Source organism: Nonomuraea sp. NPDC004354 (assembly GCF_053602555.1).
Genome location: NZ_JBSGDV010000009.1, coordinates 1 through 112,321, shown reverse-complemented (window position 1 = coordinate 112,321; position 112,321 = coordinate 1). Strand labels below are relative to the sequence as shown.

Sequence of the window (112,321 nt, the reverse complement as noted above, 5' to 3'; positions counted from 1 at the left end):
TCACGAGGAAGGCGGTCACCGCGGCGAAGCAGATGGCGACCACGAACTCGTACATGTTGCCCCACGGCCACCGGTCGACGGCCAGGCCGCGGGTGACGAGGGAGCCCAGGTTGGCGGCCCAGCCGAGCCAGCCGAGGACGATCGCGACCATGCCCGCCTTGGGCGCCCACGACGGCGGCTCGGGCGGGCTGACGACGACGGCGCCGCCGCCCGCGGCCTCGGCCACGCCGCCACCGCCGGCCGTCCCCACCGCGACCGTCGCCTTCGCGGCGACGGCGGGCGCGTCCTCGGTGACGCCGTCCTCGGTGAGGGTGATCGAGGTGGCGCCCGTGTTGGTGCGGGCCCTGCCGAAGGCGAGCTCGAGAGCGAACCCGATCATGGAGGCCAGGTAGAGCAGCACGGTGGCGAGGACCAGGTCGTCGCTCAGTCCTGCCAGTTGGTCAGCGGACATCCTTCTCTCCTGCGGATAGGACCTTGACGATGTCGGCGAACTCGTCGGCGAATCCCGCGGCCGACCCTTCCGTGCGCGTCAGCCCGCCCACGTCCGCGGCGCCGTCCTTGATCCGGACGAAGACGCGGCGGCGGCGGATCATCAGCGACAGGACCAGGGCGACGGTCGCGAGCGCGGAGGCCAGCAGCGCGGGCATGCGTCCCGGGTCGTGCGCGATCTGGAGCGTCATCCACTCCTTCACGCCGGTGAACTCGATCTTCCCCACGCCGCCCGGCAGGTCGAAGGACGCGCCGACGGCGAGCGGCGGCGGCGCCTTCGACCCCATGACGAGGGGGGTCAGCTTCTTCATGACCTCGGGCGGGGCCAGTTCGTACACCGACTGCGGCTTGCCCGAGCGCACGCCCAGGTCGCCCGAGAACGCGCCGAGGATCTTCACCTCCGGCCTGGCGGCGCCGGGGAAGGCCGAGACGTGGCTGCCGTCGCCCAGCTGCACGCTGGTCGGCAGGAAGGTGAGCAGGAAGCCGAGCTGGGTGGGCTGGGCGTCGGGCACCTTGATCACGCAGCCGGAGGTCAGCGTCGCCTTCTGCTCGATGAGGCACGGCACCGGCCCCTCGAAGGCCACCTGCCCCTTGCCGTCGGTCACCTTGAAGACGGGCGCGTAGCCGTGGCCGATCAGGTAGGTGAGCGTGCCGTTGACGTCGAGCGGCTCGTTGACCTTGAGGTCGTAGTCGCGCGCGGGCGCGGCCGGCGAGTCCTGCACCGACAGCCTGGCGGTGTAGTCGAGCTCCTGCCCGCGCTTGGCGCCGGCGACCTGGTAGGAGGCCTGGAAGTCCTTCAGCGTGAAGGAGAACGGCTCCAGCGATTCGGCCGAGACGCGGTTGCCCGGCATGTAGCGGTCGTAGGCGGCCACGGTGTTGGCGAACCCGTCGCCCTCGACGACCAGGACGTTGCCGCGGTAGCCGTACAGGGAGCCGATGCCCACGGCGACCAGCAGCCCGAGCAGGGCCACGTGGAAGAGCAGGTTGCCGGTCTCGCGCAGGTAGCCCTTCTCCGCCGACACCCAGCCGGGGCCCGTGGCCACCCTGAAACGCAGCTTGCGCAGCCTCCGGGCCGCCTCCTCGACCTCGAGCGGGCCCTCGACCACGGCGTGGTGCGGCAGGCGCGACAGGTTCTTCGGGGCCGTCGGCGGCTTGCGGCGCAGCTCCTTCAGGTAGGTCGTGGTGCGCGGGATGACGCAGCCGATCAGCGAGGTGAACAGCAGCAGGTAGATGGCCGCGAACCAGGGGGCGGTGAAGACGTCGAACAGGTGGAGGCGGTCGTACCACTCGGCGAGGGCCGGGTCGTTCTGGTAGATCAGCGCGACCTTGTCGGGCTCGACCGAGCGCTGCGGCACCAGCGAGCCGGGGATGGAGGCCAGCGCGAACAGGAACAGCAGGATCAGCGCGGTCTTCATCGAGGTGAGCGTGCGCCAGAACCAGCGCAGCCAGCCGACCGGGCCGAGCTTGGCCGGTCGGGGCGCCTGCGTCCGCAGTTCGTCGATCGCCATCAGATCACCGGCTCGAATCCGCCGATCCACGTCTGCATGCCCGCGATGATCTGCCCCCACAGCCCGGTGACGAGCAGGAGGCCGACCGTGACGAGCATGCCGCCGCCGATCCTGGTGATGAGGCGCGAGTGCTTGCGGATGGCGCTGAAGGTGCGCAGCGCCCTGCTGTAGGCCAGGGCGGCGACCACGAACGGCAGTCCGAGCCCGAGCGCGTACGCCACGGCGAGGAAGGCGCCCCGCGCGGCGCTGCCCTCGGTGTAGCCGAGGGAGAGGACGACGGCGAGCGTGGGGCCGATGCACGGCGTCCAGCCGAGGCCGAACACCACGCCGAGCAGCGGCGCGCCCGCGAGCCCCGCGCTGGGCACCCGGTGGATGCGCACGTCGCGCATGAGCCCGGGGATGACGCCGAGGAAGGCCAGACCGAGCACGATCGTCAGCACGCCGACGACGCGCGTGATGACGTCGGCGCTGCCGTACAGGGCCGAGCCGAGGCCGCCGAACAGCGCGCCGCCCGCGACGAACACCGCCGCGAAGCCGGCCACGAACAGCGCCGTGCCGAGCACCAGCCGGCCGCGCCTGGGGTCGGCGCTCATGCCCGTCACGTACGACAGGTAGCCCGGCACCAGCGGAAGCACGCACGGCGACAGGAACGACACCAGCCCGGCCAGCACCGCGATCGGTATGGCGAGCAGCAGCGAGCCCGAGGCGACGACGTCACTCATCGCGCACCTGGGTCACGGCCTTGAGCAGGTCGTTGTACTTGACCGCGCCGAGCGCCCTGGCCGCCACCCTGCCCTGCTCGTCGATGACGAGCGTGGAGGGGATCGCGGCGGGCGGCACGGTGCCCTGGAACGCCAGCGCCACCTTGCCGGGCTGGTCGAAGATGCTGGGGTAGCCGGGCTGCTCGGTGCGCTCGAAGGCCAGCGCGTCGGCCTGGCGGTCCTTGAAGTCGATGCCGACGAACTCCACGCCGCCGGTCTTGGTCTTGGCGTAGATGTCCTTGAGCACCGGCGCCTCGGCCCGGCACGGGCCGCACCACGATGCCCAGAAGTTGAGCACCACGACCTTGCCCTTGTAGGCCGCGAGCGAGACCTTGCCGCCGTCGAGGGTCGTGCCCTCGACCGCGGGCGCCTGCTTGCGGTCGGCCGCGGGGAACACGGTCACCTTGCCGTCGCCCGCGACGAACCTGGTGTCGCCCGCCTGCGGCTGGCCGCCCGGACTCCCCGCGCAGCCGGCGACGGCGAGCAGGGCCAGGAAGGCGAGGGCGTGGGGTTTCGCGCGCACGGGAGAGTGATCTCCTTGTACTACAGCCGGTAGAGCTTGCCACTCTACCGGCGCGGTCAGGCGCCCGGGACGCTGGGGCCGCTCTTGACGAGCGCGGCGGCGGGCTCGCTGTAGCCGACGCTGACGAGCCTGTCTCCCTCGAAGGTGAAGGTCGTGAGGCTGGCCAGGGCGCACTGGCGGCGGCGCGGGTCGTGCCACAGCCGGCGGCCCTCGGCCGCCGTCCTGATCATCCAGATCGGCAGCTGGTGGCTGACCAGCACCGCCTCGTGACCGCGCGCCTCGGCGCGCGCGCTTTCGACCATGCCGCGCATCCGTGCCACGACCTCGACGTACGGCTCGCCCCACGAGGGCCGGCCGGGATGCCAGAAGTGGCGGTAGTTGCCGGGGCTCCTCATCAGGCGGGCGATCTTGCGGCCTTCGAGCACGTTGCCGGCCTCGATCAGCCGGTCGTCGACGGTGACCTCGATCCCCAGCTTCTCGGCCAGCGGGGCGGCGGTCTCGCGCGCCCGTTGGAGCGGGGAGCTGTAGATGCGGACGATGTCGCGGTCGGCCACGGCCTTGGCGACCGTCTCGGCCATCAGGCGGCCGGTCTCCGAGAGGCGGTAGCCGGGCAGCCTGCCGTACAGGATGCCTTCGGGGTTGTGCACCTCGCCGTGTCGCAGCAGGTGAACGACGGTCGTCTCAGCCATGGTGGCCCCACCCTATCCGTTCCTGTCGATCCGGCTGCGACAGTGGAGGTGTGAACCCCCTCGCACTCGCCCTTGTCCTGGTCGCCGCCGTCTCCCACGCCGGATGGAACCTGTTGAGCAAGCAGGCGGCCAAGGCCGACTCCGTGGTCTTCCTGTGGCTGGTCGCCGCCGCCTCGACCGTGTTGTGGACGCCCGCCGCCCTGGTCTCCGGCGCCGTGCCGTCGTGGCGGGTGGTGCCGCTGATCTGTGTCAGCACGGCGCTGCACCTGGCCTACTTCGTGCTGCTCCAGCGCGGCTACCGGCACGGCGACCTGTCGGTGGTCTACCCGGTGGCCAGGGGCACGGGGCCGATGCTGGCAAGCGCCGTGGCGGTGGTGTTCCTCGGCGAGCACCCGACCCATCTCGGCATCGCGGGCATCCTGCTGGTGGGCGTGGGGGTGTTCCTGCTCAGCGGGGGCGGCGCGGGCGACGTCAAGGGGCTGCTGTTCGGGCTGATGACGGGCACGTTCATCGCCGCCTACACGGTGTGGGACGCCCAGATGGTCAAGGAGTTCGCGGTCGTCCCGATGGTGCTGATCTATCTCGGCGAGATGTTCAGGATGCTGGCGATCACGCCGCTCGTCGTCGTCGGCGGGCGGTGGCGGCTGGTCGCGCAGGTGTGGCGGCAGCACTGGCCGAAGGTGCTGGGGGCGGCCGCGCTGGTGCCGCTGTCGTACCTGCTGGCGTTGTTCGCCTTCCAGCTGGCGCCGGTCAGCGTGGTCGCGCCGATGCGGGAGGTGAGCGTGCTGATCGCGGTGGTCATGGGCGGGCGGCTGCTGGCCGAGGGGGACCTCGGCCGCAGGCTGGTCGCCGCGGGCGTCATCCTCGGCGGGATGGTCGCGATCGCGATCAGCTGATCCAGCCGGTCTCCAGCTCCCTGCTGGCGTGCATGAGCGCGTCGACGGCGGCGCGGATGGCGGGCCGCCGGGCCGCGTCGGTGCGCCACAGCGCGTAGATGCGGCGGGTCTGCCTGGGCCTGATGGGCACCATCCGCACTCCCGCGGGGATGTGGACCCTGCCGAGCCTGGGCACGATCGCGCAGCCGAGGCCCGCCTCGACCAGCGCGAGCTGGGTCGGGTACTCGTCGGCCATGCAGGTGATCTCCGGCTCCAGCTCGGCGCTGCGCAGCGTGAACACCAGCCAGTCGTGGCAGATCGTGCCGGGCGCGGTGCTGATCCACCGCTCTCCGCACAGCTGGGCCAGCTCCACCTCCTTGCCGGCGGCCAGCGGGTGGGCGGCGGGCATGGCGACGTCGGCGATGTCGTCGAGCAGCGTCGCCCGCGACAGCCCCTCGGGGATGGCCAGCGGCCGGTTCATCCAGTCCTGCGCGACCACGAGGTCGAGCTCGCCCCTGGCGACCTCCCTGATCTGCCGCTCGGGCTCGCGCTCGGTCAGGTACACCGCCAGGTCGGGATGGCGCTGCTTGAGCAGGGACAGCGCGCGCGGCATCAGCCCTCTGGCCGCTGTCGGGAACGCGCTCACGGCCAGCTTGCCGACGACCGCGCCGCGCAGCGCCTCGAAGTCGGCCTCGGCGGTCTCGACCAGGGCCAGGATGCGCTCGGCGTGCTCGGCCAGCAGGCCCGCGGCGTCGGTGAGCTTCACCCCTCTGCCGTTGCGTTCGAGCAGGGTCGCGCCCGTCTCCCGCTCCAGCTTGGCCAGCTGCTGCGAGACGGCGGACGGCGTCACCATCAGGGCGTCGGCGGCGGCGCCCACCGACCCGTAGACGTGGACGGCGTGCAGCGCCTTCAGCCGGTTGAGGTCGAGCATGTAGCCATTCTAAACCTTTCACCGTAGAAGATGTCGCTTGTGCTCAAGAGTCGTCCCTTGTGAGCATGGGTGCATGCGTTTGCGGCATGTATTGCTCGCTGTCGGCCTCGCCGCCGTGTGGGGGTTCAACTTCGTCGTCATGGAGGTCGGTCTGCGGCACTTCCCGCCCCTGCTCTACGCGGCGCTCCGGTTCACCCTCGCGGCCTTTCCGGCGATGCTGCTGGTGGGCCGGCCCACCGTGGGCTGGCGGTGGATCGCCGGCGTGGCGGCCTCGGTCGGCGTCGGGCAGTTCGGCCTGCTGCTCGTCGGCATGCGGGCGGGGATGCCACCGGGACTGTCCTCGCTGGTGCTGCAGACACAGGCGCTGTTCGTCGTGGTCTTCGCGGCGGTCCTGCTCGGCGAGCGGCCAGGCGCGCGCCGGATCACGGGTCTCGCCGTCGCCTTCGCCGGGCTGGCCGTCGTGGCCGTCGACTTCGGCTCCGGAGGGCCGGTCGGCGCGTTCCTGATGTGCGTGGGAGCCGCGGCCGCCTGGGGCCTGGGCACCGTCATCCAGCGCAAGGCCGCGCCGCCGGACCCGCTGCGCTTCATGGTGTGGGTCAGCGCGCTGTCGGCGCCGCCGCTGCTGCTGCTGTCGCTGGCCGTGGAGGGCGTGCCGCGGCTGACCTTCGCGTGGGAGGGCGTGGCGTCGCTGGCCTACGTGGCCTTCGTCTCGACCCTCGGCGGGTTCGGGCTGTGGGGCTGGCTGCTGCGGCGCTACGACGCCTCGACGGTCGCGCCGTACACGCTGCTCGTCCCCGTCTTCGGGCTGTCGTCGGCGGCGCTGGTGACGGGGGAGAGCATCTCGTGGCTCAAGCTGGCGGCCGGGGTGCTCATCGTGTCCGGCGCGCTCTACGCGGGCACCCGGCCGCGCGCGGCGCGCCGGCCGGACCGCTCCCTCCCCGAACCCGTCACCGCGGGCCGCCCCTGAGGGCGGGGGTCAGCCCGCCTGGGCCGCCGCCTGCGCCGCCGCGGGCAGCGGCCCCTGAGGGCGGGGGTCAGCCCGCCTGGGCCGCCGCCTGCGCCGCCGCGGGCAGCGCCTCGACGATCAGCCCCAGCGCCTCCTCGTCGTGCGCCGCCGACAGGAACCACGCCTCGTACGCCGACGGCGGCAGGTAGACGCCCTGGTCGAGCATCGAGTGGAAGAACGCCGTGTACGCCTTGGTGTTCTGCGTCTGGGCCGCGGCGAAGTCCGTCACCTCCCGATCGGTGAAGAAGATCGAGAAGAGGCTGCCCGCGCTCTGCAGCCGGTGCGGGACGCCCGCCGCCTCCAGCGCCTTCGTCGCCGCGAGCGAGACCGCCGCGGCGGCGGCGTCCACCCTGGCGTAGGCGTCGTCGTCGAGGCCGCGCAGCGTGGCCAGACCGGCCGCGCACGCCAGCGGGTTGCCCGACAGCGTGCCCGCCTGGTAGACGGGGCCCTCGGGCGCCAGGTTGGCCATGACGTCCGCCCGGCCGCCGAACGCCGCCGCGGGCAGGCCGCCACCCATGACCTTGCCGAACGTCATGAGATCGGCGTCGACGGGGTCGAGACCGTACCAGCCGGCCCTGGACACCCTGAAGCCCGTCAGCACCTCGTCGAGGATGAGCAGGGCGCCGTTGGCCGCGCACAGCTCCTTGAGCCGCCGGTTGAAACCGGGCAGCGGCGGCACCACGCCCATGTTGGCCGGGCACGCCTCGGTGATCACGCAGGCGATCTCGCCCGTGCGGAAGGCCTCCTCGACCGCCGCCAGGTCGTTGTACGGCAGGACGATCGTGTCGGCCGCCGCCGCGCCCGTGACACCAGGCGTGTCGGGCAGGCCGAAGGTGACCACGCCCGAACCGGCCGAGGCGAGCAGCGCGTCGACGTGGCCGTGGTAGCAGCCGGCGAACTTGACGACCTTGGAACGCCCGGTGAAGCCGCGGGCCAGCCGTACGGCGCTCATGGTCGCCTCGGTGCCCGAGCTGACCAGGCGCACCTTCTCCACGGGAGCGACCCTGGAGACGATCTCCTCGGCCAGCTCGACCTCGCCGGGGGTGGCGGTGCCGTACGACAGGCCGTGCTGGAGCGCGCCGGAGACGGCCTCGACGACGGCGGGGTGGCGGTGGCCGAGGATCATCGGGCCCCACGAGCAGACCAGGTCGACGTAGCGGTTGCCGTCGACGTCGGTGATGTAGGGGCCCTGGCCTGAGGCCATGAAACGGGGCGTGCCGCCGACGGCGCCGAACGCTCTCACCGGGGAGTTGACGCCCCCGGGCACGATGGCGCGGGCTCGCTCGAAGAGGTCCTCTGAGTTCTGTGTACGGCTCACGCGTCCCAGCCTACGGTCAGGGACCCTCCCCCCTTGCGTGGCCCTCACCTGGTGGCACGGACACGGAGTCAAGTCCGCTTTATGGGCATTTGGGGGAAGGCGCAAAGGAGGCGGGGTATCTCAGGTACGCACGGGGAGTGACGGAGTGGTGATGAGCGTGCGCCGGAGCCGGGAGGGGCCGGCTCTCCGGCCATGCCGACCGGACGGCCAGCAACGCTACGACGGAAGACGCCCATGAACCTGCAAATCCTGCCCCTGGCCGTCACCATGATGGCGGGTCCGCAGATCATGACGGCGATCGTCCTGGTCATGCACCGGTACGCGGTGCGGGTCTCCCTCGCCTACCTGGTCGGCATCGCGCTCGCCGCGACCGTCGGAGTGATGCTGACCCGCTGGCTCGCCGCCCTGCTCGACGGCGCGATCCCGCTGGGCGACCCCCACGACAAGGGATCGCTGGGCTGGATCATCCAGATCGTCCTGGTCGCCCTCCTGGTCGCCATCGCGCTCAAGAGCTACCTGGGACGGGCGACCTCCAAGCCGCCCAAATGGCTCGACAAGCTGCTGGAGACCGGTCCGCGCAAGGCGTTCACCACCGCGCTGCTGCTCGTGCTGTTGATGCCGACCGACATCGTGGCGATGCTCACCGTCGGCGTGAACCTGCAGCAGAACCACGCCCCGCTGCGCGCGGCGGTGCCGTTCCTGCTGGTGACGCTCCTGATCGCGGCGCTGCCGCTGCTGGCCTACCTGCTGTTCCGGCACCGGGCCACGGCCGTCATGCCCAAGGTGCGGAGCTGGATGGACACCCACGGCTGGCTGATCAACATCATCGTCTGCGGCATCTTCGTCCTCCTCATCGTGTGAGACCCCCGGAGGACGGCTTCGGGCGGGCGGCCCGGGATCAGACGAGCCAGTCGAGCACGCGGAGCGGGTCGGGAAGGGGACGCCCGTCGGGAGGCCGCAGCCAGGACACGGGCTGGCCGCCGGCCATGGTGGAGGGCGGGGCCAGGACGTAGCTGTCGCGGCAGTGCCACCGCAGGCCGGGCGTCTCGTCGATCGAGGTGGGCGCGACGTCGAGGCTGCACGTCCACCACTCGTCCTCGTCCTCGGGATTGCCGCGGGTGGCCACATAAAAGAGCACCCGGTCGCCGTGAGAGGCGACCGGGCCGGAGTGGAAGTCGGCGGCGTCCATGCGGGACAGCGCGGTGAGGCCCGCCGTGAGCGGTACGTCGAAGACGTCGAACACGCGGCCGGTGGGCAGGATCACGTTGGCCTCGGGCTCGCGCTGCCACCAGCGGGTCAGCTGCGTCGTGTCCGTCGTGGCCTGCAAGGACCAGGCGGGCGAGAGCGGATGGGCACCGGGATCCGGACAGCCGATCCGGTCGCACGAACAGGCGCGGGCCCCCCGGCGCAGCGGATGGGCGCCCGGCACGCTCGCCCAGCCGAGGGCCGCGTACTGCAGGACCGATTCGACCCGGGTCGGGCGCGTCCGCTTTTTGGTACGCCGAGCGAGTGGTACCCCCACCATGGTGTCTCCCCGTTCGAGTCCGTGCCTGAGAGAGGTCCCCGGGCACTCGAGACGGCTTCACAAGGGACACACCAGCACTTGTCCTCGCACTCTAACGCATAGGTCCCATGACCCGACGGGAAACCCCTCTGCTCAGATGCGTCGCGCCACTTCCGTCGCCCAGTACGTGAGGATCAGGTCGGCCCCGGCGCGTCGGATCGCGACCAGCGACTCCATGATCGCGCGGTCGCGGTCGATCCAGCCGTTGGCCGCCGCCGCCTCCACCATCGCGTACTCGCCGCTGACCTGGTAGGCGGCCACCGGCACCTCGACCGTGTCGCGCACCTCGCGCAGGATGTCGAGGTAGGGGAGGGCGGGCTTGACCATGACGATGTCGGCGCCCTCGGCGACGTCGAGGCGGACCTCGCGCAGGCCCTCCCCGACGGGCCCGGCCGGGTCCTGCTGGTAGGCCTTGCGGTCGCCGAAGTTCTTCGGCATCTCGACGGCCTCGCGGAAGGGCCCGTAGAAGGCGGAGGCGTACTTGGCCGAGTAGGCCATGATCGGCACCTGGGCGAAGCCCGCCGCGTCGAGCCCGGACCTGATCGCGCCGACCTGGCCGTCCATCATGCCGCTCGGCGAGATCATCTGGGAGCCGGCGCGGGCCTGGGCGACGGCCATGGAGACGTAGCGGTCGAGCGTGGCGTCGTTGTCGACCTCGCCCTCGGGCGTCAGGATGCCGCAGTGGCCGTGGTCGGTGACCTCGTCGAGGCAGGTGTCGGCCATGACCACCAGCGCGTCGCCCACCTCGGACACCACGTCACGCAGCGCCTGCTGGGTGATGCCGTCGGGGTCGTCGGCGGCCGTGCCGTAGGAGTCCTTGACCGCGGGGACCCCGAACAGCATCACCCCGCCGAGGCCCACCTCGGCCGCCTCGTGGACGGCCTTGCGCAGCGACTCGCGGGTGTGCTGGACCACGCCCGGCATCGAGCCGACGGGCTGCGGCTCGGTGATGCCCTCCTTGACGAACAGCGGAAGGATCAGATCGGCCGGATGCAGCCGCGTGCCGGACACCATCCTCCGCAGCGCGGGGGTACGGCGCAGCCGCCGCGGTCGGGCGGCGGGGAACTCGGCGGTCATGACTCTCCTCACACGTGCCCCCGGGGACGGGGTTACTTGGCGCGCCTGCGCGCTCCCCTGCGGTTCTGCGACGGCCTGCGCGGGACGTCGCCCGCCTCCAGCGCCGCCTGCCTCTGCTTACGACCGTACTCGGCCAGCGCGGCGGCCAGGGCCGAAGCCGACGGCTTGTCGGCCATCACGTCGACGCGCAGCCCGAACTCCTCGGCCGTCTTGGCGGTCTGCGGGCCGATGACCGCGATCACCGTGACGTTGTGCGGCTTGCCGGCGATGCCGACCAGGTTGCGCACCGTCGAGGACGAGGTGAACAGGACGGCGTCGAACCCGCCGCCCTTGATCGCCTCGCGGATCGGCGCGGGCGGCGGCGCGGCGCGGACGGTGCGGTAGGCCGTGACGTCGTCGCACTCCCAGCCCAGCTCCGTCAGCCCGGCCACCAGCGTGTCGGTGGAGATGTCGGCGCGCGGGAGCAGGACCCTGTTGATCGGGTCGAGCATCGAGTCGTACGGCGGCCACTCGGCGACCAGACCCTCGGAGGACTGCTCGCCCGAGGGCAGCAGGTCGGGCTTGACGCCGAAGTCGACCAGAGCGCGCGAGGTGGCCTCGCCCACGGCGGCGACCTTGAGCCCGGCGAAGGCGCGGGCGTCCAGGCCGTACTCCTCGAACTTCTCCCGCACCGCCTTGACGGCGTTGGCGCTGGTGAAGGCGACCCACTCGTAGCGGCCCGTGACCAGGCCCTTGATCGCGCGGTCCATCTGCTGCGGGGTGCGCGGCGGCTCGACCGAGATGGTCGGCACCTCCTCCGGCACCGCGCCGTAGGAACGCAGCTGCTCCGACAGGCCCGCGGCCTGCTCCTTGGTGCGCGGCACCAGCACGCGCCAGCCGAACAGCGGCTTGGTCTCGAACCACGACAGCCTGTCGCGCAGGCCGACCGCCTCGCCGACCACGATGAGCGCGGGCTCGGTGAACCCGGCGTGCTTGAGGTCGGGCTGCAGCCGGCCCAGCGTGGTGGCGACGGTGAACTGCTCGGTCGTGGTGCCGGCGCTGCTCACCGCGACGGGCGTGGAGTCGGGCTTGCCGTTGGCGATCAGCGCCTTGCCGATCGCGACGGCCTGCTCGATCCCGTTGTAGATGACCAGCGTGCCCGCGCACGCGGCGTGGGCGGCCCAGTCCTGCTCCTGCGCGGCGTCGACGATCCTGAACTCGGGGACGTCGGAGGCGGGCGGGATGCCCGCGTAGGCGAGCACGGCCGTGGCGGGCGGGACACCGGGCACGATCTCGAAGTCCACCTCGGCCGCGGCGCACGCCGCGACCTCCTCGGTGATCGAGGAGAACAGCATCGGATCGCCCTCGCACAGCCGTACGACGAGCTGCCCTGCCTTGGCGCGCTTGACGAAGTCGTCCTGGACGACCTCGACGCCTTCCTTGCAGTGCTTGAGAAGAGGGCCGAAGGCCTCCTGGTCGAGGACGACGGCGTCGGCCTTGCCCAGGAGTTCGGCGCCACGGAGCGTGAGCAGGCCTGCGTCGCCTGGACCCGCGCCCACGAAGGCGACGAAAGCAGCGGTCGGACTATCGGGGCTCAATGGGACTGCTCCCCCATCAATCTGTCGGCCCCCTCAGCGATCATGGTGGCCGCGAGATCGCGGCCCAGCTCCATGGCCTCCGAAGGAGAACCGGCGGCGGACTTGCGCACCGCTTCCCGGCCGTCGAGGGCGACGACCGTCGCGGTCAAATTCAGCGTGTGCCCGTCGTCGAGGGCGAACGCGCCGACCGGGGCCGAGCATCCCGCCTCGAGAGCGGACAGCACCGCGCGCTCGGCCGTCACCGCGGACCTGGTCCGCGGGTCGTCGAGCACGCTGAGGAAGTCGACCAGGTCAGACCTGGTCGAGAGGCACTCTACGGCCAAAGCGCCCTGACCGGGAGCAGGCAGCATCTCCTCGACCTCGAAGATCTGGGAGATCTCGGACACCCTGCCGATGCGGGTCAGGCCCGCGGCGGCCAGAACGACCGCGTCGAGCTCGCCCGAGGTGACCTTGCCGATGCGCGTGTCGGCGTTGCCGCGGATCGGCACGTAGTCGAGGTCGTCGCGCAGGGCGCGCAGCATCGCGATGCGCCGGGGCGACCCGGTGCCGACCTTGGCGCCGGGCGCCAGGTCGGCGAACTTCGTCCGGCCCACCAGCGCGTCGCGGACGTCGTGGCGCGCCGGCAGCGCCGCGACCACGAAGCGGGGGTCCTGCTTGGTCGGCAGGTCCTTGAGCGAGTGGACGGCGAAGTCGACCTCGCCCGTGACGAGCTTGTCACGCAGGGCGCTGACGAACACGCCGGTGCCGCCGAGCTGCGACAGCTGGGCCTTGGACACGTCGCCGAACGTCGTGATGCCGACCAGCTCGATGGCCTGGCCGGTCTTCTCCGTGTAGAGGTCGGCGACCATCTGCGACTGGGTCGTCGCCATCAGGCTGCGGCGGGTGCCGAGCTTCACAGGTCCACCCCTCTCACGGCTTCGGGCACCGTGGGATCGAGATCGAACAGCTCGCGCAGAGCCTCGGCATAATGATCGCCCGCGGGCGAGGCCGCGAGCTGCTTGACACGCACGGTCGGCTCGTGGAGCAGCTTGTCGACCACGCGCCTGACGGTCTGCGCCACCTCGTCGCGGGCCCGGCCGTCCAGGTGGGGCAGGCGCATCATCAGCCTGCCGAGCTCGGCCTCGACGACGTCGGCCGCCTTGCTGCGCAGCGCCACCACCGTCGGGGTGACGCGGGCGGCGCGCTCGGCCGACAGGAACGCCTCGAGTTCCTGGGCGACCAGCCGCCGGACCGCCTCGACCGCGTCGCGCTCGCCGGCGCCGACACCGGACCGCTGGATCGTCTCCAGGTCGACCAGGGTGACGCCGTCGACGGCGCGGACGGCGGGGTCGATGTCGTGCGGCATCGCGAGGTCCAGCAGGAAGGCCGGGCCCTCGACCATGTCGGGCGTGATGACGTGGTGTCCCGCGCCCGTGCAGGAGATGACGAGGTCGGCGTCGCCGATCTCGCGGGAGACCTCCGACAGCTGCACGGCCCTGCCGCCGACCGACTCGGCCAGCCGTACGGCCTTGTCGTAGGTGCGGTTGGCGACCACGACGTCGGTGATGCCGACCCGCGCCAGCGTGGCGACGGCCAGGCCGCTCATCGCGCCGGCGCCGACGACCAGGGCGCGCCTGCCGGTCAGGTCACCCGCGAAGGACAGGCCCGCGGTGACGAGCGAGGCGCCCGCGCGGTCGATGCCCGTCTCGGCGTGGGCCCGCTTGCCGACGCGCAGCGCCTGCTGGGCCAGCTCGTTCAGGGTCGCGCCGACGGTGCCCTGCTCCTGGGCGAGCCGCAGCGCCTGGCGGGTCTGGCCGAGGATCTGGCCCTCGCCGACGACCATGGAGTCGAGGCCGGCGGCGACGGTGAACAGGTGCTCGACCGCGCGGTCCTCGTAGTGCACGTAGAGGTGCGGGGTCAGCTCGTCGACGGGGACGCCCGAGTGCGTGGACAGGAGGGTGGTGACGGCGGTCACGGCCGCGTGGAACCTGTCCACCGCGGTGTAGACCTCGACCCTGTTGCAGGTCGACATCACCATGACCTCGGCGACGTTCACCTCCCTGTGAACGTCCTGCATCAGCTTGACCAGCGCGTCGCCGGACACCGACACGCGCTCGAGCAGCGACACCGGAGCGGTCCGGTGACTCAGTCCGATCGCAAGAACGCTCACTGGCTGTCCACGGCCATCAACGGCCCCCCACTCATCCGATCCGCTTTGCGTTGCTCATGGAACGCGAGGATCTGCAGCTCGATCGACAGGTCGACCTTACGGACATCGACAGTGTCAGGCACAGAGAGCACGACAGGGGCGAAGTTCAGGATGCTGGTCACCCCCGCCGCGACCACGCGGTCGCACAACTCCTGCGCCGCGGCCGCCGGGGTGGCCAGCACGACGATCGACACCCCACGCCTCTTGATGACGGCTTCCAGCTCGTCGATGTGCTCAACATTCAACCCCGCTATGTCGTCGCCCACGATTTCGGGGTCGGCGTCGAGCAGCGCGGCGACGCGGAAACCCCTGGAGACGAAGCCCCCGTAGTTGGCGAGCGCCCGGCCGAGGTTACCGACTCCGACGATCGCGACGGCCCAGTCCTGGGTGAGACCGAGCTCCCTCGAGATCTGGTAGACGAGATACTCCACGTCGTAGCCTACGCCGCGGGTGCCGTAGGAGCCGAGGTGTGACAGGTCCTTGCGCAGCTTGGCCGAGTTGACGCCCGCCGCGGCCGCCAGGTCCTCCGAGCTCACCGTCGCGATGCCGCGCTCGGCCATCCCGTTGAGGGCGCGCAGGTACAGGGGGAGTCTGGCCACCGTCGCCTCGGGGATGCCGCGGTCACGCGGTTGGGACTGACGCATCACGTGCCGAGGCTCCTTGGGCTGTGGTATCAGTAATCGGGCCGCCTTTCAGATTAATCCCTTTGTGAACCGACGCACAAAGTCGTGGCTAGGCTGAGGGGATGCACCGCATCACATTGCTGGGCAAGCCAGGCTGCCACCTGTGCGACGACGCCCGCGCGATCATCGCCAGGGTGGCGGCGGACACGGGCGTCCCGTGGGAGGAGGTCGACATCAACTCCTCGCCCGAACTGACCGAGAAGTACTGGGAGATGATTCCCGTCACTCTCGTCGACGGGGTGCAGCACGACTTCTGGCGGGTCTCCGAGGAGCGCCTGCGCGCGGCCCTGTCCGCCTGACCTGTCCGGCTGACCTGTCCGGCTGACCTGTGCGGACGGCCCGCCTCAGACCTGGAAGGCGGTCGGCAGCGGCACGACCTTGGCCGCGTTGACACTGAGCTCGATGACGTTGGTGGCCAGCACCATCGACTGGCGATCGGTCAGGAAGCGCTCCATGTGGGGCTGGCGCTGGTGGTCGGCGTAGGCGACCTCGTCGCGGTACAGCTCGTAGACGATGCGCTGCAGCGGGGCCGACTTGACCGCGTGGCAGGCGTAGACCAGCGTGTCGGGCTCGCTGCGCCGGACGGCCTCCACGGTCTGCTCGGCCAGCCGGTCGAAGGCCTCGCCGGAGCCGTCCATGATCGTGAACACGGTCAGCAGGCCGTAGATGCTCGGCGAGGGCCGCGAACCGCCGCCGGCGGGAACCGTGGTGGAGCCGGTCGAGAAGCCGGGGATCTCGGCGCCGGGGTAGACGGCGCCGGTGGCGGGCATGCTGTACTCGGGCTCGCGGGCGTGCCCCCCGTAGCCGGGTGATGCCGCCGCCAGGCCCTCGGGCACGCCGAACATGCCGGTCTCCGGCGGATGGCCGCCCGGCATGGAGTGCGGGCCGGTGTGCGGGCTCGCGTGGCCGCCCGGCAAGGAGTGCGGGCCGGTGTGCGGGCTCGCGTGGGAGCCGGCCGGGGTGGCCGCGTGGTGACCGCCCTGGGGGCCGCTGGGCGGGAGCTGGCCGTAGCGGCCGTCGGTCCCGTTGGACATGAACGTGCCGGTGGCAGGACCCGAGGCGAAGGGATCCATGCGGGCGGCGTAGTCGACCTCCTGCTCGCCGGCGCGGTACTCGGCGACCAGATCGCCGAGACCCGACCTGCGGGGCTGCGCCGGTTGCTGGACGGCCGGCTGCTGGACCGCCGGTTGCTGGACGGCCGGCGGCGGCACGGCGGGCTCCCTCGCGGCCCTGCGGCCGGCGGGACGGGACTCCCACTGCTCCTCGGCGATCTCGCCCTCCTCCTCGTCCTCGTACGGCGCCAGCGGGCGCAGCACGGAGTACCAGACACCGGCCGCGGCCACGACGAGCAGCGCGACGGTGAAGACCGCCGGCACGCTGAACCGCACGGCGCCGACCAGCGCGATGGCGCTGGGCCCGACGACCAGGCTGGCGTGCAGGTTGTCGGTGTCGTACTCGTCGCCCTTGCGCCAGCGCAGGCCCGCCATCACCAGGCAGCCGAGCATCACCAGGACGACGAGCGCGTGGACGCCCGTCAGGACCGATCCGGCGACCAGACCCCAGTGCAGGCTGCCGGACGGCAGGACCGTGTTCTTGAGCTTGGCCTCCTCGATCACGGGGTCGAGGATCAGGATGTAGCCGGAGACGATGGTGACGGCGATGCCCAGCAGCCAGGTGGCGAAGCTGGCCCTGCCCTTCTCCGCCAGCAGCTGGACGAGGCCGATGGCCAGCCACAGCGGCGCCAGCAGCGCCCCGAACAGCTGGTAGAGCCGGAAGGTGAGCGGCCCGAAGGTCTGCAGCGTGCCGAGCCCGACGGCGGCGAGCGAGAGGCACAAGGCGATCGCGGCCACGGTCCAGGCGATCAGCCAGCCGTCACGGTCTTCCTGAAAACGGCGTACCAGGGCGAACGCGGCGATCCCGGCGAGGAGGGCACCGGCGAACGCGATCACTGCGACGAGGAGTTCCATGGTGCCCCCAATGCTGCCGGACATTACCTCCCAACCGGTAGCCGAAGAGGGAAGCGGGTCGGTCCACACGGTATCCGCCGGTTACTGGTAGCCATGACGCACCCTGTGCGGATTGTGGAATTTCCAGTTGATTTCTAGAGTGTTCGAGCACGCCGCACCCCTTACCCCTAGGGATACCGGATGCCTGACTCGTGGTCGTTCGCCGGGCTACTTCCCTCCTCCGCACTCGGAGGAGCCCGGACGGGCGAGCTTGCTGTACGTGAAGACGTGCCGGACACCGATCACAATGAGCTGCGCGCACTGGTCTTACGGGCCAAAGCCGGCGACAACGACGCTTTCGGAACGCTCTATGACCGCTATCTCGACCTCGTCTACCGGTACATCTACTTCAGAGTCGGCTCCCATCCCCTCGCCGAGGATCTCACCAGCGAGACCTTCCTGCGCGCGCTTCGCCGAATCACCGACTTCACCTGGCAGGGTCGTGACTTCGGCGCCTGGCTCGTGACCATCGCCCGGAACCTGGTCACCGATCATTTCAAGTCCGGTCGCTACCGCCTCGAGGTCACCACGGCGGAGGTGCTCGACGTCCCCGTCGACGGCGAGCACATCCCTGAGAACGCCGTCGTCACGGCGATCATCAACGACCGCGTGCTGCGCGCCGTACGGGAGCTCAATCCCGAGCAGCAGGAGTGCGTGGTCCTGAGGTTCCTGCACGGCCTGTCACTGGCGGAGACCGCACTGATCATGGGGAAGAAGAGTGGAGCGATCAAAGCGCTGCAGTTCCGAGCGATCCGATCGCTGGCCAGGGCTCTCAAGCCGGATCTGGCGTAACCTCACCCCGCGGCAGGTCGTTAGGCAGGTATCACCAGTGGATCGACATGCGGGGGCGGCAGGGAGCGTTCATGGGTAGGTCGCCATTCCATCGCCGGCTGTCCGATCATGACGCTGATGCCCTCCTCGGACAGCTGACCGACCTCGGCGCGAACCTCCCCCTGGGAGGCGGGCCCGACCCCGCGTTCAGAGCCAGGCTGCGCGAGACGCTGCTGTCCGAGACCCTGGCGCCTGGACCGGCCACCGCGGCGCCGCCCGCGCGCCGTCGTGGATCGCTGCGCTGGCTCTCCCCTGTGCTGGCGGCCGGCCTCGCGACGGCGATGACGCTGTCGACGATCGTGACCTACCGCGCGGTGCCGGGCGACATGCTCTACCCGCTCAAACGGGCCGCGGAGGGCGCGGTGATGGAGCTGAACCCCGACAAGGCGGGCGGCGCCCTCGACGCCGCGAGCGAGCGGGCCGAGGAGTTGGCGGCGCTGCTCGACGCGGGCGGCGGCGGCCCGCACGTCGGCGCCACGCTCCAGGAGATGGAGGAGAGCACCCGCTCGGCGATCGAGCGGATGGACCGGGCGGTGCCCCGCGACCAGTCGAAGATCGACGACTTCGTGGCCGAGCAGCACGAGAAGGTCGACCCGATGCTGGAGCAGCTCAACGACGTCGACCAGCAGCAGGCCAACGATTACCTCGACTACATCGACGGGCTGCGGCTGCCTAACGGCTAGTCAATACTTCCCGGTTAAGCTGAGGGGCTATGAGGCGGCTACTACGACGGCATCGGGCGGCTGAGGCGGAGATTGCCGGCGAGGTGGCGGCAGCCGCCGCGGTGGCCACCGTTCCCCCCGAGCCCGACATGCAGGCCGCGGCCTTCTTCGACGTCGACAACACGATGATGCGCGGAGCCTCGATCTACCACTTCGCCCGCGGCCTCGCCACGCGCGGCATGTTCACCACGTCCGACCTGCTGAAGTTCGCGGTCGGCCAGGCGGTCTTCCGGCTGCGCGGCAACGAGAACCCCGAGCACATCGCGGTGGCTCGCGAGACCGCGCTGGCCTTCGTCGCGGGCAGCAAGGTCGACGACGTCGTACGGCTCGGCGAGGAGATCTACGACGAGACGATGTCGGACCGGATCTGGGCGGGCACCCGGGCCCTGGCCCAGTCGCACCTCGACGCCGGGCAGCGCGTCTGGCTGGTCACCGCCACCCCTGTCGAGCTGGCCAGGGTCATCGCCCAGCGGCTGGGCCTGACCGGCGCCCTCGGCACGGTGGCCGAGTCGCAGGACGGCGTCTACACCGGCCGCCTGGTCGGCGACCTGCTGCACGGCCCCGCCAAGGCCGAGGCGGTGCGGGCGCTGGCCCGCCGCGAGGGCCTCGACCTGACCCGCTGCACCGCCTACAGCGACTCGGCCAACGACTTGCCGATGCTGTCGCTGGTCGGCCGGGCCGTGGCCATCAACCCCGACTCGGAGCTGCGAGAGCACGCCAAGAAGCACAACTGGCCGATCCGCGACTTCCGCACGGGGCGCAAGGCCACGCTGACCGCCCTGCCGATCGCGGCCGGGGTGGGCGCCGTCGCGGGCGGCATCGCCGCGGGCATCGCGCTGCGCCGTCAGCACCGCTCCGGCTGATCGCCGCCCCCACGCGGGAGGCTCACAGGGCGGCGGCACCCGCGCCTTCGGGCGGCCCGGGAACCGGCGGTCGCGCGGCGCAGCGTTCCAGCAGGGCGGCCAACTCCAGGCTGACCGCCGTGGGGTTCTCCAGCCCGACCATGTGCCCCGCTCCCGGCACCACCACCAGCCTGGCCGACGGCAGCGCCGCGGCGATCCTGCGGCTGTGCTCCGGCGGTGTGAGCCGGTCGAGCGCGCCGACCAGCACCAGCGTCTCCACCGAGGCCAGCGCCTGCAGCGCCGCCAGCTTGTCGTGGGCGAGCATGCCGTGGAAGAAGCCCGCCATCACCGCCGCCGGCGTACCGGCGATCATGCGGTTGACGAAGCGCAGGTGCTCCCTGCGCGGGCCGAAGGCGAGAAAGCGGGTGACGGGCAGCGTCGTCATCGGGTTGATCATGGAGTCCCGCAGCCTGTTCATGACGAGGGGGGTCACCCGCGGCGCCAGCCTGCCCAGCGGGCCGCGCAGGCCGAACGTGCTCTCGCCCAGCCGGCCGGACGACGTGCTGACCAGCGCCGCGCCGACGATGCGGGAGCCGAACAGCGCGGGACGCGAAGCGGCCAGGCCCATCACCGTCATCCCGCCCATCGAGTGGCCGACCACCACCACGGGCAGCTCCGGAGGCACGACGGCCTCGATGACGGCGTGCAGGTCCTCGCCGAGCTGCTCGATCGTGCGGCGGTCGGCGGGTCCCTCGCCGGAGTCGCCGTGCCCCCGCTGGTCGTAGCCGACGAGCATCGCGCGTCCGGCCAGCGCCTCCCGCTGGAAGTGCCACGAGTGCCTGGTGAGCACCCAGCCGTGGGCGAACACGACGGCGTACGCCGGAGCGTCGGGCTCGTCGACCTCCACGGCCAGCCGTACGCCGTCAGGGGTGGTGACGGTGAGGGCCCGTCCTCGCGCCGTCACCGGGTGAGGGGCGCGCCGCCCGCGGGCCGCGACCGCCCCGATGGCCACACCCGCCAGCACCCCTGCCGCGATCGTCCACGCTCTCATGCGCAGACGATAACTTTTACTGGACTGATAGTCCAATAGTCTGGTCGTCGGCGATGGCCTGGAACAGCCGGCCAGCCTCGGGCTGCTTCCACTGCAGTCGGTGGCGGTCCTGCGGATGTGGTTCGACCGGGACGGTGGAGAAGTGCAGTTTCGCGCCCGACACGCCCCTCGCGATGTCGGCCATCTGGCTCACACCGAGCCCGTCGTCGGTCGTCACCACCTCGCTCGCGGCCCGGATGAGCGCGACGAGCTTGGCCGGGTCGCTCCGCACCTCCGCCGCCATCGCGGCCAGGAAACCGTGCTGGCGCTTGATGCGCGACAGATCGCTGCCGTCGGCGTAGTCGCGGAGCCTGACGTAGCCCAGCGCCTGCTCCGCGTTGAGCTCGTGCTCCCCCGCGGGCAGTTTCAGCTTCGCCTTCCTGTCGTCGATCGGGGTGTCCACCTTCACGCGCACCGTCCCGACGGCGTCGACCATCGTCTTGAAACCGGCGAAGTCCACCTCCACCGCGTGGTCGATCCTGACCTTCGTCAGCTTCTCGACGCTCTCCCACACGCACCGCAGGCCACCGGCGTCGAGCGCGGCGTTGAGCATCCGCTGCCCGCCCGGCGCGCCCGCGCAGGAGGGCAGCTCCGCCATCGAGTCGCGGGGCAGGTTGACCGCGTCCGCGCTCCTCCCGTCGGCCGACAGGTGCAGCAGGATGATCGTGTCCGCTCGGGCGCCCACCCCGGTCCTGGACTGGATCGGGCCGTACTTCGCGTTGGCCTCGCCCTCGCGGGTGTCGGAGCCGACGAGCAGCACGTTGATCGCTTGGCCGGATTTGGCCGGGCGCGCGCCCGCGGGCGGGGCCACCGTACCGGCCGTGAGCTGGTCGCCACCCTTGAGCACCACCATCGGGACGGCGACGGCCGCCGCGGTCGCGACGGCGGCCAGGCCCAGCATCGGCCAGCCGCGCAGCCTGAACCCTCGGCGGGGGCGGCGCTCCATGAAGCTCCGGCGCCGGCCGGCCAGCGTGGCGGGCGGCTCGTGCTCCAACTCGTCGCCGAGGTCGCGGAGCATCCTCAGGTCGTCCATGGTCACGCCTCCTCCAGCATCGGGTTGGTGTCGCCGAGCGCGGCGCGGACCTTCCTGCGCGCTCGGTTGAGGCGGGAGCGCACCGTGCCGACCGGGATGGACAGCGCCTGCGCCACCTCCTCGTAGGCCAGATCGCCCCAGGCGATCAGCAGCAGGACGTCCCTGTCCCTCGCGGGCAGCGCGGCGAGCGCGCCGGCCAGCAGCGGCCGCGCCGCCTGCGCCGTCACGCCCGTCAGCACCCGCTCCACGGGCGACTCCACCACCTCGTCCGCCGGCACCCGCAGCAGCGCCCGATACCTGGTGGCCTCCTTGCGGTGGTGGCGCGCGAGCAGCTTGGTGACGATGCCGAACAGCCACGGCCGCGCGTCCGTGTAGGACATGTCGTATTTCTTGCGCTTGGCGAAGGCGATCAGGAAGGTTTCGCCGACCAGGTCATCGGCCGGTTCGGGCCCCAGGCGCCGGGAGACGTAGCGGTACAGCATTCCCGCATAGCGGTCGAACAGCTCGGCGAACTGTTCAGGGTCGGCCAGGGAGCCACGGATCAGCTCGTCGTCCCTGAACCCGACAGGAGTTGGCGCGGTCAACAGGCCGGCCCCCTTCGTGGAATCGACGCGGTCCCCGGTATCTCTCCCTCAGGGGCGATCCGGGTTCACGCGCCCTCCGCGAGGGGTGCGGCGTGCCGTACCGGGGGGCTCAGAAGAAGGCGTGACCGCGGCGCAGGCGCAGGGCCGTGAGCAGCTGCTGGACGACCTCGCGGACGTGGTCGGTGAGCTCGAAGACCAGCATGGGGTCGTCGGCGGCGGCCGGCTCGAAGGTGTCGGTCCTGATCGGCTCGCCGAACTCGATCATCCACTTCGACGGCAGCGGGATCAGGCCGAACAGTCCGAACCACGGGAACAGCGGCGTGATCGGCAGGTACGGCAGGCCGAGCAGGCGCGCGAGGAAACGCAGGTCGCCGATCTTGGGATAGATCTCCTCCGCCCCGACGATCGCCGTGGGCACGATCGGCACGCCGGCGCGGATGGCGGACGCGACGAAGCCGCCCCTGCCGAAGCGCTGCAGCTGGTATCGCTCGGAGAACGGCTTGCCGACGCCCTTGAAGCCCTCGGGGAACACGCCGACGAGCTCGCCCTTGCGCAGCAGGCGGTCGGCGTCCTCGGGGCAGGCCAGGGTGTGGCCGGTCTTGCGGGACAGGTGGCCGAGCACCGGAAGCTGGTAGACCAGGTCGGCGCCGAGCAGTCGCAGCGCCCGCCCGCCCTCGTCGTGGACGGCCACCTGCATCATCAGGGCGTCGACGGGGAGCGTGCCCGAGTGGTTGGCGACCATCAGCGCGCCGCTGTCGGCCGGGATGTTGTCCAGGCCGACGGTCTCGACCCGGAACCACCGGTGGTAGAGCGGCCTGATCAGCTCCAGCAGGACCTTGTCGGTGAGCTCGGAGTCGTAGCCGAACTCGTCCACTTCGTACTCGCCGGCGATCCGGCGGCGCAGGAAGGCCAGCAGGCGGGCGATCGCGTCGTCGTGGTCCTCTCCCGCGTAGGAGGGCGCATCGGTGATGGGAATCACCCGACGTTCTTCGGGCGAAGCGCTCAACTCCGGACACCTCTCCTCGACCGCAGGAAGTCGTCGAAAGCCGCCGCGGTGGTGAACTTGGGCTTCCAGCCGAGCTCGGCCGCGAGCTTGGCGCCGTCGACGACCCTGCCGTGACACAGCAGCCGCAGTTGCTCCGGCGAGAAGTCGACCAGGCCCGCGCCGCGAGCGGCCTCGCCCAGCAGGCGGAAGGCGGGCGAGAGGAGCGGGAGGGTGATGGCGCCCGCCCGGCGCGCGCACTGCGACAGCAGAAGCACGCCTTCCCCGGTCACGTTGTACGTGCCGGGGTGGTCGTCCAGCGCCATCCGCCGCAACACCTCGACCGCGTCGTCTTCGTGGACGAACTGCAGCCGGGGGTCGAAGCCGAACACGGACGGCAGGACGGACTGGCTGAAATAACGCGTCAGCGGCGAGTCGACGCCGGGACCCATGAAGTTCGCGAAACGCAGCGTCGACACCGTCACATCGGGACGGCGGCGCGCGAAGCCCCGGACATAGCCTTCGACCTCGGCCGCGTCCTTGGCATAGCCATGAGACGGGCTGTCGTGAGGTACGACGTCCTCGGTGAACACCGCCGGATCCTTGGGCGACGAGCCGTAGACCGCGGTGGTGGAACGCACCACCACGCGGCGCACGGTCGACGACCGCTGACAGGCACCGAGCAACTGCATGGTGCCGATCACGTTGTGCTCTTTCATGGAGGCTCGGCCCGCGCTGCCCGAGGGAGCGCTGACCAGGCTCATGTGCACAACGATGTCGATGTCCGCCGCCGCGATCACCTGAGCGATGTCGGGGCTGCGAAGATCCACCCGGACGAACTCCGTCCGGCCGAGGGAGATGCCGCCATCTCGGGTGAGCGAGGGCGGCGGCACGGTGTCCACTCCGATGACGCGACTGATGCCCGGGTCCGCCGCGAGAACGCTCGCCACTCGGGCGCCGACGTGGCGCGAGACCCCGGTGACAAGCACGGTGTGGGTCATCGGCGCCTCACAGACTGCGGCTACTTCTTGTTACGACGCTGGATACGCGTCTTCTTCAGCAGCTTGCGGTGCTTCTTCTTGGCCATCCGCTTGCGGCGCTTTTTGATCACAGAGCCCACGGGACCCCCAGGTAACTGATAGCAAGGCTGAATCGGTGTGCGAGCGCACACCGGTCAACAGACTACCGGCGATCCACGGTAGATCGCCCCCTGGGGGTGACCGTGTGGCAACACTCGCGATGTGACCACCGATCACACCGCTACCTCTCGGGCTTACCCAGCCTCGATGTACGCCTCCCTGAGGTAGTCGTGGACCGCCTGCTCGGGAACTCGGAACGAGCGCCCGACCCTGATGGCCGGCAGCTCGCCAGAGTGCACCAACCGGTACACCGTCATCTTGGACACCCGCATGACCGTGGCCACCTCGGCAACGGTCAGGAACTTCACCTCGCTGAGAGGTCTTTCGCCTGCACCCATCGGACGCCTCTTCCGCACGTGTTTCCGGGTTATCCCCACTGGTGCCATTGCTCACGCACGTGTACTGCCGTCAGCGTAAGTCGGGACTCCGAGTGCGCAAACCCCCTACTTTCTCAGTCATCGGAGCCGCCTGTCAGCGAAACCAGCGAAATTGCTGGCCAGCAGCCGGACCGTGCCCCTCGCCTGGACGTGCTACCTGTCTATGTTCGTACACATAAGAGTCGCCCGGCGCCCCTCAAAAGTTGGCAAAGGGACGACGAGCCTCTTGGAATGCAGGCGCGAAAAGACGGTATAGGGAGGGCCGAATTCGACTCAAAGGGCTCGTGAGACTCGTGTGACGAGCCGATCGGTCAACGGCGCGTAATAGCGCGGTAGCACATTGTCATCGAGTGGGACGACCACGTCGATCTTGCCCTCGGCCTCGCCCAGGAAGAGCGCGGGGTCGTTGCTGTCGGCGAACCCGACGGTCGGGATGCCCGCCTCTCCGGCCGCTCCCGCCCAGCCGTGATCGGCGATCACCAGATCGGGACGCGCGTCGCCGAGCTCGGCCAGCATCGCCTCCATGGGCGCCGAGTCATGCGTGTGCACGAAGCCGCCCCGGTCGTCGAGCATCGCCACGTCGCCCAGGTAGCGGATCTTGCGCTTCCTGCCGAAGCCGGCGCCCCAGTAGGTCCAGCCCTCGGCGGGGCTCAGCAGCGTCGCGCCCCTGGCCGCCACGGCCGCGGCCAGCGGCAGGTGGATGGCGAGCAGACCGGTCGGATGCCCCGTGGCGAACAGCACGCGCGGCGCCGGCCTGGCCAGCACGCCGACGATGCGGTCGGCCATGAGGTCGAGCGCGTCGATCGTGCGCTCGGGATCGATGGTGTCCTGGCCCTCGCGGTGCCCGGGATCGGCGACGACACCCGCCGACTTGGCCATCTGGGCGAGGACGTCGCGGTAGGACCAGTTCTCGAGACTGGTCAGGCCGAAGAGGAAGTAAGGGTCTCGGTTCGCGACGGACCGGTAGTGGTCGAGATTGTTCTCCCTGCTGGTGGCCACATCTCCAGCGATGCGCGTCCTGATCAGGTGCTCGCGGAGTTCGTCGCGGGTCAGCAATGGACTCTCCTTCCCACCTGTCGGAGCCTAACGGCCCACGAATGGTCTGAACCACCGCACAGGCCGCGAAATTCCGACGACTCAGGCACCCGGGCACGTCGCGGACACGCACACATCGAACGCCCGGGCACGTCGCGGACACGCTCACATCGGGCGCCCGGACGCCTCGCGGACACGCCCACGTCGGACGCCCGGGCGCGTCGTAGGCACGCTCACGAACGTGCTGGGTCCGCGGCGTCAGGGCATCGGATCGAGGCCGTGGTAGGGGAAGACGGCCTGCCGCGTCGCCATGATCGCGCGGTCGACGGCGTCGGCCGGGTCGTAGCCGCCCGACAGGTCCTTGAACGCCGGGGTGCGCCCGTCGGTCATGGTTAGCGGCGGCGTCTCCCTCGTCCGCTCGCGCACCAGGGCCTGCCAGCCCGCGCCCGTCCTCGTCGAGGGGTCGACGGGATGGCCCGACACCTCGGCGATGAGGTGCGTCCACGCCCGCGGCACCACCTGGACCAGCTCGTAACCGCCGCCTCCGGTGACGATCCAGCGCCCGCCGGCCGTCTCGTGGGCCAGGCGGTGCAGCGCGGCATAGGCGGCGCGCTGGCCGTCGACGCTCAGCATCAGGTGGGCCAGCGGGTCGAGCGCGTGGCTGTCGCAGCCGTGCTGGGTCACCAGGATCTCGGGCGCGAACTCCCTCAGCAGCGGCGGTACGACCGCGTGGAAGGCGCGCAACCAGCCCTCGTCGCCGCACCCCGCGGGCAGCGCCACGTTGACCGCGGTGCCCTCCGCGCCGGTCTCCTGCGGCCATCCCGTGCCGGGGAAGAGCGTGCGGGGGCTCTCGTGCAGGCTGACGGTCAGCACGCGGGGGTCGTCGTAGAAGAGCGCCTGGACGCCGTCGCCGTGGTGGACGTCGACGTCGACGTAGGCGACCTTCGAGGCGCCCTGCGCCAGCAGCCAGGCGATTGCCACGGCGGGGTCGTTGTAGACGCAGAAGCCGCTGGCCACGTTGGCCATGGCGTGATGCAGGCCGCCGGCGATGTTGACGGCGTGCTCGGCCGTACCCTCCCAGACCGTGCGGGCAGCGGCCAGCGAGGCGCCCGCGATGAGCGCGGAGGCCTCGTGGACGCCCGCGAAGGACGGGTTGTCCGGCGTGCCGAGGCCCGCGGCCAGGTCAGGACGGCCGTCCGCCGAGACGCGCTTGACCGCCTCGATGTAGTCACGCTTGTGGACGAGGGCCAGCTCGTCGTCGGTGGCCGGTACGCAGCCGACGACCTCGGTCCGGTCGAGAACGCCGAGCTCGCGGGCCAGCGCCATGGTCAGCTCGACCCTGATGGGAGCGAGGGGGTGACCCGGGCCGAAATCATAGGCAGTGAGGGCGTCGTCCCAGACGACTCGCACCGACTCGCTCATGCGCCGACGTTACCGCAGTGCCGGTGACCCGGGCGAAACCCGCACCACATGATCCACTCTCCTGCCCCGCCGCCCGGAGACCCGCGGCGACCGCGGCGACTGGTTAGGGTTCAGGCCATGCGCGTAGGGCGGGCGATATGGCGGTTCTTCGGCCGTCCCGAGGTGTTCGACGCGACGCTGGTCATCGTGCTCGGCACCATCGCCGTGGTCGGCCTCGTCGCCGGACTCATCGGCGATCCGCCTCTCGTCGCCGGCGGGGCCATGCTCCTGGCCTCCGCCCTCCCCCTTCTCGCCCGGCGCCGCCACCCGATCCCCGTCGCCGTCGCCGTCGCCGCGCTCGACGTCGTCGGCACCCTCACCGGCACCAACTCGGTGGCCACCACCGCGCTGATCGCCCTCTACAGCCTCGGCCGCTACACCGAGGGCAGGAGGACGCTGGTCACCGCTGTCGCGCTCGCCACCGCCTACGGCATCGCCCTCGCGGTGAGGACGCCCACGGAGAGCCTGGCCATCGCCTCCTACCTGGTGGCCGTGGGCGTGGGGCAGCTCGTCAGGGCACGTGTCGAGCTGCGCGAGCGTTCGGCCAGGGAGCGCGCCGACGAGGCGGTCCGCGCGGAGCGCCGCCGTATCGCCCGCGAGCTGCACGACGTCGTCGCCCACCACCTCAGCGTGATCAACGCGCTGGTCGGGGGGGCGCGCGCGGTCATGCCCCCGGATCCGCCGGAGGCCCGCGAGGCGCTGCTGTCGGCCGAGCAGACCGCCAGGCAGGCGCTGACGGAGATGCGGCACCTGCTCGACGTGCTGCGGGCCGACGGCCCCGGCGGCGGCGAGGCGACCGGGGCGGGCGCGGCCGGGCTGCCCGCGCTGGTCGAGCAGGCCGGCGCGGCGGGGCTGCCGGCGAGCCTGGCGGTGGACGGCACGCCCGTGCCGCTGCCCGCGGCGATCGACCTGGCCGTCTACCGGATCGTGCAGGAGGCGCTCACCAACACCCGCAAGCACACGCGCGGGGCGCGGGCCACCGTACGGATCAGCTACGAGGAGGGGGCGGTCGAGGTCGAGGTGCTGGACGACGGTACGGCCGGGCCCTCGTCCTCCCCCGGCGGCTTCGGGCTGGCGGGCATGGCCGAGCGGGTGGCGCTCTGCGGCGGGCAGCTGTTCACCGGGCCCCGCGAGGTCCGCGGCTTCGAGGTCCGTGCGAGGCTTCCGCTGTGATCACCGTGCTGCTCGTGGACGACCACGCCCTCGTCAGGACCGGATACCGGCTCATGCTGAACGCCCAGCCCGACATCTCCGTGGTCGGCGAGGCGGGCGACGGCGCCGCCGCCGTGGCGCGCTGCCGCGAGCTGCGCCCCGACGTGGTCATCATGGACCTGCACATGCCCGGCGTGGACGGCATCGAGGCGACGTCGGCCATCGTCGCCGAGTTCGCGCAGACCAAGATCCTCATGTTGAGCACCTTCGACCTGGACGAGAACGTCGTGACGGCGCTCAGGGCCGGAGCCGACGGCTTCCTGCCGAAGGACGTCTCGCCCGAGGAACTGGTCGAGGCCGTCAGGGTGGTCCACGGCGGCGCGGCGGCCGTCGCGCCGCGCCTGCTGACCGGGCTGATCCGCACCTACGTCCGCGGGGGCCGGCCGCGCGCGGAGATCGACGGGCTCACCGCGCGGGAGCAGGAGGTGCTCGTGCTCATCGCGAAAGGCCTGTCCAACGCCGAGATCGCCGAACGGCTCGCCGTCTCGCCGAGCACCGTGAAGAACCACGTGACCGCGGTGTTCGCCAAGATCGACGTCAGCAACAGGGCGCAGGCGGTGATCGTCGCCTACGAGCGCGGGCTGGTCACCCCCGGGGGCTGAAGCAGCGCGACGCCTGACCGGCCATGACCCTCGGATCTCGCGCGGGTCACTCGGCGCGCAGGGCGATGACCGGGTCGAGGCGGCCCGCCCGGCGTGCCGGGGCGACCCCGAAGAAGACGCCCACCGCGGCCGACACCCCGAACGCCAGCGCGATCGACCACCAGGTGATGGCGGCGGGCACCGGCGTGAGCGCCTGGATGGCCAGCGCGCCGCCCACACCCAGCAGGATGCCGACCAGGCCGCCGATGGTGGTCAGCAGCACGGCCTCGATGAGGAACTGGGCGAGGATGTCGCGCTGGCGCGCCCCGAGCGCCTTGCGCAGGCCGATCTCCCGGGTGCGTTCGCGGACGCTGACGAGCATGATGTTGGACACGCCGACCCCGCCCACCAGCAGCGAGATGCCCGCGATGGCGGCGAGCACGCCGGTGAGCATGCCGAGGACGCTGCCGATGGTGCCGAGCAGCTGGGTCTGGGTGACGGCGGAGAAGCGCTCGCCCGGATACCGCTCGCCCAGGGCGGCGACGACCTTCCGCTGGAGCGGCTCGATCTCGTCGGGGCCCGAGGCGCCGACCGCGATCCCGTTGATCCTGCTGGCGCCGATCAGCCGCTGCGCGGTGGTGACGGGGACGTGCACCTCCTTGTCGCGGGCCACCCCGAAGGTCGCGCCGACCGTCGTGTAGACGCCGACCACGCGGAAGCGGGCGCCCGAGACGGTGATCTGGCGGCCCACGGGGTCGACGTCGCCGAACATCTCGTCGGCCACCTCCGCGCCCAGCACCGCGACCCTGCGCCGGGTGTCGACGTCGGTCTCGGTCAGGTAGCGGCCGCGGTCGAGGGGACGCTGGAAGATGTTGGGCAGGTTCTCGTCCGTGCCGACGATCGTGACGAAGGCATCCTTCCTGCCGACGCGCACGGTCTCGCCGGACTGGACGGAGACGGTCACCTTTCCCGGGTCGCCGACGACGCGGCGGACGTAGGCGGCGTCCGACAGGTTCATCCTGCTCTGGGTCGGGACGGCGCCGACGCTGAGCTGGCCGGGGACGACAAGGATGATGTTGCTGCCCAGGCCGGAGATCTCGCGCTCGATGGCGTTCTTGGCGCCGGAGCCGATGGCGACGAGGACGACGACGGCGAGGACGCCGATGATGACGCCGAGCATGGTGAGCGTGCTGCGCAGCCGGTTGACCCTGAGGGCCTCCAGCGCCATGAAGAACGCCTCCGCGCCCCTCACGCGCCTGCCTCCTCGCCGGTCGCGGCGGGCCGGTGCGCGGTGTCCAGCTCCACCCGGCCGTCGCGCACGTGGATCTGGCGGCGCGCGTGGGCCGCGATGTCCGGCTCGTGGGTGACCAGCACGATGGCCACCCCGCTGTCGGCGTTCAGCCGGTCGAGGATCGCCATCACCTCGTCCCCGTTGCGGGTGTCCAGGTTCCCGGTCGGCTCGTCGGCCAGCAGCACCGACGGCTCGCCGACCAGCGCCCGCGCGATCGCCACCCGCTGCTGTTCACCGCCCGACATCTGCGAGGGCCGGTGGTCGAGCCGGTGCCCCAGCCCCACCGCCTCCAGCGCCCGCCGCGCCCGCGTCCGCCGTTCGGCCTTCCCCACCCCGCGGTACACCAGCGGCAGCGCCACGTTGTCCACGGCCGACGTCCGGCCGAGCAGGTGGAACGACTGGAAGACGAACCCGATCGTCCTGTTGCGCAGCTCGGCGAGCGCGGTGTCGGACAGGGTGGACATCTCGGTGCCGTTCACCCGCAGCGCGCCTGACGTGGGCCGGTCGAGGCAGCCGAGCAGGTGCATCAGCGTCGACTTGCCCGACCCGGACGGCCCAACGATCGCCACGAACTCGCCCTGGTCGATCCGCAGGCTCACCCCGCGAAGGGCGTCCACGGAGACGCCTTCGAGCTGGTAGGAGCGTGTGAGGTCGACGGCCTCCAGTGCGGGGGTCATGACAGCGGCTGGCCCTGCCGTACCGCGTCGGCGCCCTTGACCACCACGCGCTCGCCCACGGTCAGGCCGCTCACGACCTCGACCATCGCGTCGCCCTGGGCGCCGAGCTTGACCACGCGCCGCTGGGCCGTACCGGCGGACGAGATCCAGACGACGCTCTCCCGCCCGCTCGAGACGATCGCCGAGGCGGGCACGGCGACGGCGGAGGGCGCCTCGCGGACGGTCAGCCTGGCGACCGCGCTCATGCCGGGTTTGGGGGTGGGCGCCGCGGACCCGTCGTCGAAGGCGCCGGAGCCGAGGGACAGCTGCACGGGGTAGCTGACCCCGCCGGTGGTGGCCTCCATGGGCTGGATGCCGACGCCCGTCACCGTGGCGGTGTAGGTCGCGCCGGGCACCGCGTCCAGCTCGATCTCCGCGCGGGTCTCGGGCTTGACCAGCAGCACGTCGGTCTCGTCGATGTCGGCGGAGAGCGTCAGCTTGGACACGTCGGTCACCGTCACGATCGGGTCGCCCGCCGACACCGGCACGCCGACCGCGACCGGCGCGCCGCCGCCCGACGACCCACCCGCCGGTACGGCGGGCAGCTGCGGCGCCGCCCCGCCGGGGATCTGCCCGAGCAGCCCGCTCAACGCGCTGGAGCCGCCACCGCCCGAAGGACGCCCGAGCGTGACGACGCCGCCGAACGGCGCCTTGATCGTGAGCGCCTTCACCGTGGACTCGGCGGCCTTGACCGCCACCCTGGCCTGCGTGCGCGAGGCCGCCTGCAGAGACGACATCGAGGCGGTCAGCCCGCTGGTGAAGCCGCTGACGGTACGGCTGAGCGACGCGGTGATCTGCGACAGCGCCTGCTTGTTGGCCTTGTGCTGCGTCTCCGCCATGTCGATGGCGGACAGCAGCTGCCTGCGCGCGGCCGCGTCGTCCACCTTGCGGGCCTCCGCCCTGGCCTTGGCGAAGTGCCTGGCCACCTTGCGGTCGAAGGCGCTGGTGTCGATGCTCGCCAGGCGCGGCGTCGAGGGGGCGGGCACGGGACGCGCCGCCCTGCGCGCCTGGGCGAGCTGGTCGGTGGCCTGCGGGGACCGGATCCTGGCCAGGATCTGCCCCTTGGCGACCTTCTCGCCGTCACGCACGTACAGCTTGGTCACCGTGCCCTGGGCGGGCGCGCGCAGCGTGGCCGTGGCCCTGGCACCGATCGTGGCGGGCGCCTCGACGACCTCCGTGACCGGGGCGCGCTGCACCTGCGCGAGCTGGAAGGCAGGCGGCTCCTCGGCGGTGCAGCCGGTAAGCGCTAACAGGACGAGCAGCGGGGGGATACCGCGACGAACCGTCACGCCGCCTAGCGTAGAGGGCGCATCAGGCGACCGCCTGCCGTACCCCTCTCACCGCCGGTACGGCCAGCAGCACCGCGCATCCGGTGACCGCGACGGCACCATGGTCTGCACGCTGGTCGCCCACATCACCGACCAGAACGCCCACGCGGCGCCGCCCAGCACCATGACGACCAGGAGGGACGCGCCGAGGGCGATCGTCAGCGGTTCCAGCGCGAAGAGCAGCAGCCCGGCCACGCCCGCCGCCAGCGGCCTGGCCGGGCGGACCCGCAGGGCGACCAGGCCGCCGACGATCGTGCCCGCGCCGCCGGCCGACAGGACGAGGCCGTAGGCGGTCTCGCCGTACGCGCCGGTGATCAGCTCGGAGCCGAGGGGGATCAACGGGCCGAACAGCGTGATGCCGAAGACGACCCGGTTTCCTAACAGCGGGCCGACCGCAGGACATGCCTGACGCCGGGAGCCTGCGGTCAGCCGGAGGCGAGCTGGCGGCCGCGGTCGCGGGCCGCCTCGATGGCGGCCAGGAAGGCCGCGCGCACGCTGTGCCGTTCGAGCTCGGCGATCGCCGCGATGGTCGTACCGCCGGGCGAGGTCACCGCCTCGCGCAGGATCACCGGGTGCTCCCCCGAGTCACGCAGCATGATCGCCGCTCCCACGATCGACTGCGTGACCATGTCCAGCGCCGCGGCGCGCGGCATGCCGAGCAGGATGCCCGCGTCCACCATCGCCTCGACCAGGTAGAAGAAGTACGCGGGACCGCTGCCCGACAGCGCCGTCGCCGCGTCCTGCTGCGACTCGGGGATCCGCAGCACCTTGCCCACCGGCTTGAGCAGGTTCTCGGTGCGCTGCAGGTGCTCTTCACCCGCGTACGCGCCGGCCGAGATCACGCTCATCGCCTCGTCGAACTTGATCGGCGTGTTCGACATGACCCTGACCACCGGCACGTCCACCCCGAGCCGCTGCTCGACGAACGCGGTCGTGATGCCCGCCGCCGCCGAGATGACGAGCCTGTCGGCGGGCACGTAGGGGGCGATCTCGGCCAGCAGGGCGGCCATGTCCTGTGGCTTGACGGCGAGGATCAGCGTGTCGGCGGCCTTGGCGGCCTCGGTGTTCGACACGGTCCGCACGCCGTACGTCTCCCGAAGCGCCTGGGCCCGCTCCTCCCTGCGCGCGGTCGCCAGGACGTCGCCCGGCTTGAACCCGGCCCGCAGCAGCCCCGACAGCAGGGCCTCGCCCATCTTGCCGGTTCCCAGAATCGCAATCATGCGGGCAGCCTACCTAGTCCGACGTGGCGGCATCGCGCCGGAAAAGGCGGCGGCCGGTACGGCACCGCGCCGGAAAAAGGCGGCGGCCGGTACGGCGTCGAGGACGGGCCTGGCGAGGTCACGCCGGAGCGGCACACTCGACCACGACCACCTCGCCGACCTTGGGGATCCCCGACCGGCCCGCCCCGGGATAGCGACCGGACTCAGCCATGAGAGGAGCGACCGGCTTCCGCCCCGTAAGAGGACCGACCGGCCGCCGCTCCCGGAGGGAGTCGACCGGCCTCCCCCAGGAGGTCGACCGGCCTCCCCCAGGAGAAGGAGCGTGCGGTCTCGGCCCCAGCCGCGAGAGGCGCGAGCAGTCTCGGCCCCGGAGAGAGGGCCACCCGACCCCGACTCCTGGAGGGAAGCGAGCGGACTCGAACCCGGAGAGCGTGACGGTCGCAACGCCGGGAGGAAGCGAGCGGCCTCGATCCCGGAGAGCGTGACGGTCGCAACGCTGGGAGCCTCAGTCCCGGGAGAGGAGCGAGCGGGCGAAGAAGGTCAGGTTGGCCGGGCGCTCGGCCAGGCGGCGCATGAGGTAGGCGTACCAGTCGTCGCCGTACGGCACGTACACCCTGACCTGCGAGCCGACCCCCGCCAGCCGCCGCTGCTCGGCGGGCCGCACGCCGTACAGCATCTGGAACTCGAAGCCGGTGGTGTCGCGCCCGTGGAGGACGGCCAGCGCGGCGGAGATCTCGATCAGGCGCGGGTCGTGGGTGGCGACCATCGGGTAGCCGGTGCCCGCCATGAGTGTCTTGAGGCAGCGGACATAGCTGCGGTCGATGTCCCTCGGTGAGGTGTACGACAGCGCTTCGGGCGCCACGTACGCGCCCTTGCACAGCCGTACCCTGGCGCTGTCGAGCTTCGCGCAGCGCTCAGGCGCGGCGCGCAGGTAGGACTGGACGACCACGCCGACGTCGGGATGCTCCTTGCGGAGGGTCGAGTGGATCGACAGCTGGGCCTCGATGGTGTCGTGCTCCTCGGCGTCGAGGGTGACCGTCACGCCCCTGGCCGCGGCGGCCTCGCAGACCGACGCGGCGTTGTCGAGGGCGAACTGCTCCGACAGGCGGAGGCCGAGGGCGGTGAGCTTGACGGAGACGTCGGCTCCCGAGGGGAGACCTTCGAGGAGGGTGAGGTAGGCGCGGACCTCGCGCTCGGCCTGTGTCCTGTCGGTGACGTCCTCGCCGAGGTGGTCGACGGTGACGAGCAGGCCCTGGTGTGACAGGTCGTGGACGACGGCGCCCACGTCGTCGGCCACGTAGCGGCTGACCACTCCCCTGGTCAGCGGGGACGAGGCGATGAGACGCTCGGCGCGCTCGCTTCGCGAGGCGGCCAGGAGAACGTGACGCAGCACATCATCAGCGTAAACCCCCGCATCGCCTGTGGATCACCGCCCCGATCTCTCCCGCGACCCTCGGTACGGCCCGCCAGGAGCACCCCGACGTGGCCACCCCGGGAGGCCGGCGCCGACACCCCGAGACCGTCCCCCGAGGTCCGCGGGCAGGACCGACGGGCCCGAGACGGTCACCCGACGCCTGCGGGAAGGGCCCGAGACGGTCACCCGACGCCTGCGGGAAGGGCCCGAGACGGTCACCCGACGCCTGCGGGAAGGGCCCGAGGCGGTCACCCGACGCCTGCGGGCAGGACCGGCCGAGACACCGCGACGGTCGGAGGGCGATTCGCTCGGAAGGCGGGCGCGGGCCGGCGCGAAGGATGGGCGGTGGGAGGGTGAACCGGGGCGTCGCGGGATCCGTCATACGGGTATGCGGACTACAGCCCTCGTGGCCGGGTGTCTGATGCTGACCCTGAGCTGCGGCGCGGCCGCCACTGACACGGCAGCCCGCCCGAACCCCCACCAGCCCGTCGCCGCCCAGCCGGTGATCAGCACACCCTCCACCTCCCCCACCCCGTCGCCGAAGAAGGTCAGACCGGTCGGCGACACCGTCAACACCCGTAAGGTCCGGTTCGAGAGCGCCAAGGCCAAGGACCGCCTGGTCAAGCTGGTCTGGTGGTCGGGTGTCGAGCCGTGCGCGGTGCTCGACAGGGTGGCGGTGAAGGAGACGGCCAAGCAGGTGACCGTCACCCTCTACGAGGGCACGGCGGCCAAGGCCCAGAACGTCTCCTGCATCGAGATCGCCATCCAGAAGACCACGACGGTCAAGCTGAAGGCGCCGATCGGGAAACGCAAGATCGTCGACGGCGCCGGGCGGCGCTAGAGAAGACGCTGGAAAAGACGCCAGAGAAGCGCCGGCACGGGCGCTGGAGAAGCCGAACCCACACGACGGCCGTCCCCGAGGGGCGGCCGTCGCCGTGTGCGTCCGCACCGGGTTGGAACCGCGGGGTGCCGCCTGTCGTTCAGGATCGTGAGTCACTCGGAAAATCCCCCTCGCCGGGAATGTCGGTGCGCACCCAGAGGTTGAGTCGCATAGGCTCAACTCGTTTGACAAACCATTCGTCGGTCCATAGGTTGAGCCCAACAAGCTCAACTTTGACTACAAGGACGTACTCATGGCACGTGCGGTAGGTATCGACCTGGGGACGACCAACTCCGTCGTCTCGATCCTCGAGGGCGGTGAGCCCACCGTCATCGCCAACGCGCAGGGCTCGCGGACCACGCCGTCCGTGGTCGCCTTCGCGAAGAACGGCGAGGTCCTCGTCGGTGAGGTGGCCAAGCGTCAGGCCGTCACCAACGTGGACCGGACGATTCGCTCGGTCAAGCGCGAGATGGGCACCAACTGGTCCACGGAGATCGACGGGAAGAAGTTCTCCCCGCAGCAGATCAGCGCTTTCGTCCTGCAGAAGCTCAAGCAGGACGCCGAGGCCTACCTGGGCGAGAAGATCACCGACGCCGTGATCACCGTCCCGGCCTACTTCAACGACGCCCAGCGCCAGGCCACCAAGGAAGCCGGCACGATCGCGGGCCTCAACGTGCTTCGCATCATCAACGAGCCGACGGCCGCGGCCCTCGCCTACGGCCTCGACAAGGACAAGGACCAGACCATCCTGGTCTTCGACCTCGGCGGCGGCACCTTCGACGTGTCCCTGCTCGACGTCGGCCAGGAGGACGGCCACGGCTTCGTCGAGGTGAAGGCCACCTCCGGCGACAACCACCTCGGTGGCGACGACTGGGACCAGCGCGTCGTCGACGAGCTGGTCAAGCGCTTCCAGAACGCCCACGGCGTCGACCTGGCCAAGGACAAGATGGCCCTCCAGCGCCTGCGCGAGGCGGCGGAGAAGGCCAAGATCGAGCTGTCCAGCCAGGCCGAGACCAACATCAACCTGCCCTACATCACGGCCTCCTCCGAGGGCCCACTGCACCTCGACGAGAAGCTGACCCGCTCGGAGTTCCAGCGCCTGACCGCCGACCTGCTCGAGCGGACCAAGGGCCCGTTCCACCAGGTCATCAAGGACGCCGGCATCAAGGTCTCCGACATCGCCCACGTGGTGCTCGTCGGTGGTTCGACCCGTATGCCCGCCGTCTCCGAGCTGGTCAAAGAGCTCACCGGCGGCAAGGAGCCGAACAAGGGCGTCAACCCCGACGAGGTCGTGGCGATCGGCGCCGCGCTCCAGGCGGGCGTGCTCAAGGGTGAGGTCAAGGACGTCCTGCTGCTCGACGTGACCCCGCTGTCCCTCGGCATCGAGACCAAGGGCGGCATCTTCACGAAGATCATCGAGCGCAACACGACGATCCCGACCAAGCGCTCGGAGGTCTTCACCACGGCCGAGGACAACCAGCCGTCGGTGCAGATCCAGGTCTACCAGGGCGAGCGTGAGATCGCTTCCTACAACAAGAAGCTGGCCACCTTCGAGCTGACCGGCATCGCCCCGGCCCCGCGCGGCATCCCGCAGATCGAGGTCACCTTCGACATCGACGCCAACGGCATCGTCAACGTCTCCGCCAAGGACCTTGGCACCGGCAAGGAGCAGACGATGACGATCACCGGCGGCTCGGCGCTGCCGAAGGACGACATCGAGCGCATGATGCGCGAGGCCGAGTCCTACGCCGAGGAGGACAAGAAGCGTCGTGAGGAGGCCGAGGTCCGCAACAACGCCGACGGCCTCGCCTACCAGACGGAGAAGTTCCTCCGCGAGAACGACGACAAGGTCCCCGGTGAGATCAAGACCGAGGTGAACGACGCGCTCGCCGAGCTGAAGAAGGCTCTCGAGGGCACCGACACCGACACGATCCGCACCTCGGCGGAGAAGCTGGCCACGGTCAGCCAGAAGATGGGTTCGGCGATCTACGCTCAGAGCCAGCAGCAGGCCGGCCCCACGCCCGAGGGCGAGACCGGCCAGGCCAAGGCCGGCGGCGACGACGACGTCGTCGAGGCGGAGATCGTGGACGACGACCAGCCCAAGAAGGACCAGTGACGATGTCTGAGCCGCGCGATAACGGGCCCGAGTCAGAGCCGGTGATCCGCGACAACCGCAAGATCGACCCCAAGACGGGTCAGGCGAGGACCGCCAAGGAGGAGCCGGCCCCGGCCGCTCCTCCGGCGGACGCCGCGCCTGTCGCGGGGGGCGACACCGGCCTCCTGGCCGAGCGCACCGCGGACCTGCAGCGGCTGCAGGCGGAGTACACCAACTACCGCAGGCGGGTCGAGCGCGACCGGGTCGCGGTCCGCGAGCAGGCGGTCGCCGGAGCGCTCACCGAGCTGCTGCCGGTCCTCGACGACATCGGCAGGGCTCGCGACCACGGCGAACTGACCGGCGGTTTCGCCAAGGTCGCCGAGTCGCTGGAGGCGGTCGTCACCAAGCTGGGGCTGACCCCGTTCGGCCAGAAGGGCGAGCCCTTCGACCCGACGGTCCACGAGGCGCTGATGCACAGCTACTCCTCGGAGGTGACCGAGCCGACCGCCATCGAGGTGCTGCAGCTCGGCTACCGCATCGGTGATCGGGTGCTGCGCCCGGCAAGGGTCGCGGTCGCCGAACCCGAGGACGCCCCGGCCGCGTCCGACGACAACTGAGAACCCCCCGAAAGGACGCCATAGATGAGCACCAAGGACTACCTGGAGAAGGATTACTACGCCGTCCTTGGTGTGCCGAAAACCGCCACCGCCGAAGAGATCAAGAAGGCCTACCGGAAGCTGGCCAGGCAGTACCACCCGGACGCCAACCAGGGTGACTCCGCCAAGGAGGCCAGGTTCAAGGAGATCTCCGAGGCCAACGACGTGCTCTCGGACAGCAAGCGCCGCAAGGAGTACGACGAGGCGCGCACCCTGTTCGGATCGGGCATGGGCGCGCCGCGGCCCGGCGGCGGTGGCGGTGGTTTCCCGTTCGACTTCGGCGACCTGTTCGGCGGCACCGGCCAGCACAGCGGAAGCACGAGCGAGCGCATCGGCGACCTGTTCGGCGGGCTGTTCAACAGGGGTGGCGGCGGGAGCACCCGCACCACGGGCACGACGACCAGGCCGCGCCGCGGCCAGGACATCGAGTCCGAGGTCACGCTCTCCTTCACCGAGGCGGTCGAGGGCCACACCGTCTCGCTGAGGCTGACCACGTCGTCGGCGTGCAAGGCCTGTAGCGGCACCGGAGCCAAGGCCGGCACGACCCCGCGGGTCTGCCCGACCTGCGAGGGCACCGGTGCGGCCAGCCGTAACCTGGGCAACTTCGCCTTCTCCGAGCCCTGCCGCGACTGCAAGGGCCGCGGGCTCCTCGTCGACGACCCCTGCCCGGTCTGCGACGGCAGCGGGCGGGCCAAGAGCACCCGCACCATCCAGGCGCGCATCCCGGCCGGGGTGGCCGACGGGCAGCGGGTCAAGCTCAAAGGCAAGGGCGCGCCCGGCGAGAACGGCGGGCCGGCGGGCGACCTCTACATCCAGACTCACGTCAAGCCGCACGCGGTGTTCGGGCGGTCGGGCGACAACCTGACCATCACCGTTCCCGTCACCTTCACCGAGGCGGCGCTCGGCGCGGAGATCAAGGTGCCCGTCCTCAAGGGCCTGCCTGTCACTCTGCGCATTCCGGCGGGTACGCCCAACGGCCGCACGTTCAGGGTCCGCGGCAGGGGGGCCACCCGTAAGGACGGCACCAAGGGCGACCTGCTCGCCTCGGTGGAGGTGCTCGTGCCGCAGGAGCTCGACGACAAGTCGCGCGAGCTGCTGAACGAGTTCCGCACCGCCACCGCGAACGATGACCCTCGGGCCGACCTCATCCAACGTGCCAGGAGTGAGTAGGCCGATGGACGCCAACTACTTCAACCTGTCGGACGAGACACCCGTCTACGTCATCTCGGTGGCCGCCCAGCTGTCCGGCCTGCATCCGCAGACCCTGCGGCAGTACGACCGCCTCGGGCTGGTCTGCCCGGGCCGTACGGCGGGCCGCGGCCGCCTCTACTCCATGCGAGACATCATCCAGCTGCGCGAGGTGCAGCGCCTGTCCCAGGAGGAGGGCATCAACCTCGCCGGCATCAAGCGGATTCTTGAGCTGGAGAACGAAGCGCTGAGGCTGCGTGAGGAGGTTCACCGCCTCAGAGCCGAAGTGTCCATGGTCAAGGCGCTGATCCGCTACGAGTTGCCACCGGGGGCCTGAATACATGGACTACAAGCTCACGCAGAAGAGCCAGGAAGCGCTGTCGGTCGCCATGCGGCGGGCGGCCACCGAAGGAAATCCCGAGATCGCGCCGGCCCATCTGCTGGCCGCCCTCCTCTCCCAGACGGGCGGCACCGCCGTACCTCTGCTCGAAGCGGTCGGCGCCGACTGGAAGGCGTTGCGCGCCAAGGTGGAGGCGGCGCTGGCGGCCCTGCCGAAGGCGCAGGGCGCCACGGTGAGCGCGCCCTCCAGCTCGCGTCAGGTGCTGACGGTGATCAACACCGCCGCGCAGCGGGCCAAGCGTCTGGAGGACGAGTACGTCTCGACCGAGCACCTGCTGGTCGGTCTCGCGACCGACGGCGGCGAGATGGCCACGCTGCTGAAGAACTCGGGGGCCACGCCGCAGGCGCTGCTCGACGCGTTCGAGAAGGTGCGCGGGCACGCCAGGGTCACCAGCGAGACGCCGGAGGACACCTACCAGGCGCTGGAGAAGTACGGCGTCGATCTGACCGAGCGGGCCAGGAGCGGCAAGCTCGACCCGGTGATCGGGCGCGACTCCGAGATCAGGCGCGTGGTGCAGGTGCTGTCGCGCCGTACCAAGAACAACCCGGTGCTGATCGGCGAGCCGGGCGTCGGCAAGACCGCCGTCGTCGAGGGGCTGGCGCAGCGGATCGTCGCCGGTGACGTGCCCGAGTCGCTGCGCAACAAGAAGCTCGTCTCGCTCGACCTCGGCGCGATGGTGGCGGGCGCGAAGTACCGCGGCGAGTTCGAGGAGCGGCTCAAGGCCGTGCTCTCCGAGATCAAGGAGAGCAACGGGCAGATCGTCACCTTCATCGACGAGCTGCACACCGTGGTCGGCGCGGGCGCCGCCGAGGGCGCCATGGACGCGGGCAACATGCTCAAGCCGATGCTGGCGCGCGGCGAGCTGCGCATGATCGGCGCCACCACCCTCGACGAGTACCGCGAGCGGATCGAGAAGGACCCGGCGCTCGAGCGGCGCTTCCAGCAGGTGTTCGTCGGCGAGCCGTCCGTCGAGGACACCATCGCCATCCTGCGCGGGCTGAAGGGCCGTTACGAGGCCCACCACCAGGTGCAGATCGCCGACAGCGCCCTCGTGGCCGCCGCGGCGCTGTCCGACCGCTACATCACCAACCGCTTCCTCCCCGACAAGGCCATCGACCTGGTCGACGAGGCCGCCTCGCGGCTGCGCATGGAGATCGACTCGCGTCCCGTCGAGATCGACCAGCTCCAGCGCAACGTCGACCGGATGAAGATGGAGGAGCTGGCCCTGGCCAAGGAGACCGACGAGGCCTCCCTGCAGCGCCTCGAACGGCTGCGCGCCGAGCTGGCCGACCGCCAGGAGGAGCTCAACGCCCTCGTGGCCAGGTGGCAGCGCGAGAAGGACGGGCTCAACCGGGTCGGCGACCTGAAGAAGCAGCTCGACGAGGCGCGCGGCGCCGCCGAACGTTTCCAGCGCGACGGCAACTACGCCGACGCCTCCAGGCTCCTGTACGACGAGGTTCCCCGCCTGGAGAAGGAACTGCTGGCCGCCGCCCAGGAGACGCCCGAGCAGCAGATGGTCAAGGAGGAGGTCGGCTCCGACGACATCGCGGAGGTCATCTCCTCGTGGACCGGCATCCCCGCCGGGCGGCTGCTCGAGGCCGAGACCGCCAAGCTGCTGCGAATGGAGGACGAGCTCGGCAGGCGCCTCATCGGGCAGCGCGAAGCCGTCCAGGCCGTCTCCGACGCCGTACGGCGCAGCCGCGCCGGCATCGCCGACCCCGACCGGCCGACGGGCTCGTTCCTGTTCCTCGGCCCGACCGGCGTCGGCAAGACCGAGCTGGCCAAGGCGCTGGCGGAGTTCCTGTTCGACGACGAGCGGGCGATGACCCGCATCGACATGTCCGAGTACTCCGAGAAGCACAGCGTCGCCCGCCTGGTCGGCGCGCCTCCCGGCTACGTCGGCTACGAGGAGGGCGGCCAGCTCACCGAGACCGTACGGCGGCGCCCCTACACCGTCGTCCTGCTGGACGAGGTCGAGAAGGCGCACCCCGAGGTCTTCGACATCCTGCTGCAGGTGCTCGACGACGGCCGGCTGACCGACGGGCAGGGCCGCACGGTCGACTTCCGCAACACGATCCTCATCCTGACCTCCAACATCGGCTCGCAGTACCTCGTCGATCCGAAACTGGAGAACGGCGCCAAGCGCGACGCGGTGATGGGCGCGGTGCGGGCCTCGTTCAAGCCGGAGTTCCTCAACCGGCTCGACGACGTCATCCTCTTCGACGCGCTCGGCACGGAGGAGCTGACGAAGATCGTCGACCTGCAGGTGGACCGGCTCGCCCAGCGGCTGGCCGACCGGCGGCTCGCGCTCGACGTCACCCCGGCGGCGCGCGACTGGCTGGCGATCACCGGCTACGACCCGATGTACGGCGCGCGGCCGCTGCGGCGGCTGGTGCAGTCGGCGATCGGCGACAAGCTGGCCAAGGCGGTGCTGTCCGGCGAGGTGGTCGACGGCGACACGGTCCTGGTCGACCTGGGCGACGACGAGCTGACCATCGGCCGCGCCTGACCCTGGCCCCTGAACCACAAGGCCTCGGGCGGATCCCCGTCCGGGGCCTTGTCACGTCCGCGTGGCCCCGTCGCGTGCTCCGTCCACGAGGGGCGTCCCGCCCACGGCGAGAGTCCCCGGGGAGCGCGTCCCACACACGGGGAGAGTCCCCGAGGGGCTCGTACCGCACACGGGGAGAGTCCCCGAGGGGCGCTTCATGCTCAGGAGGACAGTCCTCGAGGGGCTCGTCCCGCTCGCGGGAGAGCTGTGGGGCGGGGCCGGTCGGGGCCCGTGGTCAGGGGGTGTCGGCGCGGGCCAGGGACAGAACCTCCTCGGCGGTGGGCGGGGAGGCCGGATGGTGGCTCAGGCACATCGGCACGCTGATCTGGTGGAACCCCGCCCCCTCCGCCGCCACGTAGAACCGCCCGGCCCGCAACCGCCCGATCTCCGTCGCCGCTCCCCCCTTGGCCCTGGCCATCTCCTCCGCGGCCTGCCGCTGGATCGGCGCGTTCAGGAAGCCGAAGAACTGTGTGGCGGCGTTGCCGGGGATGTGGTTGTGCAGCCCCTTCGGCGCCTGGGTGGCGAACACCAGGCCCAGGCCGTACTTGCGGGCCTGGGAGGCGAGCATGAGGGTGCTGCCCGTGGCGGGCGTGGTCTTCGCCTGCGGCGCGAACGTCTGCGCCTCGTCCATGACCAGCAGCCCGCCCAGCGGCCGGCCGCCCGCCGGATGCCGTCTGAACCACGCGAACAGCCCGAGCTGGAGCCGGTTGACGAAGCCCTGCCGCTGCTCGTCCTCCTGGAGCCCGGCCATGTTGATCACCGACACCCGGGCCCGCCGTCCACGCTCCGGGGTCAGCAGCACGCCGGGGTCGACCGGGGTGCCGCGACCGCCGAACAGGGGGTCGTTGATGACCGCCGCCCGCAGGTTCTGTCCCACCTCGGCGGCCAGCTTCGCGGCGCCGTCCAGGTCGCTGACCTCCTCGGGCAGGTCGGACAGCAGCTCGATCAGCCCCTCCAGCCCGTGCGCTCGGAGCTTCGCGTGGTGGGCGACCGCCTCCCTCAGCACGGCCTGGGAGCGCTGCGCCTTGGCCGTCGCCCCGTCGATCCTGGCCTTGGGGGCGAGGGCGGCCACCGCGGCGTCGATCGCCAGGCGGAACTCGTCGGGGTCGTCGGCCAGGCCGCTCAGGTCAGGCAGCGGCTGGAAGGTGAGCGGGCGGCCGGTCTGCCTGCCGGGGGTCCAGACGACCACGTCGGTGTCGCGGAGGTAGTCGGCGGCCTTCTGCCGGTCGCCGTCCTCCCAGGCGGGTGGGGGCTCGGGCCATGCCGTACCGAGGCGGGACAGGTCGTTGTTCGGATCGAGCACGACGGCGGAGACGCCCTGCAGCGCGCACTCCTCGACGAGCCTGCGGATCAGCACGGTCTTGCCGGAGCCCGAGCCGGCGAAGATGACCGTGTGCTTCCTGAGGGCCGCCAGCTCGATCCGCACCGGGGTGCCCGCACCCGTGTCCGTGCCGACGACCACGGAGCCCGGGCGCGCGCCGGCTGCCCCGGATCCGGAACGGCCCGCGCCGGTGGTGAGGGAGCCCCCGCCGGACAGCGCGACCCTCACGGGTGCGGCGGGCTGGGCGACAGGCCCGGGCGGCGCGGCAGCGGCTTCCACGGCGGGCGAGGCGGCGGGGTCGGGTGGCGCGGCAGCGGCTTCCACGGCGGGCGAGGCGGCGGGGTCGGGTGGCGCGGCGGCAGCCCCTTCCACGGCGGGCAGGGCAGCGGGGCCGGGCGCGGCGAGAGCCGGCGCGAGGGCGGTGGCGGGGTGGCTGAGGGCCTCGACCAGCAGCTTCACGTCGTCGGCCGGACGCCGGGCGGACAGCCACTCCCGCAGGTGCGCGGGCTCCTCGTCGAGCAGCGCCCGCAGCGCCGCCAGCGTGCGCAGGTCCGCCTCGTCCACGTGCAGCACCCGCCCGCCCGCCGCCTCGAACGCCGCCACCGCCTCCTTCGTCTTCGGCCCGCCCGACCAGGGCTCGTTGCGCAGCACGAACAGCTGCCGTCTCGGCACCCCCGCCTGCAGCCCCGCCGAGACGCACGCCGCCCTCAGCCGGTGCAGCGCCGCGACGGGGTGGGTGCTGGCGATGCCCCTGAAGCACCAGTGCACCTCGTCCTCCGTCGCCTCGTCGAGCGTCAGACGCAGGCGGGCGTGCAGGGGCGGTTTGGTGCTCGGCGGCGGATCCTGGGCGTACACGTGCGCCGCGGCGCCACGACCCACCGTCCACGCCGCCAGCCCTGCCGACAGGAGTCCGGGCAGGACGGCGTCCTCGGTTCTGGGGTCCAGCGCGGGCTCGATCTCGGCGCTCTCCCTCAGCCGGGCGAAGTGGGCGTCGAGCGCGGCCAGCCCGGAGGGACCGGCGCCGGACGGCGTGCCGCCACCTCCGCCGCCCCCGTCGCCAGGGTCGTCGAGCCGGTCGAGCTCCCTGATCTCGCCCTCGGCGAGGCAGCTCTGGACATGCTTGTCGATCTTGACGAGGATCTGCCGCGGCGTCAGCCCGACCGCGCTGTCGAAGGCGTCCTCCAACACCGGCCAGGTCGGGTACGGAGGGACGAACCCCACCTTGCCGAACCCCGCCGCGAAACGCCGTTCGACGATGGCCCGCGCGGTCTGCGCGTCCTTCAGCACCCTGAGCGTGGCCGGTTCCCTGAACCTGTCGCGGACGGTGTCCGTCGCCTGCTCCCTGATCAGCATCCAGGTGTGCGGCAGGCAGGAGAGCACGGTCAGGGTCCGCCGGGTGACGTCGCGCAGCGCCATCAGGCCGCCGGCCACCTGCTCGACGACCGCGCCCTGCCCCTCGTCGACCAGGCGGGCGCCGGACTGCGCCACCAGCGCGTCGACCTGGTCGACGGCGATCACCGACGGGCCCGTCAGCGCCAGCAGCCGTGACAGGTCACGCACCACCTCCTGCGGCGAGCGGTAGACCCTGGTCAGCCCCCATTCCCTGCCCAGCCCCTCGTCGGGGAGCGACGACAGGTAGGCCTGCCCCACGTCCTGCGCCGTCAGGTCGTCGGAGGCCAGCAGCACCAGGGCCCGCGCCGTGTCGTGCGCGTCCCTGAGCACGGTGCCGCCCTTGCGGCGCAGCGCCTCCACGAACAGGTCGAGCGCCTTCCTGTCGAGGTGGCCCCTTCCGTCGACGGCCCGCCGTACCATCCTGGGCACGTCGGCCAGCTGCGCCAGCCGGTTCAGCAGCAGGCGCAGCTGCGAGTGGCCGTCCTCGGCCGGCCGCCAGAGGCTGTCCAGCATCGCGATCACGATGCTCTCCCAGAAGCTCCTGGCGTCGAGCAGGCCGACCAGGAAGAAGTACCCGCCCTCCCGCTGCGCGTGCTCGCGCGCCCAGCCCAGCAGGTGGGTCTTGCCGGTGCCGCGCTGCCCCTGGATCACCACGCCGATCGGGCTGGCGTCAGCGCTCTCCTTCGCCTCGGTCACCCCGCGGCGCAGGTCGAGCGCGGCCATCGGGTGCAGGCTCTCCACGTGGTACGGCGAGGGCCGCCAGACGTCGTCAGGGGCGTGGACCGCGTTGAGCCGCAGCGCGCTCAGCGCCTCCCATTCCGCCGTCATCGGGCGCCGATCGACAGGTAGTGCTTGTCCTGGTCGCCGACGGCCAGCGCGGAGCTGCGGTCCTGCGGCCTGAGCGCCTTCTGGTTGTCCTCGGGCACCATGACGACGTCGGGCTGCCTGTTGAGGCCGCGCAGGGCGGCATCCATCACGTCCTTGGGCACGTCGGCCAGCCGCAGGCGGACGTCGGTCAGGCTGACCCAGCCGCCCGGCTCGCGGGCCAGCTCGGCGTAGACGGCCCGTACCCGCCCTTCGACGTCCTCGGGTGTGGTCTCGCGGGAGTCCGCCTCCTGGGCGGGCTGGAAGACGTCGCCCAGACGCTGGTCGGTACGGGCCAGGAAGCGCACCAGTCCGGCCAGCACCGCCCTGAGCGCGGCCCCGTTCGAGCCGGAGGTGACCTTCACGCCCGCACGGATCTCCTCGGCCAGGCGCGCCCAACCGTCGTCGGTCAGCACGTGCGCGAACGACCTGCCCCGTTTGCAGCTCTCCACCAGCTTGAGGTCGTTCAGGCGACGGCGGTCCTCGCCGTCGAGGGTGAGCCCGTACCGCTTCTTCAGCTCCGGGTTGGTCACCTCATCGGCCTCGGCCATGAGGACGATCATCACCGAGACCTGCGGAACCGACAGTGCCATTTCCTACCCTTTCGTTGACGAACACCGCGATCTCGCGGGCCACGGCCTGCGCGTCCGTCAGAACGTCGCCGCTGGTGAAGCGCAGCACCGTGTAGCCGTCCCGGTGCAGGCGCACGTCACGCCGGCGGTCCGACTCGAACTTCTCCTGCCTCAGGTGGCTGTCGTCGTCGATCTCGACGATCAGCCACGCCTCCCGCCAGAGGAGGTCGACCCTGATCGGGTTGGCGAGCGGGTGGGCGCCGTAGACCTGGTTCCACTCCCTGCCGGCCGCCCATTCGCACCACCTGAGCACGCTCTCCATGCGCTGCTCGGCGGGGCTCGCGTGATGCGGACGCCCCTTCCTGGGCGGCCACGGCCCCCGCCCGCCGGGACCATCCACAGGCTGCCAGGGAAGCCCGGACGGCGCGGGCGCGGGCTGCCCAGGAGCCCCGGATCGCCCGCGCGTGGGCTGACCGGGAACGCGGGGAGAGGCGGGCGCCGGGGGCTCCGCCGGCGGGCGCGACGACTTCACGACGCGCAGGCCCGTCCATCGTTCGAGCCACTGGCAGCCCGCGACCACCGCGTCAGCCTCGCCCTCGCTCAGGTCACCGGGTGTCTCGACCGCGATCGTCGCACCGGTGCCGAGCACCCGGCCGAGCCCCGCCGCGCGCACCTCCGCGGGGTGGCGGGCCGTACCGGGGTGGCGGGCCGTACCGGGGTGGCCGCTGAGCGCCGCCTCGGCCAGGTCGGCCAGGAACGGCCCGAAGTGCCGATCCCCCGCCGCCAGCCGTACGGCGAGCGACCGGACGGCCCTGACACCGGCGCCGCCCGGCCCAGGGATGTCCTCGGCGCCCGGTAACCACCGGGGGAAGCGGCGCACGGCGAGGTCCTCCATGTCGCGCAGCACCGCCGCCACCAGCTCGCTCGCCTGATGCGGGGCGGTCATGGCGTGCGTGAGGACGACCGGCGACACTGCGGAATCCCCTCGTTCGCGGACCATCCACTCTTTGCTGAAGCTATACGTAATCGCCCTTGCCGCGCGTGAGTGTTACGAGATGTTCGCGCCGCGCGTCTCGATCATTAAGAGCTTCACCACTGTTGCCCCAAGCCACGGTGGCCGCCGTGCCGCCGTGGCTAGCTTCGTGATTCGTCGGATCACCGAACACCATCAGGGGGAACGTGCATGTCGAACGCATCACGGAGTATTCGGAGCGTCCTTGCGGTGGCCGTGCTGGCGACGAGCGTGAGCTTGGCGGCCGGGCCCGCGTCGGCGGAGGAGTGCGAGCGGCGGATCGCCCTCAACGAGGGATCGTCGGTGGCCGCGCTCTGCGATGACGCGGCGGAGGTCAGGGCTCAGGTCACGCACACGTCGATGGCCGTCCCCTCGAACTCGGAGACGGCGAAGGCGGTCGAGAAGCTCGCCAGGCAGCTCGGCATGCCGGGCATGTCACGCTCGACGGCGGTGTTCAGCATCGCCGACATGGGTGGCGTCGCGGCCGGCGCCGGTCATCCCGCGCTCCCGGTGGCGCTGCCCGAGGAGTCCGGCCTGCCGGCGGTGGCGCACCAGTCCACCGCGCCCGACCCGGTGGGGCTGCCGTCGCTGCCCAACGCCGACAGGGTCTCCGCCCTCCCGTGGCTGCCCGATCTGCCGTCGCAGGCCCTGCCCGCGCTGCCGGACGTGGTCGAGGGGGAGAAGGCGCCGCTCAAGCTGGCGGCCCCGGTCAAGGACGCGGTCGGGAAGGCGGGTCAGACCGTCAACGAGGAGACGAAGAAGGCGCTCGAGCTGGACGGGGTCAAGCGGGTCACCGACGCCGTGGGCAAGGCGGGGCTGGGGCTGGACCCCCTGCAGAACTGAGGACGCGGTTTCGCTCCCGCACCCCAGACCAGGGCCGTGCCCCCTTTCCCGGGCACGGCCCTTCCCCGTGTGGAACCGGGGTCCGCGCCCGATGGCCGCGGGTCCTGGAGACAGAGCGCGTGTCAGGAGACGAGGGAGTCGAGTTCGTCCTCCGGCAGCCCCAGGTCGAGCCTGATCCGGTAGCGGGTGCGCAGGAGGGCGACGTGCTCGGGGTCGTCCTCGGCGCAGCTGAGCGCCGCCTGGGTCGCCCACTCGAGCCCGCCCTGCAGGTCACCGTACGCCACCAGCGTCTCGGCGATGTTGTGCGCCGTGGCGGGCGTGAGCGCGCCCTCCGCCCTGAGCGTCTCGATGATCTCTCGCGCCTCGCCTGGCCGGTCGAGCTCGAAGAGCGTGTCGGCGATGCCGGCCCGGGGGTCGATCATCGACTCGCCGCCGTCGTCCACCGCCCGCTGGAAGCACTCGAGCGCCCGGGCCGGCTGCCCCGCCTGCTTCCATTCCTCGGCGGCCAGCACGAAGATGGCCGCGCGGGAGATGTCGCCCGAGGAGTAGGTGTGGGCGAGCTCGCTCAGCTGCCGGGCCAGCGAACTGTGGTCGTCGGCCAGCAGTGCCTGCTCCAGCATTCGATCAAGGTGCTCACGGGTCACATGCGCCACACCGCGAGACTACCGAGCTGGTCCCGGTTTTGCCTGGACAATGCAACATCACCGCCTCTGCACAGCTTCGGCAACGATTCGTGCAAACCCCACTACACACCGCGTGTCTCTCCAGGACCAAGGGCATATATGGCACACGTCATCAGGGGCGGAAGGGGCTGGGCATGGCCAAGCATGTGACCTTCATGATCGCCTGTGCCGCGGTGCTGTCGACGGTGATCCCGGGTACCGCCGGTTATTTCTCCGCCCGGATGGAGGCCGTGGAGGCGGCCGAGCTCAGGGTGGCGATGATGCAGGCGCGGCTGGCGAACAAGATCCAGATGGTTTCGCTGCCCCGTCCCTGTTCCCCCGTTCCCGCGAACCGGCTGAAGGCGAGACCCACCGCGCCGCGCGCGCTCGTGCCCGCGGAGCAGCCGGTGGTGCCGGCGCCCGAGTACGGGCCGATCACGCCTGGCGTGACCGGCGCGGACTGAGCCTGCGTGACAGGAACGACCTGATGAGCTGCTTGGCGGCCTCGATGATGTCGGGCGCGCCCGCAGGGTCGCGGCGGAAGGCCAGCTTGAGTACGGCGTCGCCCGCCTCGACGGCCACCAGGACGGCCACGTCGAGCTCCTCGCTGTCGGCCAGGCCGTACTCCTGGAGCAGCAGGCCGCGCAGCCGTCCCGCGATCACCATGTTGTTCTCGGAGTCGGAGTCGAGCAGGTTGAGGTCGACGACGTCGCCGAAGTGGAGGCTCTTGAAACCGGGGACGGTCCTGTGCATGGCGACGTACTCGTCGATGATCGCGTCGACGGCGTCCCACCATCCCCGGTAGTCCTCGTCGAGGAAGCGGGCGCCGACCCTGGAGACGAACAGCTCGACGTTGCGCCTGGTCAGCTCCTGGGTGATGGCCCGCTTGTCGGGGAAGAACTGGTAGACCGAGCCGATCGCGACTCCGGCGCGCTCGGCGATGCGGGTGGTCGAGAGGGCTTCGTAGCCGACGTCGTCGAGCAGGTGGGCGCAGGCGTCGAGCATCCGCTCGACCCTGCGAGCGCTACGGCGCTGCGTGGGCTGACGGCGGAGCGTCGCTAGCTCGGTGCCGTCTTCGTCATCCGGCAGAGAGGACACGGACTTCATCTTGCCTCCAATACGCCGGGCGCCGCCGGGAAAACCGCGATTGTAGAACGACGTGCAATGCGGGTCACGACGCGTTCCAGCGGTCGGCGAACGCGGCGACCAGCTTGGCGACGGCCTCAGGCCGCGTGCGCTGCGGCCAGTGGTCGGCGACGAGCCTCTCGTGCGTGAACGCCGGCGCCCACTGCCCGAGCGAGGCGAGCAGCCACGGGGAGACGAACGGGTCGCGGGTGCACCGGATGAGCTGCACGGGCGTGCGCACGCGGGGGTCGCCGGGGCGGCGCAGCCGGGTGAGCATGTTCGCGCGGTAGAGGTTGAGCCCGTTGCGGGCGTCGGCGGCGGTGGCCCCGAGCGGACGGGCGAGCCGCGTCACGACCAGCTCGGGCAGCACGGGGAGCTGGAACCCGGCGATGTACCACGACCGCAGCAGCTGGCCGAGCGCCCTGCTCGGGCGGGCCTGGCGGAAGAAGGCGGCGGCCTGGTCGAGGCCGGGGCCGCCGATCGTGGTGAAGGAGGCGAACCTGTCGCTCCTGCCGAGGAAGTACCACCCCTGGATGGAGCCCCAGTCGTGGCCGACGAGGTGGACCTTGGGTTTGCCGACGGCGTCGAGCACCGCGTCCATGTCGGCGGCCAGCCGGTCGAGCAGGTAGCCGCCGGGCGAGCGCGGCGCCGTGGAGGCGCCGGCGCCTCGCACGTCGTACCGGACGATGTGATAGCCGCCGAGCAGCGGGACGACCCGGTCCCACACGTGGTGGTCGTCGGGATAACCGTGCAGGAGCACGATCGTCGGTTTCGCAGGGTCGCCCTGCTCGTGGACGGCTAATCGAACCTCACCGGAATCTATTAGACGCACGGTCCAGAGGCTAGCTGTCGGCTGGGCTCCCGGCCAGACCCGTGCACGAACGCAGGTCCTTCCACTGGGAGACCGCCTGGGTCCTGGCCGCCCCGGTCAGCGGGACCGGCACACCGCCCTGGATGGTGGCGGGCGTCCACTTGTCCTTGAGCACCTTGCGCCCGTCGATGGTGAGCGTGAGGACGCCGGTCCTGCCGGTCTCGGGCCCCCAGTTGTAGAAGACGAAGTTGCCCAGGCCGTAGTTGACATAGGCGTTGCCGACGAACCCGCTGCCGAGCAGGATGTGCGCGTGTCCGCCGACGATGACGTCCGCGCCCGCCTTGACCAGCTTGGGGGCGAGAGCGCGCTGTGCCGGATTGGGGCACTTCTGCATCTCGGTGCCCCAGTGGAGGTGCACGATCACCGTGTCGGCGCTCTTGCGGGCCTGCCGTACCGCTCTGATGAGGCGGTCCTCGTTCTTGGCCGAGGCCAGCCCGCCCTTGTCGCCCGCGGCGGTCCACGCCTGGATGAACTCCGAGTCGAGCACCTGGGTGGCGCCGATGATCGCGACGCGGTTGCCGTTCACCGTGACGCGGTAAGGCTTGTAGGCCTCGGTCTCGTTCCTGCCGATGCCCACGACGGGGAACCTGGACTTCCTGATCGAGGCGAGCGAGTCGGCCAGGCCGCCGTCCATGTAGTCCATGCCGTGGTTGTTGGCCATCGAGGCCACGTCCACCCCGGCCGCCTTGAGCGCGGTTAACGCCGAGGCCGGCGCGCGGAAGGTGTACTGCTTGCCCGGCGCCGGCGTGCCGCCCGTCGTGATGGCCGTCTCCAGGTTGACCATCGCCAGGTCCGACGACCTCAGCACCTTGGCGATCGGACCGAGCGCGGTGCGCGGGTTGGCGAGCCTGCCTCTCAGCACGCCCTCGAAGTGCACGTCACCCCCGAAGGAGATCGTGTACGGCGTGCGCTCGGGCTCCTTCGGCAGGCTGGGCGAGATCGTCGGCCGTTCGGCCGCCTCAGGGGTCGGCTCGGACTCCGCCGCCGCACAGGCGGTCATTGCGATCACGACACCCACAACGGCCACAGCGCGGCTCGGTCTCATCTGCCCTCCCGGTCTTCAGGCACCGAGCATGCCATGCGCGCGCTCGCTGTGCGCGGTGAGCCACACCACGGCGGAGTGCGTCGCCTCGTCGACGGGAGTGTAAACGATCATACGGGTCTCGGGCGCGGCCGTGCAGTTGAACAGCGTGCTGGTGAACCGCAGCCGTCCGACCTGGTCGTTGTCGAACGTCTTCTCCCGCGAGCGGGGATCGGCGACGTCGTGGGTGGCCCACAGGGCGGCGAACTCGGGGCTGGCCGCCGACAGCCGCTTCACGAAGTCGCGCCACAAGGGGTCGTCGGCGTGGCGCGTGTAGGCGCCGCGGAAGACGGCGACGCTGCCGTGCAGCTCCTGCTCCCTGTCGACCAGCGCCGTCCGCCACTGGGCGCCGACGAAGCACTGCCACAGCGTGTTGCGCTCCTCCTCCGGGGCGCTGACCAGCTCGGGGAAGAGCGCGGCGTAGGCGGCGTTCCACGCCAGGACGTCGTGCCGGCTGGTGCTGAAGGAGGCCGGCAACGGGCTCAGCCTGTTGATGATCTCCTGCATGGCCGGCGTGACACGGGTGGAGTCGCGCACGGGCGGGGCGACGGCGTGGCCCGCCAGGAGGTAGAGCTGCTGGCGCTCGGCGACGTCGAGCATGAGCGTGCGCGCGATGGAGTCGAGGACCTGCAGGCTGACGTTGATGGGCCGGCCCTGCTCCAGCCACGTGTACCAGGTGACACCCACGCCGGCGAGGTGGGCGACCTCCTCCCTGCGCAGGCCGGGGGTACGCCTGCGGGTGCCCGGCGGCAGGCCCGCCATTTCGGGCGTGACCCGCTCCCGCCGGGAGCGCAGGAAAGCGGCCAGGTCATCACGTCGCTTACTCATCCAGGTGCCACCAATACCGGGATAATCGGACTCTTTTTACTAGTATCCACGGCCCACCACATTGGTAGCATGACCCACACCCCGACTACCAGGAGCACCACCGGCCTGCTCCTGCCCATCGTGTTGCTCGGCCAGTTCCTCGCCGTCCTCAACGTCAACATCGTCAACGTCGCCACCCCGACGATCGAAGCAGACCTGCGCTCGTCGGGGGCGGGACTGCAGATGATCGTGGCGGGCTACACCATCACCTATGCCGTCCTGTTGATCACCGGAGCCCGGGTCGGGGACCTGTTCGGCTATCGCAACACCTTCCTGACCGGCCTCGCGTTGTTCACCCTGACCACGCTCGGCTGCGGACTGGCGCCGTCGACGGGTGTGCTGGTCGCCTTCCGTTTCGCGCAGGGCGCGGGAGCGGCGCTCATGATGCCGCAGGTGCTCACCCTGATCCAGCGCAACTACCAGGGAGAGGCGCGAGGCAGGGCGATCGCGCTGTGGTCGGCCGTGGTGAGCGGCGGCATCGTGGTGGGCCAGGCGCTCGGCGGCATCCTGCTCGGCCTGGGCGCGGGCTGGCGGATCGTGTTCCTGGTGCTCGTGCCGATCGGCGTGCTGTTGCTCGTGGCGGGCCTGCGGGTACTGCCCGCCGACCAGGGCGGCGGCCGTACGGGCCTGGACCCGCTCGGCCTGGTCACGCTGTCGTCGGCGGTCCTGCTCGTCATCGTGCCGCTGGTGCTGGGCCGCGAGCTCGGCTGGCCGCTGTGGGGATGGGCGTCGATGGCGGCCGGCCTGGCGGTCTTCGCGCTGTTCGTCCGCGTCGAGCGCTGGGTGACCGCGCGCGGCGGCCGACCGCTGGTCGACGCCAGGGTGCTGCGCGCTCCCGGCATGCGGCCAGGACTGGCGGTCCTGCTGTTCGGGCCCGCCACGTGGGGAGCCTTCCTCTTCACCTCGGCCCTGCACCTCCAGGGCGAGCTGCACCTGACACCGCTGATGTCCGGGCTGATGCTGGTGCCGTGCGCGCTGGCCTTCGCCGCCGTCGGGCTGGCCTGGCCCCGGCTGCCGCAGCGGCTGCAGCGGTCGCTGGTGCCCTTCGGCTACGTCGTCGCCGCACCCGCGTACCTCGGGCTGGCCGCCGCTTCGGAGGGCGGCCTGCCGTACGCGATCGTCAGCGCGCTGATCGGCGCCGGGCTCGGCGTGCAGATCGCGGTGACCAACATGGCCACCCAGCGGGTGGACGCCGCCTACGCGGCCGACGCCAGCGGCGCGCTGCTGACGGTCATGCAGCTCGGCCAGGTGATCGGGGTGGCCACGGTCGGCACGCTGTTCATCTCGCTCATGCAGGGCCATTCGGGACAGGCCTCGCTGGGGACGGCCGTCGCGTTGGCGGCGCTTGCCGTCCTCGCCGGGCTGAGCTCCATCTTCCTCATCCGCCCGAAGATCTCCCAGGCGTAGCGACCCACGCTGGGGCGCGGCCTTCTTTGCACGAACGGGGAGAGGACACCGGTGAGGCCTCGAGGGGGCGCGACCGGCGTATGACAAAATGTGAAGATCTTCGGCGCTCGTCTTGTGGGGCGGGCTGAAGCGAGCGGCCCTGAGGGTTGTGCCAGCAACCTGCCAGGGCCGTTCTTTATGAACCCGCCGAGAGCGCGGCGAGATCGAACTCGCCGTCGCGCACGCCGGCCGTGAAGGCGTCCCATTCGCTCGGGGTGAAGACCAGAACGGGACCGTCCTGCTCCTTGCTGTCCCTGAGCGCGACGCTGCCGTCGGCGAGGCCCGCGACCTCGACGCACGTGGAAGCGCCGTTGCAGAAGCTGCTCTTCTGCCAGGCCACCCTGGAGGTGTCGATGTGCATTTTCTCCCCAAATGGGTAAAAGGAGCGTCTTTGCCCCTGTGAAAACTTCGCCGTCACCTGCCCCACATCATGGCTTTGCGCTGGATGAGCACGCGGGACTCGTTCTCGTCCAGCGCCTCCGACCTGATGTGGTTGAAGGCTGTTTCATATCCAGCCACCAGCTCGAGGTCTTCGACGAAGCGAGCGCTGTACAGCTGCTCCAGATATACAACATCGTCGAAAGCCGCGAACCGCAGATGGATGAAGGCTCCCGTGTTGACCGGATGGAGAGCCTCCAGCGGCAACACGCGAACCCGAATATGCGACAGAAAGGACATCTCGATCAGATGCTCCATCTGCGCGCGCATCACCGAGGGTTCGCCGAAGCGCCGCATCAGGGCTGACTCGTCCAGGACGACGTGCAGCGTGCACGGATCAGCTCGGTGCAGGACCCGCTGCTGCCTGGCGAGCCGGGCCTCAACCCGGCTTCGGACACCGCTGTGCGTGATGCGCACGATGCCGCGGGTGGCAAGGATGACCTCCCGCGCGTAATCCTCGGTCTGGAGGAGGCCTGGCACTACCTGGGGTTCCCAGCCGCGCTGTAACGTGGCCTCCGCCTCCAGCCCGAGAAACCTGGTGTACTCCCCGGGCAGGGTGCCTTCATAATCTTCCCACCAGCCCCGCCGGTACGCATCCTCCAGCAGCGCCAGTAGCTCGTCGAGTTTCGGGTCGTCGGCGTTGTAGAGCTCGGCCAGTGCTCTGACGTCGTCGGGGCTCGGCTTGGTTTTGGCGGCCTCGATCCTGCTCACCTTGCTGGGCGACCACCCCAACGCGCTCGCGGCCCTGGCTCCCGTCATGGTCCTGCGCTCGCGGAGCTGGCGCAGCTCCTGACCGAGTTTGAGCCTGCGCACCGTCGGGCTGCCCTGCTCTGGTGGCACCGTCCGCTCTCCTCAACCGGGGAACTGTCATGCGCTGGAGGCCGTGCAAGTTGCACTGGGACTCGCACAAAGACTTGCCACAAGGCTTGCATGGGAGGACCGTAGGAGCAAGAACATATGCCCGGCGAGAGCTCCCCACACCGACGTGCCGTCTGACAGGTTGCGTGCAAGTTGCATGTACTTGTGCGCCGCATCTAGCAGCGGGAATTGCGAAGAAATTTGAATTTTCTTTCGCGCCAGCTATTGCCGCAGCCAGTTCACAGAGGGACGATCAGGCCAGGAAGGCGAGATGGCGGACGCGGAGCCTTCCCCCGATGCTTCAATCGCGGCCCCTGCAGGCCGCCCTTCCGGCAACGGCGCCGTTCAGATAGAGGCGACACAGGCACTCAGCACGAAGCCGGACCGACGCTGATCCCGCACCGGCACCGTCAACGGGCTGCCACCCGGGTGACAGTCGAGCCTCAGCGCCAGGCCCGGCCAGAAGTCCACCTCAAGAATGCCGCGAAAGGGGTCTTCTATGTACTCACAAGGTACCAAGGGACTCAGCCGAATCAAGTCCCCGGCCCGGGAACTGATCGCAGGGTGGATCGCGTGGGCGGACAGGGACATCTGCATGGAGCCCGACGAGTTCGCTCACCGGCGCGGCTGGACCGTCTCCCGTACCCGGTTCGGCTCCCGCTCGTACCGCGACCCGCGGTTCGACCAGCTCAAGGTGCCGCGTACCTCGCTCGTTCCCGAAGAGGTGTCGTGAAATGTCGCGCAATCCCGTGCCGACATCGAGGAGCCGCCCCGATACCGCGAAGCTGCTCGTTCCCGCCTGAGCCATCCGGGAGAGGGCCGGGGTCTCCCGAGCGTCGAAGGCGCCGGGCACGGCCTCGGCCCTCGGGCCTTCCCAGGGCGTGCCGTAACGGACAAGATGAGTTCAGATGACGAACTCAGGAGTGGCGATGACGACCGTGCACCGCACCTGTCCCCTCTGCGAGGCCGTCTGCGGCCTGACGCTCACCCTCGACGACAGCGGCCACGTCACCAGCGTGAAGGGCGACAAGGACGACCCGTTCAGCAAGGGCTTCATCTGCCCCAAGGGCGCCAGCCTCGGCCGCCTCGACGAGGACCCCGACCGGCTCCGCGCGCCGCTGGTCCGCGACGGCGACCAGTGGCGCGAGGTGACATGGGAGGCGGCCTTCGACACCGTCGCCCGCGCCTTCGCGGCCGTGCGGGACCGCCGATCGGTCGCCGTCTACCTCGGCAACCCGGCCGCCCACACGATGGCGGGCGCCCTGTACGGCGCGCCGCTCATCAGAGCCCTCGGCACCAGGAACGTCTACTCCGCCAGCACGGCCGACCAGATGCCCAAGCACGTGGCCAGCGGGCTGATGTTCGGGCACCCCCTGCGCATCCCGGTGCCCGACCTCGACCGCACCGGCTACCTGCTGATGCTCGGCGCCAACCCGCTGGAGTCCAACGGCTCGCTGTGCACGGCCCCCGACTTCCCCGGCCGGCTGAAGGCGATCAGGCGGCGCGGCGGCAAGGTGGTCGTGGTCGACCCGCGGCGCACCAGGACCGCCGCGCTGGCCGACGAGCACGTGTTCGTCCGGCCCGGAGCCGACGCCTACCTGCTGTTCGGCCTGGTCCACACGCTGTTCACCGAAGGCCTGACCACGGTGTCGTGCGAGGTCAACGGCCTGGAGGAGGTCAGGGAGGCGGCCCGGCCCTTCACCCCCGAGGTGGTCGCGCGCCGTACCGGGGTGCCGGAGGAGACGGTCGTCCGGCTGGCCCGCGAGCTGGCCGCCGCCCCGTCCGCGGCCGTCTACGCGAGGATCGGCACCTGCACCCAGGAGTTCGGGACGCTGGCCCAGTGGCTGGTCGACGTGCTCAACACGCTGACGGGCAACCTCGACCGGCCGGGCGGGGCGATGTTCCCCATGGCCGCGACCGAGGCGCCCGGCAGCCGCAGGCCGTACACGACGGGCCGGTGGAAGAGCAGGGTGCGCGGCCTGCCCGAGGCCAACGGCGAGCTGCCCGTGGCGACGCTGGCCGACGAGATCGAGACGCCGGGCGAGGGCCAGGTCCGCTTCCTGGTGACGGTGGCGGGCAACCCGGTGCTGTCGGCGCCGAACGGGGCCCGGCTGGACGGGGCGTTCGAGCGGCTCGACTTCATGGTCAGCGTCGACCCCTACCTCAACGAGACGACCAGGCACGCGAACGTGATCCTGCCGCCGCCACGGGTGCTGCAGTCGGGACACTACGACTTCGCGCTGCTGGGATTCGCGGTGCGCAACTACGCGCGCTACTCGCCGCCGATCCTGCCTCTGGGCGGCCGGCCGTCCGAGGGCGAGATCCTGGCGCGGCTCGCGATGATCGCCTCGGGTCTCGAGGGCGACCTGGACGCGTTCGTCATCGACCAGACCCTCCAGAAGGCCGGCGTGGAGCTCGAGCTGGACGGAGAGACGGGAGCGGAGCGCAGGCTCGACATGATGCTGCGGCTCGGCCCCTACGAGCTGTCCCTGGCCAAGCTGCGCGAGAACCCGCACGGGCTCGATCTGGGCCCGCTGGAGCCCCGGCTGCCCGGCATCCTCCGCACCGCCTCGGGGCGGGTGGAGCTGGCGCCTGCCCAGCTGCTGGAGGACGTCGAGCGGCTGAAGGAACGGCTGGAGCAGGCCCCGCCGGAGATGGTCCTGATCGGCCGCCGCCACCTGCGCTCGAACAACAGCTGGATGCACAACGTCAGCACGCTGGTCGGCGGCAGCAACACCTGCACGCTGCAGATCAACCCGGCGGACGTGGCGCGGCTCGGGCTCGACGGGCAGGCGGTGGTCACCTCGGCCGCCGGCCGGCTCACGGTCACGCTGGAGCCGACGGAGACGATCATGCGGGGGGTGGTCAGCCTGCCGCACGGCTGGGGCCACGCGGGCAGCGCGCAGGCGGTGGCCGCCGAGCATCCGGGGGTCAGCGCGAACACGCTGACCGACGACGCGGCGATCGACGTGCCGTCCGGGAACGCCGTCTTCAACGGGGTTCCGGTCACCGTCGAGGCGCCGTGACGTGACCCCGTCGCCGTGATCGTCGCGGTCGACGGACGCGTGGCGCATGCATAAGGTGTCGCGCGTGACTAGCGCCCCGGAAGAGGACCGACTGACCGCCCAGATCGCCTTCGCCCTGGAGATCGACAAGCTGAAGCGGGTGATCCGCCGCAACAGCCTCATGGACGGCTCGCGGCGGGAGAACGACGCCGAGCACTCCTGGTACATCGGCATGCTGGCGATGATCCTCGGCGAGCACGCGCCACCCGGCACCGACATCCAGCGCGTGGTCGCCATGCTCCTCGTCCACGACCTGGTGGAGATCGACGCGGGCGACACCTTCATCTACGACGCGGTGGCGGTGGCGGCGCAGGCCGACGCCGAACGTGCCGCCGCCGACCGCATCTTCGCGCTGCTCCCGGCCGACCAGGCGAGCGTCTTCAGGCAGCTGTGGGAGGAGTTCGAGGCGCGCGAGACGGTGGAGGCGCGCTTCGCCAAGGCGCTCGACCGCTTCGCCCCGATCCTGGCCAACCACCACACCGAGGGCGGCACGTGGCCGCTGTTCAAGGTGCGGGCCGACCAGGTGCGGGAGAAAGTGAAGATCATCGAGGAGGGATCGGCGTCGCTCGGCGCCTACGCCTACGAACTGGTCGACCTCTCGGTCAGCCGGGGCCACCTCGCCGAGTGATCCCCTGACCGCCGGGGTAGGGGTCCGGTCGTGAAGGAGAAAGTCAGGCTGGCCGGCCCGGTCGATCTGGCCGATCGGCTCGAGAAGAGCAGGACGATGGACCGGCCGATCCACGCGCTGGCGAAATTCGTCCGCGAGAAGATCGGCCCCGGCGGGCTCCGCGACTGGCTGCACGGCGTGCCCATGGGCAAGCCGCTGCACCCGCCGCTGACCACGGTGACGATCGGCTGCTGGGTGTCGGCCGCCCTGCTCGACCTGGTGAAGGCCGACCCGCGCGCCACGCGTACCCTGATCGCCGCGGGGCTCGGCAGCGCGCTGCCGACGGCCGCCGCGGGGCTCACCGACTGGTCCTCGCTCCACCGCGAGCAGCAGCGGGTGGGCTTCGTCCACATGATGGTGAACCTGGCCGCGGTGGGGCTCTTCTCGGGGTCCCTCCTGCTGCGGCTGGCCGGACGCGAGAGCGGCGGCAAGGCGCTGTCCCTGGCGGGGCTCGGCGCGGCCACGGTCGGCGGCTACCTCGGCGGCCACCTGGCCTACCGGCAGGCGTCGGGCGCCAACCACGCCGAGCAGGTCGCGCACCTGGTGCCGCTGGGCTGGCACGACCTGTGCCGGATCGACGACCTGCCGCAGGGCAGGCCGGTCGCCCGCAGGCTGGGCTACATCCAGCTGTTCGTGCTGCGTCACGGCGGTGGCGTCACCGTGCTCGCCGACCAGTGCTCGCACCTGGCGGGCCCGCTCCACCAGGGCAGGATCGTCCTCGAGGACGGCGTGCCGTGCGTGGTGTGCCCCTGGCACGGCAGCACGTTCCGGCTGGGCGACGGCTCGGTCAAGCACGGTCCCGCCACCGCGCCCGCGCCCATCTTCGAGACCCGGGTACGGCAGGACGGCACGATCCAGGTGCGGCCGTTGACTTGAACCTTTGTTGAACTTCTAACGTCGGCGCCATGATTCTCGTCACCGGAGCGACCGGCAACGTCGGTCGCCACGCCGTTTCCCAGCTCACCGCCGCGGGCGCCCAGGTGCGGGCGCTGGTCAGGAACCCCGCCAAGGCCGCCTTCCCCGCCGGCGTCGAGGTCGTCACCGGCGATCTCACCGACCCCCCCTCGCTGTCCGCCGCCCTCGACGGCGTCGAGGGCGTCTTCCTCGTCTGGCCCGGGTTCGCGGCCGAGACCGCTGCCAAGGTCGTCGACCTGGTCGCCGCGCACGCCCGCCGCGTCGTCTACCTGTCGGCGAACCTGCCCGAGGACTCCACGATGTTCCACAAGGACCTCGAACGGCTCATCAGCGCCTCGCCGCTGGAGTGGACGTTCCTGCGGCCGGGCGGGTTCGCCGCCAACACGCTCGGCTGGGCCGACGCGGTCCGCGCTGGCACCGTCCGATGGGTGTACGGCCAGGCCGCCCGCTCCCTCATCCACGAGGCCGACATCGCCGCCGTCGCGGTGAAGGCACTGCTGTCGGACGAGCTCGTCGGGCAGGCTCCCGTACTCAGCGGGCCGGCCGCCGTCACCCAGGCCGAGCAGGTGCGCATCATCGGCGCGGCCGTGGGACGTGAGGTGCGGTGGGAGGAGATGCCGCCCGAGGAGGCCGTGGCGCAGCTGGCCACGGTGTGGGGTGACCCGGTGCTGGCGCGGGAGGCCGTGGCCGCCTGGGGCGGCTTCGTCGCCGCTCCGGAGCAGGTCACCGACGCGGTGGAACGGCTGACCGGGCGCCCCGCCCGGTCATTCGCCGCATGGGCCGCCGATCATGCGGCCGACTTCCGCTGAGCCGCCGGACGCGGCGCGTCGGCGGGGTGCTCGACGAGGGCGAGGATCCTGCTGGACATGAAGCGGGCGGTGCGTACGGCCGTGCCGCTTCGTGTCACCTCGCTGACCTCGACGAGGCCGCGCCTGGTCGCGACCTCGACCCGCCGGCCGGCCTTGGTGGCGATCACTTCGTAGGTGCGCGGGGTACCCCCCGCGTCGATCACGATCTCGACCCGATCACCCTTCATGCCCTGATTTATACCCATTTACTTGGGATTTATCCGTACACCAGTTTGATGATGGCGACGATCCCCACGCACACGATGAACCCGCGCAGCACCGGCGCGGGCAGCCGGCGGCCCACCTTCGCGCCGAGGAACCCGCCCAGCGTGGCGCCGAGCGCCACCATCAGCACCGCCCACCAGTCCACCGGCGCGATGATCGTGAACAGGACCGCGGCCGTGGCGTTGACGATCAGCGACAGGACGTTCTTGGCCGCGTTGACCCGCTGCAGGCCGTCGTCCAGGAAACTGCCCAGCAGGCCGATGAGCAGCACCCCCTGGGCGGCGCCGAAGTAGCCGCCGTAGACGCCCGCGCCGAACACGCCCACCCACAGCCATGGGCCGCCGTCCGGGTGGGCGTGTTCGCGCCGGGCGGCCAGCCAGCCGTTCAGCTTCGGCTGCACCACCACCAGCACGCAGGCGATCGCGATCAGGACGGGGACGACGACCTGGAAGACGGCAGGATCGAGGACCAGCAGCAGCAGGCCGCCCACCAGGGAGCCGAGCGCCGAGCCCGTGCCCAGCCTGACCAGGCGGTCACGCTGGCCCTTGAGCTCGGCGCGGTAGCCGTACGCGCCGGTGAAGGAGCCGGGGACCAGGCCGATGTTGTTGGAGACGTTGGCCGTGACAGGGTCGACCCCTACGGCCACCAGCGTGGGAAAGGTGATCAGCGACCCCGAACCGACGACGGCGTTGATGGCCCCGGCTGCGACTCCGGCCGCACAGACCGCGACCGCTTCCCACGGAGTCACGTCCCGCCCCCTTCACGTTCCGTATGCACGTCGGCCAGAGCCTAGACGTCACACGTCAGCTGCCCTCGCCCGGGGTGGGCACTCTCCGCGCATCACGGGTCACCGCGTGATCCGGTCGCCGCCGCTCCAGGCGCGCGGGACCGGCGATGCCGGGGCCCGGCAACGGCGCACGGCCTACTGCGGCTTGTCCGTGGCCTACTCCGGCTTGCCCTTGGCCTACTCCGGCTTGCCCTTGGCCTACTCCGGCTTGTCCTTGGCGCCGCCGAACAGGCCGCCGAGGTTCTCCAGCGCCTTGCCCATCTCCGACGGCACGATCCACAGCTTGTTCGCATCGCCCTTGGCGATCTCCGGCAACATCTGCAGGTACTGGTAGGCCAGCAGCCGCTCGTCCGGCTTGCCCTCGTGGATCGCCCTGAACACCATCCCGATAGCGTCGGCCTGCCCCTTGGCCCGCATCGCCGCCGCCTCCGCCTCGGCCTGCGCGCGCAGGACCGCCGCCTCCGCCTCGCCCCTGGCCCTCAGCACGGCCGCCTGCTTCTCCCCCTCGGCCGTCAGGATCGCCGCCTGCTTCTGACCCTCCGCCGCCAGCACCGCGGCCCGCTTGTCGCGGTCGGCCCGCATCTGCTTCTCCATCGAGTCCTGGATGGACGCCGGCGGGTCGATGGCCTTCAGCTCGACCCTGTTGACCCTGATCCCCCACTTGCCCGTCGCCTCGTCGAGCACCCCGCGCAGCTCGGTGTTGATCTCCTCGCGCGAGGTGAGCGTCCGCTCGAGGTCCATCCCGCCGACGACGTTGCGCAGCGTCGTGACGGTCAGCTGCTCGACGCCGACGAGGAAGTTCGCGATCTCGTAGGTGGCCGCCCTGGGATTGGTCACCTGGAAGTAGATGACCGTGTCGATGGAGACGACGAGGTTGTCGGACGTGATGACCGGCTGCGGGGGGAACGACACGACCTGCTCCCGCAGGTCGATCATCTCCTTGATGTTGTCGATGAACGGCACGACGAGGTTCAGCCCGGGAGTGAGCGTGCGATGGTAGCGGCCGAGCCGTTCGATGATCGCCGCCGTGGCCTGCGGGATGATGCGGATGGTCCGCACCAGCGCGAACCCCACCACGGCGACCATGACAAGCGCGACGATCAGCTGCTCGGTGCCCATGGCCACACTCCGGGAGTCGTCGGGGCCGACTCCGAAGATGATATTTGGTTCCGGCTTGCCGAAGCCGTCAACCGTACAAAAGCTACTGTGGCCTGGCGTACCAGCGACCCTCGGCGTTGCGGTCGAGGACCAGCGGCACCCCGAACGTCCGCGAGAGGTTGTCGGCGGTCAACACGTGCTCGATCGGCCCCTGGGTGACGACGGATCCGTGGCGCATGAGCAGCGCGTGGGTGAACCCGGCCGGCACCTCCTCCACGTGGTGGGTGACCAGCACCATCGTCGGGGAGCGGTGGTCGCCCGCCAGCGTCGCCAGCCGCCGCACCAGATCCTCGCGCCCGCCCAGGTCGAGCCCGGCGGCGGGCTCGTCGAGCAGCAGCAGCTCCGGGTCCGGCATGAGGGCGCGGGCGATCTGGACGCGCTTGCGCTCACCCTCCGACAACGTGCCGAAACGCCGCCTGATCAGGTGCGCGACACCCATCATGTCGATCAGCTCGACGGCGCGGGTGACGTCGTGGGAGTCGTACTCCTCCGTCCACCGGCCGAGAATCGCGTAGGAGGCGGTCAGTACCAGGTCGATGACCTTCTCCTCGGCGGGCACCTTCTCCGCCAGCGCCGAGCTGGCCAGGCCGATGCGCGGACGCAGGTCGAACACGTCGGTCTGGCCGATCCGCTCACCCAGCACCTCGGCCACACCCTCGCTGGGGAACAGCAACGTGGCGGCGACCTGCAGCAGCGTGGTCTTGCCCGCGCCGTTCGGCCCGATGACGACCCAACGCTCGTCCTCGTTGACCGCCCAGTCGACGCCGCGTATCAGGGCCGATCCGTCGCGCCGGACGCCGACATCCTGGAGCCGCAGCACCTGACCACCCATCGCTGATCCCTCCCAGTCGAACGCTCGGGACAAACCTATTGCAGGGCGAGCGCATATCGTGGACCGGTGCGCCATCAAACGCCTATCTCACTGCCGCTCGTCGCGTGGGGCAACGCCTGGCTGACCGGACACGTGGGCCTCGACGAGGCCGCCGACCAGGTGGAGCGGCTGGCCGGACCGGTCGTGGTCGGCTCGCTGCCGCTCCGCGCGTATCTGGCCGAGCTGCGTGTCGATGGTCTCACCGAACTACGTCTCGCGCTCCCCGCTCCCGGCGACCCGCTCGGACTGTCGGGGCCGCCGGACTTCAACGCGGCCGCCGTCGAAGCGGGCGAGGCGGCGATGGCGGTGCTGAACGAGCGGGTCATCGGGCTCGTCCCGGCACCGGACCTGCGCGGATCCTCCTACGTGGGCGTGCGCCTCTCCGTGCACGAGTCGGGGCCGCCGCGAGCCGACCTGCCGTCGCTGGCCGAGGCCGAACGCGAGCTGACCGGCGCCATGCGCGAGGCCACCGAGGCGCTGGCGGGCGTGGGCGGGCCCGCGCAGGGACACCCCGGACGGCTGCACGACAGTGGCGAGCTGGCCCCCGGCTACCCGCCGCGCGCCCACCGGGTGTCGGCGCTGGCGGCCCGCCTGTCGGCGGCCCTGCGGCAGGCCGACGAGCGAGGGCTGACGTCCGCGCAGATCGCCACCCGCGCGACGGCGCTCCGCACCCTCGACGCCGCGGTCCGCCGCGCCCTCATCTCCGCCCACCACGCCGTCTTCGAACCACACCACTAGATCCACCCGGCGTCCTGGGGCCTCCACCGCCCAGCCCCCGCGAGCCTCCACCGGTCCGCCCCGCGAGCCTCCTGACACCCGTCCGGCGAGCCTCCTCCCAGCCCCGCGAGCCTCCTGACGCCCGTCCGGCGAGTCTCCTCCGGTCCGTCCTGTGAGCCTCCCGTACGGCAAGCCGCCGACAGCCCACCCCGGTCACCGGCCGCCGCCCGTCCAGGGAGACGCCCCTCCAGCGCACGTGGCCGGCCGCCGTCACGCGCCCCCCCATCCCCGGATTCCCCACCTGGCCACCCCAGCCCGGACCACCCGTTGGCCGATCCCACCGCCGAGCCCCCAGACGACCGGTCCCCCACCCGACCGCCACCTGGCCGACCCCACCGCCGGGCTCCCCGGTGCCCCTTCCGCTCGAGATTCCCCGGCTGGCCAGGTCTCGCCCCGACCGCGCGGCCGATCCCACCGCGGAACTCTCCCGCACGGCCGATCCCACTTCACGGAGCTCCCCCCATGGCCGATCCCGCCGCGGAGCTCTCCCGCGCGGTCGGTCCCCATCCCGGGTGTGTCCTTCGGCTGGGGTGTTGCGGTGGGTCAGGAGGTCGAGGCGAAGCGCCAGATCTTGATGCGCTTGTCCTTCCCGGCCGACACCACCGCCGGGGCGCCCTCCACCGGGGTGACCGCCACCGCGTACACCCCGCCGGAGTGCGCCTTCACCGAGCCGCCCAGCGCCTGCCGGCTCTGCGGGTCCCACAGCCGGATCGTGCCGTCCGTGCTGCCCGACGCCAGCACCGCCTTGCCGTCCACGGACCCGAACGACAGCGAGTACACGTTGTTCGAGTGGCCGGACAGGGGCTTGCCGATCGAGCGGCCGGTCTTCGGGTCCCAGAGGCGGATCTTCTCGTCCTTGCCGCCCGAGGCCACCACGGCCTTGCCGTCCACCTGTCCCACCGCGACGGAGAACACCGCCTTGCTGTGCCCCTTGTACGTCTTGCCGTACGCCTTGCGCTTGGCCAGGTCCCACACCCGCAGCGTCTTGTCCTCGCTGGCCGAGACCACCACGGGGCGGTCGCCCACGCGGCCGACGCTCAGCCAGTTGACGTCCTTGCTGTGCGCCTTGACGGAGCCGATCTGCCGGCGCTTCTTCAGATCCCAGAACCGCAGCATGCCGTCGCCGTCGCCGGTGACCGCGATGTAGCGGCCGTCCACCTTGCTCACGGCGGCCGCGAACACGGCGATCGGATGCCTGCCGAGGACCGTGCCCTTGCGGGTCTTCAGGTTCCACAGGCGGACGGTGTGGTCGTAGCCGCCCGTCACGGCCATCGGGGTGGAGCCGACGGTGACGCAGGCGACCGCGTAGATGTCGTTGTCGTGGCCGCGCAGCTTGGCGATGGTGGTGCGCTTGACCGGGTCCCAGACGCGCAGCACGCCGTCCTGCCCGCCTGACACGAACCGCTGGTCGTCCCCGACCATGATCGCGGACAGCGACTGGATCGGCTCGCTGTGTCCGGACAGCGACTTGCCGTCCTGTTTGCCGAGCGCGGGCAGGGCCTGCGGCGACTCGAGGGGCGGGACCGTCGGCGTGGGCGCCGGGGATCCGGAGACGGCCGGTGATCCGGAGACGGCCGGTGATCCGGAGACGGCCGGTGATCCGGAGACGGCCGGTGATCCGGAGACGGCCGGTGATCCGGAGACGGTCGGTGATCCGGAGACGGTCGGTGAGACCGGCACGGACGCCGAGGGGGAGACGGGAGGCGAGGGCTGGGCTGTGTTGGATCCCTGGGCCAGCGGGGTCGGCGCCGGGTTCTCCTGGCCCTCGAACGTCCGCGGCACGAACAGCAGCACGCCGGCGGCCAGCGCGAGCGCGAGGAGCAACGCGCCGCCGACCATGACCGCCCTGCGGCGGCGCGAGCTGTCCTCGCGCTGCTCCTCGGGCCTGGTCTCCCTGAAGAAGGCATCGTTGTCGTTGTCGCGCCCGGGTTGGCCCTGCGACTCCGCCCGCTGGGGGTCGCCCGAGGGACCGCCCCTCTGCGGCGGCGCGCCGGGAGGTGTCCGCCCCTGGTACGGCGCGCCCTGGTGAGACGCGGCCTGATGAGGCGCGCCCTGGTGCGGCGCGTTCTGGTGCGGCGCGTTCTGGTGCGCGCCCTGATGCGGCGCGTTCTGGTACGGCGCCCCGCTGGGCAGTCCCTGGGGTTGCGCGGGGACGGAGGGAGACGACCCGGGATAGGCGGACGCCTGTCCGGGCACGCCGGGGTGAGCGGACCCCTGATGAGGAGACCCAGGGTGGGCGGGACCGTTTTCGGGCGCGTCAGGGCGACCAGGCGCCTGGTGATGCGGCCCGGGGTGAGTTCCGCCTTGTCCGGGCACACCGGGATGAGCAGGCGACCCAGGTTGGGCGGGGCCCTGGTGAGGCGGTCCAGGGTGAACGGGGCCCGGGTAAGGCGGCCCCGAGTGACCAGGACCGGAATGAGACGCCCCAGGATGAACAGGGCCCGAGTGACCAGGACCGGAATAAGGCGCCCCGGAATGAACAGGGCCCGAGTGACCAGGACCGGAGTGAGCAGGGCCCGAGTGAGCAGGGCCAGGGTGAGGCGGGCCGGGGTGAGGCGGGCCCGTGGGGGCCTGGTGGTAGGGGCCCGGCTGCGGGGGCACGAAGCCCTGCGGAGGGATGTAGGCGGCGCCCGAGGGGTTGGCCCAGCCGCCGGAGTCCGACGGGCTCGCCCAGCCGCCTGGGCTCGACGGCCCGGGCGGGCTCTGGCTCCCGTCCGGGTGACCCGCGGGAGGGGCGGGCGCGGGCCGGGCGGACGCGGAGGGGCCGTCAGGGTGGCCCTGTCCGGGGTCGGCCGGGGCGGCCCAGCGGTTGACGGACGGGTCCTGCGGCTTCGACCAGCCGTCCGGCAGGGACTCGTAGAGCGCGGGGTTGGCCACCTCCTCGGCCGCCATCTGTGACCCGGTGGTCATCGCCACCTCGGCGTCCCGTTCGGCGGCGGCGCCCTGGTTCTCCAGGAGGGAGAACAGCGCCTCCGCCGCCGTGGGCCGCTCGTCGGCCCGCTTGCTCAGGCACGCCTGCACCAGCGGCCGCAGGCTGTCGGGGAACGCCGAAAGATCCGGCTGGTCGTTCATCACCCGGTAGATGACGGCGGGCAGGCTGTCCTGGCCGAACGCGGGCGCGCCGGTCGCCGCGTACGTCATCGTCAGGGCCCAGCTGAACATGTCGCTGGCGGGCCCGACCCGCTCGCCGGAGATCTGCTCGGGCGACATGTACGCGGGCGTGCCGACCACCCCGCTGCTGAGCGTCATGGACGAGTCGAGCGCGCGGGCGATGCCGAAGTCGATCACTCGGGGGCCGTCGGGGCCCAGCAGCACGTTGCTCGGCTTGAAGTCGCGGTGCACGATGCCTGCTCGGTGGATGGCCGCGAGCGCGGTGACAGTGCCGACGGCGAGCCGGTAGAGGGCGCCGCCCGAGCGCGGGCCGTCCATCTGCACCACACGCTGGAGGGAGACGCCTTCGACCAGCTCGCTGACGATGTACGGCTGCTCGCCGTCCATGTTGGCGCCGAGCACCTGCGCGGTGCAGAACTGCGCCACCCGCCGGGCGGCCGCGACCTCGCGCATGAAGCGTTCGGCGTCGATGCCGGGCGCGTCGAGCCTGGTGTTGAGCAGCTTGATCGCGACCAGCTCGCCGTCCGGGCCCTCGGCCTTGTAGACGATGCCCTGCGCGCCCTTGCCCAGCCGCCCGAGCAGCCGGTACGGACCCAGCTCAGCCGGGTCTCCTGGCTGTAACGGGTGCTTGTCAGGCACCTGAGCCCTCCCCCTCGTGCGTTCCCCCCAGTCGCAAGAGTGACGGGCTCGCTGCACGGTGTGCAAGCAACGTCATATCACGATAGATCATCACTCTTTGCGAAATCTTTGCCGTGGGCAATAATCCACTAGACAATGGGGGATTTCCAGTTCCGTTAGGGGGGAGCAACCCAATGCGCCGAGCAATCGGCATGTTCATAGGGCTCGGCCTGGTCGCGCCGCTGACTCCGCTGGCCGTGGCGGCGCCCGCGGCGGCGGCCGTCACGCCTCCGGCCGGCCTCGCGGCGGCCGCCACGACGGCGACGGCGGCGAAGGACCCGTTCTCCAAGTTCAGCGTGAAGGTCACGTACAACAAGGCCACCAAGCGCGGCGGCAAGATCACATACCTCATCAAGGCCAAGAACCTCGGCCCCTACGACGCCGACTACTTCGGCATCGGGGGCTTCGTGCCGAAGGGCGTCGTCCCGACCCTGAAGTGGGGCGGCCCGAAGGGCACCTCGTGCGTCTGGCAGGACCAGGTCTTCCTGTGCGTGCCGAAGTACCAGGTGCCGGTGGGCGGCACGACGTGGCTCAACTTCCAGCTGACGCTGAAGAAGACCACCAAGGGCACGGCCGCCGCCAGGCTCGGCGTCGTCGCCTACGACCTGCCGACCGGCGCGGAGAACCTCGACGAGGAAGAGCTCGCCCGGATGGGCCTCAAGGGCCATCTGTTCATGAAGAGCACCACGACGAAGATCGTCTGGCCGCAGAAGAAGCGCCCCACGGGCACCGGCACCTACACGCCGCCCCCGCCGCCGCCCCCGCCGAAGTGGAACCCGCCGTCTCCCACGCGGGTGGAGCGGAACGAGAAGAAGGACACCTGACGCGTCCAGGGAACCGGTCGAGGTTCCCTGCGGCGCGGGCCCCCCGGACGAGCACGTCTGTCCGGGGGCTCGGGTCTTTCCGGGCCCTGAAACATGCCCGGGTCAACATGCCCGGGTCAGAAGGTGCTCGGGTCAACATGCCCGGGTCAACATGCCCGGGTCAGAAGGTGCTCGGGTCAGACATGTCCTGGGCCGGAACGCGCCCGGGTCAGAACCTGCCGGGGTCGGAACGTGCCGGGGTCGGGGTCGGGAGGAGGCGTCGGACGGCGGGCGTCACGCCAGGCCGTGTCGTACGGCGTAGAGCGCCGCCTGGGTCCGGTCCTGGACGCCGAGCTTCATCAGCACGTTCGACACGTGCGTCTTGACGGTCTTCTCCGCGACGGCCAGGTCCCTGGCGATCTCCTTGTTCGACCGCCCGGCCGCGATCAGCTTGAGCACCTCGCGCTCCCGCTCCGTCAGCGGCACCGGTGTGGACTCGGCGGCCATCATGGCCGACGCCGCCTCGGGGGCCAGCAGCACCTGTCCCCCGTGAACCGCCCGCACCGCCTGGACGAGCGCGTTCGGGTCGACGTCCTTGTAGAGGAACCCGGACGCCCCCGCCCGCATCGCGGGGCCCACGTCGGACCGGTCGCTCACCGAGGTCAGCACCAGGATCTTGGTCGGGGAGCCGCCGAGCCGTTGGAGGGTGCCGAGGCCGTCGAGGACCGGCATCTTGAGATCCAGCAGCAGCACGTCCGGACGCAGCCGCTCGACCAGGGACACCGCTTCCTGCCCGTCTGCCGCCTCGCCGACGACCGTGATGTCGTCCTGCAGGTCGAGAAAGGTGCGCAGGCCCTGCCGTACGACTGGATGATCGTCGGCGATCAGCACCTGGATCACACGTCCACCTCCATGCGCACCGTCGTGCCCCGGCCGGGCTCCGACGTCACGGTCACCTTCCCGCCGACCGACTCGGCGCGGTCGCTCATCGAGGCCAGCCCGAGGCCCCGCTGTCGTGCGGAGTCGTCGAACCCTTCGCCCTGGTCGCGCACCTGGAGGGCCAGCTTGCCCGAGGCGTGCGTGAGCCGCACCTCGACGCGGTCGGCGCCGGCGTGGCGCAGCGCGTTGTGGAGCGCCTCCTGGGCCACGCGCAGCACCGCCACCTCGATGTCGGCGGGCACCGGCGGCAGCTCGTCGCCCTCGAAGGTCACCCGGAACGGCTGGAGCCGGTCGAGCAGCCGTACGTGCTTGCGGAGCGTCTCGGCGAGCCCGTGCCGGTCGAGCTCGGCCGGACGCAGCTCGACGATGACGGCGCGCAGCTCGGCCAGCGCCTCCCCGGCCAGGCGCTGCACCCGGTCGAGCTCGACCGCGGCGCGGTCCTGGTCGACCGGCAGGAGGGCGTGGGCGGCCTGCGCGGTCAGCCGGAGCGAGAACAGCTTCTGGGTGACCGCGTCGTGCAGTTCGCGGGCCATCCGGTTGCGTTCCTCGAGCATGGCCAGCTCGCGCCCGCGCTCGTAGAGGCGGGCGTTGGTCAGCGCGAGGGCGGCGTGCGCCGCGAACATCGTCAGCAGCTTCTCGTCGTCCTCGGTGAACCCGCCCGGCACCTTCTTGTTGGCCAGGAAGATGATGCCCAGCACCTCGCCGCCGTCGAGGATCGGCACGCCGAGGAAGTCGCGCATCACCGGATGCGCCTTGGGCCAGTACTCGAACCTGGAGTCCTTCGGCAGGTCGGGGATCCGGACGGGGACCCCGTCGCGCAGCATCGCGCCGAGCATGCCATGCTGGCGAGGCAGCGGGCCGATGGCCTCCCACTGCTTGTCGGTGAGCCCCTCGGCGACGAACTCGGCGAAGGAGCCGTCCTCGTCGGGCACGCCGAGCGCCGCGTACCTGGCGTCGAGCAGCTGCTGCGCCGAGCGGACGATGACCTGCAGGACCTCCCGCACCGACAGGTGCCGGGTGACGGCCAGGACGGCTGAGCTCACCGCTCGCAGGATGTCGGATTCGGGGCTCACGGTCCTCAGCCTACGGTCCTAGGTCGAAGTGCTCACCGCGACATCGGCCGCTCGCCCGATGCCGCGAACGGGCGCGCTTCCTACCGTCGTCCTCATGACGAACACCGCACTCATCACCGGCGCTTCCCGCGGGCTCGGACTCGAACTCGCCCGATCGCTGTCGGCCGCGGGCTGGCAGCTCGTCCTGACCGCCAGGAGTGCCGAGGAGCTGGAGAAGGCCGCCGCCGAGCTGGGCGCGACGACCATCGCGGGCGACGTGGCCGATCCCGCGCACCGGGCCGCGCTGGCGGCGGCCGTGCCCGAGCTGGACCTCCTCGTCAACAACGCCGGCGGGCTCGGCGCCACCCCGCTGCCGCGCCTGGCCGACTACCCGCTCGACGTCTTCACGGCCCTGCTGGCGACCAACGTGGTCGCGCCGCTGGGGCTGCTGCAGGCCACGCTGCCAGCGCTGCGCCGCCGCCACGGGGCCGTGGTCAACGTCACCTCCGACGCCGCCACCGGTGCCTACGAGGGCTGGGGCGGGTACGGCGCGACGAAGGCGGCCCTCGACCAGCTGTCGAACGTGCTGGCCGCCGAGGAGCCCGACGTGGCGGTCTGGTGGGTGGACCCGGGCGAGATGAACACCAGGATGCTCGCCGACGCCGTGGGCGCCGAGGAGGCCGCGGGCGCGGCCGACCCCGCGACCGTCGCCGCCGCCCTGCGGGAGCTGGTCGAGCGCCGTCCCGCCAGCGGCAGGGTGGCCCTGTCATGAGTTCCGGAGCGCACCGTGACCACTGACTTCGCGCTTCCCGACGTGCCGGCCGCGCACGAGCCGCCCGAGGCACGGGGCGTGGCCCGCGACGCCGTGCGGCTGCTGGTGTCCGACGAGGCGGGCGACTCCCACCACACGTTCGCGGACCTGCCGGCCCTGCTGGCGCCCGGCGACCTGGTGGTGGTGAACAACTCGGCCACCCTGCCCGCGGCCGTCCGGCTCGACCGGCTGGCCGTGCACTTCTCCACCGCGCGCGAGGACGGCACGTGGCTGGTGGAGCTGCGCCGCCTGTCGTTCGAGCCCTACGGGGGCGGCGCGGCGGGCGAGTGGCTGCCGCTGCCCGGCGGCGCGACGCTGCGGCTCCTCGCCCGGGAGACGCCCCGCCTCTGGCGGGCCACGCTCGACCGCGACGTGGAGGAGTACCTGATGTCGTACGGCGTGCCGATCCGCTACTCCTACGTCGACAGGGACTGGCCCCTCGCCGACTACCAGACCGTGTTCGCCACGGTGCCCGGCAGCGCCGAGATGCCGAGCGCGGGCCGGCCGTTCACGTCGCCGCTGGTGACCGAGCTGGTCGCCCGCGGCGTCCGGGTCGCGCCCGTCACCCTGCACACCGGCGTCGCCTCGGTGGAGAAGGACGAGCCGCCCTACGCCGAGCGCTTCGCCGTCCCGGCCTCGACGGCGCACCTGGTGAACCTGACCCGGTCGGAGGGCGGGAAGGTCGTCGCGGCCGGCACGACGGTCGTGCGGGCGCTGGAGACCGCGGTGGGCTCCGGCGGGCTGGTCGGCGCGGCTTCCGGCTGGACCGACCACCTCGTGACGCCGGAGCGGGGCGTGAGGGCGGTCACCGGGCTCATCACCGGGCTGCACGAGCCGCGCTCGACGCATCTCATGATGCTCGCCGCGATCGCGGGCGAGGAGATGTTGGCACGTTCCTATGCGGTTGCCCTGCAAGAGGGCTATTTGTGGCATGAATTCGGCGACTCGCACCTCCTCCTCTCCCCCAAATAGGTAGATCTTTCCTGGCCAAACGTGATAAAAAGCTGCGGTCTTAACGGGGGCTCATATTTCTGGGCATCCTCGTCCTCTTCCTCATCGGAGACGTGAATGCGCCGCATCGCTTCTTTCCTGGTTGCCGCCCCGGTGGCGGGCGCCCTTGTCTTCAGCGCAGCACCGGTCTCGGCCGCCCCCACGGCGCCCGTCGCGGCCGCCGCGGTCGCCAAGTCGGCCGCCGACCCGTTCTCCACCTTCGACGTCAAGCTCACGGCGACCAAGAAGGCGAAGCGCGGCGGCAAGGTCCGTTACACGATCACGGCCGTCAACACCGGCCCGCACGAGGCGACCGCGGGCACCTGGTTCGTCGGCGGCCTCTTCCCCAAGGGCGTCGACCTGCGCAAGGTCACCTACCGGACCAGCGTCGACGACACGGCCTGCGAGCTGATCAAGCGTGACCTGTTCTGCGTCCTGCCGGCCACGGTGAAGAAGGGCGAGTCGGTCGCCATGGTCTTCGACGCCAGGCTGACGAAGACCGCGTCGGGCACGCAGAAGGCCGTCCTCGGGGTGGTCTCCTACAACGTCGAGACCGGCATGGAGAACCTCAGCAAGGAGGAGCTCGACCGGCTGGGCGTTCCCGGGTTCGGCTTCGTCAAGCAGGCCAAGACCACGGTCGTCCGCTGACGCCGTCCGGAGCAGACGCCCGCTTCCGCCTGGCCGGGAGCGGGCGTTCCCATGCCCGGCCCGTTCCCTGCCGGCCCCGCGCGCCGCGGCCGGTCACGCGAGGGCCGGGGTGGACGTGTGACGGGGCAGCGGGAGGCGTCCCGTCGCGGACGCCACCGCGGCCTCGGCCAGACCCGCGAGCTCCCTCCGGTCGGCCGCGCTCACCGGCGGCAGCACGGTGACCTCGACGACGAGCCGCCGCACCGCGAGCACCCTGAGCACGGAGGCGGCCAGCGTGTCGTCCCCGACGTACGCGGGAGCGGTGGTCCTCGGCCCGTCCGCCTCCCGGTAGGCGATGGCCACCGGCGTGACGCTGGCGCCCGCGTCGACGGCGGCCTGGAAGACCGCGGGTTTGAAGGTGCCGCTCCCCCTGCCGCACCACGTCGTCCCCTCCGGGAAGGCCGCGACGGTCTCGCCGGCCCGCAGCGTGTCGGCGATCCTGGCCACCGCGCCCGGCAGGTCGAGCAGCGAGTCGCGGGCGATGGGCAGCGCGCCCGACCCGGCGGCCAGACCGCCGACCACCGGCCACGCCGACACCTCGCTCTTGGCCACCAGCCTGCACGGCAGCGCGGCGGCGACCACCAGGGGGTCGAGCCAGGAGATGTGGTTGGCCACGACCAGCCGCGCCTCGGGGGCGTCACCCGTCTCCTGCGCCGGCCTCGTCCCAGGGCCGTCACCCGCCTGCCGTGCCGGCGCCGTCCCGGGGGCGCCACCCGCCTGCCGTGCCGGCGTCGCCTCGGCGGACGGCACGGCGCCGGCGAAGAACGCGAACCCCTGGCGCACCTCCACCCTGACGCCCAGCGCCCTGAGCAGGGCGCGCGACCACGCCAGCGTCACGCGCCGCCGTGCCGTACCCCTGACCAGGCGGGCGAGCGGCACGCCCACCAGGACGACCGCGATGACCGCCAGCCCGCGCAGCACCTGGCGCAGCACGCCCGCGGCCCGCATGGGCACGTCCACGCACCTGGCGGTCGTGCACGGGGACGTGGGGAACCACGGGCTCATGACGGCTCCCCGAGGAAGTGCCGCAGGTAGCGCTGGTCCACCCGGGCCATCGACAGCAGCACCAGGAAGTCGGCGCAGCCGAACGCCGGATCGTAGGCGGGCTCGCCGCAGATCCACGCGCCGAGCCGGAGGTAGCCGCGCAGCAGCGGCGGCATCACGAACGCCGGCGACCCCTCGCCGAGATCCGTCCACGGCAGCAGCGGCTTGACCCGGTACTCCTCGGGAGCCAGCGGCGCCCGCTCCATGATGTTCGCGGCGTCCCGCAGCGGCACCGAGCAGCAGCCGACCAGCCAGCCGTAGCCGCCCTCGGCCATGTAGCGGGAGATGCCCGCCCACATCAGCCCGATGACCGCACCCGCGCGATGGTCGGGATGCACGCAGGAACGCCCGACCTCGACCAGGTCGTCCCGCAGGTGGGCCAGGGCCGCCAGGTCGAACTCGGTGTCCGAGTAGAGGCGGTCCTTGCGCTTCGGCGGCAGCAGCCGGTAGGTGCCGACCACGTCGTCGCCCGAGCGGACGAGCAGGTGGTCGCAGTAGGCGTCGAAGGGGTCGACGTCCAACCCCGTGACGGGCGAGTCGAGCCGCGCGCCGAGCTCCTCGGCGAACACGCGGTAACGCAGGCGCTGGGCGGCCTGGAGATCGGCGGGCGTGCGGGCCAGTCCCACGGTGTAGCGGTGCATGAACCTATGAAGGCAGCTCATGATGGCCACACGCCCAAGGTCAGCCGTCCGAATGGTGAACCTCGATGCGGAGCACGGTACGGGTGCCAGTAGCGTGGCCTGATGTGGACCAGCGCACGCTCCTGATCACGCTCACCGGCCCCGACCGGCCCGGCGTCACCTCACGACTGTTCTCGGTGCTCGCGGGCTTCCCCGTGACCGTGGCCGACATCGAGCAGGTCGTCATCCGCGGCCGCCTCACCCTCGGCGTCCTCGTCGCCTACGTGGGAGGCCCGTCGACCGGCACGGGCGGCACCATCGGCGCCCTGTGGACGGCTGTCGAGCGGGTGGCCGAGGACCTCGGCATGGAGGTCGACCTCGCCACCGGCTCCAGGACCAAGGAGAAGCGCCGCCGCGGCCGCCTGTCGGTGAGCGTGCTCGGCGCCGCCCTGCCGCCGGCCGCGATCGGCGGCATCGCCGGGCGCATCGCCGCCGCCGGGGCGAACATCGACCGCATCGAGCGGCTCGCCCAGTGGCCCGTGACGTGCATCGAACTGTCGGTGTCCGGCGCCGACCCCGACGCGCTGCGGGTGGAGCTGGCCGCGGAGGCCGCCGCCCAGAAGGTCGACGTGGCCGTCCAGCGCACGGGGCTGTCCCGCAGGGCCAAGCGGCTGATCGTCATGGACGTCGACTCCACCCTCATCCAGGGCGAGGTCATCGAGCTGCTCGCGGCGCACGCGGGTTGCCTCGACGAGGTCGCGAAGGTCACCGAGGAGGCGATGCGCGGCGAGCTCGACTTCGCCGAGTCGCTGCGCCGCAGGGTCAAGCTGCTGGCCGGCCTGCCGGAGGAGACCTTCCGCAAGGTGCGCGAGGAGGTCGTGCTCACCCCCGGCGCCCGCACGCTGGTGCGGACCCTGAAGCGCCTCGACTACAGGTTCGCCATCGTCAGCGGTGGCTTCACGCAGATCACCGACGCCCTGGTGAGCGACCTCGGCATCGACTACTCCGCGGCCAACACGCTGGAGGTCGTCGACGGCAAGCTGACCGGCAGGGTGGTCGGCGAGATCGTCGACCGTCCCGGCAAGGCCCGCGCCCTGGAGCGGTTCGCCCGCGAGGCCGGGGTGCCGATCAGCCAGACCGTCGCCATCGGCGACGGCGCCAACGACCTCGACATGATGGGCGTCGCGGGCCTCGGCATCGCCTTCAACGCCAAGCCCGTCGTACGGCAGGCCGCCGACACCGCCGTCAACACGCCCTACCTCGACTCGATCCTCTACCTGCTGGGCATCTCCCGCGACGAGATCGAGGCCGCCGACGCCGAGGACCAGATCGCCCGCTGACGCTCTTCGACGGCCACGCCGCGGCTCCCGCTGACCTTCACCGGAGGTCAGCGGTCACCCGGTGACCGTCTCGCCGCCCGACGGATCGGCCACCCCGGCGCCGTCCGGCGGTCAAGTGCAGCGCGCCACCCGTCACCGGCAGGCGTCCGTGGCCAGGCGCAGCGCGTCCGCCGTGAGGGTCCGCAGCGCGGGATGCGCCGTGACCGCGTGGCGCAGCTGCCGCTTCACCGCCGTGTCGTCCGTGACGGACGCCTCCTCGATGAGCGCGTCCATCCGGGTGGCCAGCTCGGCGAGATTGACGTCCAGTTCGTCCGTCTCCAGCGGCGCCGTGTCGTGCCGTACGGCGTGCGCGACCGCCTCCATCCTGTCGGCCACGGCGTCGAGCACGGCGACGGTCGCGTCCGTCCCGTCGGGCGCGCCCCTCATGACGGCCCCCAGCAGGATCACGTCGTCGCGCAGCCTGCGCGCGTCGGTCAAGGCCTGCCGCAGCCGTTCGGGCGCCTGGCCGCCCGGCTCCTTGTCGACGGTGTCCAGGGACGCCTGCAGCCGGTCGGCCGCCTGACCGGCCGCTTCCGTGTGCTCGGACAGGTCCTCCAGGTCATGGCCGGCCAGCGCCCTGACCATGCGCGCGTGCTCCCGCAGCAGGTCGACCATCCGCTCCCTGAGCCTGCCCACCTCGCCCCTCGGCCACAGCAGCCTGGCCGCCAGCAGCGCGAGCACGCCCCCGCACACGGTGAGCAGCACCCTGATCCCGGCCGCGCCCCAGTCGAGCCGCGCCGAGAAGTCGGACAGCATGAGCGCCAGCGGCGTCGCGAAGACCGACCAGTAGGCGTAGCTGACCTCCCTCAGCGCGAACCCCACCGTCGCGAACGCCCACACGACCACCACCAGCGTCGCGTGCCCCGGCACGGCGGCCAGCAGCAGCGCGGCCATCGTGGAGCCGATCACCGTGCCGGCCACCCGCAACGTCACCCGGTCGATGGTGTCGCCGTAGGTGGGCCGCAGCGCCAGCAGCACCGTGAACACCAGCCACCTGCCGTAGGTCTCGTGCAGGCCCACCACGAGCGCCATCGAGACCGCCACCGCGATCCCCGACCTGGCCGCGTGCGCGGCGTCGTGGCCGGTCAGCGAGGGCGCCTGCCAGGTCAGGCGCGGTAGCGTGGCCGGCGCCCGCACCCCCTCACGCGCCTGCGCCGACAGCGACCGCACCGCCAGGCCGATACGGTCCATGCACCTGCGGACCTGACCCAGGATCGCCCGCTGGACGGGCGTCAACCTGTCGCGCACGGCCGTCACCCCTTCGGCGAAGCCGGCCACCGCCGCCAGCGCCTGCTTGCTGTCGAGCGTGACGTCATGCCCGCCGACCCCGCGCAGCGCCGTCGACAGCGCGACGACCGCCTCGTCCAGCTCCGGCGGCGTCGCCCCTGCCGCGACCGCCTGGGCGCGCAGCGAACGCAGGGCGACGCTCTCGTGGAAGATCCTGGTCAGCGACGAGACGAAGGCGTCAGGGGAGCGGTCGCTCTCCTCGGGGCTGTGGAAGGCGGCCGAGGCCGTCTCCGCCTCCTCCAGCGCGTCCGCCGCCCGCTGCCTGAGCCTCGCCCAGTCCTCCTCCCGCTCGTCGAACGCGTCCAGCAACCCGGCCATCGCCGTACACCCCGCGGCGAGCGCCTGCTTCAGCGGGTCGAGCCGGAGCAGCGGCCACGGCGCCAGCGTGATCGCGCAGTACAGGAGCCCGCCGAGCCCGGTCAGGAGCGCGGGGGCGAGACCCAGCGGCAGGCCGCTGTAGAAGCCGACCACCACGGCCAGCACCGGCGGCGTCCCGATCGCCTTCCATTGCGCGCCCGCCGCGGCGGCCAGCCCGACGCCGAACACCGCGGCCCACGGGTACCCGGCCAGGAAGATGCCGAACCAGAAGGCCACGACGAGCAGCGGCACCGTGCCGAACAGGCTCTTGGCGCGCTCGCCGTACGGCTTGCCGTACGAGTCGCCGAAGGCGGTCAGGTAGGCGCCGAGGGCGACGACCGCGCCCTCACGCGGCCGCCCGGCCAGCGCGCCGACCGCCAGCGGGAGCGCGACGGCCACGCCGCACAGCAGGCCGTACCGCCACGGGGGCTTGGCCGGCAGCGACAGGAACCCGTCGCGCAGCGCGGTGATCGCCCCCCGCATCCGCTCCCCCGGTTCAGTGCTCCTTGGGATCCCAGTGCGTGACCAGGCGTCCCTCCCCAGGCCAGAGGTCTACCCACGAGGACTCGACCTCGACCACGGCGAACGCGCCAGGCTTGAACGTGAAGTCGCCGCCGGTCAGCGTGAGCGCCATCTCGTGCACGGCCGGGTTGTGCCCGCACAGCACCAGCGTCTCGACGTCCGGGTCGAGGCGGCGGATCAGCTCGTAGAGGTCCTCGGAGTCGGCCTCGTAGATGTCACGCTCGAAGCTGATCTCCAGCGTGGGGAAGGCCAGCTCGGCGGTCCTGCTGGTACGGAGGGCCGGAGAGCACAGGACCAGCTCGGCGGCCAGGCCGAGCGCCTTGATGGCCTCGCCCGCCTTGACGGCGTCACGCTCACCCCTGTCCGTGAGAGGACGCTCACGATCGGCCAGACCGGCGATGTGGGCGGCTTTGGCGTGCCGCAGCACGATCAGTGTGCGCACGTGCTCAGCCACCGTTCGACGCCCACACGGCCAGACCGGCGATGAGGGCGAGAATCGCCATCATGGCGAGCAAGATGATCACCAGCGTCTTCGCGCCGGAGTTGGCAGGCTCTCCCATGCCTCCAGTCTTCCACCTGCGGCGGCCGCCCCGGTAAGCGCACCGGGCCCCGAATCTGGCCCGACCTCGACCACTCTCCAGCGGCTTCGACCACCGACCGGCCGCTCCCGACGGCTTCCACCACGGCCGGTTCCACGGCTTCCGCCAAACCGACCACTGCCGCGACCTCTCCGACCCGCCACCACGGGCTGCTTCCACCACCCGGCCACCATCCGGGGCCGGCGCCACACGCCGCTCACGGCTTCGGCCGCGGTTTCACCCGGGCACGCGTACGGCCCGCGCCGAAGCCGGACGCGGGCCGTACGAGCGGAACGGATCAGGAACTGACGGTCTGCGGCTTCTTCTCGCTGGTCTCCGCCGGCGCGATGCTCACCGAGCGGCGCTTGGAGACGACGATCGCCGACACCACGACCACCAGCGCGACCACGGTGACGCCGACGCGGACGGCGACGTTGTCGGCGTAGACCACCACGGCGGGTGCGATCAGCAGCGCCACCAGGTTCATCACCTTGATCAGCGGGTTGATCGCGGGACCGGCCGTGTCCTTGAACGGGTCACCGACCGTGTCGCCGATGACGGTCGCGGCGTGGGCCTCGGAGCCCTTGCCGCCGTGGTGACCGTCCTCGACCAGCTTCTTGGCGTTGTCCCAGGCGCCACCCGAGTTGGCGAGGAAGACCGCCATCAGGGTGCCGCAGGCGATGGCGCCGGCCAGGTACGCGCCCAGTGGGGCGTACCCGAGCGCGAAGCCCACCGCGATCGGCGTCATGACGGCCAGCAGGCCGGGCGTGGCCAGCTCGCGCAGCGAGTCGCGGGTGCAGATGTCGACCACGCGGCCGTACTCGGGCTTGACGCTGCCGTCCATGATGCCCGGGTTGTTGCGGAACTGGTCGCGCACCTCGAACACCACGCGCATCGCCGCCCTGCCGACCGCCATGATCGCCAGACCGGAGAACAGGAACACGACCGCGGCGCCGATCACCAGGCCGACCAGGACGTTCGGCTGGTCGATGCCGAGGTTGAAGGCCTGGAACGCGCCGAGCGCGCTCTTCACCGAGTCGGTGGCGGCGGCCAGCTCCGCCTCCACCGAGGTGCGGAACGCGCCGAACAGCGCGGTCGCCGCCAGCACGGCCGTGGCGATCGCGATGCCCTTGGTGATGGCCTTGGTGGTGTTGCCGACCGCGTCGAGGCTGGTCAGGACGCGCGCGCCGTCGCCGTCGACGTCGCCGGACATCTCGGCGATGCCCTGCGCGTTGTCGGAGACGGGGCCGAAGGTGTCCATGGACACGATGACGCCGACCGTGGTCAGCAGGCCGGTGCCGGCCAGCGCGACCGCGAACAGCGCGATCGTCACGTTCCCGAAGCCCAGCAGGAACGCGCCGTAGACGGCGCCGCCGATGATGAGCGCCGAGTAGACCGCCGACTCGAGGCCGACGCTGATGCCCGACAGGATGACGGTGGCGGGGCCGGTGAGCGAGCTTTCGCCGATCTCCTTCACCGGGCGCCGGTTGGTCTCGGTGAAGTAGCCGGTGAGGATCTGGATGGCGCTGGCCAGCACGAGACCGATCAGCACGGCGCCGATCGCGATGACGCGCGGGTCGGCGGTGGACTGCACCGTCGCGCCCGACAGCTCGCCGAAGCTGGCCGGCAGGTACCAGTACGCCGCGGCCGAGACCAGTACCGCCGAGATCGCGGCGGAGATGAAGAAGCTGCGGTTGATGGCCGCCATGCCGTTGCGGTCCTTGTCGCGCAGGCGGGTGACGAAGATGCCGATGATGGCGGTGACGACACCGATCATCGGCACGATGAGCGGGAAGATCAGACCCTGCTCACCGAAGGCCACCTTGCCCAGGATGAGGCTGGCCACCAGCATGACCGCGTAGGACTCGAACAGGTCGGCCGCCATGCCCGCGCAGTCGCCGACGTTGTCGCCCACGTTGTCGGCGATCGTCGCCGCGTTGCGCGGGTCGTCCTCGGGGATGCCCTGCTCGACCTTGCCGACCAGGTCGGCGCCGACGTCGGCGGCCTTGGTGAAGATGCCGCCGCCGACACGCATGAACATCGCCAGCAGCGCCGCGCCGAAGCCGAAGCCCTCCAGCACGCCCGGCGCGTCGCCCTGGTAGATCAGCACGACGACCGCCGCGCCCAGCAGGCCGAGACCGACGGTGAACATGCCCGCCACACCGCCGGTGCGGAAGGCGATGCGCATCGCCTTCTTCTCGCCCGACGTCCGGGCCGCGGCCGCCACACGCACGTTTCCGCGTACGGCAAGCCACATGCCCATGAAACCGGTCAGCGCCGAGAACCCGGCGCCGACCACGAAGAAGATGGAACGCCCGACCTTCACGTCCGTCGTCCCTGGCAGGAACCACAACAGGATCGGGATCAGGACCACGAAGATCGCGAGCGTTCTGAACTGGCGGGTCAGATAAGCCGCCGCGCCCTCCTGCACGGCACGCGCGATGTTCTGCATGCGCTCGGTGCCCTGGTCGGCGGCCAGGACCTCGCGTACCAGGCCGCCGGCTACGGCGAGCGCGACCAGGGCCACGGCTGCGACCACGACGACGATGGTGAGATTGTTTCCGCTCAGGGACAGCGCTGAGGCTGGCTCGGCGGCCAGATAGAGCCTAGACATCCGTTCTCCTCGGCAAGACGGGTACGTCCTGCCCGGACGGCGCTGTGATATGCGGCGGGCCTGTCAGCGGCGTCCGGGTTATGGGCTGCCGCTTCCGGTTGAGTCCCGCTGATGCGCCGGATCACCTTGGCCGGTGCCGGGAGTCTACGCACGGGTTCCGCGGATATGAAGGCTCTCGGGGTCGTCAAATTTCGGTGCCTCCACTGAGTCCCTGACAGTGAGGCGGTTTGGTATTGACAGTGAAGATTTTCCGGTGGGTTACGGGCGTCACAGGAGCTATTTATGGCTGGACCGGAATAGGGGTTACCTGCTGTGGTAACTGGCCGTACCGGTGCGGGGCGGAAATCGGCGTGACCTGCCGGGCCTGACCGCGTCACGGCGCCCGGCCCCGCGCGCTGGAGCGGCGTCTCCCTGGAGGGACGCCCGCCCCGCGGCCCGGGTGGGGCTGGGGCGGCTTGCCGTACGGGAGGGTCGTCTGCGCCCGCCTGCCGTGCGCCCTGACCGCCGCCTGTGGGCGGCGCGTCCCACGCGCGCCCTGGCACCTATGGAAACGGCTCGCCGTCATCGGCACCTGGGGGCGTTCCTGCGGCCCCTGCCCGGCCATGGGGAGTCCTGGAGACGAGCCTCCGGGCACACGGGAGGAGAGACCCTTGACCGCAGCCCCTCCGCCGCGCCTGGCGTCCCGGCAGGCGCCTTCAACCACGGGAAGAAGGCGCCCGGCGGGGCGGGTCCTGACTCAGGGCGACGCCCCGGGGATCCCGCCCTCACGCGAGAGAGACGCGACGCTTCGAGGAACGCCTGCTGCCGTTCCGCTCTCCGGGGGCCGGCGCGGGGTCAGACCATGCGCGCGTTGGTGGGTGCGGGCCAGCTCATCCGGATGCGCATGCCCTTGGGGCTCGGGAACACCTCCACGTCGTCGGCCAGGCCCGCGATCACCGCGATGCCGAAGCCCGACATGAAGGAATCGGACAGCGACCCGAGATCGACAGGCTGCTCCTGCTTGATCTCGTCGCTCGGAGCCTGGTCGCTGACCGTGACCTCGAAGCGCCCGGAGTCGTCCTTGAGCTCGATGCGGATCGGCTCCCCCGGGCAGTGGGCGCGATGCGCCTCCACGGCCCGGGAACAAGCCTCACCGACGGCGAGCCTGACCTCGTCAAGGAGCGACTCCTCCACGCCGGTCCGACGCGCGATCGCCGTGGCGACCAGCCGCGCGGTCCGCACGTGCGCGGGAAGAGCGCTGAACGTCAGCTCGACGGTTGCCATGACTACTTGTCTCGGCCGTGAGCTTCCTTGGCCTCGTCGACCGAAGCGTAGATGCCGAAGACCTTCGTCAGGCCGGTGATCCTGAAGATCTTCAGGATGCGCTCCTGCGTGCACACCAGCTCGAGGGAGCCGTCGTGCGCCCGCACCCGCTTGAGCCCGCCGACCAGGACGCCCAGACCGGTCGAGTCGAGGAAGTCGACCTTCTCCATGTTCACGAGAAGGTGGTAGCTCCCCTTGTTCACCAGGTCGATCAGGAGCTCACGCAGCCTGGGCGCGGTGTAGACATCGATCTCACCCTCGACCTCAACGATGGTGAGTCGGTCGTCCTGGTGGTGATCCAACTTCAGATCCACAGATCCTCCAGCGCCTCGCCTGCGAAAGTACCCTTGCGGGCCTGGCAGTGTGGAACTGCCCGACCCCGACGCGCGGCATTCAACCACGGTCGCTGCTTGTGTCTATACGAAATCACGATTCCCGGCCACTTTGCCCATGGATGTCAGACTGGAAACCAGTGAGTTCCTCCGCTTCCTCCCCACACCGAGTCGGTCCACTCCTCCACCACCTGCTCGGCGTTCCCGCACGCCATGAGCGAGTCACCCATGTGGAGCACGTTCCCGCACGTCAAGCCGGTAATGTTCGCTGGCCGGAGTGGGTCCATGACCTTCTGATTACGCGCTTGGCGAACCAGGGGATCTCCGGGCTCTGGACGCACCAACACGAGGCGGCCGACCTGGCGAGGCGTGGCCGAAACGTGATCATCTCCACAGGCACGGCGTCGGGCAAGTCGCTCGCCTACCTCGCTCCGGCGGTCACGGCCGCCCTCGAAGGCGGCACGATCCTCTACCTCACCCCGACCAAGGCTCTCGCCGCCGACCAGCTGCGCAGCCTCAGGGAGCTGCGGATCGCCCAGCTGCGGGCGGCGACCTTCGACGGCGACACGCCGTTCGAGGAGCGCGCATGGGTGCGGCAATACGCCAACTATGTCCTGACTAATCCCGACATGCTGCACCGCGCCCTGCTCCCCCAGCACGCGCGCTGGTCATCGTTCTTCCGGCGGCTGCGGATGGTCGTGGTGGACGAATGCCACGGCTACCGCGGGGTCTTCGGCTCCCACGTGGCGCAGATCCTGCGCCGGCTGCGCAGGGTGTGTTCCAGGTACGGCGCGACGCCGGTCTTCATGCTGGCCTCCGCGACGGCCAGCGAGCCCGCGGCGTTCGGGACGCGGCTGACGGGGCTTGAGATGGACGAGGTGACCTCCGACGCCTCGCCCAAGGGTGCGACCACCTTCGCGCTGTGGGAGCCGCCCCTGACCGAACTGCGGGGCGAGGGAGGCGCGCCGGTACGGCGTACGGCCGGCGCCGAGACGGCCGACCTGCTCGCCGACCTGGTACTGGCCGAGGTACGCACGCTCGCCTTCGTCAGGTCACGGCGCGGCGCGGAGACGGTGGCGTTGACGGCTCGGGCCCGCCTGTCCGACGTCGCCTTCAGCACCCCCCGCCACTTCCCGCACACCTTCCCCACCTCCGCCTCGCCGATCGACTCCCCCTCCCTGATCGACCCCACCTCTCCGATCAGCCCCGCCGCACCGACCGACCTCACCTTTCCGATCGGCCCCGCCCCTTCGACCAGCCCCGTCCCTCCGATCGACCCCACCTCTCCGATCGACCCCACCTCTCTGACCGGCCCCGCCTCCCCGACCGACCCCACCCCTTTGACCGGCCCCACGCCGTCCGCCGCCGCGACCGGCGCCGATCCCGCCGGCGCCCCACCCCGCGCCGCCGGCCCGCGCTCGACGACGCATGCCGTCCCCCAACCGACGCCCGCAGGCGACCTCCGCCCGCAACACCCGGCACCCTCAGGCGACCTCCACCCGCAACACCCAACGCCCTCAGGCGACTCCCACCCGCAGCGCCTGACGCCCGAGCCCGCACACGCCCCCAGCCGCCGGCACCCCGCACCCCCGCGTCCGGACGATCTCGACCCACAGCACCCCACAGCCCCGCATCCGGGTGACGGCGACCTTCGAGACCCCGCAGCCCCGGATGAAGCGGATCCGGCGGCCCCGCAGCGGGCGCTCGCCGACCTCCCTGACCGGGTCGCCGCCTACCGGGCCGGCTACCTGTCCGAGGACCGCAGGATCATCGAGAAGGCCCTGCGCAGCGGCGAACTCCTCGGCCTGGCCACCACCAACGCCCTCGAGCTCGGCGTCGACGTCTCCGGCCTCGACGCCGTCCTCATCGCGGGCTGGCCGGGCACCAGGGCCTCCCTCTGGCAGCAGGCGGGCCGGGCAGGACGCGCCGGCCAGGACGCGCTCGCCGTCCTCATCGCCCGCGACGACCCGCTCGACACCTACCTCGTCCACCACCCCGAGGCGCTGTTCGGCCGCCCGGTGGAGGCGATCGTGCTCGACCCCGACAACCCCTACGTGCTCGGCCCGCACCTGTGCGCCGCCGCCGCCGAGATCCCGCTCACCGACGAGGACCTGCCGCTCTTCGGCCCGACCGCCGAACGGCTGGCGGCGGACCTCGTCGAGCAGGGCCTGCTCCGCCGGCGCCCCGCCGGATATTTCTGGACCCGCCGCGAACGCGCCACCGACCTGGCCGACATCCGCGGCTCGGGCGGCGCGCCCGTCCAGGTCGTCGAGTCGTCCACGGGTCGCCTGCTCGGCACCGTCGACGAGCCCTCCGCGCACACCACCGTCCACACCGGCGCCGTCTACCTGCACCAGGGCGAGACCTTCCTCGTCGAACAACTCGACCTGGAGGCGGGCGTCGCCCTGGTGTCGTCCGCCGAGCCCGAGTACAGCACGTTCGCCCGCGACGTCACGGACATCTCCGTCCTGTCCACCCTCCGCTCCCATGACCTCGGTACGGCATGCCTGAACTTCGGCGAGGTCGAGGTCACCCGGCAGGTCGTCTCCTACCTCAAACGGCGGCTCCAGACCGGCGAGATGCTCGGCGACGAACCGCTCGACCTGCCGCCGCGCACGCTGCGCACCCGCGCCGTCTGGTGGACGCTTCCCGCCTCCCAGGTCGCCCCACTGGCCGAGGCGGGCATCGACCTCGGCGGCGCGGCCCACGCGGCCGAACACGCCTCGATCGGACTGCTCCCCCTCTTCGCCACCTGCGACCGCTGGGACATCGGCGGCGTCTCCACCGAGCTCCACGCCGACACGGGCATGCTGACGGTGTTCGTGTACGACGGGCACGAGGGCGGCGCCGGGTTCGCCGAACGCGGCTACTCCCGCGCCGTCGACTGGCTCACCGCGACGCGCGAGGCGATCGCGTCGTGTGAGTGCGAGCGGGGGTGCCCGTCGTGCATCCAGTCACCCAAGTGCGGCAACGGCAACGAGCCTCTCGACAAGGCCGGCGCCATCCGCCTCCTCGACACCCTCCTCACCACCGACACCCACGCCTGACCGGATACTTCTGACGGGCCCGCTCGCCAAGAGAACACTCCCTTGACAGGCCCGTTCGCCACGGGAGACGCCAGGAACCGCTCGACACCGCCCGCTAACCTCGGGAACCGTCCGGCTCGACTCAGACCCGCCAGGCGCGACACTTACCCGTCCCGCGCGACGCTGACCTGCCCGGTGCTGACCCGCCCAGCGCGACACGGCCTGCGCCGCAACCCGAGACGCGGGCCGTACCCCGGTGGATCAGCTGTCGCCGCCCAGGTGGCGGCGTCCGATGTAGGCGGCCTCGTCGTCGTCCGCCGCCCAGAAGTCGCCCGCGCCCGGCTGCGGACGCTCCCAGAACCCGCTGTCCTCCATGGAACGCGGCGCCGGGGGCAGGTAGTCGTCCCAGCGGTCCTCGATCCGGGCCGCGGCGGGCCGTACCGGGGGGATGTCGGATCCGGGCGTCACCGTCGTCACCGCCGAGCTGGGCAGGGCGAGCCGGATCGGCTCCGGCCGTACCGGAGGATCGGCGGCCGTGGCCTCCTCCGCGCTCATGTACATCGGCAGCCGCGGCCCCGCGCTGTCCGGCGCCGGCTGCTCGGGGACGTGCGGCTGCGGCTTGCGGGTCTTGGCCACCGCGAGCACGACGGCGGGACGGCGCGGCGCGGCGGCGGTCGGCGGGATGCTGTCGCCGGGCTGGGGACCGTCGGCCGGTGCGGGGGCCGGCGCCGCGACGGGCCCGCCGCCCGCGGAAGCGAGCGCCCGCCTGCGCGCCCACGCGCCGCCGTGTGCCGCGAGCAGCAGGAGGAGCAGCCCACCGGCCACGTAGATGCCGTACTGTCCGATGTTGCCGATCGGCGACTCCGACGACTGCGCCTTGACGGTGGTGTCGACGGCCTGCGCCGCGGTGTCCTTCGCGGTCGCGGCCTCGTCGTCGGCCGGCACCAGCGGCTCTTCATCGGACTTCTTCTTGGTCTCGGGCTTGGCGGCGGGCAGCTTGTACTCGCCCTTGGTGTCGGTCTCGGTGGCGGGCAGCGCGGGCATCCTGCTCACCGTCTTCGGCACGTTCTGCCGTGGTTTGGTTGTCGGCGTCACGCGCTTCTTCGACGGGATGGACGGGAGCGACTGTTCGGTCTTGCGCGTGTTCTTGGCCTGCTGGTTGCCGCTGGTCTGCGGCTGGGCCTGCTTGGTCTGCGCCGCCTTCGGCTGGGCCGGCGGTGGGGGCGCGGGAACCGTGACGTAGGCCGTGTTCGAGTTGCCAGAGCCGAGCATCCCGCCCTCGCCGTCGCTCCTGTAGGCCTTGACCATGAAGCCGACCTGCTGCCCGGCCGCCTTGCCCGGTACGGCCAGCGTCGCCTTGCACGCGCCGCCCGAGCACGCGCTGTCGGCCGACACCTTGCCCACCGAACCCGACTGGCTGGTGAAGATCTCGTAGGACTGGAGGTCGGCCTCGGATCCCTTGCTCCACGTCACCACGATCTTGTCGTCACCCGACATCGTGGCGGCCACCCCCGACGGAGGATCGGCGGGGATCGCCTGCCGCAGCGTGGCGGTGTTCTCGTCCCACTTGGAGCCGAGCAGCTTACCCTTCTGGACCAGCCTGATCTGGTAGCTCCCGTTGGCGTGCTCGGCGGGGTTCCAGGTGTAGGTCACCCGCTGGTTGCCCTTGGCGACCTCGGTGCCGTCGACGTAGAGGACGGCGTCGAAGGCCAGGTCGACGGTGCCCTGGATGGTGACCGGCGCGCTGGTCGTCACCCGCGACGGCATGTCGATATCCGCACGGGCCTGCGCCGGCGTCGCCACACCGAACACCGCGGCACCGATCACGACCGGCATCACCACGCCTGCGGCCATCAGCCTGCGAACTGCCGTCACGACGCTTCCCCTTCATCGAGAGCCTCGCACCGCCCGACCCCTCGCCCCCGACGAGCGACCAAACGGCGACCGGAAGTGCCAGTTCCTCGAATCCGCACCCGTCAGCCTCGACGGTGTCGTGCAGCCTAGCGACAAAGGTCCGGAGGATTACAGACCTCAACACCAGACGGCATGGACCGAAGTAAGCGCGACCTTATGTGAGAATTCGCTCTCTTGGACACGCCGTCCAAGAAGTCGTGATTCGATTGCGACATTGCCTCTCTGGCCCCTTCCGCCCCTTCGCTTCCCCCGAGCCGGCCTTAACCTCCAAATCCCCTGCTCGGGCACCTCCTGCGCCGATTTCCGGCACAACCCGCCCGACGTCGCCTTGCCGGCATATCGATCTTCGCGGTCGCGCCACGACTACCCGCCGGCCGCCGCCGATCGCCTCGCCGTACGCGGTCGGCCGCCCATACGGAGAAAAGTCGATGACGACAGGATCGGCCCCATCGGCGAAAAGCGCATTGCCCCGACAAGTCCCCATTAATGATCTGTTTTGGCGCGTCCACTGACCGCCTCATCGCCGCCAACCACGCCGTACGGCAAGCGGCTCACCCGCCGCTTCCCCCTCTCACGGCACCCGGTCGGCCACCGCCCACGGATGCGCGCGCCGTCCCAGAGACAACGGCTTGAGCATGCCGCGCGACGCCTCGTGGCGCCTCGTGGCGACGGTTCCTGGCGGCGCGGCGACCGGAGCGGCGGCCACGCGAGCCCATTGAGGTGGGATGCGATTGTCAGGCCGGGATCAGGCAGGCCCCGGATCAGACAGGCCCGGGGTCAGACAGGCCCGGGGTCAGACAGGCCCGGGGTCAGACAGACCCTGGGTGGGGCCGTCAGGCTCTGAGGTAGGCGAGGACGGCGAGCACCCGACGGTGCTGGGCGTCGTCAGGCGGCAGGCCGAGCTTGGTGAAGACATTGCCGATGTGCTTCTCCACCGTGCTGGCGGAGACCACCAGCCGCTCGGCGATGGCCGTGTTGGAATGCCCCTCAGCCATCAGCGCAAGGAGCTGCCGTTCACGTGCGGTCAGCGTCCCCAGGGCGTTGTCCCGGCGCTGCCCGGCCAGCAACTGCGCGACGACCTGCGGGTCGAGCACCGTCGCACCCCCGGCGACCCGATCCAGCGCATCCAGGAACTCCCCGACCCTGGCGACCCGGTTCTTCAGCAGGTACCCGACCGCACCGGAGCCGTCCGCGAGCAGTTCGCCGGCGTAGGACGCCTCCACATACTGGCTGAGCACCAGCATGGGCGCGCCGGGCACCTGCGAGCGGGCCGTGATCGCCGCCCGCAAGCCCTCGTCCGTGTATGTCGGCGGCATCCGCACATCGACGATCGACACGTCCGGGCGGTGTCTGAGCACCGCCTCGACCATGGCCGGGCCGTCACCGACCGCGGCCACCACCTGGTGACCGTCCTCGGCGAGCAACCGGACCAGGCCCTCGCGCAGCAGTACCGCGTCGTCGGCCAGGACGATCCGCAGCGGACGGCGGGCCGGGCGGTCCGATGATGGTTCGGGCGCCGCTTCGTGCGGGTTCAGCAGCACGGCAGCTCCCCGGTGATCGTCGTCGGCCCGCCGTAGGGACTCGTTACCCGCAGCCGGCCGCCTACCGCGTGCAGCCGGTCCTCCAGCCCGCGCAGCCCGTGTCCCTTGGCCAGCGCGGCGCCGCCCACGCCGTTGTCCGTCACCCAGACCCGCAAGGTTCCCTCACCATGGCGCAACCCGATCGCACCCCGGTCGGCGTGGCTGTGCTTGGCCACGTTGGTCAGGGCCTCGGCGATCACGAAGTACGCGGCGGTCTCGACGGCGGCCTCCAGCCGGCGGTTCAGGGGATCGGCATCGAGCTCGACGGGGACGGTCGAACGCGCGGCCAGGGCGGTGAGCGCCGCGTGCAGGCCGCGATCGGCGAGGATCGGCGGGGCGATGCCACGTGACAGGGCCCGTAGCTCGTCCAGCGCCTCCTCGGTCTGGACGATCGCGTCGGCGAGCGCCGCGCGGACGGCCTCCGGCCTGCTGTCGAAGTGGTGCTGAGCGCGGCCCAGTTCCATCGCCAGGCGGACCAGCCGCTGCTGGGGCCCGTCGTGGATGTCGCGTTCGAGCCGACGCAGCGCGGTCGCCTCGGCCGTCACCGCGGCGACGGTCTGCGCGCGGGCGGTATCCCGCTCCTGCTCCAGTCCGCTGATCCTGCGGTGCAACGCGGACGCGTCAGTCAGCAGCGTCTGCCCCAGTCCGGCGTGGGCGGCGACGCACGCCCGGGTGACCAGCGGCAGGGTGAACAGCAGCAGCAGGCCGACCGCGGTCCCGAAGGCGAGCCGCTCGGTCGGCGACGTCAGCCCCAGGCTCAAGGCGATGTGGGACTGGGCGCTGCCCACGGTCAGGGTCATGGGCCGCATCAGCTCAACGGAGGAATAGGGACTGCGCAGGGCGGACGTGCCGGCACCGAGGCCGACGAACCACCACAGCACCGTCACCACCGAGGTGACCAGGGCGACAGGGAGCACCACCACCGCGTGCGCCACGCCGAGCCACAGCCCCGCCGCGTCCGGACGCCGCCCACGGCCCGCACCCCCCACTTTCCCGGACCACAGCCCCGCCGCGTCCGGACCCTGCCCACGGCCCGCACCCTCCACCTTCCCGGACCACAACCCCGCCGCATCCGGACCCCGCCCACGGCCCGCACCCTCCACGCCCAGCCGCAGCCCGGCCGGCGCGCCGGGTCGCGGCCGGCGCGCACCCTCCACCCCGGCGGCCAGGGAACGCACCTTGGCGATCCGCCACCGTTCCACGTCGGCGAACCACCGCACCGGCGCCAACCCGCCGGCCACGACCGGCGACCCGCCCGGCAACAGCGAACCGACCGCGCCGACACACAGACCGACGAGCACCAGCAGCAGGCCGGTCACGGCGGTCACCGGCGCGGTGAGCAGGTACAGCGACTCCACGATCGTGCGACGCACCACACGGAAGACCAACCTGACGCCCGACCGCCACCGACGCCAGATCGCGGAGGGGAACGACCCGGTCATGGGCCAAGCCTAATCCGGAGCCTCTCTGATCATTTCGGAGGAGAGCTCGGCCCTGATCGCGAGCGCACCGAGGAGGCCTGTTCCCGCACCGCCGCGGCCAGGCGGTGTGGAGCGCTCTGGGGTCGCCGGAACTCAGCGCACGGTCGCCGGTGGAGACAACCCTCCAACCCTCCCTTTTCGAGAGATGGGGGCAGGCCACACCTTCAAGTGTCCGGCGAACCCCCATGACCAGGCGACCGCCGGTGCGGAATGGTGATCGGAGTGACAACAGCAACCCACCAGCGCGCACGAACGACCTCGAACACGACCTGCTCACCGCCGACGCCGTAACCGCCTCATGGCGTCGGCCCTCCTGGTACGGCCGGACCACCGCGCCCTCGCCGCCGACCCCCTCGCCCTTCCGGCGATCAGGTCCTCGAGCCTGGAGCGGGTCACGTGACTGAGCCGGTCCAGCGGCGCTGCGGCAGCACCGCGCTTCGAACATCCCGGCCACGGGACCCTGCCGCACCACCCCCCTCAACCGGCGATCCTCCAGGTCGGCGCGCCGTCCACACACTCGATCGAACCGAAGGAATCCCCTTGCGCAGTCCCACAGCCCCGTCGCGATCCACAGGTCTCTCCGGTCGCGCACTCGCCACGCTCGTCGCCCTCGCCATGGCCCTCGCCGCCGCCTTCGTCATCGCCCCGCGCACGCTGGCGGCGAGCGGGGCGGGCGGCGGCTTCGCCGATCAGCGCAGCCTCATCGAAGCCCTCCGTGAGGCGTTCGTCGGCTATTGGGGTTCCGGCGACCGGGGTTTCTCCCCGGGCCTGCAGAGCGTTGTCGATTACTGGTTCCGTTACCACGTGGCCAAGGCCGCGATCGCTGCGATCTTGCTGATCGTGCTGGTCGTACTGGGTGTTCGTCTCTGGAAGGCGTTCCTGAGGGCCGGCGGTCTCGGGGCGGGGAGGAGGTCCGCCCTCGCGTCGGCCGGCTCTGTCGTCGCGATGCTCGCGCTGTTCTCGCTGGTGATGGTCATGGCCAACGTCCAGGGTGCAGTAGCGCCCTTCGCCTCGCTGTTGCCGATGCTGGTGGTCGGCAAAGCCGACGGAGAGCTCGCCGACACGCTTGACCAGGTCAAGCAGCGACTGGCCGACTCCCTGAGCGCGGGTGGCCAAACCCCGCCCACCCTCGAGGTGATGATCAGCGACTTCGGTCTGTATCACGTGGCGATGGTCGTGATTGCTGCGATCGTGGCGATCGTCCTCATCGGCATGAGCGTGGTGTCGTGGATTACGAGAACAGGGTCGTCCGACAGGCGAACGAGGCGCGTGTTGGGGTCGTTCGGTGTTCTCTCGGCGTTGTTGTCGCTGCCCATGATCGTCGTCGCTGTGGCGAACACGACCACCTCAGCGGACCCGGCTCCGGCACTCCTGGACTTCTTCAAGGGTGGCTGGTGAGGCACCTCATGGGAGACCGGCTTCACGCACTCCAGCGAGAACACCTCTGAATACCAGTGAGCGCCAGGGGACCAGCCGGCCTCGGGCAGGAGTGCGGGTGTGGAGGCTTGCTGGTCGTCCGGGGGCGCGCTCATGTCGCCCCTCCACAGGACACGAGCACCCCTCCACAGCATGGCTGAGCAACCCTCCTCACCCTCCCGCGGACGTCTCCTGGCGCTCCCGTTGGCCCCTCCCGTCGCTCCTGTGCACCCTTCCCGGCGACTCGCGTTCGCCACCTTGCACTCGGACACGGCCCTCCTCGCCTCTCCAGCGCACGTCTCCCGGCGCTCCCGTTGCACCCCTTCCGGCGACTCGCGTTCGTCCCGTTGCATTTCGGTGCAGCCCTCCTTGCCCGAGCGCACGTCTTGCGGCGCTCGCGTCCACTTCTCGTGGCGTTCCCGTGCCTTTCGGGCCGCCACCACGGGACTACGCGACGACCCGAACGTGGCGGGGAGGGACTGCACTGACGTGACGCGAAACCCCCGGCCTACCCGACCTCGTGTCTTGCGACGCGGCCCCACCGGCCCACCCCACCTTGCGCCCGGCGCGTACGTGGACCCGCCGGCCCACCCGGCTTCGAACCGCTTCTCTTGTGCTGCCTTGGATGGGCACAAAGTTGTACGCCGCGTTGGGCCCGCGGAAGGAGGCAGTCCCACGTCCAAGCCGAAATGATCGAGCCATGACAGTCGCCCTCTTGCTGACCCTCGCCGCCCTGGCGATCGTCGACAGCACGAGCTTCGGCACCCTCGGCATCCCCGTGTTTCTGCTGCTGTCCTCGCAGCGGTCGCAGGTTTCCCGGCTGATGATCTATCTCGCCACTGTGGCGATCTTCTACTTCCTCGTTGGCGTCGGCCTCATGTTGGGCCTGTCGACGCTGCTGGAGTCCTTCGGGGATGTGCTGCGCAGCCGTACCGCCTACATGATCCAGCTCGCCCTCGGAGTGGGACTGTTCGCGCTGAGCTACCGGTTCGACCCCAAGCGGCGGCGGAAGCTCGGCAAGCCAGAGCACCGCTTCGAGCCGCGCATCGGCGGGCCGCGCGTGATGGTGATGCTCGGGCTGACCGCAGGGCTGCTCGAGGTGGCGACCATGGTGCCGTATCTCGCGGCCATCGGGATCATGACGACGTCGAAACTGCCGGTGGCGCAGTGGGTGCCGCTGCTCGCGGTGTACGTCCTCATCATGATCATGCCGCCGCTGGTGCTCATCGCGGTCCGCAGCGTCGCGAAGGGGTGGCTGGAGCCCAAGCTGGAACGGCTGCGCGCCTGGATGGCCAAGCACGCGGCCTCGGCGGTCAGCTGGAGCCTCGCCATCGTCGGTTTCCTCCTGGCTCGTGATGCGGCGGTGTTCTTGTTCTTCCGCTGATCTCCGGACACGCCTCTTGGCCGGATGGAGGGCGTGCTCCCCACGTATCCGCAGCACTGTCCGGCCGCAATCCCCCGGCGACACGCGCAGGCGATTGCCCCCGTGTCCGGGAGCGCCCGATGGCGTATCCAGAAAGGCGCTGTGGCGCTGTGCCCGCATGTCCCGAGGCCGTGCGGGCGGACAGGCCGGGCCTCTCGGCAGCCAGCCCGGTTCTGGAGCCACTGGGCGAGTGCGAGCCTGCTTCACGGACCGTGGAGGGTCAGGATCCTGGCGCTACGGCGGCCGGCATGGTGGCCATGGGCAGGCGATTACGGGATCGAGCCTGGCTTTGGCTGAGGAACTTACGAGATCAAGTGTCACTGCGGCTGAGGAACTTACGAGATCGAGCGTCGCTGTGGCTGAAGGCTTACGGGTTGGAGCGTGGGGGCTACCGGGGATGTGATGGATCGAGCGTGGTGGATGCCGGGCCGGCGCGGGCACGAGCGTGAACGGTGCGTTCGCCGACTCCCGGGAGGGAGAGTTCGACCGAGACCGTCACATCGGCCGTGGTCTCGGTGAGCGCGCAGCGGACGAGCCCGGCGCCGTTCTGCGCCGCCAGCCGAGACGCGCGTTCACAAGCCTTCTCGGGTGAGGCGAACGCCCATCTGGCGGCCGCGAGAGCGCTCAGGTCCGCGGCGCTCTGGGCGCGGTGATGGGCGACTCGCACCGTCCCCACCAGGACAAAGGTCATCGCGACCGTGAACAGCAGAGCCGACAGGGCCACACACCACAGCGTGGCTGATCCTCTCTCTCGTGAGGCGCTGGATCGCCGTGTGCGGCTGAGTGTCGGCTGTTCGAGAGCAGGAGGCGACGCCGCGCGTCGTGGTCCAGTCATGGTGGCTCCTGAAGTGGTGGGGGTGCGGTGTGGCTCGCGGCTGGAGGCAGCCGTGGCGCGTCGTCGAGGCCGAGTGCCGCCTTTGTTCCGTCATGGGGCGTCGTCAGAACTGGGTGGGAGCTGGTTCTCGTCTTGAGGGGTGGCCAGGGGCGCGTGGCGCCGCCTTCTGTCACGGGGCACCGTCATGGCCAGGTGATGCCCGGGGTTCGGTCATCGGGCATGGTCGGTCAAGGTCGGCGCCGACAGGGCTGGGTGCGCCGGAGTTCCGCCATGAGACGTGTGCAGGGTCGCGTCGCGCGGAGTCCGCCATGAGACGTGATCAGGGTCGCATCGCGCGGAGTCCGCTATGAGACGTGATCAGGGGTGCGTAGCGCCGGATTCCGCAGGCGTGGTCAGGACTGCATGGGTGAAGGTTCGTCGCGAGGGGCATCCAGGCTGCGTGGCGCCGGAGTCGGTCATGAGGGGTGGTCAGGGCTGGGCGGCGCCGGGCTCCATGTCTGAGATGGCTGAGGCCGTTACCTCTACGGCCGGCAGAGCCGAGGCCCATGGAGGGTGGGCGCAGGCGGTGATGTCGACGCGGGTGGTCTCGGGTCCTCTGGCGATGTCGACCTGGGCGCCCGGGGGAGCGAGGGCCTTGGTTCGTTCGCGCACCTGGGCGAGGGGTTCGCCGCGGGCGGCGGCTCGGGCGCCTGCACGCGCGGCGTCGACGCAGCGCAGGTGGGTGTTCACCACGGTGATGGCCCATAGAGCCGCGGCCAGGACGACCATGAGGGCAGGCAGTACGGCAGCGGTCTCCGCCGTCACGGAGCCTCGGGAACGCTCCGTTGGTCGGTTGCGCCTGGTGCGCTGGTGGGCGGTCGGCAACGAGTGCATCGGCGGGCTCCACTCCTGGTGTGTGCGGGCTCGGGGCGGGGATGGAACCGAGGCCCCAAGGCGGACGGGGCTGGTTGATGTGTCAGGCAGAGGTGGCCGCGGTAGAGCCGCGCCCATGCAGGAGCTGGCATCTCAGTGGAGGTGCTGGAAGCTGAAACCCCGGGGGCGACATCGCAGTCGTTCGCCCCCGAAGCTGGTCTGTCAGATGGCCGAGATGGCTGGTGTGTGAGATGCCTGAGATTCCTGGTGTGTCAGACGCTCCAGATGGCGGTTGTGTCAGGTATCTGAGATGGCTGGTGTCAGACCACCGGATGGCTGGTGTGTCAGATGCTCGAGATGGCCGGTCTGTCAGACGGAGCTGTCTGCAGGACGGGGCCAGGGGGGCGAGGCAGTCGTTCTGTCCGAGGTGGTTCACGCTGGTCTGATGTGTCAGGCAGAGGTGGCGTCGGTTGGAGCAGCGGACCGGGGTGGGCGGTGTGAGCTAGCCGGCGGTGTTGAGTGCGCGGTTGACCAGGGCGCTGAGCATCTCCTGGACTTCGGTGCTGGTGACGACCTTGAAGAGCAGGGCGGCGAAGCCGCATGCGGCGATGGTGCCGACGGCGTACTCGGCGGTCGACATGCCGCGGTCGCGGCCGAGACGGCTGGCCTGGGCGAGACGGGTGGTCCACAGCCTGTGGACGGCGGCGCGCAGGCGCTGGCTGATCGGGTCGATGGAGAAGGAGAAGGGGTGTCGCATCGTTGCCTCCCAGGGGTCGGGCCGGGCGGTGTCCGGCGCTCGGGGTCAAGGTTCGCTGGGTGGAGGAGGGTCGGGAGGGGCCGAGCGCGGTTCTGTGGATGAAGGGGGACCGCGCGCGGGGGGTTGTGGATGACGGATCCTCAGGGGAGGAGCACGCCGCCGGCGAGCCCCGCGACGACGGGGATGATGCCGAGGAGGACGAAGGCGGGCAGGAAGCACAGCCCCAGAGGGGCGACGGCCTGGACGCCGACCTTCCGCGCGGCGGCCAGTGAAGCGGTGCGGGAGGCTTGACGGGCGTCGTCGGCCAGGCGGGTGAGTACGTCCGCGACGGGCGCGCCGCTCTGTGCCGCGCGGGACATGGTGCGGGCGAGCGGCCCCATGGAGGGCTCGCGGGCCAGTGCCATCCAGGCGGGTTCGGGGTCGGCGCCGAGGCGGAGCTGACCGCTCACCCAGGAGAGGCGCTGTCCGAGCGGCCCGCCGACGGCCGTGGCGGCGGTCTCGGTCGCGGCGCTGACGGGCTGCCCCGCCTGGAGGCAGGCGACCATCAGGTCCGTCGCGAACGGCAGGTCGGCCGTGATCCGCTCCCGGTCTTCGTGGGATCCGCGGGCGGCTTTCCTGTGGATGAGTACGGTGGCCGCTGGGCCGGCCACCAGGCCGGTGATGACTCCTGGGATGCCTCCGACCAGGAGCGCCATGATGACGGCGACGCCGCAGCCGGACAGGACGGCACGACGGTCGGGCCCGCGTCCCGGGGTGGTGGCACGCCCGAACAACCAGTCGGCTGGTGAAGCCCTCTCCTCGCCGTCGAGCGAACCGCCGCGGCGAGCAGATCGCTCGACCGGCGACCGCCCCTCAAGCGAACCGCCAGGCCGACGGAACCAGCCGACCGGCTCCCCACCGTCGAACGAGTCGCCGGGCCGAAGAGACCGCTCGGCCTGCGAGCGCCGCTCCGCGCTCTCGATCGAACCGCCAAGGCGGGGAGTCCGACCGCCCGTTGAACCCCCGTTCCCACCGTCGAGCGAACCGCCAGGGTGGAGAGGGGGCCGGCCGGTCGGCGCATGCCGTTCCCTGAGATCGAGCGGGCCGCCGGGGCGGGCGGACCGTCCGGCCGGCGAGTGCGGCTTCCCGGTGTCGAGGGAAACGCCGGCGTGGGGAGACCAGGCGCCCGGCGAGTGCGGCTTCCCGATACCGAGGGAAACGCCGGCGTGGGGGGACCAGGCGGCCGGCTGGTGCCCGCCGTCGAGCGACGCGGCATGGCGGGGGGACCAGCCGGCCGGTGAGGGCTGCTGGTCGCCGCCGTGAAGCGAGGCGGTGGATCGGAGGGCGTGGAGGCGGTCGGCGGGCGTGCGGGAGGGGAACCACAGCCAGGCCGCCAGGAACGCGCAGACCGTCGCGACGATCACGCGGACTCCGCTCGTGACGCCATCCGCTGCGTCCACCACAGCCCGCAGGCGTCAAGGGCCACCCCGACGGTCAGGCAACCGAGGCCGGGGACGCTGCCGAGCAGGAAGCCCAGCGGGTTCATGCCGAGCGCGGCGCCCATGAGCAGCCCGAGGACCGGGAGGGCGGCGAGCATCCTGGCGGTGGCTCTGGGACCGGCGAGCTGGGCGGACACCTCACCGCGGTGCGCCTGGGCGGCGCGCAAGGAGGTGCCGACCCTGTCGACCGGTCCGGACAGGCCCGCCCCCACGGACACGCTGACCTCCCAACAGGCCGCCAACCGCCGCAGCCCCTCGCCGCCCTGCGTGGGGGCGACCTCGCGGAAGGCCGCCGCCACGTCCCCTCCGTCTCTGGCGGCCGCGGCGAGCGGGTTCAGCGGGTCGGGAAAGTCGACCGCGGCCAGGGCGCGGGTGAGGGCCTCCCCAGCGGTACGGCCCGCGGCCAGCTCGGCGGAGAGGGCCTGGCAGAGCTCGATGGAGGCGACGTGCCACGCCTCGGCGCGGCGGGCGGCCGACGGGCGGTGGACCCTGGCCCAGAGGGACGACGGCCCCGGGCTCGGCGGCCGGACGCCGAGGAGGCGGCTGAGGCGGCGATGGGCCCGGGTGGGGCCGGTCCACAGCCAGAGGGCGAGCGCTCCGCAGAGCGCGGCGGTGAGTGTCATGGGGAGCTTCCGGGGGTGGGGGTTGTGGCTGGTTCAGGGCTTGCGCGGGCTGTGCCCAGGCGGTCGGCGGGCAAGTCGGGGACAGCGTTGCCTCGCTCCGGCAGGCGACAGGTGCTTCCGGAGCGTGAGATGGCAGGCGGGCAGGGCGTGAGGGGCTGATAGATCCCGGATGGTCCCGGGCACTCCGCGCCACGGCTGCGAGATGGCGGGTGGTCAGGTGGGGGCTCGGGTGGTGAGGGCCGGGTAGGCGGGTCCGACGTGCGCGCGTCCGTCCTCGTCGAACGTCAGCGCCGGCTCCGCCTCCACGAACCCCGACGCCCGGCGCGACATCAGGCAGATCTGCGACACCCGGCGCCTCCCGTCGGACCGCCGCCGGGACAGGTGGATCACCACGTCGAGCGCGGCGGCCAGCTGGCTGTGCACCGCCTCGCGGCTGAGCCCCGCCGCGCAGGCCAGCGCCTCGAGCCGGGGCGGTACGTCGGCCGCGGTGTTGGCGTGGAGGGTGCCGCAGCCGCCCTCGTGACCGGTGTTGAGGGCGGCCAGCAGGTCCACCACCTCCGAGCCGCGCACCTCGCCGACGACGAGCCGGTCGGGCCGCATGCGCAGCGCCTGCCGTACGAGGTCGCGCAGGCCGACGCCGCCGGCTCCCTCCAGGTTGGCGGGGCGGGTCTCGAGGCGGACCACGTGGGGGTGGAGGGGGCGCAGTTCGGCGGAGTCCTCCACGAGCAGGAGGCGCTCGCCGTGGTCGGCGAGGGAGAGCAGGGCGCTGAGGAGCGTGGTCTTGCCGGTGCCCGTGCCTCCGGTGACCAGGAACGCCAGCCTGGCCTCAACCACGGCCGACAGGACGGGGACCGCCTCGGGCGCGACGGTGCCCGCGGCGACCAGGTCGGTGAGCGTGAAGGTACGGCGGGGCGGCAGGCGCAGCGACACGCACGTGCCTTCGGCGGCGATCGGCGGCAGGATCGCGTGGAGGCGGACGCCACCGGCCAGGCGAGCGTCGACGTGCGGGGACGCGTCGTCGAGCCGGCGGCCCGCGGCGGCGGCCAGGCGCTGGGCGAGGCGGCGGACCGCGCCGTCGTCGGGGAAGGTGACGGTGGTGCGGCGCAGCCCGCGGCCGTCGTCGACCCAGACCTCGCGCGGCCCGTTGACCAGGACGTCGGTGACGTCGGGCGCGGCCAGCAGCGGTTCGAGCGGCCCGGCCCCGATGAGGTCGGCGCACAGGGCGCGGGCCACGGCCAGGATCTCGGCGTCGCCGTACACGGATTTCTCCGCGCGCAGGGCGACGGCCACCTGGGCGGCGCTCGGCTCGACGCCGGCGCGGGCGAGGCGGACCCTGACCGCCTCGACCAGTTCGCGGGAGACCTCGCCCACGGGCTGCTGACGCGTGGAAGAGCCGGGCGGCCGACGCATGGGAGACACCGCGAGCGGCTGACGCGTGGAAGAGCCCACGAGCGGCTGACGCGTGGACGAGCCCACGGGCGGCTGACGCATCGGAGAGGCCGCAGGGTGGCCGCTCATGCGGCCATGAGGTCGGTGAGGAGCGTGGCGCAGAAGTGGCCGAGCACCGAACGGCCGTCGAGGAGGCTCAGGTCGCCCTTGTTGAGCGCGGTCGCGAGGCGGGGCTGGTCGGCGAGGTGGCCCGCGCACGGCAGGTCGAGGGAGGTGGCCACGACCGCCTCCTCCAGGACCCCGGGCCGCAGCACCATGCCGATCTCGCGGGTGTGCCGCCTGACCTCGCCGAGGACCTGGGCGGCCGCCAGCACGCCGCGCACGTCGGCCGTGACCAGCAGGAAGGTGGCCGTGGCCCGGCTCAGCGCCTCGGCGGCGGCCGGGTCGAGGTGGCGGGGCAGGTCGACGACCACGAGGTCGAAGCCGCGCCCGCCCGCCTCCAGCACCGACCGCATCGCCTCGGCGGGGATGGCGGCGACCTCGCCCCGGTGGAAGGCGAGCACGGTGAGATCGCCGAAGGCGGGCAGCGCGGCCCGCAGCGCCGTGGAGCTCACGCGGCCCTCGCGGGAGACGAAGTCGGCCCAGCGCGCGCCCTGCGCCTCCTCCTGGCCGAGCAGGACGTCGATGCCGCCGCCGAGCGGGTCGGCGTCGACCAGCAGCGTGCGGAGCCTGCGCCGGGCGGCGGTCAGCGCGAGGGAGGCGGCCAGCAGGCTGGCGCCCGAGCCGCCGGTGCCGCCGACGACGCACGCGACGACGCCGGCCCTGGGCGCGGGTTCGAGGGCGTCGGCGAACTCCTCGACCAGCCGCAGCTCGCCTTCGGGCAGCTCGACCACCGCCTGGGCGCCGACGGCGACGCAGCGCCGCCAGCTGTCGGGCTCGCCGGGCTGCCGCGTGGCCAGGAAGACCCTGGGCCTGCGGGGTGGGCCGGTCGTGGCCACGGCGTCGGCGAGGTCGTCGCCGACCACCACGATCGGCGCGTGCGCCCAGAACGGCCGGGCGAGCGCCGGGGCGTGGGCGACGTCGAGCTGGGCGCCCGCCGCGGCGGCGACGCGCACCAGGTCGTCGAGCAGCTCGCGGTCCTCGGTCACGACGAGGGGTCGGGTCATGGCGGCCTCCAGGGCTCCGGAACGGGTGGAGGCACAGCATGGGCGAGGCGGCGGAGGGCGCGCGGAACCGAATGAGATTCTGTGGATAAAAGCGGCGACCCCCGCCGGGGGGGAGAGCGGGGGTCGCCTGACCGGTCCGGCTCCGGGGGGGTAGAGCCGGTCCCGTTTCAGAAGAAAGCTTTCAACACTTAACCAGAGCATGGCAAGAGACTTGCAAAGCAATCCCGTGCACAGTCGCTCCAGTTTCGGGAGATACCCCCGTATGCTGCCCGATCGATGTGAGTTTCGTCGAGGAGCAATCTCCAATTTCCGCTAGTTTTTTTGGCCCGTAGTTGAACGACTACAGACCGCGAGATCACTCTGCGTGATCAAGGGGCCGGGGTAAAGGTCTTGGCGGAAGGGGTTCACATCGGCCCCGATTCGACGTAGAAAGGTGACACGGACGACATGTCCGGGTGCGTCAGCCGGGCACCCACGCGCGACCAGCCGCGGGAGGCGCGTCGAGACGGGCTTGACCCGCTCCGACGAATTCAGGTGCACGCTTGGTAACCCGGTGTGACGCGCCGGCAGACGGCGTCTCAGATGTTGGGACGCCGTCAGCTATGCCCGCTGCATGGCCTCACAGACGGCCATGGTTTCCCTGACTCCCAATGTCACCGCTGCGGCACATTGCCGTACCCATACCGAGACCCCCTCGGCCGTACCCGACAGGTAGGACCTGAGCCCTTCGGCGTAGGGCAGCTCCAGGTGGCCCACCTCGGCGGGCACCAGCGACTTGGGGTCGAGGCCGTACTCCACGAGCGTGAGCCGCTCCGCGGCGCGGGCGACGACCCCGTCGGCCACCCCGAAGGGGCGCAGGACGGCCAGTTCCGCGTGCACGATCGCGGCCAGGACCAGCGCGGGCGCCTTCGACGGGCCGCCGACGAGCGCGGCGAGGGCGGCCATCCTGGTGGCGGTCTCCTCGACGCCCGGCACGGGGCCGAGGCCGAGCGGATCGGGCGCGAAGTCGCCGGAGTCGTGGCGCGGGCGGCCCAGGTCCTCCTGCGCCGCCAGGCCCACGGCGGCGAGCGTGTGCAGCCTCGCCAGCACCTGCCTGGGGGCGCTCCGCCAGGTCGAGCCCAGCCTGCCCAGCTCGGCGGACGCCCTCAGCGCTCCCTGCACGACCGGCGAGGACACCTCTCCCCTGCGCAGCACGTCGAGGGGGACGTCGTCCCCCGACAGCGCCGCCGAGGCCCGCGCGCCGCGCAGAGCCGCCTCGGCCGACACCTCGGGGCTGCGGCGGCGCAGCACGCGGTGCCGGTACAACCGGTCGACGGCCTCGCGCGCCTCTTCGACCGCTTCGGGAACTCCAGGAAGGCCGGCAATGACTGCCAATGGGTCACTCACAGGACCCGACCTTACCGGCGAGTAGTGAGCAATTCGCACGCCCCATTCCATAATTCTGAGATTTCAGGATGACAACGGTTTAATAGCAGTTGTCAGCGGTCCAGGTCAGCGCGAGGCTCTTGGTACAGACCTGTCTAGACCTCTTGTGGTGGCCCTGGGTCGCCTGGTGAAGTGGGACAGCAACACTCAATCTGGCCATATGAAGGAGCATGCAGTGGCCCCGGAGACCCCTGGCACCGAGCCGCAGGCGCTGTCCAACCTGCTACAGGAGAACCGCCGGTTCGCACCACCAGCGGACCTGGCCGCGGCCGCGAACGTGACCGCCGCCGCCTACACAGAGGCGGAGGCCGACCGGCTGGCGTTCTGGGAGAAGGCCGCCGACCGGTTGACCTGGGCCAAGCGCTGGGACACCACGCTGGAGTGGAACGCACCGTTCGCCAAGTGGTTCGTCGGCGGTGAGCTCAACGTCGCCCACAACTGCGTCGACCGGCACGTCGAGGCCGGCAACGGCGACAAGGTCGCCTACTTCTGGGAGGGTGAGCCGGAGGGCGACAGCCGTACCATCACTTATGCCGACCTCCAGCGGGAGGTCAACAAGGCCGCCAACGCCCTCACCGAGCTCGGCGTGACCAAGGGCGACCGGGTGGCCATCTACATGCCCATGATCCCCGAGTTGCCGATCGCGATGCTGGCCTGCGCCCGCCTCGGGGCCGTCCACTCGGTGGTGTTCGGCGGCTTCTCCGCCACCGCGTTGCAGAGCCGGATCGAGGACGCCGACGCCAAGCTGGTCATCACCGCCGACGGCGGCTACCGCCGCGGCGCGCCGTCCGCCCTGAAGCCCACCGTGGACGAGGCCGTCGCCAACACCCCCGGCGTGGAGCACGTGCTGGTGGTCCGCCGCACCGGGCAGGAGGTCGCGACGCAGGAGCGCGACGTGTGGTGGCACGACCTGGTCGAACGGCAGAGCGACCAGCACCAGGCGGAGCCGCACGACGCCGAGGACCCGCTGTACATCCTCTACACCAGCGGCACCACCGGGAAGCCGAAGGGCATCCTGCACACCACCGGCGGCTACCTCACGCAGACCGCCTGGACCCACCACGCCGTCTTCGACCTCAAGCCGGAGACCGACATCTACTGGTGCACCGCCGACATCGGCTGGGTGACCGGACACTCCTACATCGTGTACGGCCCGCTCGCCAACGGCGCGACCAGCGTCATCTACGAGGGCACGCCGGACACCCCGCACCGGGGCCGGTTCTGGGAGATCGTCCAGAAGTACAAGGTGACGATCCTCTACACCGCGCCCACGGCCATCCGCACGTTCATGAAGTGGGGTGACGACATCCCGGCCAAGTTCGACATGTCGTCCCTGCGCGTCCTGGGTTCGGTGGGCGAGCCGATCAACCCCGAGGCCTACGTCTGGTACCGCGAGCACATCGGCGGCGAGCGCTGCCCGGTCGTCGACACCTGGTGGCAGACCGAGACGGGCGCCATCATGATCAGCCCGCTGCCCGGCGTGACCTCCGCCAAGCCGGGTGCCGCGATGCGCCCGCTGCCGGGCGTCACCGCGGACGTCGTCGACGACCAGGGCAACAGCGTCCCGAACGGCGGCGGCGGCTTCCTCGTCGTGCGCGACCCGTGGCCGTCGATGCTCCGCACGATCTGGGGCGACGACCAGCGCTACATCGACACCTACTGGTCGCGGTTCGAGGGCATGTACTTCCCCGGCGACGGCGCGAAGAAGGACGACGACGGCGACCTGTGGCTGCTCGGCCGCGTCGACGACGTCATGCTCGTGTCGGGCCACAACATCTCGACGACCGAGGTGGAGTCGGCGCTGGTGTCGCACCCGAAGGTCGCCGAGGCGGCGGTCGTGGGCGCGACCGACCCGGTGACGGGGCAGGCCATCGTGTCGTTCGTCATCCTGCGCGGGAGCGCCGAGGAGAGCGAGGACATCGCGGCCGACCTGCGCAACCACGTGGCCAAGACGCTCGGCCCCATCGCCAAGCCGCGGCAGATCCTGGTGGTCCCCGAGCTGCCGAAGACGCGGTCCGGCAAGATCATGCGGCGGTTGCTGCGTGACGTCGCGGAGAACCGGAGCATCGGGGACGTCACGACGCTGGCCGACAGCACGGTGATGAACCTGATCTCGGAGAAGCTGCCCAGCGCGAAGTCGGAGGACTGACGCGCGACCCGGGACCCCGGCCACCGTCCCGCAACGGGCGGGGCCGGGGTCTTCCGGTTTCCGCGGGCGCTCGCCTCCGCCCACGGCGTGCGATATGGGTAAAATAGTGCCTTGGTGTGCCGGGAAGTCTGGTCGGCGAATACGACCGATCACACCCGTACGCCAAGGGGGAAGACTGTGCGCCGAGCCGCCGACGTGTGGCCGCTCCGACCGACCGTCCGCTACGCCCGCACCCTCGCCGAGGCGCTGCGCACGGAGACCCTCGGCGGCATCATCATGCTGCTGGCCACCCTCGCCGCCCTGGTCTGGGCGAACGTCGCCTACGACTCCTACGAGGCCCTGCGCACGGCCACCTTCGGCCCGGCCACGCTCCACCTCGACATGGAGCTCTACAGGTGGGCCCAGAACGGCCTGCTGACGATCTTCTTCTTCGTCGCGGGCCTGGAGGTGAAGGAGGAGTTCGTCCACGGCGAGCTCAGCCACCTGCGCAAGGCCGCGCTGCCCATCATCGCCGCGGTGTCGGGCATGATCGTCCCCGCGCTCGTCTACCTGGCGGTGAGCTGGGGCGTGGAGGACGCCGCCCGGGGCTGGGCGATCCCCACCGCCACCGACATCGCCTTCGCCCTCGCGGTGCTCGCCGTGACGGCCAGCGCGATGCCCGCCTCGCTGCGCGCGTTCCTGCTGACCTGCGCGGTCGTCGACGACCTCGGCGCCATCGCGATCATCGCGGTCTTCTACACCGACCACCTCGACGCCGTCATGCTGCTCGCCGGCGTGGCCGCGCTCGCGGTCTACGGCGTCCTGCAGCGCAGGCGCGTCAGAAGCATCTGGGTCTACCTGCCGCTCGCCGTACTGGCCTGGTACTTCATCGAGTCCAGCGGCGTGCACGCGACGGTCGCCGGCGTCGCGCTCGGCCTGCTGACCAGGGTCACGACCGTCAGCGCCGAGGACAGCTCGCCCGCCGAGCGGGCCGACCACTACGTGCGGCCGATCTCGGCGGGTGTCGCGGTGCCGGTCTTCGCGTTCCTGTCGGCCGGTGTACGGCTGGACGCGGACACCGTGAGCATGATCTTCACTGATCGGGTAGTCCTGGGGGTGATGGCGGGACTGGTCATCGGTAAGTTCCTTGGCGTGTTCGGCGGTTCGTGGCTGTCGGTACGGCTGGGCATGGCGAGGCTGTCGGAGGAGCTGCGATGGCGGGACATGGCGGCGGTCTCGTTGCTGGGCGGCATCGGCTTCACGGTGTCGCTGCTGATCGGCGACCTCGCGTTCGGCGCGGACGAGTCACGGGCGGCGGCCGTGACGACGGGGATCCTCGCCGCCAGCCTGGTGGCCTCGGTGCTGGCGGCGACGCTTCTCCACGTCCGGGTGCGCAAGCGTCGCATTGGACTGGATGATGATTGACACGGGCACCTGGCCCCGATAGGAGACGTTCATGCCGCAGACTTCCGACGAAGAATCCCTGGGCGCGCTGGTCGCTCAGGCGACCGACCACATCTCGACGCTGGTCCGCTCGGAGATCGAGCTGGCCAAGGCCGAGCTCAGGTTCGACGCCAAGCGGGTCGGCACGGCCGCCGGTCTGTTCGCCGCTGCGGCCTTCATGGCGCACCTGTGCCTGATCCTGGCCTCGTTCGCGATCGCCTACCTGCTCGTGGAGATCGGCCTGGCGACGTGGCTGGCCTTCGCCATCGTCACGGTGTTCTACCTGCTGGTGGCGGCGCTGCTGGTGTTCATCGGCACCCGCAGGCTGAAGGGCCTGGCCGGGATGCAGCGCACCACCAGGTCGCTGAGGGAGCTGAAGGAGATCGCCACACCAGAGGGCGAGCTGGTGAAACCGGATGCCTGACGAGAGCTTCGTCCAGCTGGACGGGCCGTGGACGCACCGGGCGGTGCACGCGGGCGGCACCCGCTTCCACATCGTGGAGGCGGGCGAGGGCCCGCTCGTGCTGCTGCTGCACGGCTTCCCGCAGTTCTGGTGGACGTGGCGGCACCAGCTGCGGAGCCTGGCGGCGGCGGGCTACCGCGCCGTCGCCGTCGACCTGCGCGGCTACGGCGGCAGCGACAAGCCGCCCCGCGGCTACGACCTGCCCACGCTGGCCGGTGACGCCACCGGCCTGATCCGCGCCCTCGGCGAGACCGGCGCGATCGTGGTCGGCCACGACTGGGGCGGCCTGCTGGCGTGGACGATGGCGGTGACCGACCCCAAGTCCGTGCACCGCCTGGTCGTCGTGGGCGCCCCGCATCCCGTACGGCTGCGCGGCGCGCTGCGCACCGATCCGTTCGGCCAGCTCAAGGCCAGCGGCTACACCCTCGGCTTCCAGCTGCCCTTCCTGCCCGAGCACCGGCTGACCCGTCGTGGGGGCGAGCTCGTGGGCCGGCTGCTCGACGAGTGGTCACGGCCCGGCTGGCCGGAGCCCGAGACCGCCCGCGTCTACCGCGAGGCCTTCGGCATCCCGGCCGTCGCCCACTGCGCGCTGGAGTACCACCGCTGGTTCGGCCGCTCCCAGCTGCGCCCCGACGGCTACCGATACGCCCGCGCCATGCGCGCCGAGATCGAGGCGCCGACGCTGCAGCTGCACGGCGCGCTCGACACCTGCATCCTGCCGCGCACCGCGCATGGCTCCGGCCGTTTCGTCGCCGCGCCCTACCGCTGGCGCCTGGTCGAGGGGGCGGGGCACTTCCCGCACGAGGAGGTGCCCGAGGCGTTCGACGCCGAGCTGCTGGCCTGGCTGAGCGACGGCGAGCCGGGTCGATGAACGCCGGGCCGACGCGGGACCGGGATCCGCAGGGCCGGCCGCGCAACGCGCGACCCCGCGACGAGTACGGCAGGCCGCTGCCGCACGGCGCCCAGGGCGTCGCCCGGGTGCCCGACGACTACGCGCCCACCACCGGCCAGGCGCTCGCCGACGCCCGCGCCTACCTGACGGACGGCCGGCCGTTCCACGCCCACGAGGTCTTCGAGGGCCGCTGGAAGTGCGCTCCCGACCACGAACGCGACCTCTGGCAGGGGCTCGCCCAGATCTGCGTCGGCCTCACCCACCTGCAGCGCGGCAACGGGCGCGGCGCCGTCACCCTGCTGTCCAGGGGCGCGGCCCGCGTCCAGCGGTACGGCGGGCCGTACGACGAGGTGGCCAGGGTCGCGCTGACCCTGGAGGAGGGCAGCGACCCGGCGGCCGCGATCGGCGCCGTGCTGTCCGCGCTCTGATGTCGCGCGCCTGATCGCTAGGCGGGCATGACGCCGAGAATGCGGGAGAGGGTGAAGACGCGCTCGTCGTTCCGCAGGTGACACCAGGCGTGCAGGTAGGGCGGGTCGAGATCGAGCCGGCTGAGCGTGCGCACCGTGCGGCTGCCCGAGGTGGCGACGTACTCGACGGTGATCGCCTGGCCGCCGTCCACCGCGTGGGCGAGCTGCCGCACGTCCGCGTGGGACAGCCGCCGCGCGTACCCGGCGATGATCTCCTCGGTGTCGCTGCCGGAAGCCCCTCCGGGCTCGCCGGCCTCCGGGGCGGCAGGCCGTACGGTGAGCAGCCGGGCGGCCAGCGTCGCGAGGTCGACGGTCTCCTCCTTCCGCGCCGTGCGTGCCCCGGTCTTCCGGGGACGGGCCCGGCCGCCGCTGCCCGGACGCGCCGCGGCCGGGGCGGCGGCGCGGTGGCGCGGGCCCTGTTCGACGCGTACGGTGCCGTCGGCGGTCTCGGCGACGGGGGCGTAACCCTCGGCCCTGAGCGCGGCGAGGGTCGTGTCGAGCGGAGCCCGGCCGACCAGCACCGTCGGCGCCAGCCGCCGCAGGCCGAGCTCGGCGAGCTTGCGGTGGGCGGCGAGCTCGGCCAGGAGGGCGGGATCCTCGCCGTGGATCACGCAGGCGGCGGGGGCGACGCGCATCCGGCCGTGGCGGCGGGCGGTGTCGGCGATCAGGAACGACAGCGGTTGCGGCAGCGGCCCGACCGCTATGGCGGCCAGGTCGGCGGTGATGCCGTCAGGTGTCCGGCCGGCGTCGAGAGCCCGGCGGACGGTGGCCGCGCTGAACCGCCATATCGACGCCGTGCCGCCGGCCTCCCTGTCGGCGACGGAGTCCAGCAGCGCGGTGAGCCGCGCGGAGGGTGTGCCGGTGGCGACGGCGGTGAGGTCGGCACCGATCCGTGCCGTCCCCGTGGCCTCGGGCAGCAGCTCGCGGCAGGCGGCGGTCACCCCTTCGGCGTCGTCGGCCAGCAGGGCGGCGCCGATGGGCGACAGGGCGCCGCGGGCGAGCACGCCGAGCAGCTCCGCCTCGCGGATCACGGTGGCGAACGCCGTCCGGTCCTGCGGCAGCTGGTCGGCGAGCGGACGGTACCAGGCGATCAACGGCCCCAGGTCCTCGGCGCTCTTCACCGCCGTGCCCGCCTGGAGCTGGGCCGCGGCGGTCAACAGCCCGTGCCGGGCCTGCACGCAGCCGTCGCAGCGAGGCGAGCCGGCCAGCGCGGGCAGCGCCTTGCCGTCCGCGTCGCGGGTCTGGGAGGGGGTGAGCGGCAGCGCGCGCCACGCTCGGAGAAGATCCGCGAGCCGGTCCGCGGGCTCCTGCTCCGCCCAGGCGTCGTAGGTGCCGGTCGCCGCGACGTGCTCGCCGTCCCAGACCAGCAGCCCGGCCGCGTGCGCCGTCTCCAGGACGACGCGCACCACGACCTCGTCGCACCGCGCCGCCTTGCCGAGGCGGACCAGCTCACGCGCGCCGACCCCGCCGGACTTCAACCTGGCCGCGGGCGAGGCCGCGCACGCCGACAGGACGGAGGCGGCATGGGCGGTGAACGCCGTGGCCGTGGCCGTAGCCTCCCGATCCACCTCCTGCGAGGTGACGGACACCAGCGCGACGGCGGGCGGCGCGGGCACGAACGGAGCGTGCCAGCCGGGACCGCGCACGGCCAGCGCCACCTCGGCCGGCATGCGGACGGGACCGTACCGGTAGCGGTCCTGGACCAGCAGTCCCCGCTCCAGCGCCCATCGCGCGCCCGGCTCCGGGTCGGCCTCAACGACACCGAACACGATGAACCCGGGCTGTCGCGCGGCGGCGCTCGCCCGGCGCTCGAGCAGTGTCCTGGTCGCCGCCGGTGCCCGCGCGAGCACCGCCGCGATCCGTTCGGGGTCGCCGTGGTGCTCCACCAGGGCGGCCAGCCGCTGCGGTTTGGTGCCCGGAGGTGTGACGCCCAGTGCCACCAGGATGCCGCGCAACGCTTCCGAGGTCGCTCCGGCCAGCAGGTCCGCCACCGGCGCGTCCAGCCCCAACGGGGCGTCCCACGCCTGCCGCAGCGGCGCCGCGATACGCAGCAGCCCGTCGGCGTCCGGCCAGACCATCGCGTGATCGGCCAGCGTCTCCAGCGCCGCGTCCAGCCCCTGCGCGGCCGGTCCGCCCGTCGCGTCCAGCAGGTCCGCCAGGGCCTCGCGCGGGACGGGCCCCAGCGCCGCCAGCGCCTCGGCCACCTGCAGGTGCGGCAGCGCGAGCCGCGGCAGCGCCAACGCCACCGACCCGGGACGCTGCAGGCGGTCCGCCAGTTCGCTCAGCGACCGTGGCTCGGGAGGGGAGGCGGCGTCCGTCCGAGCCGCGAGCACCCGCTCCAGACGCGGGCCGTCGAGACGGTGCAGCCATGCGGTCAGTGTCCTGGGCACTAGGAGCTGTTTCTTAGATCTCCTGACGGTGAGCGCTGGTCTTGTCACTCTTGGCATATGGGTCGTGGTGATCTGACGAACGCCGAGTGGGAACGGCTGGTGCCGTTACTGCCGGCTGGCGGGATGCGTGGCGGTCGGTGGAACGACCACCGGATGGTGATCAACGGGGTGCTCTACCGGGCGCGTACTGGCCTGCCCTGGCGTGATCTGCCCGAGCGGTTCGGGTCGTGGGTGACGGTGTACAAGCGGCATCGCCGCTGGTCGGCTGACGGGACGTGGCAGCGGCTGCTGACCGCGATCCAGGCCGCCGAGGATGCCGCGGGGCGGGTGGACTGGGAGGTGTCGGTGGATTCGACGACTACGCGGGCGCACCAGCACGCGGCCGGCGCGCCGCACAAGGCCCCGCCCGCCCCGCCGGCGTCGCTCTCGGCCGGTGGGCAAAAGGGGGAACTCGCAAGGACAAAGCGGGGCGATCCGGTGCTGGCGAGTCTGGCGGCCCGGCTGGCGGAGGTGGTCAGGCTGGGGAGTGCTTAGGCCGCTCACGTGGCGGGTTCACCACGAAGATCCACCTTGCGGCCGACG

The 112,321-nt window shown here is 71.5% G+C and carries 102 protein-coding genes and 1 pseudogene (1 of these 103 cut by a window edge); 38 read left to right on the top strand and 65 right to left on the bottom strand.

Features of this window, described 5'->3' with window-relative positions; all coding sequences use genetic code 11:
• The 5 genes in view from ccsA to ACWENQ_RS24650 are tightly spaced (at most 56 nt apart) and all read right to left on the bottom strand, a layout consistent with a single transcriptional unit that may run on beyond the window.
• A protein-coding gene (ccsA, locus tag ACWENQ_RS24670; RefSeq protein WP_449915242.1) for a cytochrome c biogenesis protein CcsA crosses the window boundary here: on the bottom strand, positions 1-451 show its 5' end (the start). Its footprint begins 557 nt before the window's first position; only the first 451 of its 1,008 coding nucleotides appear in the window; the start codon lies at positions 449-451; its stop codon lies beyond the left edge, outside the window.
• Positions 441-1,997, bottom strand: coding sequence for a cytochrome c biogenesis protein ResB (gene resB / locus ACWENQ_RS24665; RefSeq protein ID WP_449915245.1), 1,557 nt, complete (start codon positions 1,995-1,997; stop codon positions 441-443). Before resB ends, ccsA begins: the two co-directional genes overlap by 11 nt.
• On the bottom strand, positions 1,997-2,719 hold the full coding sequence (locus ACWENQ_RS24660; protein ID WP_354907790.1) for a cytochrome c biogenesis CcdA family protein: 723 nt from the start codon (positions 2,717-2,719) through the stop codon (positions 1,997-1,999). The genes resB and ACWENQ_RS24660 overlap by 1 nt, the downstream gene beginning before the upstream one ends.
• Positions 2,712-3,281, bottom strand: a complete 570-nt coding sequence (locus ACWENQ_RS24655; RefSeq protein WP_452416343.1) for a TlpA family protein disulfide reductase — start codon at positions 3,279-3,281, stop codon at positions 2,712-2,714. Before ACWENQ_RS24655 ends, ACWENQ_RS24660 begins: the two co-directional genes overlap by 8 nt.
• A 56-nt stretch (positions 3,282-3,337) precedes the next feature.
• On the bottom strand, positions 3,338-3,970 hold the full coding sequence (locus ACWENQ_RS24650) for a histidine phosphatase family protein (protein ID WP_449915249.1): 633 nt from the start codon (positions 3,968-3,970) through the stop codon (positions 3,338-3,340).
• A gap of 50 nt (positions 3,971-4,020) precedes the next feature.
• Between ACWENQ_RS24650 and ACWENQ_RS24645 the strand changes: the two genes are divergently transcribed.
• The gene (locus tag ACWENQ_RS24645) at positions 4,021-4,866 is read left to right on the top strand and encodes an EamA family transporter (RefSeq protein ID WP_449915250.1); all 846 of its coding nucleotides are present in this window, start codon (positions 4,021-4,023) and stop codon (positions 4,864-4,866) included.
• Here the strand turns inward: ACWENQ_RS24645 and ACWENQ_RS24640 are convergent.
• Positions 4,859-5,776 carry a LysR family transcriptional regulator gene (locus ACWENQ_RS24640; RefSeq protein ID WP_452416342.1) on the bottom strand — a complete coding sequence of 306 codons (918 nt, stop codon included), beginning with the start codon at positions 5,774-5,776 and terminating at the stop codon, positions 4,859-4,861. The two genes, ACWENQ_RS24645 and ACWENQ_RS24640, sit on opposite strands and share 8 nt — an antisense overlap.
• Positions 5,777-5,849: 73 nt before the next feature.
• Here ACWENQ_RS24640 and ACWENQ_RS24635 point away from each other — a divergent pair, with 73 nt between their 5' ends.
• Complete coding sequence (locus ACWENQ_RS24635; RefSeq protein WP_449915253.1) at positions 5,850-6,743, top strand: EamA family transporter; 894 nt, start codon at positions 5,850-5,852, stop codon at positions 6,741-6,743.
• 67 nt (positions 6,744-6,810) lie between these two features.
• Here ACWENQ_RS24635 and hemL read toward each other — a convergent pair whose 3' ends face one another.
• On the bottom strand, positions 6,811-8,100 hold the full coding sequence (gene hemL / locus ACWENQ_RS24630) for a glutamate-1-semialdehyde 2,1-aminomutase (protein ID WP_354907798.1): 1,290 nt from the start codon (positions 8,098-8,100) through the stop codon (positions 6,811-6,813).
• A 234-nt stretch (positions 8,101-8,334) separates the two neighbouring features.
• Between hemL and ACWENQ_RS24625 the strand changes: the two genes are divergently transcribed.
• Positions 8,335-8,961 (top strand): GAP family protein, encoded by a 627-nt coding sequence (locus ACWENQ_RS24625; RefSeq protein ID WP_354907800.1) that lies wholly within the window; start codon positions 8,335-8,337, stop codon positions 8,959-8,961.
• A gap of 37 nt (positions 8,962-8,998) precedes the next feature.
• Here the strand turns inward: ACWENQ_RS24625 and ACWENQ_RS24620 are convergent, their stop codons facing one another.
• From ACWENQ_RS24620 to ACWENQ_RS24595, 6 genes are all read right to left on the bottom strand, one after another.
• Positions 8,999-9,625: a bifunctional DNA primase/polymerase gene (locus ACWENQ_RS24620; protein ID WP_449915257.1), complete on the bottom strand. Its 627-nt coding sequence runs from the start codon at positions 9,623-9,625 to the stop codon at positions 8,999-9,001.
• 132 nt (positions 9,626-9,757) lie between these two features.
• The gene (gene hemB, locus ACWENQ_RS24615) at positions 9,758-10,741 is read right to left on the bottom strand and encodes a porphobilinogen synthase (RefSeq protein ID WP_354907802.1); all 984 of its coding nucleotides are present in this window, start codon (positions 10,739-10,741) and stop codon (positions 9,758-9,760) included.
• Positions 10,742-10,773: 32 nt separating this feature from the next.
• Positions 10,774-12,318 (bottom strand): bifunctional uroporphyrinogen-III C-methyltransferase/uroporphyrinogen-III synthase, encoded by a 1,545-nt coding sequence (locus tag ACWENQ_RS24610; protein ID WP_354907804.1) that lies wholly within the window; start codon positions 12,316-12,318, stop codon positions 10,774-10,776.
• Positions 12,315-13,187 carry a hydroxymethylbilane synthase gene (gene hemC / locus ACWENQ_RS24605; RefSeq protein WP_452416527.1) on the bottom strand — a complete coding sequence of 291 codons (873 nt, stop codon included), beginning with the start codon at positions 13,185-13,187 and terminating at the stop codon, positions 12,315-12,317. Before hemC ends, ACWENQ_RS24610 begins: the two co-directional genes overlap by 4 nt.
• 23 nt (positions 13,188-13,210) lie before the next feature.
• Entirely contained in the window at positions 13,211-14,467 is a 1,257-nt protein-coding gene (locus ACWENQ_RS24600) for a glutamyl-tRNA reductase (protein WP_452416341.1), read from the bottom strand.
• Complete coding sequence (locus ACWENQ_RS24595) at positions 14,464-15,150, bottom strand: redox-sensing transcriptional repressor Rex (protein ID WP_354907807.1); 687 nt, start codon at positions 15,148-15,150, stop codon at positions 14,464-14,466. Before ACWENQ_RS24595 ends, ACWENQ_RS24600 begins: the two co-directional genes overlap by 4 nt.
• Positions 15,151-15,251: 101 nt before the next feature.
• On the opposite strand from ACWENQ_RS24595, the gene ACWENQ_RS24590 reads away from it, so the two are divergent.
• Entirely contained in the window at positions 15,252-15,488 is a 237-nt protein-coding gene (locus ACWENQ_RS24590; RefSeq protein WP_354907809.1) for a glutaredoxin family protein, read from the top strand.
• Between the two features lie 45 nt (positions 15,489-15,533).
• On the opposite strand, the gene ACWENQ_RS24585 is transcribed toward ACWENQ_RS24590, so the two are convergent.
• Positions 15,534-17,156 carry an antibiotic biosynthesis monooxygenase gene (locus ACWENQ_RS24585; protein ID WP_452416340.1) on the bottom strand — a complete coding sequence of 541 codons (1,623 nt, stop codon included), beginning with the start codon at positions 17,154-17,156 and terminating at the stop codon, positions 15,534-15,536.
• A 180-nt stretch (positions 17,157-17,336) separates the two neighbouring features.
• Between ACWENQ_RS24585 and ACWENQ_RS24580 the strand changes: the two genes are divergently transcribed.
• From ACWENQ_RS24580 to ACWENQ_RS24570, 3 genes are all read left to right on the top strand, one after another.
• Positions 17,337-17,987: a sigma-70 family RNA polymerase sigma factor gene (locus ACWENQ_RS24580; RefSeq protein ID WP_449915266.1), complete on the top strand. Its 651-nt coding sequence runs from the start codon at positions 17,337-17,339 to the stop codon at positions 17,985-17,987.
• Between the two features lie 71 nt (positions 17,988-18,058).
• On the top strand, positions 18,059-18,709 hold the full coding sequence (locus tag ACWENQ_RS24575) for a DUF5667 domain-containing protein (RefSeq protein WP_449915268.1): 651 nt from the start codon (positions 18,059-18,061) through the stop codon (positions 18,707-18,709).
• 29 nt (positions 18,710-18,738) lie between these two features.
• The gene (locus tag ACWENQ_RS24570) at positions 18,739-19,611 is read left to right on the top strand and encodes an HAD family hydrolase (RefSeq protein ID WP_354907813.1); all 873 of its coding nucleotides are present in this window, start codon (positions 18,739-18,741) and stop codon (positions 19,609-19,611) included.
• Between the two features lie 22 nt (positions 19,612-19,633).
• Here ACWENQ_RS24570 and ACWENQ_RS24565 read toward each other — a convergent pair whose 3' ends face one another.
• The 9 genes from ACWENQ_RS24565 to ACWENQ_RS24525 all read right to left on the bottom strand — a co-directional run bounded on the left by ACWENQ_RS24565 (position 19,634) and on the right by ACWENQ_RS24525 (position 27,252).
• A complete protein-coding gene (locus ACWENQ_RS24565; protein ID WP_452416339.1) occupies positions 19,634-20,641 on the bottom strand; it encodes an alpha/beta fold hydrolase in 1,008 nt (335 codons plus the stop codon).
• Positions 20,642-20,657: 16 nt separating this feature from the next.
• Positions 20,658-21,713: an LCP family protein gene (locus tag ACWENQ_RS24560; RefSeq protein ID WP_452416338.1), complete on the bottom strand. Its 1,056-nt coding sequence runs from the start codon at positions 21,711-21,713 to the stop codon at positions 20,658-20,660.
• A gap of 2 nt (positions 21,714-21,715) precedes the next feature.
• A complete protein-coding gene (locus ACWENQ_RS24555; RefSeq protein ID WP_452416336.1) occupies positions 21,716-22,297 on the bottom strand; it encodes an RNA polymerase sigma factor in 582 nt (193 codons plus the stop codon).
• Positions 22,298-22,406: 109 nt separating this feature from the next.
• Positions 22,407-23,276, bottom strand: a complete 870-nt coding sequence (locus tag ACWENQ_RS24550) for a lysophospholipid acyltransferase family protein (protein ID WP_354907818.1) — start codon at positions 23,274-23,276, stop codon at positions 22,407-22,409.
• A gap of 23 nt (positions 23,277-23,299) precedes the next feature.
• Complete coding sequence (locus ACWENQ_RS24545) at positions 23,300-24,280, bottom strand: NAD-dependent epimerase/dehydratase family protein (RefSeq protein WP_449915275.1); 981 nt, start codon at positions 24,278-24,280, stop codon at positions 23,300-23,302.
• 20 nt (positions 24,281-24,300) lie between these two features.
• On the bottom strand, positions 24,301-24,399 hold the full coding sequence (locus ACWENQ_RS24540) for a 30S ribosomal protein bS22 (protein ID WP_018654693.1): 99 nt from the start codon (positions 24,397-24,399) through the stop codon (positions 24,301-24,303).
• Between the two features lie 153 nt (positions 24,400-24,552).
• Positions 24,553-24,756: a helix-turn-helix domain-containing protein gene (locus ACWENQ_RS24535; RefSeq protein ID WP_026214222.1), complete on the bottom strand. Its 204-nt coding sequence runs from the start codon at positions 24,754-24,756 to the stop codon at positions 24,553-24,555.
• 312 nt (positions 24,757-25,068) lie between these two features.
• Entirely contained in the window at positions 25,069-25,851 is a 783-nt protein-coding gene (locus tag ACWENQ_RS24530) for a phosphatase (protein WP_354907822.1), read from the bottom strand.
• Between the two features lie 237 nt (positions 25,852-26,088).
• Positions 26,089-27,252 carry an acetoin utilization protein AcuC gene (locus ACWENQ_RS24525; protein WP_452416334.1) on the bottom strand — a complete coding sequence of 388 codons (1,164 nt, stop codon included), beginning with the start codon at positions 27,250-27,252 and terminating at the stop codon, positions 26,089-26,091.
• A 117-nt stretch (positions 27,253-27,369) separates the two neighbouring features.
• Between ACWENQ_RS24525 and ACWENQ_RS24520 the strand changes: the two genes are divergently transcribed.
• Together ACWENQ_RS24520 and ACWENQ_RS24515 are read left to right on the top strand one after the other, a co-directional pair.
• Positions 27,370-28,464, top strand: coding sequence for a sensor histidine kinase (locus ACWENQ_RS24520; protein ID WP_452416333.1), 1,095 nt, complete (start codon positions 27,370-27,372; stop codon positions 28,462-28,464).
• Entirely contained in the window at positions 28,461-29,105 is a 645-nt protein-coding gene (locus ACWENQ_RS24515) for a response regulator (protein ID WP_449915281.1), read from the top strand. The genes ACWENQ_RS24520 and ACWENQ_RS24515 overlap by 4 nt, the downstream gene beginning before the upstream one ends.
• Before the next feature lie 46 nt (positions 29,106-29,151).
• Here ACWENQ_RS24515 and ACWENQ_RS24510 read toward each other — a convergent pair whose 3' ends face one another.
• The 6 genes from ACWENQ_RS24510 to ACWENQ_RS24485 all read right to left on the bottom strand — a co-directional run bounded on the left by ACWENQ_RS24510 (position 29,152) and on the right by ACWENQ_RS24485 (position 35,032).
• Positions 29,152-30,336 carry an ABC transporter permease gene (locus tag ACWENQ_RS24510; RefSeq protein ID WP_449915283.1) on the bottom strand — a complete coding sequence of 395 codons (1,185 nt, stop codon included), beginning with the start codon at positions 30,334-30,336 and terminating at the stop codon, positions 29,152-29,154.
• Positions 30,333-31,052: an ABC transporter ATP-binding protein gene (locus ACWENQ_RS24505; protein ID WP_452416331.1), complete on the bottom strand. Its 720-nt coding sequence runs from the start codon at positions 31,050-31,052 to the stop codon at positions 30,333-30,335. Before ACWENQ_RS24505 ends, ACWENQ_RS24510 begins: the two co-directional genes overlap by 4 nt.
• Positions 31,049-32,380 carry an efflux RND transporter periplasmic adaptor subunit gene (locus tag ACWENQ_RS24500; protein ID WP_449915286.1) on the bottom strand — a complete coding sequence of 444 codons (1,332 nt, stop codon included), beginning with the start codon at positions 32,378-32,380 and terminating at the stop codon, positions 31,049-31,051. The genes ACWENQ_RS24505 and ACWENQ_RS24500 overlap by 4 nt, the downstream gene beginning before the upstream one ends.
• Before the next feature lie 48 nt (positions 32,381-32,428).
• Entirely contained in the window at positions 32,429-32,758 is a 330-nt protein-coding gene (locus tag ACWENQ_RS24495; protein ID WP_452416329.1) for a hypothetical protein, read from the bottom strand.
• Between the two features lie 86 nt (positions 32,759-32,844).
• Positions 32,845-33,639 carry a pyrroline-5-carboxylate reductase gene (proC, locus tag ACWENQ_RS24490; protein ID WP_354907832.1) on the bottom strand — a complete coding sequence of 265 codons (795 nt, stop codon included), beginning with the start codon at positions 33,637-33,639 and terminating at the stop codon, positions 32,845-32,847.
• A 505-nt stretch (positions 33,640-34,144) separates the two neighbouring features.
• A complete protein-coding gene (locus ACWENQ_RS24485) occupies positions 34,145-35,032 on the bottom strand; it encodes a proline dehydrogenase family protein (protein ID WP_452416328.1) in 888 nt (295 codons plus the stop codon).
• 442 nt (positions 35,033-35,474) lie between these two features.
• Between ACWENQ_RS24485 and ACWENQ_RS24480 the strand changes: the two genes are divergently transcribed.
• The 6 genes from ACWENQ_RS24480 to clpB all read left to right on the top strand — a co-directional run bounded on the left by ACWENQ_RS24480 (position 35,475) and on the right by clpB (position 42,781).
• Positions 35,475-35,894: a hypothetical protein gene (locus ACWENQ_RS24480; protein WP_452416326.1), complete on the top strand. Its 420-nt coding sequence runs from the start codon at positions 35,475-35,477 to the stop codon at positions 35,892-35,894.
• Positions 35,895-36,186: 292 nt separating this feature from the next.
• Positions 36,187-38,049, top strand: a complete 1,863-nt coding sequence (dnaK, locus tag ACWENQ_RS24475; protein WP_354907836.1) for a molecular chaperone DnaK — start codon at positions 36,187-36,189, stop codon at positions 38,047-38,049.
• A gap of 2 nt (positions 38,050-38,051) precedes the next feature.
• The gene (grpE, locus tag ACWENQ_RS24470; protein WP_449915294.1) at positions 38,052-38,645 is read left to right on the top strand and encodes a nucleotide exchange factor GrpE; all 594 of its coding nucleotides are present in this window, start codon (positions 38,052-38,054) and stop codon (positions 38,643-38,645) included.
• Between the two features lie 24 nt (positions 38,646-38,669).
• Complete coding sequence (gene dnaJ, locus ACWENQ_RS24465; protein ID WP_452416325.1) at positions 38,670-39,854, top strand: molecular chaperone DnaJ; 1,185 nt, start codon at positions 38,670-38,672, stop codon at positions 39,852-39,854.
• Positions 39,847-40,209, top strand: coding sequence for a heat shock protein transcriptional repressor HspR (locus ACWENQ_RS24460; RefSeq protein ID WP_449915297.1), 363 nt, complete (start codon positions 39,847-39,849; stop codon positions 40,207-40,209). The genes dnaJ and ACWENQ_RS24460 overlap by 8 nt, the downstream gene beginning before the upstream one ends.
• A 4-nt stretch (positions 40,210-40,213) precedes the next feature.
• On the top strand, positions 40,214-42,781 hold the full coding sequence (gene clpB, locus ACWENQ_RS24455; RefSeq protein ID WP_449915300.1) for an ATP-dependent chaperone ClpB: 2,568 nt from the start codon (positions 40,214-40,216) through the stop codon (positions 42,779-42,781).
• Positions 42,782-43,055: 274 nt separating this feature from the next.
• Here the strand turns inward: clpB and ACWENQ_RS24450 are convergent, their stop codons facing one another.
• From ACWENQ_RS24450 to ACWENQ_RS24440, 3 genes are read right to left on the bottom strand one after another with little or no spacing between them, the layout of a single operon-like run.
• Positions 43,056-46,361, bottom strand: a complete 3,306-nt coding sequence (locus ACWENQ_RS24450) for a helicase HerA domain-containing protein (RefSeq protein ID WP_452416323.1) — start codon at positions 46,359-46,361, stop codon at positions 43,056-43,058.
• Positions 46,358-46,948: a hypothetical protein gene (locus ACWENQ_RS24445; RefSeq protein WP_449915303.1), complete on the bottom strand. Its 591-nt coding sequence runs from the start codon at positions 46,946-46,948 to the stop codon at positions 46,358-46,360. The genes ACWENQ_RS24450 and ACWENQ_RS24445 overlap by 4 nt, the downstream gene beginning before the upstream one ends.
• Entirely contained in the window at positions 46,932-47,942 is a 1,011-nt protein-coding gene (locus ACWENQ_RS24440) for an endonuclease domain-containing protein (RefSeq protein WP_452416321.1), read from the bottom strand. The genes ACWENQ_RS24445 and ACWENQ_RS24440 overlap by 17 nt, the downstream gene beginning before the upstream one ends.
• A 249-nt stretch (positions 47,943-48,191) precedes the next feature.
• Between ACWENQ_RS24440 and ACWENQ_RS24435 the strand changes: the two genes are divergently transcribed.
• A complete protein-coding gene (locus ACWENQ_RS24435) occupies positions 48,192-48,824 on the top strand; it encodes a hypothetical protein (RefSeq protein WP_449915307.1) in 633 nt (210 codons plus the stop codon).
• A 122-nt stretch (positions 48,825-48,946) separates the two neighbouring features.
• On the opposite strand, the gene ACWENQ_RS24430 is transcribed toward ACWENQ_RS24435, so the two are convergent.
• Entirely contained in the window at positions 48,947-49,444 is a 498-nt protein-coding gene (locus ACWENQ_RS24430) for a hypothetical protein (RefSeq protein ID WP_452416320.1), read from the bottom strand.
• Positions 49,445-49,641: 197 nt separating this feature from the next.
• Here ACWENQ_RS24430 and ACWENQ_RS24425 point away from each other — a divergent pair, with 197 nt between their 5' ends.
• Entirely contained in the window at positions 49,642-49,950 is a 309-nt protein-coding gene (locus ACWENQ_RS24425; RefSeq protein ID WP_449915311.1) for a hypothetical protein, read from the top strand.
• On the opposite strand, the gene ACWENQ_RS24420 is transcribed toward ACWENQ_RS24425, so the two are convergent.
• The 4 genes from ACWENQ_RS24420 to ACWENQ_RS24405 all read right to left on the bottom strand — a co-directional run bounded on the left by ACWENQ_RS24420 (position 49,922) and on the right by ACWENQ_RS24405 (position 53,391).
• Complete coding sequence (locus tag ACWENQ_RS24420; RefSeq protein ID WP_452416318.1) at positions 49,922-50,593, bottom strand: TetR family transcriptional regulator; 672 nt, start codon at positions 50,591-50,593, stop codon at positions 49,922-49,924. The genes ACWENQ_RS24425 and ACWENQ_RS24420 overlap by 29 nt on opposite strands.
• Positions 50,594-50,657: 64 nt before the next feature.
• A complete protein-coding gene (locus ACWENQ_RS24415; RefSeq protein ID WP_452416317.1) occupies positions 50,658-51,443 on the bottom strand; it encodes an alpha/beta fold hydrolase in 786 nt (261 codons plus the stop codon).
• Positions 51,444-51,453: 10 nt separating this feature from the next.
• Positions 51,454-52,482, bottom strand: a complete 1,029-nt coding sequence (locus tag ACWENQ_RS24410) for a CapA family protein (RefSeq protein ID WP_449915316.1) — start codon at positions 52,480-52,482, stop codon at positions 51,454-51,456.
• Positions 52,483-52,542: 60 nt separating this feature from the next.
• Positions 52,543-53,391 (bottom strand): helix-turn-helix transcriptional regulator, encoded by an 849-nt coding sequence (locus ACWENQ_RS24405; RefSeq protein ID WP_452416316.1) that lies wholly within the window; start codon positions 53,389-53,391, stop codon positions 52,543-52,545.
• Between the two features lie 69 nt (positions 53,392-53,460).
• Here ACWENQ_RS24405 and ACWENQ_RS24400 point away from each other — a divergent pair, with 69 nt between their 5' ends.
• Positions 53,461-54,837, top strand: coding sequence for an MFS transporter (locus ACWENQ_RS24400; protein ID WP_449915320.1), 1,377 nt, complete (start codon positions 53,461-53,463; stop codon positions 54,835-54,837).
• Positions 54,838-55,012: 175 nt separating this feature from the next.
• Here the strand turns inward: ACWENQ_RS24400 and ACWENQ_RS24395 are convergent, their stop codons facing one another.
• Both ACWENQ_RS24395 and ACWENQ_RS24390 read right to left on the bottom strand, forming a co-directional pair.
• Complete coding sequence (locus tag ACWENQ_RS24395; RefSeq protein ID WP_452416315.1) at positions 55,013-55,237, bottom strand: DUF397 domain-containing protein; 225 nt, start codon at positions 55,235-55,237, stop codon at positions 55,013-55,015.
• 53 nt (positions 55,238-55,290) lie between these two features.
• Entirely contained in the window at positions 55,291-56,154 is an 864-nt protein-coding gene (locus ACWENQ_RS24390) for a helix-turn-helix domain-containing protein (RefSeq protein ID WP_452416314.1), read from the bottom strand.
• Between the two features lie 613 nt (positions 56,155-56,767).
• Between ACWENQ_RS24390 and ACWENQ_RS24385 the strand changes: the two genes are divergently transcribed.
• From ACWENQ_RS24385 to ACWENQ_RS24365, 5 genes are all read left to right on the top strand, one after another.
• Positions 56,768-56,905: a hypothetical protein gene (locus tag ACWENQ_RS24385; RefSeq protein WP_449915328.1), complete on the top strand. Its 138-nt coding sequence runs from the start codon at positions 56,768-56,770 to the stop codon at positions 56,903-56,905.
• 196 nt (positions 56,906-57,101) lie between these two features.
• On the top strand, positions 57,102-59,198 hold the full coding sequence (locus ACWENQ_RS24380) for a molybdopterin-dependent oxidoreductase (protein WP_452416525.1): 2,097 nt from the start codon (positions 57,102-57,104) through the stop codon (positions 59,196-59,198).
• 46 nt (positions 59,199-59,244) lie between these two features.
• On the top strand, positions 59,245-59,865 hold the full coding sequence (locus ACWENQ_RS24375) for an HD domain-containing protein (RefSeq protein WP_449915331.1): 621 nt from the start codon (positions 59,245-59,247) through the stop codon (positions 59,863-59,865).
• A gap of 30 nt (positions 59,866-59,895) precedes the next feature.
• The gene (locus ACWENQ_RS24370; protein WP_449915334.1) at positions 59,896-60,780 is read left to right on the top strand and encodes a Rieske 2Fe-2S domain-containing protein; all 885 of its coding nucleotides are present in this window, start codon (positions 59,896-59,898) and stop codon (positions 60,778-60,780) included.
• 29 nt (positions 60,781-60,809) lie between these two features.
• Positions 60,810-61,628 carry an NAD(P)H-binding protein gene (locus ACWENQ_RS24365; protein ID WP_452416312.1) on the top strand — a complete coding sequence of 273 codons (819 nt, stop codon included), beginning with the start codon at positions 60,810-60,812 and terminating at the stop codon, positions 61,626-61,628.
• Here ACWENQ_RS24365 and ACWENQ_RS24360 read toward each other — a convergent pair.
• From ACWENQ_RS24360 to ACWENQ_RS24345, 4 genes are all read right to left on the bottom strand, one after another.
• Positions 61,607-61,855 carry a hypothetical protein gene (locus tag ACWENQ_RS24360; protein WP_354907862.1) on the bottom strand — a complete coding sequence of 83 codons (249 nt, stop codon included), beginning with the start codon at positions 61,853-61,855 and terminating at the stop codon, positions 61,607-61,609. The two genes, ACWENQ_RS24365 and ACWENQ_RS24360, sit on opposite strands and share 22 nt — an antisense overlap.
• A 29-nt stretch (positions 61,856-61,884) precedes the next feature.
• Positions 61,885-62,640 (bottom strand): sulfite exporter TauE/SafE family protein, encoded by a 756-nt coding sequence (locus tag ACWENQ_RS24355; RefSeq protein ID WP_449915339.1) that lies wholly within the window; start codon positions 62,638-62,640, stop codon positions 61,885-61,887.
• Between the two features lie 237 nt (positions 62,641-62,877).
• Positions 62,878-63,798: an SPFH domain-containing protein gene (locus ACWENQ_RS24350; protein WP_449915342.1), complete on the bottom strand. Its 921-nt coding sequence runs from the start codon at positions 63,796-63,798 to the stop codon at positions 62,878-62,880.
• Between the two features lie 82 nt (positions 63,799-63,880).
• Entirely contained in the window at positions 63,881-64,669 is a 789-nt protein-coding gene (locus tag ACWENQ_RS24345) for an ABC transporter ATP-binding protein (protein WP_354907864.1), read from the bottom strand.
• Positions 64,670-64,735: 66 nt separating this feature from the next.
• Here ACWENQ_RS24345 and ACWENQ_RS24340 point away from each other — a divergent pair, with 66 nt between their 5' ends.
• The gene (locus ACWENQ_RS24340; protein WP_449915345.1) at positions 64,736-65,446 is read left to right on the top strand and encodes a hypothetical protein; all 711 of its coding nucleotides are present in this window, start codon (positions 64,736-64,738) and stop codon (positions 65,444-65,446) included.
• A 582-nt stretch (positions 65,447-66,028) separates the two neighbouring features.
• Here ACWENQ_RS24340 and ACWENQ_RS24335 read toward each other — a convergent pair.
• On the bottom strand, positions 66,029-69,235 hold the full coding sequence (locus ACWENQ_RS24335; protein ID WP_452416311.1) for a protein kinase domain-containing protein: 3,207 nt from the start codon (positions 69,233-69,235) through the stop codon (positions 66,029-66,031).
• A gap of 173 nt (positions 69,236-69,408) precedes the next feature.
• On the opposite strand from ACWENQ_RS24335, the gene ACWENQ_RS24330 reads away from it, so the two are divergent.
• A complete protein-coding gene (locus ACWENQ_RS24330) occupies positions 69,409-70,098 on the top strand; it encodes a hypothetical protein (RefSeq protein WP_449915348.1) in 690 nt (229 codons plus the stop codon).
• A gap of 273 nt (positions 70,099-70,371) precedes the next feature.
• On the opposite strand, the gene ACWENQ_RS24325 is transcribed toward ACWENQ_RS24330, so the two are convergent.
• Entirely contained in the window at positions 70,372-70,977 is a 606-nt protein-coding gene (locus ACWENQ_RS24325; protein WP_452416309.1) for a response regulator, read from the bottom strand.
• Complete coding sequence (locus tag ACWENQ_RS24320; RefSeq protein WP_452416308.1) at positions 70,974-72,089, bottom strand: GAF domain-containing sensor histidine kinase; 1,116 nt, start codon at positions 72,087-72,089, stop codon at positions 70,974-70,976. The genes ACWENQ_RS24325 and ACWENQ_RS24320 overlap by 4 nt, the downstream gene beginning before the upstream one ends.
• 94 nt (positions 72,090-72,183) lie before the next feature.
• Between ACWENQ_RS24320 and ACWENQ_RS24315 the strand changes: the two genes are divergently transcribed.
• From ACWENQ_RS24315 to ACWENQ_RS24305, 3 genes are all read left to right on the top strand, one after another.
• On the top strand, positions 72,184-72,840 hold the full coding sequence (locus ACWENQ_RS24315; protein ID WP_452416306.1) for an SDR family NAD(P)-dependent oxidoreductase: 657 nt from the start codon (positions 72,184-72,186) through the stop codon (positions 72,838-72,840).
• Positions 72,841-72,855: 15 nt separating this feature from the next.
• The gene (locus tag ACWENQ_RS24310; RefSeq protein WP_452416304.1) at positions 72,856-73,851 is read left to right on the top strand and encodes an S-adenosylmethionine:tRNA ribosyltransferase-isomerase; all 996 of its coding nucleotides are present in this window, start codon (positions 72,856-72,858) and stop codon (positions 73,849-73,851) included.
• Positions 73,852-73,947: 96 nt separating this feature from the next.
• On the top strand, positions 73,948-74,517 hold the full coding sequence (locus ACWENQ_RS24305) for a hypothetical protein (RefSeq protein WP_449915358.1): 570 nt from the start codon (positions 73,948-73,950) through the stop codon (positions 74,515-74,517).
• A gap of 93 nt (positions 74,518-74,610) precedes the next feature.
• Here ACWENQ_RS24305 and ACWENQ_RS24300 read toward each other — a convergent pair whose 3' ends face one another.
• Both ACWENQ_RS24300 and ACWENQ_RS24295 read right to left on the bottom strand, forming a co-directional pair.
• The gene (locus ACWENQ_RS24300; protein WP_452416302.1) at positions 74,611-75,561 is read right to left on the bottom strand and encodes a lysophospholipid acyltransferase family protein; all 951 of its coding nucleotides are present in this window, start codon (positions 75,559-75,561) and stop codon (positions 74,611-74,613) included.
• A complete protein-coding gene (locus tag ACWENQ_RS24295) occupies positions 75,558-76,241 on the bottom strand; it encodes a GNAT family N-acetyltransferase (RefSeq protein ID WP_452416301.1) in 684 nt (227 codons plus the stop codon). The genes ACWENQ_RS24300 and ACWENQ_RS24295 overlap by 4 nt, the downstream gene beginning before the upstream one ends.
• Before the next feature lie 104 nt (positions 76,242-76,345).
• Here ACWENQ_RS24295 and serB point away from each other — a divergent pair, with 104 nt between their 5' ends.
• The gene (serB, locus tag ACWENQ_RS24290; protein WP_449915367.1) at positions 76,346-77,560 is read left to right on the top strand and encodes a phosphoserine phosphatase SerB; all 1,215 of its coding nucleotides are present in this window, start codon (positions 76,346-76,348) and stop codon (positions 77,558-77,560) included.
• Between the two features lie 132 nt (positions 77,561-77,692).
• Here the strand turns inward: serB and ACWENQ_RS24285 are convergent, their stop codons facing one another.
• The 5 genes from ACWENQ_RS24285 to ACWENQ_RS24265 form a co-directional block, all read right to left on the bottom strand.
• Positions 77,693-79,726 (bottom strand): FUSC family protein, encoded by a 2,034-nt coding sequence (locus tag ACWENQ_RS24285; protein ID WP_452416300.1) that lies wholly within the window; start codon positions 79,724-79,726, stop codon positions 77,693-77,695.
• Between the two features lie 13 nt (positions 79,727-79,739).
• Entirely contained in the window at positions 79,740-80,207 is a 468-nt protein-coding gene (locus ACWENQ_RS24280) for a SixA phosphatase family protein (protein WP_452416299.1), read from the bottom strand.
• A 434-nt stretch (positions 80,208-80,641) separates the two neighbouring features.
• Positions 80,642-82,957, bottom strand: a complete 2,316-nt coding sequence (locus tag ACWENQ_RS24275) for a sodium-translocating pyrophosphatase (protein WP_452416297.1) — start codon at positions 82,955-82,957, stop codon at positions 80,642-80,644.
• 834 nt (positions 82,958-83,791) lie between these two features.
• Positions 83,792-84,220: an ATP-binding protein gene (locus tag ACWENQ_RS24270; RefSeq protein WP_449915373.1), complete on the bottom strand. Its 429-nt coding sequence runs from the start codon at positions 84,218-84,220 to the stop codon at positions 83,792-83,794.
• Positions 84,221-84,222: 2 nt separating this feature from the next.
• Positions 84,223-84,573: an STAS domain-containing protein gene (locus ACWENQ_RS24265; protein WP_183652283.1), complete on the bottom strand. Its 351-nt coding sequence runs from the start codon at positions 84,571-84,573 to the stop codon at positions 84,223-84,225.
• 398 nt (positions 84,574-84,971) lie between these two features.
• Between ACWENQ_RS24265 and ACWENQ_RS24260 the strand changes: the two genes are divergently transcribed.
• On the top strand, positions 84,972-87,638 hold the full coding sequence (locus tag ACWENQ_RS24260; RefSeq protein ID WP_452416295.1) for a DEAD/DEAH box helicase: 2,667 nt from the start codon (positions 84,972-84,974) through the stop codon (positions 87,636-87,638).
• Between the two features lie 240 nt (positions 87,639-87,878).
• On the opposite strand, the gene ACWENQ_RS24255 is transcribed toward ACWENQ_RS24260, so the two are convergent.
• The 3 genes from ACWENQ_RS24255 to ACWENQ_RS24245 all read right to left on the bottom strand — a co-directional run bounded on the left by ACWENQ_RS24255 (position 87,879) and on the right by ACWENQ_RS24245 (position 92,553).
• Entirely contained in the window at positions 87,879-89,492 is a 1,614-nt protein-coding gene (locus ACWENQ_RS24255) for a hypothetical protein (protein WP_452416294.1), read from the bottom strand.
• Positions 89,493-90,364: 872 nt separating this feature from the next.
• Positions 90,365-91,009, bottom strand: coding sequence for a LuxR C-terminal-related transcriptional regulator (locus ACWENQ_RS24250; protein WP_449916177.1), 645 nt, complete (start codon positions 91,007-91,009; stop codon positions 90,365-90,367).
• Between the two features lie 53 nt (positions 91,010-91,062).
• On the bottom strand, positions 91,063-92,553 hold the full coding sequence (locus ACWENQ_RS24245; RefSeq protein ID WP_452416293.1) for a sensor histidine kinase: 1,491 nt from the start codon (positions 92,551-92,553) through the stop codon (positions 91,063-91,065).
• Between the two features lie 654 nt (positions 92,554-93,207).
• Here ACWENQ_RS24245 and ACWENQ_RS24240 point away from each other — a divergent pair.
• Positions 93,208-93,990, top strand: a complete 783-nt coding sequence (locus ACWENQ_RS24240) for a hypothetical protein (RefSeq protein ID WP_452416291.1) — start codon at positions 93,208-93,210, stop codon at positions 93,988-93,990.
• A gap of 718 nt (positions 93,991-94,708) precedes the next feature.
• Positions 94,709-95,392 carry a GAP family protein gene (locus ACWENQ_RS24235; protein WP_449915384.1) on the top strand — a complete coding sequence of 228 codons (684 nt, stop codon included), beginning with the start codon at positions 94,709-94,711 and terminating at the stop codon, positions 95,390-95,392.
• 427 nt (positions 95,393-95,819) lie between these two features.
• On the opposite strand, the gene ACWENQ_RS24230 is transcribed toward ACWENQ_RS24235, so the two are convergent.
• The 8 genes from ACWENQ_RS24230 to ACWENQ_RS24195 form a co-directional block, all read right to left on the bottom strand.
• The gene (locus tag ACWENQ_RS24230; protein ID WP_452416290.1) at positions 95,820-96,266 is read right to left on the bottom strand and encodes an Rv3654c family TadE-like protein; all 447 of its coding nucleotides are present in this window, start codon (positions 96,264-96,266) and stop codon (positions 95,820-95,822) included.
• Positions 96,267-96,734: 468 nt separating this feature from the next.
• A complete protein-coding gene (locus tag ACWENQ_RS24225; RefSeq protein WP_452416289.1) occupies positions 96,735-97,139 on the bottom strand; it encodes a TadE family type IV pilus minor pilin in 405 nt (134 codons plus the stop codon).
• Positions 97,140-97,620: 481 nt separating this feature from the next.
• On the bottom strand, positions 97,621-97,875 hold the full coding sequence (locus ACWENQ_RS24220; RefSeq protein WP_449915390.1) for a DUF4244 domain-containing protein: 255 nt from the start codon (positions 97,873-97,875) through the stop codon (positions 97,621-97,623).
• A 140-nt stretch (positions 97,876-98,015) separates the two neighbouring features.
• Positions 98,016-98,648: a type II secretion system F family protein gene (locus ACWENQ_RS24215; RefSeq protein ID WP_452416287.1), complete on the bottom strand. Its 633-nt coding sequence runs from the start codon at positions 98,646-98,648 to the stop codon at positions 98,016-98,018.
• Between the two features lie 626 nt (positions 98,649-99,274).
• Positions 99,275-99,976 carry a type II secretion system F family protein gene (locus ACWENQ_RS24210; RefSeq protein ID WP_452416286.1) on the bottom strand — a complete coding sequence of 234 codons (702 nt, stop codon included), beginning with the start codon at positions 99,974-99,976 and terminating at the stop codon, positions 99,275-99,277.
• A 213-nt stretch (positions 99,977-100,189) separates the two neighbouring features.
• A complete protein-coding gene (locus tag ACWENQ_RS24205; protein WP_452416284.1) occupies positions 100,190-101,386 on the bottom strand; it encodes a TadA family conjugal transfer-associated ATPase in 1,197 nt (398 codons plus the stop codon).
• Between the two features lie 104 nt (positions 101,387-101,490).
• On the bottom strand, positions 101,491-102,531 hold the full coding sequence (gene ssd / locus ACWENQ_RS24200; RefSeq protein ID WP_452416282.1) for a septum site-determining protein Ssd: 1,041 nt from the start codon (positions 102,529-102,531) through the stop codon (positions 101,491-101,493).
• A gap of 600 nt (positions 102,532-103,131) precedes the next feature.
• Positions 103,132-103,968 (bottom strand): oxidoreductase, encoded by an 837-nt coding sequence (locus ACWENQ_RS24195; protein WP_452416281.1) that lies wholly within the window; start codon positions 103,966-103,968, stop codon positions 103,132-103,134.
• Between the two features lie 148 nt (positions 103,969-104,116).
• Here ACWENQ_RS24195 and acs point away from each other — a divergent pair, with 148 nt between their 5' ends.
• The 5 genes from acs to ACWENQ_RS24170 all read left to right on the top strand — a co-directional run bounded on the left by acs (position 104,117) and on the right by ACWENQ_RS24170 (position 109,310).
• On the top strand, positions 104,117-106,105 hold the full coding sequence (gene acs, locus ACWENQ_RS24190) for an acetate--CoA ligase (RefSeq protein ID WP_452416280.1): 1,989 nt from the start codon (positions 104,117-104,119) through the stop codon (positions 106,103-106,105).
• 177 nt (positions 106,106-106,282) lie between these two features.
• The gene (gene nhaA / locus ACWENQ_RS24185) at positions 106,283-107,509 is read left to right on the top strand and encodes a Na+/H+ antiporter NhaA (RefSeq protein WP_452416278.1); all 1,227 of its coding nucleotides are present in this window, start codon (positions 106,283-106,285) and stop codon (positions 107,507-107,509) included.
• Positions 107,510-107,540: 31 nt separating this feature from the next.
• On the top strand, positions 107,541-107,951 hold the full coding sequence (locus ACWENQ_RS24180) for a phage holin family protein (protein ID WP_449915406.1): 411 nt from the start codon (positions 107,541-107,543) through the stop codon (positions 107,949-107,951).
• Positions 107,944-108,861, top strand: a complete 918-nt coding sequence (locus tag ACWENQ_RS24175; protein ID WP_452416277.1) for an alpha/beta fold hydrolase — start codon at positions 107,944-107,946, stop codon at positions 108,859-108,861. The genes ACWENQ_RS24180 and ACWENQ_RS24175 overlap by 8 nt, the downstream gene beginning before the upstream one ends.
• Entirely contained in the window at positions 108,858-109,310 is a 453-nt protein-coding gene (locus ACWENQ_RS24170; protein WP_452416275.1) for a DUF309 domain-containing protein, read from the top strand. Before ACWENQ_RS24175 ends, ACWENQ_RS24170 begins: the two co-directional genes overlap by 4 nt.
• Positions 109,311-109,327: 17 nt before the next feature.
• Here the strand turns inward: ACWENQ_RS24170 and ACWENQ_RS24165 are convergent, their stop codons facing one another.
• The gene (locus ACWENQ_RS24165; RefSeq protein WP_452416272.1) at positions 109,328-111,739 is read right to left on the bottom strand and encodes a helicase-associated domain-containing protein; all 2,412 of its coding nucleotides are present in this window, start codon (positions 111,737-111,739) and stop codon (positions 109,328-109,330) included.
• 57 nt (positions 111,740-111,796) lie between these two features.
• Here ACWENQ_RS24165 and ACWENQ_RS24160 point away from each other — a divergent pair.
• Positions 111,797-112,321 (top strand): annotated as a pseudogene (locus ACWENQ_RS24160) (IS5 family transposase); the annotation flags it as partial.

What these genes read in the sequence shown, in the direction of transcription:
- ACWENQ_RS24205 (WP_452416284.1), bottom strand. Translation starts at nt 101,386, where the DNA reads ATGCGTCGGCCGCCCGGCTCTTCCACGCGTCAGCAGCCCGTGGGCGAG.
- ACWENQ_RS24225 (WP_452416289.1), bottom strand. Translation starts at nt 97,139, where the DNA reads ATGCACTCGTTGCCGACCGCCCACCAGCGCACCAGGCGCAACCGACCA.
- ACWENQ_RS24170 (WP_452416275.1), top strand. Translation starts at nt 108,858, where the DNA reads ATGAACGCCGGGCCGACGCGGGACCGGGATCCGCAGGGCCGGCCGCGC.
- ACWENQ_RS24240 (WP_452416291.1), top strand. Translation starts at nt 93,208, where the DNA reads ATGGCCCTCGCCGCCGCCTTCGTCATCGCCCCGCGCACGCTGGCGGCG.
- ACWENQ_RS24640 (WP_452416342.1), bottom strand. Translation starts at nt 5,776, where the DNA reads ATGCTCGACCTCAACCGGCTGAAGGCGCTGCACGCCGTCCACGTCTAC.
- ACWENQ_RS24445 (WP_449915303.1), bottom strand. Translation starts at nt 46,948, where the DNA reads ATGGCCGAGGCCGATGAGGTGACCAACCCGGAGCTGAAGAAGCGGTAC.
- ACWENQ_RS24480 (WP_452416326.1), top strand. Translation starts at nt 35,475, where the DNA reads ATGCTGACCCTGAGCTGCGGCGCGGCCGCCACTGACACGGCAGCCCGC.
- ACWENQ_RS24565 (WP_452416339.1), bottom strand. Translation starts at nt 20,641, where the DNA reads ATGAGAGCGTGGACGATCGCGGCAGGGGTGCTGGCGGGTGTGGCCATC.
- ACWENQ_RS24175 (WP_452416277.1), top strand. Translation starts at nt 107,944, where the DNA reads ATGCCTGACGAGAGCTTCGTCCAGCTGGACGGGCCGTGGACGCACCGG.
- ACWENQ_RS24315 (WP_452416306.1), top strand. Translation starts at nt 72,184, where the DNA reads ATGACGAACACCGCACTCATCACCGGCGCTTCCCGCGGGCTCGGACTC.
- ACWENQ_RS24395 (WP_452416315.1), bottom strand. Translation starts at nt 55,237, where the DNA reads ATGCACATCGACACCTCCAGGGTGGCCTGGCAGAAGAGCAGCTTCTGC.
- ACWENQ_RS24270 (WP_449915373.1), bottom strand. Translation starts at nt 84,220, where the DNA reads ATGGCAACCGTCGAGCTGACGTTCAGCGCTCTTCCCGCGCACGTGCGG.
- ACWENQ_RS24505 (WP_452416331.1), bottom strand. Translation starts at nt 31,052, where the DNA reads ATGACCCCCGCACTGGAGGCCGTCGACCTCACACGCTCCTACCAGCTC.
- ACWENQ_RS24585 (WP_452416340.1), bottom strand. Translation starts at nt 17,156, where the DNA reads ATGGAACTCCTCGTCGCAGTGATCGCGTTCGCCGGTGCCCTCCTCGCC.
- ACWENQ_RS24560 (WP_452416338.1), bottom strand. Translation starts at nt 21,713, where the DNA reads ATGGACGACCTGAGGATGCTCCGCGACCTCGGCGACGAGTTGGAGCAC.
- ACWENQ_RS24230 (WP_452416290.1), bottom strand. Translation starts at nt 96,266, where the DNA reads ATGACTGGACCACGACGCGCGGCGTCGCCTCCTGCTCTCGAACAGCCG.
- dnaK (WP_354907836.1), top strand. Translation starts at nt 36,187, where the DNA reads ATGGCACGTGCGGTAGGTATCGACCTGGGGACGACCAACTCCGTCGTC.
- ACWENQ_RS24365 (WP_452416312.1), top strand. Translation starts at nt 60,810, where the DNA reads ATGATTCTCGTCACCGGAGCGACCGGCAACGTCGGTCGCCACGCCGTT.
- ACWENQ_RS24570 (WP_354907813.1), top strand. Translation starts at nt 18,739, where the DNA reads ATGAGGCGGCTACTACGACGGCATCGGGCGGCTGAGGCGGAGATTGCC.
- ACWENQ_RS24450 (WP_452416323.1), bottom strand. Translation starts at nt 46,361, where the DNA reads ATGACGGCGGAATGGGAGGCGCTGAGCGCGCTGCGGCTCAACGCGGTC.
- ACWENQ_RS24545 (WP_449915275.1), bottom strand. Translation starts at nt 24,280, where the DNA reads ATGACCCACACCGTGCTTGTCACCGGGGTCTCGCGCCACGTCGGCGCC.
- ACWENQ_RS24330 (WP_449915348.1), top strand. Translation starts at nt 69,409, where the DNA reads ATGCGCCGAGCAATCGGCATGTTCATAGGGCTCGGCCTGGTCGCGCCG.
- ACWENQ_RS24195 (WP_452416281.1), bottom strand. Translation starts at nt 103,968, where the DNA reads ATGGAATGGGGCGTGCGAATTGCTCACTACTCGCCGGTAAGGTCGGGT.
- proC (WP_354907832.1), bottom strand. Translation starts at nt 33,639, where the DNA reads ATGATTGCGATTCTGGGAACCGGCAAGATGGGCGAGGCCCTGCTGTCG.
- ACWENQ_RS24300 (WP_452416302.1), bottom strand. Translation starts at nt 75,561, where the DNA reads ATGAGCCCGTGGTTCCCCACGTCCCCGTGCACGACCGCCAGGTGCGTG.
- ACWENQ_RS24360 (WP_354907862.1), bottom strand. Translation starts at nt 61,855, where the DNA reads ATGAAGGGTGATCGGGTCGAGATCGTGATCGACGCGGGGGGTACCCCG.
- ACWENQ_RS24650 (WP_449915249.1), bottom strand. Translation starts at nt 3,970, where the DNA reads ATGGCTGAGACGACCGTCGTTCACCTGCTGCGACACGGCGAGGTGCAC.
- ACWENQ_RS24660 (WP_354907790.1), bottom strand. Translation starts at nt 2,719, where the DNA reads ATGAGTGACGTCGTCGCCTCGGGCTCGCTGCTGCTCGCCATACCGATC.
- ACWENQ_RS24420 (WP_452416318.1), bottom strand. Translation starts at nt 50,593, where the DNA reads ATGAAGTCCGTGTCCTCTCTGCCGGATGACGAAGACGGCACCGAGCTA.
- ACWENQ_RS24210 (WP_452416286.1), bottom strand. Translation starts at nt 99,976, where the DNA reads ATGACACTCACCGCCGCGCTCTGCGGAGCGCTCGCCCTCTGGCTGTGG.
- grpE (WP_449915294.1), top strand. Translation starts at nt 38,052, where the DNA reads ATGTCTGAGCCGCGCGATAACGGGCCCGAGTCAGAGCCGGTGATCCGC.
- ACWENQ_RS24295 (WP_452416301.1), bottom strand. Translation starts at nt 76,241, where the DNA reads ATGCACCGCTACACCGTGGGACTGGCCCGCACGCCCGCCGATCTCCAG.
- ACWENQ_RS24180 (WP_449915406.1), top strand. Translation starts at nt 107,541, where the DNA reads ATGCCGCAGACTTCCGACGAAGAATCCCTGGGCGCGCTGGTCGCTCAG.
- ACWENQ_RS24620 (WP_449915257.1), bottom strand. Translation starts at nt 9,625, where the DNA reads ATGGTGGGGGTACCACTCGCTCGGCGTACCAAAAAGCGGACGCGCCCG.
- ACWENQ_RS24430 (WP_452416320.1), bottom strand. Translation starts at nt 49,444, where the DNA reads ATGCTGGAGCAGGCACTGCTGGCCGACGACCACAGTTCGCTGGCCCGG.
- ACWENQ_RS24245 (WP_452416293.1), bottom strand. Translation starts at nt 92,553, where the DNA reads ATGACCGGGTCGTTCCCCTCCGCGATCTGGCGTCGGTGGCGGTCGGGC.
- ACWENQ_RS24275 (WP_452416297.1), bottom strand. Translation starts at nt 82,957, where the DNA reads ATGTCTAGGCTCTATCTGGCCGCCGAGCCAGCCTCAGCGCTGTCCCTG.
- ACWENQ_RS24635 (WP_449915253.1), top strand. Translation starts at nt 5,850, where the DNA reads ATGCGTTTGCGGCATGTATTGCTCGCTGTCGGCCTCGCCGCCGTGTGG.
- hemC (WP_452416527.1), bottom strand. Translation starts at nt 13,187, where the DNA reads ATGGCGACGACCCAGTCGCAGATGGTCGCCGACCTCTACACGGAGAAG.
- ACWENQ_RS24350 (WP_449915342.1), bottom strand. Translation starts at nt 63,798, where the DNA reads ATGGGCACCGAGCAGCTGATCGTCGCGCTTGTCATGGTCGCCGTGGTG.
- ACWENQ_RS24380 (WP_452416525.1), top strand. Translation starts at nt 57,102, where the DNA reads ATGACGACCGTGCACCGCACCTGTCCCCTCTGCGAGGCCGTCTGCGGC.
- dnaJ (WP_452416325.1), top strand. Translation starts at nt 38,670, where the DNA reads ATGAGCACCAAGGACTACCTGGAGAAGGATTACTACGCCGTCCTTGGT.
- ACWENQ_RS24400 (WP_449915320.1), top strand. Translation starts at nt 53,461, where the DNA reads ATGACCCACACCCCGACTACCAGGAGCACCACCGGCCTGCTCCTGCCC.
- ACWENQ_RS24625 (WP_354907800.1), top strand. Translation starts at nt 8,335, where the DNA reads ATGAACCTGCAAATCCTGCCCCTGGCCGTCACCATGATGGCGGGTCCG.
- acs (WP_452416280.1), top strand. Translation starts at nt 104,117, where the DNA reads ATGAAGGAGCATGCAGTGGCCCCGGAGACCCCTGGCACCGAGCCGCAG.
- ACWENQ_RS24520 (WP_452416333.1), top strand. Translation starts at nt 27,370, where the DNA reads ATGCGCGTAGGGCGGGCGATATGGCGGTTCTTCGGCCGTCCCGAGGTG.
- ACWENQ_RS24385 (WP_449915328.1), top strand. Translation starts at nt 56,768, where the DNA reads ATGGAGCCCGACGAGTTCGCTCACCGGCGCGGCTGGACCGTCTCCCGT.
- ACWENQ_RS24375 (WP_449915331.1), top strand. Translation starts at nt 59,245, where the DNA reads ATGCATAAGGTGTCGCGCGTGACTAGCGCCCCGGAAGAGGACCGACTG.
- ACWENQ_RS24410 (WP_449915316.1), bottom strand. Translation starts at nt 52,482, where the DNA reads ATGACCGCCTGTGCGGCGGCGGAGTCCGAGCCGACCCCTGAGGCGGCC.
- ACWENQ_RS24405 (WP_452416316.1), bottom strand. Translation starts at nt 53,391, where the DNA reads ATGAGTAAGCGACGTGATGACCTGGCCGCTTTCCTGCGCTCCCGGCGG.
- ACWENQ_RS24535 (WP_026214222.1), bottom strand. Translation starts at nt 24,756, where the DNA reads ATGGGTGCAGGCGAAAGACCTCTCAGCGAGGTGAAGTTCCTGACCGTT.
- ACWENQ_RS24235 (WP_449915384.1), top strand. Translation starts at nt 94,709, where the DNA reads ATGACAGTCGCCCTCTTGCTGACCCTCGCCGCCCTGGCGATCGTCGAC.
- clpB (WP_449915300.1), top strand. Translation starts at nt 40,214, where the DNA reads ATGGACTACAAGCTCACGCAGAAGAGCCAGGAAGCGCTGTCGGTCGCC.
- ACWENQ_RS24220 (WP_449915390.1), bottom strand. Translation starts at nt 97,875, where the DNA reads ATGCGACACCCCTTCTCCTTCTCCATCGACCCGATCAGCCAGCGCCTG.
- ACWENQ_RS24575 (WP_449915268.1), top strand. Translation starts at nt 18,059, where the DNA reads ATGGGTAGGTCGCCATTCCATCGCCGGCTGTCCGATCATGACGCTGAT.
- ACWENQ_RS24590 (WP_354907809.1), top strand. Translation starts at nt 15,252, where the DNA reads ATGCACCGCATCACATTGCTGGGCAAGCCAGGCTGCCACCTGTGCGAC.
- ACWENQ_RS24285 (WP_452416300.1), bottom strand. Translation starts at nt 79,726, where the DNA reads ATGCGGGGGGCGATCACCGCGCTGCGCGACGGGTTCCTGTCGCTGCCG.
- ACWENQ_RS24595 (WP_354907807.1), bottom strand. Translation starts at nt 15,150, where the DNA reads ATGCGTCAGTCCCAACCGCGTGACCGCGGCATCCCCGAGGCGACGGTG.
- ACWENQ_RS24345 (WP_354907864.1), bottom strand. Translation starts at nt 64,669, where the DNA reads ATGGGTGGTCAGGTGCTGCGGCTCCAGGATGTCGGCGTCCGGCGCGAC.
- ACWENQ_RS24305 (WP_449915358.1), top strand. Translation starts at nt 73,948, where the DNA reads ATGCGCCGCATCGCTTCTTTCCTGGTTGCCGCCCCGGTGGCGGGCGCC.
- resB (WP_449915245.1), bottom strand. Translation starts at nt 1,997, where the DNA reads ATGGCGATCGACGAACTGCGGACGCAGGCGCCCCGACCGGCCAAGCTC.
- hemB (WP_354907802.1), bottom strand. Translation starts at nt 10,741, where the DNA reads ATGACCGCCGAGTTCCCCGCCGCCCGACCGCGGCGGCTGCGCCGTACC.
- ssd (WP_452416282.1), bottom strand. Translation starts at nt 102,531, where the DNA reads ATGACCCGACCCCTCGTCGTGACCGAGGACCGCGAGCTGCTCGACGAC.
- ACWENQ_RS24525 (WP_452416334.1), bottom strand. Translation starts at nt 27,252, where the DNA reads ATGAGCGAGTCGGTGCGAGTCGTCTGGGACGACGCCCTCACTGCCTAT.
- ACWENQ_RS24580 (WP_449915266.1), top strand. Translation starts at nt 17,337, where the DNA reads ATGCCTGACTCGTGGTCGTTCGCCGGGCTACTTCCCTCCTCCGCACTC.
- ACWENQ_RS24425 (WP_449915311.1), top strand. Translation starts at nt 49,642, where the DNA reads ATGGCCAAGCATGTGACCTTCATGATCGCCTGTGCCGCGGTGCTGTCG.